This window comes from Gemmobacter aquarius, assembly GCF_003060865.1.
GTDB lineage: Bacteria > Pseudomonadota > Alphaproteobacteria > Rhodobacterales > Rhodobacteraceae > Paragemmobacter > Paragemmobacter aquarius.
On sequence record NZ_CP028918.1, the window covers coordinates 3,538,087 to 3,649,631 of the forward strand.

Consider the following 111,545-nt stretch of genomic DNA (forward strand, 5'->3'; position numbering starts at 1 on the left):
TGCCGAGGGCCTGCCCACCGCGCGGCGGGCGCTGGTGGAAAACGGGATATTGACGGGCTGGACGCTTGACCTTGGCACCGCGCGCAAGCTGGGGATGCAGAGCACGGCGAATGCGACGCGGGGGACATCTTCGCCGCCGTCGCCTTCGACTTCCAACATCGATCTTACGCTTGGCAGTGCCAGCCTGTCGGATATGCTGCGCGACATGGGGACGGGGCTTTATGTCACGTCGATGATCGGATCGACGATCAACCCGACCACGGGCGATTATTCGCGCGGGGCGGCGGGGTTCTGGGTGCAAAACGGGGTGATTACCCATCCTGTCAACGAATGCACCATTGCCGGAAACCTGCGCGACATGCTGCTGCGGCTGGTGCCTGCGAATGACGCGCGTGACCATCTTTCGACGCGCGTGCCTTCGTGCCTGATCGACGGTATGACGCTTGCGGGAAGCTGACGATCTGGCGCTTTTGATCGACGCCGCGCGGGTCGCGGGGAAGATCGCGTTGCGCTATTGGAAGCGCAACCCCAAGCAATGGGAAAAGGGCGACGAGGGACCGGTGACCGAGGCCGACATCGCGGTGAACGATGCGCTGCAAAGCCAGTTACGGGCGGCGAGGCCCGCTTATGGTTGGCTGTCGGAGGAAACGCCGGACGACGGGGCGCGGCTGGAAACCGAGTGCCAGTTCATCCTTGACCCGATCGACGGTACGCGGGCGTTCATCGCCGGCGAGGACAGTTTCAGCCATGCGCTGGCGGTGACGCGGGGGGGCGAGGTGGTTGCGGGGGTGGTCTATCTACCCGCGAAGGATGCGCTGTTTGCAGCAACGGCGGATGGTCCGGCCACGCTGAACGGTCAGGTGATTGCCGCCAGCACGATTGCGGGGATCGCGGGGGCGACGATACTGACACCGGCCACGAACATGACCGCGCAGCACTGGCCGGGAGGCGTGCCAGAGGTGAAACGGTCATTCCGCGCGTCGGTTGCTTACCGTTTGGCGCTGGTGGCCGAGGGGCGGTTTGACGGGATGCTGTCGTTCCGCCAAGGCTGGGAGTGGGATATTGCCGCGGGTGCGCTGATTTGCGACCGTGCGGGGGCCACTGTGACCGATTCCAAGGGTGAGCGGTTGCGCTTTAACAGGCCTGACCCGCGGGCGAACGGGCTGATCGCGGCAAGTGCGGGGCTGCATGCGGCGCTGCTAGAGCGGCTTGACGCGAAGTGATCCGGATCGGGGCGGGCGGCGTATAACTGGCTGATCCAGAGGTGTGCCATGAAATCCGCTTTCCTTGCCCTTGTTGCCAGTGTCGGCCTGACGGATGCCGCCCTTGCCGAGGGCTATTCGCGCATCAGCGACCGTGACGCGTTTCTGGGCGCGGTGGCGGGCAAGGAATTGCGGATGTGGCCGCTGGGCATTTCGCTGGTGGTCGAGCCGGATGGCGAGATACGCGGCAATGCGCTGGGCTGGGATGTGACCGGCACTTGGGAATGGCGTGACGGCTATTTCTGCCGCGAGATGGATTGGTCGGGCTATCCGATCCCGATGAATTGCCAGTTGGTCGAAGCGGAAGGCGGCAATGTGCGCTTTACGGTCGATCAGGGGCGGGGCGAGTCGGCTTCGTTCAGCCTGCGCTAGAAGTCTATCGCAATTCCCTTTTTCTCCCAGTCGCCGTAGCGGACGGGTTCGGGGCCGTCGCGGCCGCCGAGTTCTTTGGGCAGGGGTTCGGCCTTGGCTGCTTTGCGGCGCTCTTCGGCCTCGGCCAAGGCGCGGAGGGCTGCGGGGGGGAGATCGGTCTGTTCGGTCATCATTAACGGTTCCGGTTCTTGCCCCTTTGATATACGCCCCTTTGTCAGATCAACAAGGGTGCGGTCATGGCGGCAGAAGGTTTGGCAGCGCGGGCGGCGGCGGTTGGCCTGTTGGGGGCAGTGCTTTCCGAGGGGCAATCGATGGCCGAGGCGGTGGCTGACGCGCAGGGGCCGCTGGCGGGGCTGACGCCTTCGGACAAGGCGCGGGCGCAGCGGTTGGCGCTGGCGACGCTGCGGCATATCGAGCAATGCGACCGTGTGCTGGAGCCGCATTTGCGGAAATCTCCGCCACGCGAGGTGAAGAATGCGTTGCGGCTGGCGGTGACGGAATTGGCGATGGGCGGGGCCGCGCATGGCGTGGTGAACGCGGCGGTCGAGATCGTGCGGCGCGGCAAGCGGACGGGGCATATGGCGGGGCTGGTCAATGCCGTGCTGCGGCAGGTGCCGGAAGCAGTGTTCGACGGGTTGCCGGTGCAGAAGATGCCGCGCTGGCTGCGCCAGCCGCTGGTGCATGCCTATGGGCGTGACGCGGTGGCGGCGATCGAGGCGGTGCAGGCGGGGGTTCCGCCGCTGGACCTGAGCTTGCGGGCGGGGGGTGAGGCGCCCGAGGGCGAAGTGCTGCCGACGGGGTCTTTGCGGCTGGCGGATGCGGGGCAGGTTTCGGCTTTGCCGGGGTTTGCCACGGGCGGCTGGTGGGTGCAGGACGCGGCGGCGGCGCTGGCGGTGCGGATGCTGGCACCTGTCGCGGGTGAGCGGGTGCTTGATTTGTGCGCGGCGCCGGGGGGCAAGACGATGCAGCTTGCCGCAAGCGGTGCTGCGGTGACGGCGGTCGATATTTCGGGGCCGCGCATGGGGCGGGTTGCGGAAAATCTGGCGCGGACGGGATTGGCGGCTGAACTGGTGGTGGCCGATGCGCTGCAATGGACGCCGGATGCGCCGTTCGACGCGGTGTTGCTGGATGCGCCCTGTTCGGCGACGGGGACGATCCGGCGGCATCCTGATCTGCCCTTCATCAAGGACGGGTCGGAATTGCCCGAATTGGTGGCGCTTCAGGCGGCGATGCTGGACCGTGCGCTTGGCTTTGTGAAAAGCGGGGGGCGGGTGGTGTTTTGCACCTGCTCGCTTTTGCCGGAAGAGGGCGAAGGGCAGTTGGCGGCGGCGCTGGAGCGGCACGCGGGGCTGCGGGTCGAGCGGTTGGAGATTGCCGGCGTCGCGCCGGAGTGGTGGACGGAAACGGGCGGTTTGCGCCTGCGACCCGATCATTGGGCGGACCGTGGCGGGATGGACGGGTTCTTTATGGTGCGGCTGGTAAAGCGCTAAAGCCAGTTCTTCCAGCGGATACAAAGCCATACCACGATCGGCGAGACGACCATGGCGATCAGGGCGGCGGGGTAGCCGAAGGCCCATTGCAGTTCGGGCATGACGCGGAAGTTCATGCCGTAGATTGCGGCGATGAGCAGCGGCGGCGAGAACAGGATGGTCACCACCGAGAGCAGGCGGAAAGTGGCGTTCTGGGCGAGGTTGATCATGCCAAGCGTCAGGTCGGTGGCCTGCGCCACGCGGGATGACAGGAAATCGGTATGCACCTCAAGCGCGTTGATGTCGCGGCGCAGGGCTTTCAGCGCCGGTTCGAGCCGCTTGTCGGCTTTGCGGTCGGACTGGTCATAAAAGCCGATGGCGCGGTCGAGCGTCAGCAGAGACAGGCGCAGGATGCCGATCAGGTGGCCTTCGCGACCAAGGCGGCGCAGCGCGACCTCGAGCCGGTCTTGCGACTTTTGCCGGTGCTGCGGTTCGTGGATGGTGCGGCCAAGCTGGTCGAGGTTGCGACCGACGGATTCGAGAAGGTCGGCGATGCGGCCGGTGATCTCTTCGATCAGCGACAGGAAAATCGCATGGGCGCTGCCGCAGCCGGGGCCGGTTTTGTCGGCGCGGTTGGGGTAGGTTTCGAACGGGCGGGCGCGGTGGTGGCGCACGGTCACGAGGCGGTCGTGCGACAGGATGAAACTGACGGGGCCGGAGATCGGCTCGTTGGCGGTGGAATGGCCGGGAAGCACGACGGTGATGTAGTCGAGCGGGCCTTCGCGGTAGAGGCGGTTGGAGATCTCGATCTCTTCCATATCCTCGAGGCTGGGCACGTCGATGCCCAGCGCCGCGACGGCCTGAGCCTCGGCGAGGGTGGGGCGCAGCGCGTCGATCCAGACCGCCTGAGCGAGGTCTGCGCCGTCGGGCATGCGGCTGAGCGTGCCGCCGGATTCTGTATAGGCGTGCAGCATCGGCTTGGCCCCTTCGCGTTGCGACAGGGATAGCAGAAAACGGATAGGCGTAAAGTCAGCGCGTCAGCATCGCGGCAAGTGGCGCGTTTTGACGCGCGACATGCGCGTTGAGCGCGGCGAGGGTCATCGGGTCGTTCTTGACGAATTCGATGAACATCATGTTGAGGTTGTTGAAGATCACCTCGCCCATGGCGCGGGGGTCGATGTCGGGGCGGGCGATGCTGCGGGCCTGCAATTCGGTGATGAGGGCGCAGACCTGTTCGGCAAGCCGGCGGTCGAGTTCGGTGAAGCGGTCGGAAAACGGGGTGGCGGGGGCCTCGATGGTGATAGCCATGGCGGTGCGCCACATCTCTTTCGACAGGTAGTAAAGCGAGTGGTCGTAGTAGCTGCCGATCAGGCGGGACAGGGCTTCGGCCACTGTCGGGGGCGGATCGGCCACGATTGCGGTGCCTGAATCGAGCACCTCTTGCACCTCCATCACCACTATGGCGAGCAGCAGATCGCCCTTGGTTTCGAAGTAATTGTAGAAGGTGCCGACCGACACTTCGGCCACGCGGGCGATATCGTCTATGCGGATCGCGCCGTAGCCTGCTTCGCGGAAAAGCTGGGCCGCGGCTTCGAGGATGCGCCGTGTGCGGTTGGCTTTCTGTCGTTCGCGAAGTCCGGTCATTTTAGGGCATTCTGATACTTGCACTGGTTTTGACATTGACTTCAAAAATGAACGAACTCAATTATTTTCTGATCGCGCCGAAAAGAGCGCAAGGCTGCAACCCGACATGGAGAGAGATATGGCTTTGACCGTGAGACTTCCCTTGACCGCGCTTGGGCTTTTGGCGCTGGCGACGCCTTCGTTCGCGCAAGAGCTGAATGCGCTGGTATGGTGCGACCACACCGACCCCGAGCTGGTGGCCCCGTTCGAGGAAAAGTTCGGGGTGAAGGTGAATGTGAAGGAATACGAGGGCACAGCGGCGGGGCTGGCCATTCTGGACCAGAGCGCGCCGGGTGACTGGGACGTGATGGTGATCGACGCGGTGGATGTGGGCCGCGCGGTCGAGGCTGGAAAGCTGGCCGAGATACCCGCCGATGCGCTGCCGACGGGCGACTTTTTCCCCGAGCTGGTGATGGCCGAGAACAACACCGTGGGCGGCAAGACCTATGCCGTGACGGAAAAGTTCGGCTACAACACGATTTCCTATGACAAGACCAAGGTCGACCCCGCCGACATGCAGGACATGGCCCTGTTGACGGGCGGCAAGTATGACGGGCGGATCGGGATTTACGACTATTACCTGCCGGTGCTGGGGCTTGTCGCGCTTGGGCAGGGGGTGAATACGGCGGATATCAACGCCGATACGCTGCCAAGTCTGAAAGAACCGCTGATGAAGCTGCGGGCAAGTGCCAAGCAGGTGTCGGATGTTGTGAGCGCGCAGACGGCGCTGGCGACGGGCGAGGTGGATATCGTCGTCGGTGGCGGCGAATGGCTGACGGCGGTGCTGGCGGCGGACAACCCGAACCTTGACTGGACGATCCCGAAGCAGGGCGGTTTGCGCTGGGCGCAGTCGATCGGCGTGGTGGCCGGGACGACTCAGCCGGACCTCGCGCTGGAGTTCGTGAAGTATATCGTGTCGCCCGAGGGGCAGGCGCGGTTGGCGACGGCGTCGTGCTATTGGGGGATGCCCGCGAACGCCAAGGCGGGTGACGGGCTGACGGCGGAACAGAAGGCGGTGCTGCGCTGGGATGAACAGCCCGAGTTCCTGAAGCGGGCGCAGTTGTATCCGATTCCGGACGCCGCGACCGATACCGCGATGCAGGACATGTGGACCGAGATGCTGAACCAGTGACTTTGGAAGCGAAAGAGCGGCGCTTGGGCTGGGGTCTGGTGACCCCGGCCCTTGTGTGGACGGGGGCGTTTTTCGTGCTGCCGTTTGCGGCGATGGTGGTGCTGTCGCTGGCGCATATGGAGGGGCGGGCGGTCGTTTACGGGGTGGATGCGGGGAATTATGTCCGCGCGTTCACCGATTGGACGATGGTAAAGGCTTTGCTGAACAGCCTTGAGATTACCGTGATCGTAACGGTGGTTTCGGTGGTGCTGGCCTATCCTTTGGCGGCGATCATCGCGTTTCGGGTGCCTGTGCGGTGGCAGCGGTTGGCGCTGCTGATGGCGGTGTTGCCGTTCTGGACGAGTTACGTGGTGCGGTCCTATTCGTGGCTGCTGGTGCTGGGGCAGAACGGGGTGGTGAACAGGGCGCTGCTGGGGTTGGGGGTGATTGCGGAGCCGCTGGAAATTGCTTCCACGCGGATGGCGACGGTGATCGGGTTTGTGCATTTCTTCGTCATGCTGCTGACGCTGACGATTTACGCCAACCTGATCCAGCTTTCGCCGAACTATATGCGGGCGGCGCAGGATCTGGGGGCGTCGAAGTGGCAGACGTTCCGGCATGTGGTGTTGCCGTTGACCCTGCCGGGGGTGGTGACGGGGGCGTTTTTGACGTTCGTGCTGTGCATCGGGGATTACATCACGCCGCAGATACTGGGCGGGAATACGGAATTGACGCTGCCGCAGCTGATCATGTTGCAAATGGGGCGGAGCGGGAATTTCCCGCTGGCGAGTGCGCTTTCGGTGGTGCTGATGGGGGTGGTGACGCTGGCTTATTTCCTGTCGGCCAAATGGTTGAGGCTGGACCGGGTATGAGGGCGCTTGGCTGGCTTTATATGGCGCTTGCCTATGTGTTCATCTTTCTGCCGGTGGCGGTGCTGGTCGCGTTTTCGTTTCAGGACGGGCGCTTGCCGGTGCCGCCGTTTCAGGGGTTCAGCTTGCGCTGGTATGAAAAGGTGCTGGGCGACCGTGACCTGATGGAGGCGCTTGGCAATTCGCTGCTGGTGGCGGTGGTGTCTTCGGTGATCGCCTTGGTGCTTGGCTTTCTGGCGGCGCATGCGTTGGCGCGGGTGCGGTTGCCCGGATCGGTGCTGATGCGGGGGGTGCTGATCGCGCCGATGACGGTGAGTTATCTGATCATCGCGCTGGGATTGCTGACGATGTTCGGGGCGGCCGGGGTGAAGCTGTCGCTTTGGACTGTGGGTGCGGGGCATGTGGTGATCAACCTGCCCTTGTGCTTTGCGATCTGTTTTGCGGCGATGGGCGACCAGCAGCGCAGCGCCGAGCGGGCGGCGCGTGATCTGGGGGCGGCCGAGTGGCAGGTTTTGCTGCATGTGTCGGCGCCGATGCTGGCGGCGCCCCTGGCGGCGGCGTTCTTTCTGTCGGTCACGTTCAGTTGGGACGAATTCATCATCGCGTTTTTGCTGACGCGGTTCGATGTGACGTTGCCTGTCGAGATCTGGTCGATGCTGCGGTCGGGGCTTTCGCCTGCGACCAATGCGGTGGGGTCGTTGGTGTTTCTGGTGTCGGTCACGCTGGTTGTGGCGTTGGAGCTGCTGGTGTTCAGGAGGGCGAAATGACTGCGGATGTTTCGGTGCGCGGGGTTTCGCAACGCTATGGCGCGGCGCTGGCTTTGGACGATGTATCGTTGGAGATTTCGGCGGGGGAGTTCGTGGTGCTGCTGGGGCCTTCGGGCTGCGGGAAGACCACGCTTCTGAACCTGATCGGGGGGTTTGCCGAGCCTTCGGCGGGGCAGGTTCTGATCGGCGGGCGTGATATGGCGGGGGTTTCGCCCAAAGAGCGGCCGACGACGACGGTGTTTCAGGATTACGCGCTGTTTCCGCATATGAGCCTCGCCGATAACGTGGGGTTCGGCTTGCGGATGCGGGGCGTTGGCAAGGCGGAACGGGTGGCGCGGGCGGCGGAGATGCTGGCGCTGGTGGGGCTGGAGGGGCGCGGCAAGCGGCGGCCGCATGAGTTGAGCGGCGGGCAGCGGCAGCGGGTGGCGCTGGCGCGGGCGCTGGCGGTCTCGCCGGACGTTTTGTTGCTGGATGAGCCGCTCGGGGCGCTGGACCTGAAGCTGCGCCGCGCGATGCAGGACGAGTTGAAGGCGATCCAGCGGCGGGTGGGTACGACGTTTGTGCATGTGACGCATGATCAGGAAGAGGCGATGTCGATTGCCGACCGGATCGTGGTGATGAATGGCGGCAAGATCGAGGATGTGGGGGCGCCGAGGGAGGTTTACCTGCGGCCTAAGTCTTTGTTTTCGGCGGGGTTCATGGGCGAGGTGAACCGGATCGAGGTGAAGGGCGGGGTGTCGGCCATGGGGAAGCTGGCGGTTCCGGATGGGGTGCTGTGCATCCGGCCCGAGGCGATTTCGGCAGAGGGCGCGCTGCGGTTGGGGCCGTGCCGTGTTCAGGATACGGGATTTTTCGGTTCTTACGTGCGGGCGCAGGTTTCGCCTGTGGCGGCACCCAATATGGTGCTGACGGTGCATCTGCCGCCGGGCGCGGTGGTGGACGCGGGGGCAGTGCTCGATCTGGGTGCTTCGGCTTGGGTGGTGCTGTGATGGAGCGGATGCGGGCGGCGGATTGGTGGCGGGTGCGGACAGTCGGGGACGGGGTCACATGGATCGACGAGCCGCATATCCATGAATTCTACCGCTGCAATGTATGGCATGTGCGCGGGCGCGATGGCGACATGCTGGTCGATAGCGGGATGGGGGTTGTCAGCTTGCGCGAGTGGGTGCCGCTGGTGACGGAGCGGCCCTTGGAAGCGGTGGCGAGCCATACGCATTTTGACCATATCGGGTGTCACCATGAGTTTCCGTGCCGGTCGTGCCATGGGGCCGAGGCCGAGATGATGCGAAGCCCCACGCGGGTGGCGACGCTGGCCGACCCCTATGTGACGGACGAGATTTTCACCGCTTTGCCGCCTGCGCCCTATCTGTCGGCGACCTATGCGGTGAAGGCAGCGCCTGCGACGCGGTTGTTGTGGGACGGCGACGCGGTTGATCTGGGGGACCGGCGGTTCGAGGTGATCCATACGCCGGGACATTCGCCCGGCGGGATCGCGCTGTGGGAGGCCGCGACGGGGGTGCTGTTTTCGGGCGATATCGTCTATGACGGGCCGCTGATCGAGGACACCTATCATTCCGACGCGGCGGATTATCACCGGAGCATGGTAAGGTTGTATGATCTGCCGGTGCGGGTGGTGCATGGCGGGCATTTCGCAAGCTACGGGCGCGAGCGGCATCGCGAGATCATCGGGAATTGGCTGAAGGGGAAAGAGGCATGAGCGTATTCAATCAACCTTTGGGCGGGAACGACATGCCGCGTTTCGGCGGACCGGCGACGATGATGCGCCTGCCTGCGGCCGAAACGGCGGCGGGTCTGGATGTGGCGTTCATCGGGGTGCCGATGGATCATGGCACGTCGAACCGGTCGGGCACGCGGTTGGGGCCGCGGCAGATAAGGGACGAAAGCCGGATGCTGCGGCCGTTCAACATGGCGACGGGGGCGGCTCCGTTCGAGCATTTGCAGGTTGCGGATATTGGCGATGTGCCGGTCAACACCTTCGATCTGAAAAAGACGGTCGATATCATCACCGCGCATTACCGGGGCGTGCTGGCGCATGGGGCCAAGCCCCTGACGCTGGGGGGCGACCATACGCTGACATGGCCGATCTTGCGGGCGATGAAGGAAAAGCACGGACCCGTGGCGCTGATCCATATCGATGCCCATGCCGACATCAACGACACCATGTTCGGCGAGACGGTGGCGCATGGCTGCCCGTTCCGGCGGGCGTGGGAGGATGGCTGCCTGATAAACGACAAGGTGTTCCAGATTGGCTTGCGCGGGACGGGGTATTCGCCCGACGATTTCGACTGGGCGCGGGACAAGGGCTGGACCGTGGTGCAGGCCGAGGAGTGCTGGGGCAAGTCGCTGGCCGGGCTGATGGCGCAGGTGCGCGAGCGGATCGGGGATGCGCCGGTTTACATTACCTATGACATCGACTCGCTCGATCCGGCCTTTGCGCCGGGGACGGGAACGGTCGAAGTGGGCGGGCTGAGCACGTGGCAGGCGCTGGAGATCATCCGTGGCTGTGCGGGGCTGAACATCGTGGGGGGCGATCTGGTCGAGGTGTCGCCGCCCTATGATACCACGGGCAATACGGCTCTGATCGGGGCAAATCTGCTGTACGAGATGCTGTGTGTGATGCCGGGGGTGCCGCAGAAGCCTTCGCGCTGGTCGGGGTTGGTGTTTTAAGACCGAGGGGTCAGGCGGGACAGGAAACGCGACCCGCGTTTCCCCGCCTGCGCGGGACGGTAGCGACCTGCCGGTGTGGCTCGGTCACCACAGAGGCCGGCGCCAGGCCAGGCGGGCGAGAAGCGCCCGCCATGGGCGGGACGGGCGCTGGCCGGTGGCCTCGGGGCCACCGGCGGATGGCGGGACGGGCACCGCGTGGCAAGGCGATGGCCTTTGCCATGGGTGTGAGGCGATCTGTGTTTTACGCGGGCGTATCTTCTGAGGAAGTGGGTGGGTGGATCACCCACCCTACGGTGTCGCGCTGGATTTGTAGGGTGGGTGATTCACCCACCCTTTCTTCATTCGGCTACGTGCAGCGTCGGGCGTTTGCCGGACAGGGCGTCGACGCGGGTGGAAAGGTCGTCGATCCGTTCGGCGAGGACCGATGCGGCGGGTTCGTCGGGCTCGCTTTCCTTGGGGCCGAGGATGCGGCTGAACAGGCGGCCGACGAGGCGCGACAGGTCGTCCATGATCAGGAAGAAGGCAGGCACCACGATCAGCGACAGCACGGTCGAGACGATGATGCCGCCGATCACGGCCGTTGCCATGGGCGCGCGGAACGAGCCGCCCTCGCCCACGCCGAGAGCGGAGGGGAGCATGCCTGCCGACATGGCGATCGAGGTCATCACGATGGGGCGGGCGCGTTTGTGGCCGGCCTCGATCACCGACTGGAAGCGGTCCATGCCTTGGGCGCGCATTTCGATGGCGAAATCGATCAGCAGGATCGCGTTCTTGGTGACGATGCCCATGAGCATCAGGATACCGATCAGGACAGGCATCGACAGGGCCGATCCGGTGAGGATAAGCGCCGCGGCCACGCCACCGATGGCGAGGGGGAGCGAGAAGAGGATGGTGAAAGGCTGGATGACCGAGCGGAAAAGCAGGATCAGCACGGTAAGCACCAGCATCAGGCCCATGATCATGGCATTGCCGAAGCTGGACATCAGTTCGCCCTGAACCTCGGCATCGCCGGATTCCTCGATCCGGGCGGTGGGGGGCATTTCGACGCTTGCGGCGAGTTCCTTGAAGCGGTCGCTCGCGGTTCCCAGCGCCACACCCACGGGAAGGTTCGCGCCGATGGTGGCGCGGCGTTCGCGGTTGAGCCGGTCGACCATCGAGGGGCCTTCGGCGATGACGATGTCGGCCACGGTGGACAGCGGGACCGACCCTGTGGCCGTGGGCACGCGCAGGGCGGCGATGCGGGCGAGGTCTTCGCGGCTGGCATCGTTCAGGCGTACGCGGACCGGGATCAGGCGGTTGTCGATGGAGAGTTTCGCCAAGGCCTGATCGATGTCACCGATGGTAGCGACGCGCACGGTCTGGGCGATGGTCTGCGTGGTGACGCCAAGGCGGGCGGCTTCGGTGGCGCGGGGCGTGATCTGCACCTCTGGGCGGGGCAGCGCGCCTTCGGAGGCGACGTTGGCGAGGAGCGGGTCGCCCGAAAGCGCGGCTTCGAGACGGGCAACGGCGAGGTTCAGGTCGGCTTCGGTTTCCGCAAGGATCGAGAAGGAGAGGTCACGTTCGCCGCGGTCGTTCAGCTTGAAGGCGCGGATATCGGGGATGGCGTGGAGTTTTTCGAAAATCTGCGCCTCGATCACGTTTTGGGGGGTTTCGCGGCCATGGTTTGTGGCATCGGGGACGATTGCGCCGAGAAGCGGGATCTTGTTGGCGACCTGCGACAGTTTCAGTACCAGCGAGTGGTCGAGCCGGTCGAGCAGCACGGTGACCGAGGCGCGGCGGATGTCGCGGTCTCCGGTCGGAGAGGAGCCGCCGACGACCATGACCTTGTTCACGCCCGGGATCGAGCGGATGGCGCTGGCCATCGCTTCGGTGGTGCGGTCGGTTTCGGCAAGGGTGGCACCGGGGGGGAGTTCGACGGAAATCGGGATACGGCTGACATCTTCGGGCGGAAGGAAGCTGCCCGGAACCTTGAGCATGAAGTGGATCGACACGGCCAGCACGACGAAAGCGCCGAGCAGGGTAAGGTAGCGGGCGGGGATCTTCCACAGGTGGCCCGAGGTGGTGGTGCTGACGACCCGCAGGTAGCCGCGCATCACGGGGCCGTCGATGCCGCCGTCGTCATGCGCGTCCTTGGTCCGCATCAGATAGGCGGCCATCATCGGGGTGATGAGGCGGGCGACCAAGAGCGAGAACAGGACGGCGATTGCGACTGTCAGGCCGAATTGGCGGAAGTATTGGCCGGGGATGCCGGGCATGAAGGACACGGGGACGAAGACGGCCACGATGGTGAAGGTGGTCGCAATGACGGCGAGGCCGATTTCGTCGGCGGCGTCGATGGCGGCGCGGTATGGGGTTTTGCCCATACGGATGTGGCGGGATATGTTTTCCACCTCGACGATCGCGTCATCGACGAGGATGCCTGTCGCCAGCGTGATCGCAAGGAAGCTGACGAGGTTCAGCGAGAAATCCAGCAAATCCATGATGTAAAAGGTGGGGATCGCCGAAAGCGGCAGGGCGACCGCCGAGATCAGCGTGGCGCGCCAGTTTTTCAGGAAGGCGAGCACGACGAGAACGGCGAGAAGCGCGCCTTCGAGCAGGGTGTGAAGGGCGGCTTCGTAGTTGCCGTAAGTGTAGAACACGGTTTCATCGACAAGCGTGACGGTGACGCCGGGGTTTTCGGCGCGCAATTCATCGAGCTTCGCGTTGACGGTTTCGGCGACCGACACTTCGGAGGCACCCTTGGCGCGGAAGACGGCGAAGGTCACGACCTGTTCGCCGTTCACCTTGGCAAAGGAACGCAGTTCTTCGTAGGTGTCGATGATCTGGCCAAGGTCGGACAGGCGGACGTGGCGGCCCGAGGGCAGCGCGATGGTGGTCTGGGTAAGGTTTTCGACGGTCGAAGCGTCGCCCAGCGTGCGGATGGCCTGTTCGCCCGACCCGAGTTCGGACCGCCCTGCCCCGAGGTTGGTGTTGGTGGCGCGCAGTTGCGCGTTCACGGCGGCGGCGGTGATGCCGTGGCTGTCGAGCTTGACCGGATCGAGCAGCACGCGGATTTCACGGTCGGCCCCGCCGTAGCGGTCGACGCGGCCGATGCCGGGGCGGCCCTGAAGCGCGCGGATGATGGTATCATCGACGAACCACGACACTTCCTCCATCGTCATGTTCGGGGCCGAGACGGCGAAAGTCATGATCGCCTGACCTTCGACATCGACGCGGTTGACGATGGGGGCGTCGATGTCGCCCGGCAGGTCGCCACGGACGCGGTCGATTGCGTCTTTGGTGTCTTGCACGGCCTTGTCGGTGGGGACTTCCATGCGGAATTCGACGGCGGTGGTCGAGACGCCGTCTGTTACGGTCGAGGTGATGTTCTTGACGCCGGTGATGCCTGCGACCGCGTCTTCGATCTTTTTGGTGACCTGGGTTTCCATTTCCGCCGGAGCCGCGCCGGATTGCGCGACGGTGATGGCGACGACGGGAACGTCGATGTTGGGAAAACGGGTGATCGGCAGGGTGTTGAAGCTTTGCCAGCCCAGAACCAGCATCATGAAAAAGAACAGAAGCGGGGCGACGGGGTTGCGGATCGACCATGCAGAGAAGTTCATCGCGGCGCCCCCTTAGTTTGCGTCTGACGGGACAGGGTTGATCTTGTCGCCGTCGCGGACGAAGGCGCCTGCCTTGGTCACGATGGTGGCGCCGGGTTCGAGGCCCGAGACGATTTCGATCCAGCCCTTGTCGCGGATGCCGGTTTGGACCGGGACGCGGGCCACGGTGCCGTCCTTTACCACCATGACTGACGCCCCTTCGGCCGAGGAACCGACGGCGGTAACGGGAACGGCGGCACCTTCGCGTTCGATCACCAGCACTTCGGCGTCGAGGAACATGCCTTCGCGGATAAGGTCGGGTTGGTCGATGCTGATGCGGGCGCGGCCAAGGCGGGTGACGGGGTCGATGGTGGGTTCGACAAGGCGGATGGTGCCGGTCAGCGGTTTGGTGGTGCCCACGGCGACCATCGTAACCTTTTGGCCTGAGGCGAGGCGGGTGAGATCGACCTCGGACACATCGGCGTTGAGTTCGAGCGCGCCGTCTCGGATGAGGGTGAACATCGGCTGGCCCGCGCCCGAGGCGATTGCCCCGACGACGGCGTTACGCTGGGTGATGGTGCCCGCGACAGGGGATTTCACATCGGTCCGTTCGAGCGAGAGGTCGAGGTTGGCAAGCTGGGCCTGCACCAGTTCGACCTGCGCGCGGGCGGCTTCGAGCGATTGGGTCGCCACGGTGACGCGGGCGGTGGCGGCGATGGCGTTGGAGGCGGCCTGATCGGCGGCGGCCTTGCTGGCGGCACCCTGTTTGACGAGGGCGGCGGTGCGTTCGTTGACGCGCTGGGCTTCATCGGCGCTGGCGCGGACTTCGAGCATCTGCGCTTCGGCCTGCGCGATGGTGGCGCGGGCCGAGGCGAGCGAGGCGTTGAACTGGCTGCGCTGAAGTTCGAGCGTGCTTTTCGACAGGGTGGCGAGGGTCTGGCCTGTGGTGACGGTATCGCCCACATCGGCAAGAAGGGATTCGATTGGCTGACCCTCGATCAGCGGGGCGATGCGGACTTCCTCGACCGCGCCGACGAGGCCCGAGACGATGACGCGGTCGCGCAGGGTGCGGGGGGCGACGGTGGAAACCGAGATCGCCGGAAGCGCGGCGAGCGCAGCGGGCGTGGCTTCGGGTTCGCTGGCGGCATGGACCGGAGCGGCGAGCGCGGCAAGTAGCGGCAAAATCTTAAAGCTACGCATAGGTTCGGCCTTTCAGGTCATCGGCTGCAACGTCATCGATGGTTCGGTCTATTGTACGAAGAAGAAGGTCTGTCAGACGTGTCTGGGTCACGGAATTCTCGGCCGGATGCATCGAGGCGGATTTTACCAGCATGATGATCAGCATGGCTTGGGGGTAATAGCGGTCACGCGCGGCTTCGGGGTCGATGCCTTTGACCTTGGCAAAGATCGCGGTCAGGTAGCCGACGATTTCATGTTCCATATGGGTGGTAACGGCGCTGATTTCGGCTTTTCGCAGGGCGGCTGCGGTGATTTCGGCCCAAAGCTGGCCTTCGCCGATGCAGGACGCTTCGCTGACGCGAAAGCGGACGGTGGCGCGCAGTCCTGAAAGCGGGTCGTCCGAGGCGAGGATGGCGCGGAACGATTGCTCCATCTCGGCCAGATCGCGCAGGATCAGGGCGGCGACGATAGCGGCTTTCGACGGGAAGTAGCGGTAGAAGTTGCCCACGCTCATCCCGCAAGAGCGGGCGAGGTCTTGCATGGACGCCCCGTCAAACCCCTTTTCCGAAAAGGCGCGACGCACACCGTCGAGGATTTCGACGCTGCGGTGATCGGGTTGGACAGGCGGTTCGGAGATGTTGGCCTGGGCCATTCGGGTTCCCGTCGAGAATGAACGTTCATTCATGCACTACAGCACGGATCGCATTCTGGCAAGCCCGAGGTGCCGCGAAGCGGTGCGGGCGAGTGTTAACGGGCGCTGATTTTCAGCCAACCGATTCGCAGCGATGGGGCTGGATTGGTTCTGTTCGGGCTACGTTATGCAATCTGTAATTGTATTTTTCATTCTGACTCTGCCTTAACGAGCATTAAGGCTTTATTGTGGCATTCGAGCGTTAACTTTCTGGCGAAAATTTGACGCCAGCCTTTAGTTGGTATTAATTAATCTTAATGGGTGACGTACCCGCATTTGGATGTTCGAGGAGTTGACTATGGGACAGAAGAACAATTTCGGAAGAAAAGTGATAAGCGGGTTTGGCGCCGCATTCATGGCTGCAGGATTCCTGTTCGTGTTGCCGGTCAGTGCGAACGCTCAGGTCCGGACGATAAAGGTTCCGACGGACTTGTGCACCTATCAGCCGCTCAACAAGCGACTGATCGCGCAGATCACGAGCCGTTCGGATTTCCCGAAGATCCTGCAATACCTGAGCGAGACCTGCCCTGAAGTGGCGCTTCTGTTCGCCGATCAGCCGACGGCAAGCATTCCGGACCCGACGGACGGGGGCGGCGGCGGCACTCCGAATGGCGGGACGGGTCCGACCGACCCGACTGGTCCCACCGGGCCGACTGGTGAGACCGGACCGACTGGGCCGACAGGCGAGACCGGACCGACGGGGCCGACCGGCGAGACCGGACCGACTGGGCCGACAGGCGAGACCGGACCGACGGGGCCGACAGGCGAGACCGGACCGACGGGACCGACAGGCGAGACCGGACCGACGGGGCCGACCGGCGAGACCGGACCGACTGGGCCGACAGGCGAGACCGGACCGACGGGGCCGACAGGCGAGACCGGGCCGACCGGGCCGACTGGTGAGACCGGACCGACGGGGCCGACAGGCGAAACTGGGCCAACAGGGCCGACAGGCGAGACCGGACCGACTGGGCCGACAGGCGAGACCGGACCGACGGGGCCGACCGGCGAGACCGGACCGACCGGGCCGACAGGCGAAACCGGACCGACTGGGCCGACCGGGCCTACGGGGCCGACCGGGCCTACGGGGCCGACCGGGCCTACGGGGCCGACCGGGCCAACTGGACCGACCGGGCCGACTGGCGGGACCCACGGGGGCAATGGCAACTCTTCGAATTGCAACGGCAATTCGTGCAATAGCAACGGTCAGGGCGGCGTAGACACCCCCGGCAATCAGGGCCATGGCAGTCAGGGCGGCCAAGGTGGTCAGGGCGGCCAAGGTGGCCAAGGTGGCCAAGGTGGCCAAGGTGGCCAAGGTGGTCAGGGTGGCCAAGGTGGTCAGGGTGGCCAAGGTGGCCAAGGTGGTCAGGGTGGCCACAACGACAGCCATGGCGACGACCACGGTGGCGATGACGACGACCACGGTGGCGATGACGACGACCATGATGGGGACGACGATGACCACGGTGGTGATGACGACCATGGCGGTGATGACGACGGCGGTAACGACTGAACCGAGCCGGAGCCTTGATTTCCCGACGCCCGATCCGGGCGTCGGGGGGTCGGAAAGTGCTGGTGCCGCTGTGTCTGAACGTATCGGGGCCGCGCATCAGCGCGGCCCTGTTTTGTGTTGAACCCGGAGAACCTCTCGTGTCGAGCAAGCCCGTCATCGTTTTTGTGTCGTCGGTGTATCCGAGCCAGCATTCCCCGCTGTGCGAAGAATTGAACCGCAGCGGTCTGGCGGAAGCCTGGTTCATGACCCACCCGAGCCATGCGGCGAAATACGGACCCACGGCGACAAATGTGATCCCGTTTCAGCCCGACGGCGATATCATGGGCGAGCCGCCGTATTTCTACCTTGGCAAGCAGGATCGTTCGGCGCGGATCTCGCGCGGGGTGCTGACGGCTTTGCAGGCCTTCGAGGCCGAGAAGAAAAAGAAGATCGACGTGGTGGTCTGCCACTATTTCTGGGGGTCGCCGCAGTTCCTGTATGACGAGATCGACGCGGCGATCGTGAGTTACGTGGAGTATCCGAGCTTTCGCATGCATGGCTGGGATCCGAAATATCCGCCGACCGAGGGCCAGAGGCTTGCGGATGTGCAAAACGAGATGCTGACCTTTCATCAGGTGGTGCGAAGCGATCTGACGATCGTGCCGACCGAATTCGCCAAAAGCCTGCTGCCGGTGGAGTTGCAGTCCCGGGCGCGGGCGCAGTTCGAGGCGATGGAGTTCGGCGACCTGACGCCGCATCCGCGGACGGAAAAGCGGTTCACCCTGGCCTTTTCGGCGCGCGATCTTTCAAGCTGCAAGGGGTTGGAGCTTTACGCGCGGGTGGTGGACCGTCTGGTCAAGCGACGGATAAAGATGCGGTTTCTGGCAATTGGCTCGGAAAAGACGGCGACCTATAGTTTCGAGCCGCAATGGCTGGAGACGACCTATGGCAACAAGGACATCTCGTTTCTCGAGCATCTGATGGTGCATCATTCCGGGGCGCGGGCGATCGAGGCGCCGGGGCGGATGCCCTATGACGAATTTTCCAAGCTGCTCTCGCAGGTGGATTTGTTCCTGTATCCGTTGAAGAACGGGGTGGGCAATTGGGGGATCGTCGAGATCATGGCGCGGGGCGGGTGTGTCATCGCGACCGACAACGCCTTTCTGCCCGAGATCATCAAGGACGGGGTGAACGGGGTGCTTTTGCCCGACGATGCCGACGATCTGTGGGTGGAAAAGGTCATCGAGCTGAGGAACGACCCCGAACAACGGGCGCGGCTTTCGGCTGCCGCGCGGGAAACGGGGCTGTCGTATCGGGCAGAGCTGCTTGCGCCGAAGTTCATGCAGCTGTTCTACGAGGCCATGGCGATCCGCGACAGGCGCATGGGCAGGGCTGCCGCTGTCGTGCCGATGCGGGCGGCGGTCAGCTGATCTTGGCCAGCACGCCGCCTGCGAAGACGCCGACCCAGCGGTCGGGGCGGCGCGGGTCTTGCAGGCGCAGGAAGGTGTAGCCGGTGTCGCGCCAGTGTTTGATGCGGCCGGTCATGTTGTCGAGGACGAGGTCTTGGGTGCCGGTTCGCAGGATCAGCACGGCGTGCGACCGGCGCTGACGGTCGAGCACGGTGGCGATGAGCAGTTGGTCGGGCGAGAAGCCTGCCTGTATCAGCATCATCTTCTTCAACATCGCGTAGTCTTCGCAGTCGCCGCCACGGGCGGTGGGAAGGCTCCAGCGTTCGGCGATGGACCATTGCGCCTGATCCGACACGGGGCGGACCTTGCGGTTTGCGACGGTGTTGATCTTTTGCGCGACGGCCATGGCGGCAAGGTCGATCGGTCGGGTCTTGCCGGTGCGGGCGCAGGCCCAGTCATACCGGGTGCAGAGGCCCGATGCGCCCGCAGGGGCAGAGACCGAGGTTTTGGTCGGCAGCATGTCACGCAGGGTCTTCTTCGCGTCGATGGCATTGGCGGGGTGGGCAAAGGACGCGAAGATGGCAAGCGACAGCACGCTGCCCGCAACCACCTTTGGCACAAAATCTTTCATCCGGCGCATGGCATTCCCCCTTGGGCGTGACCTGTGACGGGTTGAACTTGATTAACAAGCGCGACGATCCTTCGACCGAAGCAAGGCAATTTGTGGTTGAGCGGAAGTGCACCGATCTGTTGCGGGATTGGAAACTGCATGGGTTTTCAGCCGGTTAGAACCGGAAGGGCGCAGCAAAGCGGGCGGGAATGGGGCGAAAGGGCAGGATCAGGCGCGGTCGCTGCGGATCGGGTCGAACAAAAGGCGCAGGCCGTTGAGGACGACAAGGACGGTTCCGCCTTCGTGGCCAAGCACGGCGAGGGGAAGCGGCAGGTCGAAGAAAAGCCCGCCGGTGACAAGGACCGCCATGGCGCCCAGCGCGAAGATCAGGTTCTGGCGGATGATCGCGGCGGTGCGGCGCGACAGGCGGTGCGCGGCGGCAAGGCGGGCCATGTTGTCGGACAGCAGGGCGACTTCGGCGGCTTGCAGGGCGACTTCGGAGCCTGCGGCCCCCATGGCGATGCCGACATCGGCGCGGGCAAGGGCGGCGGCGTCGTTTACGCCGTCGCCGACAAAGGCGACACGGCCACGGGCGGCGAGGTCGCCGACGAGGCGGACCTTGTCTTCGGGCAACAGGTCGGCGTGGATTTCGTCGGGCTTCAGGCCAAGGCCCTGGCCGATACGCAGCGCGACGGGGCGGCGGTCGCCGGTCATCATGACGATTTCGGCGATGCCCGCGTCACGCAGGGCCTTGATCCCGTCGCGAGAGGTGGGGCGGGGTTGGTCGGCCACGGCGACCGCGCCGAGAAGGGTTGCCCCGCGCCCGAGGTAGACCACGGTTTCGGCCCCGTCTTGCAGGCTGGCAAGGGCGGGGTCGGTCAGGTCCGCGCCCATATGGGCGGCCATGCGGGGGTTTCCGGCCCAGAGGGGGCCTGTGGCATCGGTGCCGGTTATGCCTTCGGAGGGGTGGGTGGTGACGCCTGTCACGGTGGCGGCGGTCAGGCCACGGTCGTCGATGGCGCGGCGGATGGCATCGGCGATGGGGTGTTCGGATTGCGCCTCGATCCCGCCGATGAGGGTGAGGAGGGTGGCTTCGTCGGTGGCAAGCGGGACGAGGCGCGTCACCTCGGCGCGGCCGGTGGTGAGGGTGCCGGTCTTGTCGAAGGCAAAGGTGCGGACGGTGGCGAGGGTTTCGAGCGCGGCGCCCCCCTTGAACAGCACCCCGCCACGGGCTGCGGCGGACAGGGCCGAAAGGATGGCGGCGGGAACCGAGATGACAACCGCGCAAGGGCTGGCGGCGACAAGCACGGTCGCGGCGCGGTAAAGGGCGGTGTCGAAGGTTTGGCCAAGCGCGAGGAACAGCAGGAACAGGGCGATGGACCCGCCAAGGACGGCGATGGTGTAGCGTTGGCCGAACCATTCGGAAAACCGCTCGGACGGGGCTTTTTGCGCCTGTGCCTGAGTGACCATGGTGATCATGCGGGCAACGGTGGATTCGGCGACGGGGCGCAGCACCTGCACGGTCAGGACCGTGTGCAGGTTCACGGTCGCCTCGAACACGCGGTCGCCGGGGGATTTGACGACGGGAATGGATTCGCCGGTGATGGTGGATTCATCAAGGCTGCCCGCGCCTTCGGTGATGTGGCCATCGACGGGGATGCGGGCACCGGGGCGGATGATGACGCGGTCGCCGGTGACAAGTGCGCCGACGGGAACTTCGGTCACGCTGCCATCGGGCGCGAGGCGGTAGGCATTTTCCGGGCGCAGCGACATGAGGGCTTCGACGGCGCGGCGGGCTTTGCCCATGGCGCGATGTTCCAGCATCGACGAGAGGCGGAAAAGGGTAAGCAGCACCGCGCCTTCGAGGGCGGCACCAACCGAGGCGGCGGCAAGCGCGGCGATGACCATGAGCAGGTCGACGTCGAGGACGCGTTCGGTGACCAATTCGCGCAAGGCGGTGATCGCAGCGGGCGCGCCCCCGGCAAGAAAGACGAGGAGGAGCGCGATTTCGGGCGCGGGCAACGGTGTGACGAAGGAATGGACGACGGCGTAGGCCATTCCGGCAAGGGTGAGGATGGTGAGCCAGAGGTCTGCCTTGTCGGACAGAAAGGGTTCGTGCGAATGTTCGGACACGGTCGCGCCTGCGGGTTGGGACGGGCAATTTGACCACGCCGGACCTGCGCGGACAACGTGTTATTCTGACATGCCGCAATGGCTGGCAAAGACCCCGCCACGGATTCGCCACGAATCTGGCACAGAAAGCGCGGTGCGGTCAGCAAATCGCCCCATTCGCATGGTTCGGCTTTCACATGCGGAGGAGCTGATGGATATTCCGGTAGCTTTTGAACCCGAAGACGGGCGTGCAGTGGAGAGTCTGGTGTCTGATCAGGGCATACCGCAGTCTGGCCCTATGGACGCCGTGAGCCGCGATCTGTTGGCGGCGCGTGCCGAGAGGGACGCGGCCGAAGCGCATCTTCTGGGGATCATCGAAGGGGCCGAGGTTGGAACCTTCGAGCTGAACCTTGCCACCAATGCCTTGCGCGTGGGTGGACGCTGGGCGGCGATGCTGGGGCGCGATGCCGAGGCGAACAACGTGTTCGAGTTCCTCGATTTCCGTGATCTGGTGCACCCTGACGACCAGCCGAACATTCCGATGCCCGGAACCGCGTTGCCCGACAATGACGACGGGTTCATGGAGCTTGAATTCCGCATGCGGCATGACGCGGGGCATTGGGTGTGGATTCTGTCGCGCAGCCGCGTGACGGCCCGCGATGCCGAGGGGCGGCCGATCGCTACGGCGGGGGTGCATCTGGATGTGTCGGACCGCAAGCGGCTGGAGCAGGAAAACCGCGCGAGCCGCGCCTATCTGACCGAGGTGATGGATACCTCGATTGCCGCCTTGGCGGTGTTGGACGAGGCGGGGCGGATCACCTATGCCAATCTGGAAGCCGAGCGGATTTTGGGGTTGAGCCGTCCCGATATGCGGGGGCGGGCCTATAACGATCCGGTCTGGCGGGTCGAGCGGGTGGCGGGCGGGCCGCTGCCGGATGAGGAATTGCCGTTCCGGCAGGCGACGCGCACGGGCGGGACCGTGCGCGACATCCGTTTCGCGATCCACTGGCCGGACGGGACGCGGCGCGTGCTGTCGGCCAATGCGGTGCCGCTGAGCCATGCCGACGGGCAGCGGCAGGTGGTGGTTTCGTTTTCCGACATCACCGAGCAACTGGCCGCGACCGCGCGGCTGGAAGAGGCGCGTTTACGCGCCGAGGAGGTGAGCCGCGCCAAGACGGTGTTTCTGGCGAACATGAGCCACGAAATCCGCACGCCGCTGAACGGGGTGCTGGGGATGGCCGAAGTGCTGGATGCGGTGGTGACGGTGCCTGAACAGCGCCAGATGATCGCGACGATCCGGCGGTCGGGCGAGACGCTGCTGACGGTGCTGAACTCGGTCCTCGACATGTCGAAGATAGAGGCGGGCAAGATGGAGCTGGAAGCGGTGCCGCTGCTGGTTTCGGAAATCGTGGCGCAGGCCGAGGCGGTCTATTCGGTGCAGGCCGAGGAAAAGGGGCTGGAGTTCGAGGTTTTCGCCCATGCGGGGGCCGACCGGCCACGACTGGGTGATCCGCACCGGATTGCACAGGTGCTGAGCAACCTTTTGTCGAATGCGATCAAGTTTACCGAAAGCGGCGGGGTGGTGGTGAAGGTGTCGATGAAGCCGGGGCGTCCGGTGACGTTCGACATCAGCGATACCGGCGTAGGCATGAGCGAGGCGCAACTGGCGCGCGTGTTCGACAGTTTCGAGCAGGCGGACGGGTCGATGACGCGGCGGTTCGGCGGGACGGGTCTGGGTTTGTCGATCGTGCGCGAATTGGTCGAATTGATGGGCGGGCAGATTACCGTGACCAGCACGCCGGGGACGGGAACGCGGGTCAAGGTGACGCTGCCGCTGGCCGAAGCCGCCGAGGCGCCACGGGCGCGGGACGAGGTGGAGGCAGAGCCGGACATTTCGGTGCTGGCGGGGCGCAGGCTTCTTGTGGCGGATGACAACGTGACGAACCGCATGGTTCTGGCCGAGATGCTGGCCCATACCGGGGCGGTCATATCGCTGGTCGAGAACGGGCAAGAGGCGGTTTCGGCCTGGCGCAAGGCGGAAGCGGCGGGGCAGGCGTTCGACGTGCTGCTGCTCGACATCACCATGCCGGTGCAGGACGGGCTGAGCGCGCTGATGGAGATACGGCGCATCGAGGCCGCGCGGGGTGGCGCAAAGGTGCCCGCCGTGGCCGTGACGGCCAATGCGATGCCCAATCAGGTTGCCGATTACATCATGGGCGGCTTTGACACGCATCTGGCCAAGCCGTTCAAGCGCAAGGACCTGCTGCACGCGGTCAGGTCGCTTCTTCTCGTCTGAGTTGCAGACTCTTTCGTATAGCGATTGGTAGATATGTAAATCTTTGTTTAAATGGTTTAGTATTTTACCACATTCTCGCCCCTAAGCTGTGTTTCAATGCGCATGGCGAAGGGCAAATGACGGGATGCTTTCAAGATGAGTGAACAAGCGCCGGACCAGAAATTCCGTGTCCTGCTGGCCGAGGACGACGAGGTGAACCAAGAGGTCATCCGCGCCTTTCTTGCCGGACAGTCGCATATCGACCTGACGGTCGTCGGGGACGGGCGGGCGGCGCTTGAAGCGGCGTTGGGCGGGCGGTTCGATCTGATGCTGTTTGACCACAACATGCCGCATATCACCGGCGACCGCGTGATCCGCTATCTGCGGTCGGGCAATTCAAACAATTCGCGCACGCCGGTCGTGCGTTTTACCGCCGAGGCGGACCATGCGACGATCCGCGAAAGCGAAGGGCTGATCGATGCGGTGCTGCCCAAGCCGCTGCGGGCCGACATGTTTCTGAACACCATCGAAACCATTCTTCGCAAAGGCTGAACGGATGACCTTTGAGTCACGGGCCAAGCCTGCCGAGGATGACGGGCATGTCACGCCCGCGGCGCTGATCCGTGGCGAGGAGCGGTTGCGCGATGTGATCGAAGGCGCGCAGGTCGGCACGTGGACATGGGATTTCGACACGGTCAGCCAATTGGTCAACGATGTCTGGGCGCGGATGCTGGGCTATGATCTGGCCGAGCTGTCGCCCGTGACCTATGACACCTGGAGCCGGATCATCCACCCCGATGACCGCGCCATGCTGGAGCGGTTGATCGACGCCTGCCTGACGGGGGCGCAAAACGGGTACGAGGCCGAATACCGGATGCAGCACCGGGACGGGCACTGGATCTGGGTGCTGGACCGGGGCCGCGTGGTGCGGCGCAAGGCGGACGGGTCGCCCAAGATCATGGCGGGCATCCAGATCGAGATTTCCGAACAGAAATCGCGCGAGGCGGCGCTGATCAAGGCCAAGGCCGAGTTGGAACGCGCGCTGGCGCAGCGGGCCAGCGCCGAGCAGCGGTTCATCGATATCGCGGCGGTCAGTGACGGCTGGTTCTGGGAGCAGGACGCGGGCCTGCGCTTTTCGTTCCTGTCGCAGCCGGAATATTTCGAGCAGATCGGCGTGCCTCCGTCAAACATCATGGGCAAGACCCGCGAGGAATGGCTGGAGCTTTACCCCGATGTGCGGGCGAGTGCAGATTGGGAGCTGGTGCTTGCCGCGCTGCGCGAGCGGCGGGCGTTCCGCGATTTTGTCTATCGCGCGCCGGAATTGCCCGATGGCGAGGAGCGGTGGTTCCGCATTTCGGGCGCGCCGGTGTTCGATGCGGCGGGGGCGTTTCTGGGCTATCGCGGCGTCGGGTCGGATGTGACGCAGCTTTACCTTGCCAAGGCGCGGGCCGAAGAAGCGAGCCGGACGAAATCGATGTTCCTTGCCAATATGAGCCACGAGATACGGACGCCGCTCAATGGTGTGCTGGGGATGGCCGAGGTGCTGGAGTCGAGCCTGACCAACCCCGAACACAAGCGGATGATCGGAACGATCCGGCGGTCGGGCGAGACGCTTTTGAACATTTTGAACGACATACTCGACATGTCGAAGATCGAGGCGGGCAAGCTGGAGCTTGAGGCCGTGCCGTTCAGCCCGATGGAATTGGCCGAGCGGGTCGAGGATTTGCACAACTTGCGGGCCGAGGAAAAGGGGTTGGATTTCGAGGTGCTGGTCAGTTCCGGCGCCGAGGGTGCGCGCGTGGGCGATCCGTTCCGCGTGCAGCAGGTTTTGCACAATCTGGTGTCGAACGCGATCAAGTTCACCGATCACGGAGCGGTCACGGTCAAGGTTTCGGGGCGGCGCGGGTCGCCGCTTACGCTGGAGGTAAGCGATTCGGGGATCGGGATGACTCCGGACCAGATTGCGCGGCTGCATGACGAATTCACCCAAGCCGACAGTTCGGTGACGCGCCGCTTTGGCGGCACGGGTCTGGGCATGGCGATCACGCGCAACCTTGTGCACAAGATGGGAGGCGAGATCACGGTTCATTCCGAGACGGGGACAGGCACCACGATCAGGGTGACGCTGCCGCTGCCGGAAACCGATGTGCAGCCGTCGGGCGCGCGGGGTGTGGCCGTGCCGCAGATCGAGACGCGGCTGGACGGGCTGCGGATTCTGGCGGCGGATGACAACGGGACCAACCGGTCGGTGCTGGAGCTGATGTTGACGCGCTGCGGGGCCGAGGTGACGACGGTTTGCGACGGGCTGCAGGCGGTGCAGGCCTTCGGGCCGGGGAAGTTCGACGCGATCCTGCTGGATATCGCGATGCCGGTGATGGACGGCAAGGCGGCGCTGCACGAGATCAGGCAGAAGGAAGCGGCGCTGAACTTGCCCCCCGTGCCGATCGTTGCGGTGACGGCGAATGCGATGCAGCACCAGATCGTGGAATACCTGATCTGGGGCTTCGACAGCTGCGTGTCGAAGCCGATCACGATGTCGGAAGTGGCCAAGGTGGTGCGGTCGCTGCTGCGGCGGGCGTAGGACGCGCCGCTTTCAGTCACGCGGCAGGGTTTCCAGCGATTCCATCAGCGGATCGAGTGCGACGATGATTTCGGCACCGGTCGCGCCAAGGGCCACCAGACGTTCCACCTCGGCCGCGAGATGACCGATTTGGGCGTAGCCGAGAGTGGATGCGGTTCCGGCGATCTTGTGCGCGATGCCGCCGATTTCGGCCAGCGCCTCGAACGGGGCGTTACCTTCGGCGTAGCGCAGGCGGGCATCTTCCAGCGCGTCGAGCCGTTCGCCGGCCAGACGGCAGAAAAGCCGCTCGGCGGCGGCAAGGGGCGAGGCGGCGAAGCTGGGGGCGGCGTGGGTCATGCGACCATCTGCCCGGATTTGCCGCGTTTTTCGGGCGGGGCTGTGGCGGCAGCTATCGCGCGTTCAAGCATGCGGGTGGGTTTTGTGGGCGAGAGGAACGAGGAACGGGCGATTTCGCCCACGCGGACCTGCGGGACGGGCAGGCGGTCGGTGGCGTAGATCGCCTCGAAATCCATCAGGCCGATGTTGATCATGATTTCAAGGTCTTCGGTGGTCTGGCCCATGTCGCGTTCGGTGATGCAGACGAAGGTGCCGCTGCCGGCATAGGCGATCTTCACATCCTCGGCCTTGAGCGAGTCGACGATCTGGGCGCCGACATCGCCGAGCATCTGGATATAGGTGGCCCCCGAGGCCTTGTTGAAGATCATGCTGGCGTTCTTGACGTGGATGCCGAAGGCGGCGGTGGCATACATGCGTTTGACGCCGAGGGTGAGGAGGTAGTTTTCCATCGCCAGAAACTCTATCCCTCGGTCGAAACCGGGGATGAGGAGCGGCGCGCCGAAATCGGCGTTGATGTCGACCTGTGCGGCGCGCTGGCCGACGAGGCGGGCGAATTCGGCAAGGCGATGGCGTTCGGACAGCAGGCGGGCGACCATGCCGATGCGGGCTTTCAGCTCGATCATATCAAGCGGTTTGGTAATGTAGTCGGTCGCCCCTGCGGTGAAGGCGTCATCGACGAAGCTTTTGCCGGCCATGGCGGTGATCATCAGGATCGGGGTTTGACGATAGGCAGAGCGCAGGCGGATGGCCGTGGTCAGCGCCGTGCCGTCAAGGCCGGGCATCTGCATGTCGGACAGGATGCAATCGTAGATCTGGGTCGAGGTATCCACCTCGTGCAGGGCCTGTTCGGCGCTGGCAACGGTGGTGACGTGGCCGTAGCCGATGGCCTTGAGCATGCCGGCAAGGAGTTCGAGGAAAACCGGATCATCATCAACTGCAAGAATTCTCATGTTAAATTGCCCGTCCCTGTCTGCAAAACCAATACTGCATCGAAGCCATGCCATCCGACCCGCCTGACAATCTGCGCGGGAATCAAGGCGGGAATTTGGCTTGTTAAGATTGATTAAGGGGCAAGGGGCGGTTCAGCCGAGAATCCGTTGGAAAAACCAGAAGGCACCGACGGCGGCGATTGCCCCGCTGGCCGGGATGCTGATGCGGGCGCGATACCACGGTTTGGCGCCGAACCACAGGCCGACGAGGAGGAAGGCGGCTGTGATGACGGCGAGTTGGCCCAACTCGACACCGACGTTGAAGCCGATCAGCGCGGGGAAGAAGCCACCTTCGGGCAGGCCGATTTCACCCAGGACCGAGGCGAAACCGAGGCCGTGCAGCAGGCCGAAGGCGAAGACGACGAAGGGGCGCCAGCGGCTGAGACCATCGGTCAGGATGTTTTCGACCGCGACGAAGACGATCGAGGCGGCGATGATCGGCTCGACGATGGAGGCAGGGACGGTGACATATCCCAGCGCGCCGAGACCGAGGGTGACGGTGTGGGCAAGGGTGAAGGCCGAAACCTGCCACAGAAGCGGGCGCAGGCGGGTCGAGAGGAAGAAAAGGCCGAGGACAAAGAGGATATGGTCAAGCCCCTTTGGCACGATATGGTCAAACCCGATGGGGATATAGGCTGCGAAGGCTTGGGTCGGCGACATGCGGTCGCCGCCTGACAGAGAGATGGGGTCGGACATCGCGCCCGCTTCGAGGTAGCCATCATAGGGTTTGTCGACGCCGTTCTGGCGGATGACGAGCGCGCCGAATTGCGCGGCCCAACCGATTTGCACCGATGTGGCACCTGCGGGCACGGGGGCTGTGAAGCTGATGGTCGAGGCGCGGGGAAGCGAGACATCGCCGACTTCGGGGACGGAAACGCCTGTGAGGGTAAGGGGTTGGTCGGCGCCGTCGATGCGGACAAAGACGCGCGGAGCCATGCGGGGCCAAAAGCTGCGGAAGCGGGATTCGAGGGCTTGGGGGGCAAGGGCGCGCAGGCTGTCGTAATCGGCGGCTTGCGGTGCGGCGTTGGTGTCGGCCGTGGCGGTCAGGTCGATGCCCGCGACGAAGCCTTCGAGGTTGGTGCGGATGTCGACGGTGAGGGTTTCGCCGGTTTGCTGGAAATCGCCGATTGCGGGCAGCACTTCGTGCGCGGTGGCAGGCTGGGAGAGGAGGGCCAAGGCGATGCAGAGGGAGCGCAGAGATTTCAGCATCTTTTTCTTCCTGTTCGCTTGCTTGGCCGCCACGTTGGACAATCTATGGCTGACGGGCCAGAATCAACCTGATGGGAGATACGGAATGTCTTTGCTGAAGTTTCTGGCGGCCGCCGCGTTTCTGGCAGGAAGCGCGGGTGCCTCGGCGCACGAGTTCTGGATCGCTCCGGACGATTATGTGGTCGAAGCGGGGCAAGAGGTGAAGGCCGATCTGCTGGTCGGGTCGTTTCTGGTGGGCGAGGCCTATCCGTGGCTGACGCGCAACCGCGTGGCGGCGCATGTCTATGGGCCTGACGGGGATGCCGAGATCACGGGACGCGAGGGGGATATGCCTGCGCTGCGCTTTACGCCCGGGGGCGAGGGGCTGCATCGGGTGATTTTCCACTCGCAGCCCGGTTTTGTGGTGTTCGACAAGCCCGAGACCTTTCCGCATTATCTGGAATACGAGGGGCTGGATTGGGTGCTGGCCGCGCATAAGGCGCGGGGGTTGCCGGAAACGGGGTTCATCGAACGCTACATCCGCAACGCCAAGGCGCTGGTGCAGGTAGGCGAGGCTTTGCCGGAACAGGTGGATGCGCCCACGGGGATGCCGTTCGAGCTGACCGCGTTGCAAAACCCCTATGTGGCGGGGCAGGGCGCGGTGGAAGTGGCGCTGACGTGGCAGGGGCAGGCGGCGGCGGATGTGCAGGTGGCGATATTCGTGCTGCCGCCGGGGGGCAAGGCGCCCGATGACATGGTGCGGACGCTGGTTCGGACAGGCGCGGACGGGCGGGCTTCGGTGCCGTTGGAATTGGCGGGCGATTACATGCTTGCCGCCGTGCATATGGAGCCGCTGGAGGGAGACGTTGCCGCCGTCTGGCAAAGCCACTGGGCGACCCTGACCTTTCAGATCGCAAAGTGACCCAGCGTCAAGCACAACGGCAAGTTGACGAAACGAGGGGTGAAACCCTAGCCTGACGCAAAGCGGAGGGGCGAATGCGGGGATTGCTGACGGTTTCAGCCTTTATCGACCGGATCAACGAGGTGATCGGCAAGGCGATGGCCTGGCTTATCCTGATTGCCGTGCTGGTGAGCACGGCGAATGCCGTCATCCGCAAGGTGTTTTCGGTATCGAGCAATGCCTGGCTGGAGTTGCAGTGGTATCTTTTCGGCGCGGCCTTTCTGCTGGCGGCGGCCTATACGCTGAAACAGAACGAACATATCCGGATCGACATCGTTTACGGGCGGTTCTCGCGCAAGGTGCAGCACCGGATCGACCTGTTCGGGCATCTGGTGTTCCTGATGCCCTTTGTGACGCTGATGATATGGTATCTGGTGCCCTATGTGGCGCGGTCTTTCCTGAATGGCGAGGTGTCGACCAATTCGGGCGGGCTGGTGATCTGGCCCGCAAAGGGGCTGCTGCTGGCGGGGTTTGCACTGTTGTGGTTTCAGGGTGTGTCCGAGATCATCAAGAAAATCGCGGTGATGCGCGGGGCGATACCCGACCCGAACCCGTTCATATCCGCGCATGAGGCGGCGGAACGCGAAGGGGCCATGCTGGCCGGAGAGATCAAGCCATGATGGAGTTCATCGCGCTGAACATGGCGCCGATCATGTTCGCCAGTCTGGTCGTTTTCCTGCTGCTGGGCTATCCGGTGGCATTCGCGCTGGCGGCGAACGGGTTGTTGTTCTTTTTCATCGGGGTCGAGCTTGCACCGCTTTCGGGCGGTTCGATCACGCTGGATTGGCCGCTTTTGAACACGCTGCCCAACCGGTTCTGGGGGGTGATGTCGAACGAGACGCTGCTGGCGATACCGTTCTTTACCTTTATGGGGATCGTGCTGGAACGAAGCGGCATGGCCGAGGACCTGCTTGATACCATCGGGCAGTTGTTCGGGCCGATCCGCGGCGGTCTGGCCTATGCGGTTATCTTTGTGGGGGCGCTGCTCGCGGCGACGACGGGGGTGGTGGCGGCGAGTGTGATCGCGATGGGGCTGATCAGCCTGCCGATCATGCTGCGCTATGGCTATGACCGGCGGATCGCGAGCGGGGTGATCGCGGCGAGCGGCACCTTGGCGCAGATCATTCCGCCATCGCTAGTGCTGATCGTGCTGGCTGACCAGTTGGGGCGGTCGGTCGGCGACATGTATACGGCGGCGATGATACCGGGGCTGGTGCTGACGGGGATCTATTGCCTTTACATCTTTGCCATGTCGATGCTGCGGCCCGACAGCATGCCTGCGCTCCCGCTCGAGGCGCGGACGCTGGGGCATGGGGTGACCTCGCTTTTCGTGGCGGTGGGCGTCTGTATCCTGATCGGGTTTGGCGCGCATCGCTGGCTTTATGCCACGCATGGCGCGAATGCCGATGTGCTGGGGGCCACGGTCGCCGTGGTGTTCATCTATGGCGTGGCGGTGGCTGACAAAGGGCTGAAGCTGGGGCTGATGTCGCGGCTGGCGCAGCAGGTGATCATCGTGCTGATCCCGCCGCTGGCGCTGATCTTTCTGGTGTTGGGCACGATCTTTCTGGGTATCGCCACGCCGACCGAAGGCGGGGCGATGGGGGCGGTTGGCGCGCTGCTGCTGGCCGCTGCCAAGGGGCGGCTGAATTACGGGGTGGTTTCGCAGGCGCTGACATCGACCGTGCGGCTGTCGGCGTTCGTGATGTTCATCCTGCTGGGCGCGCGGGTGTTTTCGCTGACGTTTTACGGGGTGAACGGGCATGTCTGGGTGGAACACCTGCTGACTTCGTTGCCCGGAGGGGAAACGGGGTTTCTGATCGCGGTTTCGGTGCTGATCTTTTTGCTCGCGTTCTTTCTGGACTTCTTCGAGCTGGCTTTCATCATCGTGCCCTTGCTGGTGCCTGCGGCGAATGCGCTGGGGATCGATCTGATCTGGCTGGGGATCATCCTTGGCGTGAACATGCAGACGAGCTTCATGCACCCGCCCTTTGGATTTGCGCTGTTCTACCTGCGGTCGGTCGCACCCCGTTCGCCCTATACCGACAAGGTGACGGGGCTGCGGATGGACGGGGTGGCCACAAGCCAGATCTACTGGGGCGCGGTGCCCTTCGTCGTCATTCAGGTGGTGATGGTGGGGCTGGTGATCGCCTTTCCGCAGATGGTGATGCATTACAAGGGCGAAGCGGTGGACCCTGCGACGATCGAGATGAAGCTGCCGGAATTGCAGCCGCTGGGTGGTGGGTTGGGGGGCGGATTGGGCCAAGGTTTGGGGACCAACAACGCGCTTGGCGGCGGGTTGGGGCAGCCGGTGATCCAGCCTTGACATGAAAAGACCCCCGACACGGCGGGGGTCTTTTGTCTGCCTGACCGCTTGGCGTCAGTGGGCGGGCGTTGCGGGCGTCTGGGCGCGGCGCGCAGCTTCCTGACGGTAGAGAGCCAGAAAATCGACGGTGTCGATGTTCAGGGGCGGGAAGCCACCGTCGCGCGTGACGTCCGAGATGATGCGCCGCACAAAGGGGAACAGCAGGCGCGGACATTCGATCAAGAGGAAGGGGTGCAGTTGTTCCTCTGGCACGCCTTCGACGTGGAAGATGCCGCCGTATTCGACTTCGAGGATGAACAGCGCCTCGCCGTTCGCCTTGTTCTTCGAGGTGACCTTGAATTTCGAGATCACATCGTACTGGTGATCGCCCGTGCGTTTGCGCGCATCGAGGCTGACGCCGACCTGAATGTCGGGCTGCACGTCGCTGCTGGTGATACCGTTGCGGGCGACCATGTTTTCGAACGACATATCGCGCACGAATTGTGCCAGAACCTGCATTCTTACCTGCGGCGCAGCGGCCTGATCGGCGGCACCGTTCGCGCCGTTTGTTTCCTCGGCCATCGCTTCACTCCTTCGACAAAACCGGCTTGGCGCTTCCTAGCAGGTCAGGCGGGCACTCTCAATGCCGCGTCCATCCCGAAGGCGGCCGCGTCTGGTTCGGGTCCACTTCGGTGAACTCGCCGTCGATGATGATGCCGTCGGCACGGCGTACCGGCTGGTCGGATTGCATCGAGGTGACGCCGAAACGGCGCACGATCAGCGCGATGAGGAGGAGACGCACCGGAGGGATCAGCAGAAGAAGGCCCAGCGCGTCGGTCAGGAAACCCGGCAGGACCAGAAGAACGCCTGCAAGCATACGCAAGGCATCGGACCCTGCCGCAGCCAGCGGATTGCGGAGCGATGCCATGCCGGCACGCAGCCGCCCTGCCGATTGCAGGCCCTGACCGCGCAGGATTGCCACGCCCAGAACGCCGGTTCCGAGCACCCAGAGCAGCGTCAGCCCCAGCCCGAGGGCCGAGCCGAGCGTCACGAAAAGTGCGATTTCGAACAGCGGCCAGATCAGAAAGACAACGAAAACGGGCATCCCCTTGGCTCCTCACGGGTAATTCAGCAGGCCGCGCCATAGACACAGGCAGTCCTGCCCCCTACATAAGGGTTGATCGACACAAGTACCAACCCCCACGCCCTGCCGCATCGTGGCATCGCACGTCCGAGGTTCATATGAATTCGTCTCTGATCCAGCTGCTCGTTCTGGCCGGGATCGCTGTTTTCCTGATCATCAAGCTGCGTGCCGTGCTTGGCACGCGTGAAGGCTTTGAAAAACCGCCGGTCCCGCTTGATACGCCCGTTCGCCCCCGACGCGATTTCGAGGTGATCGAGGGCGGGCCAGACCGCGACATCACCGACAACGTTCCCGAAGGGTCGCCCGCCGCGCAGGCGCTGGCCGCGATGAAGGGGGCAGAGCCTTCGTTTTCGGTGGTTACATTCCTGTCGGGGGCGCGCGGGGCCTACGAGATGATCCTGATGGCCTTTGACAAGGGCGATCTGGACAGTATCCGCCCGTTTATCGGCGCCGATGTGGAACACAGCTTCGGCGAGGCGATCGAAGCGCGGCGTGAACAGGGGCTGACGATCGAAAGCAAATTCGTGGGCATGCGCGAATTGGCGCTGCAGGATGCGACGTTTGACGCCACCACGCGCGAGGCCGAGGTTTCGGTGCGTTTCGTGGGCGAGATCACCAGCGTGGTGAAGAACGCCGAAGGCGAGATCGTCGAAGGCAAGCCGACCGAGATCAAGCGGCAGCGTGATGTCTGGACCTTTGCCCGCAAGATGGGTGCGAACGATCCGAACTGGCAACTGGTCGCCACCGGGGACTGATGCGTGCCGGTCTTGCAACCTTTGCCCTCGCGGCCTTGATGACAGGGGCGCCCGCGCGGGCCGAGGTGTTGCAGTTTGCCGACCTGTCGGGTTGGGAGACCGATGACCACCGCGCGGCGCTGACGAGCTTTCTGGAAACCTGCGACCTGATCGACGGGGCGGATTGGCGGCCGCTGTGCAACCTTGCCGCCGATGCCGCGGCCAGCGACCGGACCGCGCGGCAGTTTTTCGAGCTGTTCTTTCGCCCCGTGGTGATTGGCACGCCGCCCGCGCTGTTCACCGGATATTATGAACCGGAATTCGACGGCTCGACCGTTCGCACGCCGCGCTTTACCTATCCGCTTTACAGCCGCCCGCCCGAATTGCGCGATGGTGTGCAGTATCTGAGCCGCGCGGCAATAGAAGGCGGGGCGTTGCGCGGGCGCGGGCTTGAAATCGCCTGGCTCGACGATCCGGTGGATGTGTATTTCTTGCAGGTACAGGGGTCGGGCCGGATCAGGATGCCGGACGGGCGGACGCTTCGTGTCGGCTATGCCGGGCGCAACGGGTTCGAATACCGGTCCGTCGGTCAGGAAATGGTGCGACGTGGCACGCATAGGATGGATCAGGTGTCGGCGCAGGAAATCGCGGCCTATGTGCGGGCCGGGGCGAGCGATCTTTTGTCGATCAACCCGTCTTATGTGTTTTTCCGCGAGGTTGACGTGCCCGCCGAAAAGGGGCCGATTGGCGCGATGACACGGTCGATCACGCCGATGCGAAGCGTGGCAATCGACCCGGCCTTTACCCCGCTTGGCGCACCGGTCTGGATCGACAAGCAGGGGGCCAACCCGATCCGCAGCCTTATGGTCGCGCAAGATACCGGCGGGGCGATCAAGGGGGCGCAACGGGCGGATATCTTTTACGGCACCGGTCCAGCGGCGGGCGATGCGGCAGGGACGGTCAAGGACGGGGGCCGCATGGTCGTACTGCTACCCATCGACCGCGCCTATGCGATGCTGGACGGGTTGTGACATGGCCCGCCGCCGCCACCTGCGCCCCGAGGAAGAGGAAATCTGGCATGCGGTCGCCCGCACCGCAAAGCCGATGCACGCGCCGACCATGCAACGGCGGATCGAAACCCAGCCGCCCGAGCCTTTGCCCGAGCCGGTGAAACAGTACAGCCCGATGTTCCAGCCGTTCCGCCTTGGCGAAAAGGCCAAGCCGCGTTCGGGCCATGATCTTGCGCCTTCGATCCGCGACAGTCTTTCGCAAGCTCCGGTGCAGATGGATGCCAAGGCATTTGGCAAAATGACGCGGGGCAAGCTTTCGCCCGAGGCTCGGATCGACCTGCACGGCATGACGCTGGCCGAAGCGCACCCCGAACTGATCAGGTTCATCCTGAACGCGCAATCGGACGGGTTGCGGCTTGTGCTGGTGATCACCGGCAAGGGCAAGCGGCGCGACGATACCGGCCCCATCCCGCAGCGGATGGGCGCGCTGCGCCATCAGGTGCCGCAATGGCTGCGTATGGCCCCGCTTGGGCCTGCCGTGTTGCAGGTCGCCGAGGCGCACCTGAAACATGGCGGATCGGGCGCTTACTATGTCTATTTGCGACGTAGATAGGCCGGTTTTGAAAAAACGTGCGACGTTCAGGGATTGCCCGCCACGAGTCAAGGCGAAGCGACGCTTTCCGTACCGGACGTGAAAATAAAGACGATTTCGGGTCGGGCGCTGTAAACCTTGGCCGTTTCGCTCCGTTCTCTGCGCCGTGAGGGTTTTTCCAGGAGCGTTGAGATGGACACGAATACGGCGATGGCGAACAGCACGGACCTGTTCGATGGTGTGACGCCGAACGAGGCGGTGCAGATTCTTTCCAGCCCGATCATGCTTGCGGATGGCGATATGGTCATCCGCTTCGTAAACGAGTCGGCCTATCAGATGTTCGAGGCGATGGAGGCCGATATCCGCAAGGATCTGCCCCATTTTCGGGCGCGCGAGGTTGTGGGAAAGCCGATCGACGTGTTCCACAAGAACCCGATCTACCAGCGGCGGTTGATGGACGGCCTGTCGAAACCCCATGATGGCAAGTTCACAATCGGGGGAAGGGACCTCGCCTTCCGCGCGACGCCGCGCAACAATGCGGATGGCAGCCTGCATTCCGTCTGGGTCGAGTGGAAGGACATGACCGCCGCGCTCGAGAGCAAGCGCCAGATCGAAGGGATTTTCGCCGAAATCGGCAACATGGCCAACGCGCATGCCGAGGGACGCATTTCGGTTTATATCGATCCGTCGAAACATCGCGACGAGCTGAGCGATCTTGGACGGCGGGTGAACGAGATGGTGCAGGGACATATCGCGACGAAGAAAAAGATCATCGCCTGTGCCACCGCCTATGCCGCCGGCGATTTCAGCTACGAGCTGGAACGTTTTACCGGCGACCGCGCCTTTATCACCGAAGCGATGGACGCGATCCGCCACAACTTTCGCCGCGTCGTCGATGAAATCCGTGATCTGTCGAACGCCATCGTCAGCGGCCGCCTTGACCGCAAGGTCGAGCCTGACCAGTTCACCGGCGAATTCCGCGAGATCGTCGCTGCCTTTGCCCAAGCCTATAACAGCCTGAACGAATCGTTCCACACCATCACCACCCAGATCGACCATGTGGCCACGAGCGTCAGCCAGATCACCGACAGCAGCCAATCGCTCGCCTCGACATCGCAGATCACTTCGGCTTCGGTCGACGAGGTTTCGGCTTCGGCCGAACAAACCGACGTTCAGGTAAAGGCGAATGCGGTCGCGGCCGAAAGCGCCAAGGAGTTGATCATGTCGTCTTCCCGCGTGGCCGAGACGGGCCGCGAGAAGATCGGCCAGATGGTCAATGCGATGGAAGGCATCCGCGCCTCGTCGCAGGACATCGCAAAGATCATCAAGGTCATCGACGAGATCGCGTTCCAGACCAACCTTCTGGCGCTGAACGCCGCGGTCGAGGCGGCGCGGGCCGGACAGCATGGCCGTGGCTTTGCGGTCGTGGCGCAGGAGGTTCGCAACCTTGCCGGACGTTCGGCCAAGGCGGCCAAAGAGACGTCGGACCTTATCGAGGATGCGGCATCGCGCGTGCAATCGGGCGTCAAGATCGCGGACGAGACGCAGGCCGCATTCCTGAGCATTGCGGATGACGTCAAACGGTCAGAGGTGCTTGTGACATCGATCGCGTCGTCCAGTCAGGAACAGTCGCGCGGCGTGGCGCAGATCACCACCGCGATCGGCGAGGTGGCGAAGGGTGCAATGTCGACCTCGGCGCAGGCTGACCAGCTTGCATCTTCGGCGAACGAAATGCGGGCTTCGACCGAAGCGGTGCGCGAGGCGCTTTCGCGGTTCAAACTCGCGGCCAAGGGTCGGACCAATCCGGTCGTGCTGCAGGGGCTGCCCGAAAACCTGATGGCGCAGATTCAGGATATGATCCGGTCGCATTCCAAGGCACCGACCCTGTCGGACAGGGTGGCGCAAGGGTTGGCGGGCATCTGACGGAAATGGCCTGCGATGGCCCGGCACAAGCGCCGGGCCGTCCGGTCAGTCGAGCCGGTAGCGGGTGAGTTGACCGACGGGGCGCAGGATGATCCGCGTGGCGCTTCTCACCGTGAGGACCACGCCGGGCAACAGGCCGGTCCTGCCGGATACATCGCCGCCGAACGCCTCTTCTACCTGCGATATGCTGCCCATCAATGTGATCAGTGCGGGCGAGGTGCCGGGCACGAAATGCCCCGCGCCGGTCGAGAAGGCGCCGACATCGAAATAGGTCACCTCGAGGTCTGCCAGCCGCGTCACATCGGTGAGCGAGCCAAGCCGCCCCTGCTGGCCGGTGATCAGGGCCGAAAGGCGCAGGACGCGGTCACGGTCGGAGCCGAAGATGAGGAAGGGTTGCGGCAGGATGCCGATATCCTTGGCCTGCATGCGGAAGATGTCGACATCGATGTCGGGCGAGAACAGTACCACGCCGGACACCTGCGGCATCACGCGGCCATCGCGGATGGCGATGCTGCGCAAAGCCTCCATCGTCAGGAAGCCGCCCATGGAATGGGCCACCAGCGTTACCTTGGTGGCGCCTGCCGCGACGGTTTCGCGGATCAGTGCTTCCAGCCCGCCGCGCGCGAACATGACGCTGTCGCGGTCATAGACATAGCCAAGCGGTTCGGCGGCAGAGGACCAGGAATAATGCACCGCGACGCCCGGTAGTTTCAGGTCGTTGTGAAGCTGGGCGATGCGGTAAAGCCCTTCGGTGAAGGTGTTGTTGAAGCCGTGCACGAAGATGATCGCCTCGTGCCCCTTTACGTCGAAGGCCTTGGCGAGATCGGTGCGGAACCGCGTTTCGGTCGGGTATTGCACCTGTGCGGTGGTCAGGAAATCGGTCCAGGCGTTCAGCTTCTTGCGCTTGGGGTAGCTGATTTCGCCCGGCTGCCTGTCGGGCGGGACCGCCACGTCATAGCGGGCGAATTGCATCACCTCGGACCGGCCGCTGCCGTATATGCCTTCGTCCCCCAAGGCGCGGGTCGTGCCCACGAAAACGGATGTCACCTCGCCTATCGCGGTTTCGGGCGGCACGATATACATCGTTCCGCGCGGGGCGCAGGCGGTCAGGACCGACAGGAAGACCAGAACGATGACGCGCAATGCAGCTCCTTTTCGGGGTCAGAGCACGTATCGCGAAAGGTCAGCCGACCGCGACAAGGCGCCAATGTTCGCTTCGACGAACGCTTCATCGACCGTTACGGTTTCACCCGACCGGTCCGGTGCGCTGAAGGACAGTTCTTCGAACACCCGTTCTATCACGGTATAGAGCCTGCGCGCGCCGATGTTTTCCACGCTGCGGTTCACGTCTGCGGCAATGCGGGCAATGGCGGCGATGCCGCCGGTGGTGAAGGAGACGGTGACCTCTTCGGTGGCCATCATAGCGGAATACTGGCGCGTCAAAGCGTTTTCGGTTTCGGTCAGGATGCGGACGAAATCATCTTCGGTCAGGGCGGTAAGTTCGACGCGGATCGGCAGGCGGCCCTGTAGTTCGGGCAGCAGATCGGAAGGTTTGGCGATGTGGAAGGCGCCCGAGGCAATGAACAGGATGTGGTCGGTTTTCACGGGGCCGTATTTGGTGGACACCGTCGTCCCTTCGATCAACGGGAGCAGGTCGCGCTGCACGCCCTCGCGGCTGACATCGGCACCGCGGGCATCGGCGCGGGCACAGATCTTGTCGATCTCGTCGAGGAAGACGATGCCGTTTTCCTGCACCGCTTCGAGGGCGGCGGCCTTTACCGCCTCGTCGTCCAGCAGCTTGTCGGCTTCCTGTCCGATCAGCACGTCATAGCTGTCGGCGACCGTCATGCGTTTGCGGGTCGAGCGGGCACCGAAGGCTTTGAACAGGTCTTGCAGGCCCTGCATCTGCAGTTCCATGCCGTTGCCGCCCGGAAACATGCCCATGGGGGGCGCGTTGTCTTGCACGTCAAGTTCGATGAAGGTCTGGTCCAGTTCGCCGCGTTTCAGTTTGGCGCGAAACATCTCGCGCGTCTGTTCGCGGGCGTCCTTGCCGGCGAGCGCCTCGACCACCCGCTCTTCGGCGGCCTTTTGCGCCCGCGCTTTTACGTCATCGCGCATGCGGCTGCGGGTTTCGACCAATGCAGCGTCGACCAGATCGCGGATGATGCTGTCGACATCGCGGCCGACATAGCCGACTTCGGTGAACTTGGTCGCTTCGACCTTGAGGAAGGGCGCCTTTGCCAGCTTGGCCAGACGGCGGCTGATTTCGGTCTTGCCCACGCCGGTCGGGCCGATCATCAGGATGTTCTTGGGGTAAACCTCGTCGCGCAGGTCATCGCCCAGAAGCTTGCGCCGCCAGCGGTTTCGCAGGGCCACGGCAACGGCGCGCTTGGCATCGCGCTGGCCGATGATGAAACGGTCAAGTTCAGAGACGATTTCGCGCGGGGTCAGGTCGGTCATGCGGAAATCCTTTCCACCGTCAGGTTTCCGTTGGTGTAGACGCAAATGTCTGCCGCGATCGCCATGGCTTTGCGGGCGACTTCCTCGGCGGGCATGTCGGTGAGCATCAGGCCGCGGGCGGCGGCCAGTGCGAAGTTGCCGCCCGATCCGATGGCCGCCACGTCATGTTCGGGTTCCAGCACGTCGCCTGCGCCGGTCAGCACATAAAGATCGCGCCCGTCGGTCACGATCAGCATGGCTTCGAGGTTGCGCAGGTATTTGTCCATCCGCCAATCCTTGGCCAGATCGACGCAAGCCCGCGCCAATTGCCCCGGAGAAGCTTCGAGTTTCTTTTCCAGCCGTTCGAGCAGGGTGAAGGCGTCGGCCGTCGAACCGGCGAAACCGGCCACCACGTCACGCCCGCCGGGGGAAAGGCGGCGCACCTTTCGGGCCGTGCCCTTGATCACGGTTTGGCCAAGGCTGACCTGCCCGTCACCGGCGACCACAACCTCGCCGCCGCGGCGCACTGCCAGAATGGTCGTGCCGTGCCAGCCCGGAAATCTATCATCCGCCATGGTCTTACCCCCGAAATCCGAAGGGCGGCCCGTCAGGACCGCCCCCAAAGCTGCGCGATTGCGCGAAACATCAGATTGCCGACTGGATCCACGTCGCCAGCGCCGCCTTGGGGGCTGCGCCGACCTTGTTGGAGACGACTTGGCCGTTCTTGAACAGGAACAGCGCCGGAATGCCGCGCACGCCCAGTTGGGCCGGGCTGTCGGGGTTTTCGTCGACGTTCACTTTGACGATCTTGACCTTGCCCGCATATTCCACGGCCAATTCTTCCAGCGACGGGCCGATCTGGCGGCAGGGTCCGCACCATTCGGCCCAGAAATCGACGACGACCGGAACGTCCGACTGGCGGACTTCGGCGTCAAAGGTTGCGTCGGTCACGGCGACGGTTGCGTTGCCCATCTTCATCTCTCCAAATGGATTGTCGGGTTGGGAAGCTAAGGACGCCCAGCCTGAACGTCAAGGTATCACGTCCCAGTTATAGTGGCACGCGACAATGCCGCACTCAGGATATCGTGATCCAGCGGCATGAGCGTGGCGGTCCGGGTCCACAGGATCGCCACCTTTACCTGCTTGCCCGGATGCACCTGACGCAGGGCGTCGGCATAGGCCCCCATCTGGCGCAGGATGCCTTCGGGCACATCGGCAGGGCGGGCGGGGACCATGCGGTTCGATTTGTAATCGACGGCGAGCACGTGGTCAGCGCCGATGACCAGCCGGTCGATCGTGCCCAGCATGCGACCAAGGGGCAGGTCGGCGGTGATTGCCACCTCGGCCAGACCTTGGGAGAAGAGGGCGGGGTGGGCTGCCAGAACCGCCCGCGCCTCGGCCAGCAATTCGCCACGCAGGGCGGCGTCGGGGATCAGGGTTTCGGCGGCAGCTTCGCCCGATTGGGGCAGATGTTCCAGAAGCAGGTGCAGGGCGGTGCCTCGGGTCTTGGCGGTTTCTTCGTCCAGCCCGTCGCCTGAAAGCGCCTTGGCGCCGCCAAGGTCGGAGGGCGACACAAGCCGCGCTGTGCGTGCGACCTCGGGGGCGGCTTGCCGCGACCAATGGGGCAGATCGACCGCCGTTTCGGGCACGGACACTTGCGGGGCGGGCGCGGGCCAGTCGCCAAAGGCGTAGCGCAGGCGCCCTGCGTCATAGGGCACGGCGCCTTCGGCCTGCATCGCGCCAGCCACCAGCCCCCACCATGCGCCTTCGGTTTTCACCTCGCCCGCGCCGCAGACGATGAGCCATGCGCGTGCGCGGGTGAGCGCCACGTAAAGCAGGCGCAGATTTTCGGCCTGTTCCTTTTGCTTGCGCGCTTCGCGGGCTGCGGTGATCGCGGCGGGGCTGGAGTCGGCGTTGGTTTTCCAGACGGGGCGGCCTGCGACTTCGAACACCTCGTCGCGTTCGCGGCTTTGGCGGTCGCAGGTGTCGGGCAGGATGACGATGGGGGCTTCAAGCCCCTTGGCGCCGTGGACTGTCATCACGCGGATGCGCGCACCTTCGCTGTCCATCTGGCGTTTCACCTCGACCTCGTCGGTCGAGAGCCATGTGAGGAACCCCGTCAGGCTGGGCACGTCGGTACCTTCGTAGACCAGCGCCTGCGAGAGAAGTTCATCGATGCCATCTTCGGCCTCGGCCCCCAAGCGCGCCAGAAGGCGGCGGCGACCGTCATGGCGTGTCAGGGCGCGTTCGATCAGGTCGAAGGGGCGCAGGAAATCGGCTTGGTCGAGCAGGTCGCGCAGCATGTCATGCGTGGCGGCAAATTCGGGCCGCCCGCGCAGTTCCTGCCAGAGATAGCCCCGCCTCGGTTGGGCCAGCGCGTAAAGTTCGGCCTCGGTCCAGCCGCAAAGGGGCGAGCGCAGGACGGATGCAAGCGACAGGTCATCTTCGGGGGTCGCGAGAAAGGAGAGCAGGGCTGCGATGTCCTTGACCGCGAGTTCCGCGCCCAGTTTCAGCCGGTCGGCCCCTGCGATCGGCAGGCCGCGCGCCTTGCAGGCGCGGATTATTTCGGAAAACAGTTCCGACCGGCGCTGGACGAGGATCAGGAAATCGCCCGCATGGACGGGCCGCGTTGTGCCATCGGGCAGGGGGATGCTGGTGCCTGCGTCGATCAGGGTCTTGATCTCGTCGGCGATCTGGCCTGCCAGCCGTGCGAAGTGATGCTCTTCGGTGATCAAATCGACGGGGTTTTTCCAGTCATCCTCGGGGTTCTTTTCGGCCTTGGCGATCAGCGGCCACAGGTCGACGCGGCCCGGCATGGCGGCGCGAAAGGCGATGTGTTGCACGCTGTCGCCCAGCGCCTGCGGGAAGCGCGAGCCGAAGGTGGCATCGACCACGCGCAGGATCGCGGGCGAGGAGCGGAAGGAGTGTTCAAGGACAAGGGATTGAAACATCCGGCCCACCGCGCCGAACTGGGTGCGAAAAGTGCCGTGCTTTTCGTCAAAGGCGGCGACATCGGCGCCTTGGAAGGAATAGATCGACTGCTTCTTGTCGCCCACGACGAAAAGCGTGCGTTCGACATCGCGGGCAGAGCTTCCGGCGGTGAATTCGGCGGCGAGGCTTTCGATCACGCGCCATTGGTCGGGGCCGGTATCCTGCGCCTCGTCCACCAGAATGTGGTCGATGCCGCCATCGAGCCGGAACAGCACCCAAGCGGCAACGCCCGGATCGGTAAGCACCTTGCGGGCGCGGGCGATCAGGTCGTCAAAGTCGAGCCAGCCGCGTGCGGCTTTGCGCTGTTCGTAAAGCGGCAGGAAGGCTGCGGCGAAGCGGTGCAGGGTGAGGGCGCGCTCCATCGCGGCAAGGGCGCAGCGGGTTTCGCGCGCGTCCTGCACGCGGGTCATCAATTGGTTGAGCTTGTCGATGGTCGTGCCCAGCGCAAGGCGGGTGTCTTTGGTGGGGAAGCTGTCGACCTTGGCGCCGTGGGGTGATTTGGCATCTGGCCCGAACAGGAACAGGTCTTCGCAGGCGGTGAGAAGATCGAGCGTTGGCGCGGTGAAATCCATGACCGAGAGCTTTTCAGCGCCTTTCAGATCGGTCGATTTGCCCTGCGCCATCGCGGCGATCACGGCGGGCATCCAGAGCGTTTCGTCGCCCATAAATACCCGCGACAGCAGGGTTTGCACCGTTTCACCCTGTTGCAGATCGAAAAGCAGGCGGGCTTCGGATTCGGTCAGGGGGGTTTCGAACTTGGCCCTTTGGCCCACGATCTGGCTGACGAGCGACCCGAAATCCTCGCCCGTCCATGCGCGTGCGACCTCGGCGATCACGGGGTGGGCGGCTTGGGCCATTTCCTCGACGATTTCGTCGCGCAGCAGGCGGGCGGTGCGGTCGTCAAGCTCGGTGAATTGCGGGGAAACCCCCGCTTCCAGCGGGAAGCGGCGCAGAAGCGTGGCGCAGAACGAGTGGATGGTCTGGATCCGCAAGCCGCCCGGCGTTTCGATGGCGCGGGCAAAGAGCCTGCGCGCCTGTGCCAGCAGGTCGGGGTCAAGCGCGCCTGCCTCGCCCAGTTCGGCGAGCGAGCGGCGCAGATCGGGGGCGGGCAGCATCGCCCATTCACCGAGGCGGCGGAACAGGCGGTTCTGCATCTCGGTCGCGGCGGCCTTGGTGTAGGTCAGGCACAGGATGTGCTGCGGTTCGACCCCCTTGAGCAGGAGCCGCGCCACGCGGTCGGTCAGCACGCGTGTCTTGCCCGACCCCGCATTTGCGGAAAGCCATGTCGAGGCGTCGGGCGTCGACGCCTGAACCTGCCGCTCGGATGCCGATACGTTCATTTGCCCACCACTTCGGCGACTGCGGGGTCGCTCGTTTCCCACTCGCCATAGCGCGACAGGTGGTCGTAATCGCCTGCGAACCGTTCTTTCTGCACCGCCCGCCGCGCGGTGAAGCCCGACTCTTCGTCAAGGTAATGCGCGATCAGGCGGTAAAGGCCTTCCCACACCTCGGCCGTCACTTCGGGGGTGATGTCGGTTTCTTCCAGCTTGGGGCTGCTGCCAAGCCCGACATAGGAAATGAGCGCGACCTGCGAGCCTTCGAGCCCCTTGAAGGCATCGCGTTCGGCCATGGCGGCGGCGAGGAGCAGTTGCTTGTCGAAGGATTTTTGCGCCAACTTGGTCGGGGGGTTCCGGTCTTGTAATCGATGATGTGCAGTTTGCCATCGGGCAGGCGGTCGATCCGGTCGGGCGTTCCGGCGAGGGTGAAATCGAGACCGGTCAGTTTGACCTTGCCCTTATCCTCAAGCCAGACCGGCACGCCGCCTAGCCGCGCATCGAAGGACAGGAAGAAATCGGCTGCGCGGGCCATTCGTGCCAGCCACAGCGCCCGCGCGGCGGGCCAAGGGGTTTGATCCATCAGCACCCGCGCCGCGATGTCGAGGAGGCGCGCCTTGGCTGCGGCCCGTGTCTCGCCCTCGACTCGCGTCTTGGCGAAGTCTTCCAGAATTTTGTGCAAGACCTGCCCGCGCAAGGCGGCATCCGCCTCGGGGCGCAGGGGGTCGAGCGGGCGAAGGCGCAGGATATATTGCGCGTAGATCGCGTAGGGGTCGCGGATAAGCAGGCCCACGCGTGTGACGGCCAGTTCCTTGGGGCGGACCGCGACCGGGGGCTTGGGCGAGGGGCGGTGCGCGGGGGCAACTGTTGCCTCTGGTTCTTCGAGCTTTGCCGCCCGCTTGACCCAGACGCGGCCCCGCGCGCGCATGGCGGCCAAGGCGGCCTTGCCGTTCTGGTCGGGCAGGCCCTCCATCAGGTTCATCAGGCGGTTCAGCCAGCGCGAGGGGACGGTTTCGGCCTCGGCGTTGCGGGTTGCCCGTGACAGCACGACACGGGGCGCGGCGATGGCCTGCTGATAGTCATGCGCGGAAAGGCCGATCTGGCGTTCGGGCAGCAAGAGGCCCGCATCCTTACGCATCTTGCGGTTCAGCCACGGGTCGGGTTCGGGCATTTTGGGCCAGATGCCATCGTTCAACCCGCCCAGAATGACCATTTCGGCGCCCTGAACCCGCGCTTCCAGCGTGCCCCAGATCATCACATGCGGGTGCGGTGTCGTGCTTTCGCGCACCTCGCCCTTGGCGATGACCGCTTCGAACAGGTCGCGGTAATCGGCCACGCCGAACAGGCCGCCCGCATCGGCCTCGGCCTGCAATTCCTGCATGGTGGACAGGGCTTTGGCGCCTGCCTCTTTGTCCCAGAGACCGGCTCCGGCCAAGCCTTCGGCCACGCGCCAGTGCAGGGCGACGTGGTCGATCAAGGGGGCCTCGGCGGCGCTTGCCAGTGCGTCCAGCCCATCGGCCACGCCGTTGCCCCATAGGGCGGCACCGTCTTCGGGGCGGGCGGTTGCCCAGTCGCGCAGGAAAGCGCCATCGGGGAAGGCGGGGCCTTTGCGCCGGAGCCTCAGTTCCAACTCGCGCGTCAGGCGCAGGTGCAGGCCCCTGTCGCCGCCCGACAGCGCGAGCGGATGCTTGAGCAGGGCGAGCAATGTGTCAGAGGTCAGCTTCCTGCCCATCAGCCCCGCGACATGCCGCAGGAAGCGGCCCGGAGGCGTCAGCGCCAGCGGGCGGCCTGCGCTGTCGTCGGGCAGGATGCCCCAGCGGTCGAGCGCGGCGGTCACCTGACGGGTCAGCATCCGGTCGGGCGAGATCAGCGCAGCCCGCACGCCGTTTTCCGCCGCCTCGCGCAGGACGAGGGCGATGGCAAGCGCCTCGGCCCGCGGGGTTTGCGCTTCGATCAGGGTCATGTTCGCGGTGGCGGCAGTCAGATCGGGCAGCGTGGCGCCTTCGGCCAGCCATTGGTCGGTGACGGGGGCGGGGCGGAGCGAGAGCGAGACGAGGCGGTTGCGCCCAGTGTCGGGCACCGCAGTGTCGTGCCACAGGCCGACATCGGCGGGGCTTATGCCCAAGGCATCGATCAGCCGCCGGTAGCGGAATTGCGGATGATCCTCGGCGGTCATTGCGTCGCCCATACGGTCCCATACGCTGGCGGGCATGTCGAAATCATAGCCCGGCAGCACCAGCACGCCCTGCGGCAGGCGGGCCACGGCCTGCATCAAAAGCGCGGTGGTGCCGCGCGAACCAGTCGAGCCCGCCACGATCACCGGCCCTTGGGGCGGGGCGGCCTGCCACAGCGCCAAGAGCCGCTCTACCACCATGCGCTGACGGGTCTGTGTGTCGGGCGCACCGCCCTGAAAGAAGGGGGCGACGATGCCCAGAAAGGCCTTGGTACGCGCCCAATGGGCCGAATGGTCCGACACGTCGACCGCTGCCACGGCATCGGGCGAGACGCCTTCGCCGTGCATTTCGTCCATCAGCCCGGCCAGACTGTCGGCCAGATCATACAGCGCCGCACGGGGCGCGAGGTCGGGCTGCGCTTCGAGCAGGCCCGCAACCAGTTGCGTCAGTTCGAGCCGCCGCCGCAGGCCAGACACCGCCGCAGGAACGCCGGGGATGCCTGTGCCAAGGTCGGTGACGAGGGCGAGCCGTGGCAGGTAGGCCGCGCCTTCGGCCACCAGCAGTTCGGTCACCCGGCGCCGCATCCGCTGGGTGTTGAGGTAAAGCGTGACACCCGCCATCGCCTCGGGTGGCTGGCCAGCCATGCGGGCGCGAAGGCCGGCGACGAGGGCGGCGGGGAAATCGACGCCGGGGGCGAGTGCGAAGACGCCGTTCATGCGCGGGCCAACAGGGCTTCGGCTTCGGTGATGCCTGCGGGATGGCCGACATCGCACCAGCCGCCACGATGGACCGCGCCGAAAAGACGGCCGCTTTCGATCATGCGGTCCCAGAGCAGGTTGAGGGAGAAAACCGTCTCTGATATGGCCAAAAGCCCCTCGGTCCGCAGGATTTGTGCGCCGAGGTAGACCGTGCCGCGCGCGCCCTTTGCGCGGGTCAGGTGGCCTTTTTCATCCATCACGAAATCCCCTGTCGGTTTGCCCACGGCGGCATCGGGCAGCAGCAAGAGTAGCCCGTCCATCCGCGTATCGTCCCACAGGGCTGCAAGCTGATCCAGCGGGTTCGCGCCGGTCCAGACCGCGTCGGTGTTCAGCGTCATCACCGGACCTTGGCCAAGCAGGGGCAGGGCGGCGCGCAGCCCGCCACCGGTTTCGAGGATCGGGTCTTCGTGGTTGACCGTTACGCCCTGCGCTTTCAGATGCGCGGCCAGCGCGTCGGGTTTGTAATGCACGTTGGCCACGATCCGCTTGGCCCCTGCGGCCACGGCAAGCGCGTGGTCGATCAGGGGGCGGCCCGCCACCTGAACCAGCGGCTTGGGCTTGTCGGCGGTGAGGGCGCCCATGCGCGTGCCGAAACCCGCCGCGAAGAGCATTACCGCAAAGACATCGTGCCGCATTTCGCGCTTATCCTTTCCAAGGTGTCGGCTGTCGGTTCGGGCAGGGCACGGCAGGCCTGCGCGAGGTCGGCCAAGGCCGGATGCGCCAGATTGCGCTGCAACTGGCCCCAGACGCGGGGCATGAGCGGCAGATACCCCGCCTTGCCCGATTTCAGGCATAGCCGCGCAAAGACGCCCATGATCCGCAAGGCGCGCTGCGCGCCGAGGACGGCGTAGGCCACGTCGAAATCTTGTGCTCCGGTCGCGGCGACGAAGCGGGCCTTCATGGCCGCTTCGGTTTCGGGGGACACATCGCGCCTTGCATCCTGCAGCAGCGATACGAGGTCATAGCCAGGCTGGCCCAGTTGGCCGAGCTGGAAGTCGAGAAGCCCCACGCGGGCTACGCCCGACCGCTGCGGCAGCCAAAGCAGGTTTTCGGCGTGGTAATCGCGCAGGATCATCACGCGGGGGCCGTCGGCATGGCGGCGCATCAGATGTGCCAGCACGGTAAGGTCGCCCGATGCTTCGCCGGTCGCGGCGAAGCGATACCATGTAAAGGCGAATTCGGCAGCCTTGGCCCAATCGTCGGCGGACAGGTCGGGCAGGTCGGGCAGGGGTGTTGCCCGTTGCAGCGTGACCAGCGCGTCGACGGCTGCGGCGTAGAGTTCGGCCTCGCGGCTTGGGTCGCGTGCGACCAGACGGGCGAAAAGGCCGTCACCAAGGTCTTCGAGCAGCAGGAAGCCGTTGGCGTAATCGCTTGCCAACACCTGCGGAGGCGACAGGCCCAGCGCGGCGAGATGGGACGCGATGCGGGCAAAGACCGCCGGATCGTCGGCTCCGGGCGGGGCGTCCATCAGCACGGCAGAGCGGTCGCCGAGAACGAGGCGGTCATAGCTGCGGTCCGATGCATCGCCTGCGAGAAAGCTGCGGGTTGCCGCCGACCATCCGGCCTGTGCGACGAAGGCATCGGATAGGGTGCGCCGGTCCATCAGGAAAACCCCTGCGCCAGCGCGTCGAGCCAAGGCAGGTTGCCCGAAAGCGTTGCAATGCGTCCCTCACCCTCGGCCCGCAGCGATACGCGGACGGCGTGTTCGGGCAGATAGCTGCCCAGACGGTCGGGCCATTCGATCAGGCAGATCGCGCGGTCGAAGGCGTCATCGAGACCCAGTTCCAGCACCTCGTCGGGGTGGGTCAGGCGGTACAGGTCGGCGTGCCAGATTTCGACATCGGCGTCGTACACCTGGACCAGCGTGAAGGTGGGCGAAGGGACATCTTCGAACCGTCCCAGCCGTGCGCGGATCAGCGCGCGCGCCAGATGCGACTTGCCCGCACCGATCGGCCCTTGCAGCAGCAGCGTCTGGCCGGCCGACATATGGCTTGCCAGCCATTCCCCCAAGCGGGTGGTGGCGTCTTCGTCGGGCAGGGCAAGCGTCACGGTCATGGCGGCAGTCTTACCGCGCCCCGTTGCGGCTGCAAGCGGTCAACCGGCCATCTTGGCCTTGTGCCGCGTGACCGAGGCCATACCGTCTGGTATCGCATGGTCGGGCGGCAGCGGGCGGAAGGCCGCCATGGTCGCCCCGCTCCAGATTGGCGCGAGGCGGCAGGCGATCAGCCGCCCGTCGAGAAGCCGCGCTTCGGCCTGCCAAGGTTCGCGGTCACCGGCGGTTTCGATGTATTCCTCGATCCATTTCCACAACGGATCGGGCGCGGAGGCCTCGCGCCAATGCGCGGCGATCTTGCCGATGCTGCCTTCGCCCATCTGGGTGCCCGGATCGTGGCCCCAAAGCGCGGCATAGGCCGCATTGCTGAGCACAAGCTGGCCGCTTTCTGCGAAAACTGCGATTCCGTCTTCCATGGTGTCGATCACCGACTGGGCGAGTTCCATATCGGCACGGTAGCGCCGCGACCTGAGCATTTCGGTCGAGATGTCTTCGAGCAACAGCGCAAAGGCGCCTTTTGCCTGCGGGCGCAGCGTGGCGCGATAGGTCACGCCACCGGGCAGGCCCCACAGTTCTTCGTGCGCCGAAGCGGTCGGGGACATCGGCAGTTCGACCATCATGCGCCGCCACGCCAGCCAATCTTTTGGCTCGGGCAGCATGCCCTTGCCGCGCAGCGCATCGAGCACCGCGCCGAAACCGGGCCGCCGCATCAGGAATTCGACCTGCAGCCCCGTCATGTCGGCCAATGCCGGATTGAACATCTGCAAGCGGCCCATCGCATCGAACAGCCCGAGGCCGGTGTCGAGCTGGGCGAAAGTATCGCTCATGGTGGTGCGGAAATCGCGCAATGCGGTTTCGGCGCGGATCACACCGTCAAGCGGGACAGCGGTGAAAACCTGCCCTTCGCCATCGGGGTGAACGGAAACCTCGAACCATTGACCGTCGAGTTCCGACCGGCCCGGCCCCTTGGGCAGAATGACGTTGCCCAGACGCAGACAGGCGGTGTTGCGGGCGCTGACCGTGCCTTCGCCATCGACCGACCAGACCGGAAGCGCCAAGGCGTCATGCCCGGCGGTGCCGGTTTCCCTGGATCGCAACTGGACCAGAAGCGCGATCAGCGCGGCCCCGATGACCGAAGACAGGATCAGCTGCGTGACAAACCAGAAATCCATGGGCGCACCCGTAAATGATTACGAACACACTCGGATCAAATGCTTAATTCTTTGTTAACCCAAAGAAAGAAAGCCGCAGCGTCGCATCTTTGCGCCACCTAACCCTTTATCGGTTGGTTCTCGCCCAGCGCGCCCTGCGACGGAGCTGCGATTTCACCCAGTTTCCAGACCAGTTCGACGATGGCGCCGCAACGTTCAGGCCGTTCGTCGGGCGACAGGAACGGATCGGAGGCGTTGGCAAAGGACAATTCGGCCCCCGTCCGTTCGAGCAGGGTCTTGGCGATGAACAGGCCCAAGCCCATGCCTTCGTATTCGCGGCGGGTCATGCCGTCCTGTGCGGTGCTGCGCGAGCGCACGAAAGGGTCTCCGATCCGGCCGATCACCTGCGCGGGGTAGCCCGCGCCGTCATCGACGATCCGCACCGTGACCAGACGGTCTGTCCATTCACCGTCGACCCAGACGCGCCCTGCGGCGAAGTCGACAGCGTTCTGGATCAGGTTTCGCAGGCCGTGGATCACTTCGGGCCGACGCAGGATAAGCGGTTGCTTCGCATCGCCTCCCGATCCGGCATAGACCGTAAAGACGATATCCTTGCCCCGGCCCATATGCGGCTCGGCCGCTTCGCGCAGTACGGATTCGAGCGGCGCGTTGCGCAGGTGCAGATCGTCTTTGCCTGCCCGCCCCATGCCGCGCAGGATGTCGCGGCAGCGGTCGGCCTGATCGCGGATCAGCTTTGCGTCTTCCAGCAGCGCCGGGTTGTCGGCCAGTTCCTCCATCATCTCGGTGCTGACCAGTTTGATCGTGGCAAGCGGGGTGCCAAGTTCATGCGCGGCGGCGGCTACCACACCGCCAAGGTCGGTCAGCTTTTGCTCGCGCGCGAGCGCCATTTGCGTCGCCAGAAGCGCATCGGACATCGACCGCATTTCGGTTGCGATCCGCCGCGAGTAAAGGCCCAGAAAGACGATGCCGATGACGATGGCGAGCCAGAAGCCGAATTCGAAGACCACCGGCACGCGGAGCGGCACGCCATCTGCCAGACGCAAGGGAACGTTTACCAGCGTGAACAGGGTCGTGAACAGCACGGCAAGTGCCCCCAGCACCAGCGTGGTGCGGAGTTCGAGCGCCGAGGCCGAAATCGTCACGGGGGCAAGGATCAAAAGCGCAAAGGGATTGGTCAGCCCGCCGGTCAGGTAGAGCAGGAAAGAAAGCTGCGACAGGTCGAACAGCAGCGTCAGCATCGCCTCGGCTTCCGAAAGGCGCTTGTTTTCGGGGTAAACGAAGCCCGAGACGAGGTTGGCGATGACCGACGCGCCGACGGCCATGTAGCACAGACCCAGCGGCAGGATGATGCCGTAAATTTGGTCAGCCGCCGTGATTGCGGCAAGTTGCCCGCCGATCGCCATCCAGCGCAGAACGATCAGCGTGCGTAGGCGCACCCAGTCGCTTCGGGTCGAGCCCGTGAAAAGGTCGAAACCGGGGCGTGACATGGAGCAAAGCCTTGCGTGACGAAGTTTCGCATTGTTATGGCGGGCGGCATCGCGGATCAATGCGGCGCAATTGCAGGCAGGGAGACAGGAACCATGGACCGGATTTACGTAGCTTTGGCCGCAGCGGTGACTGTCGGGCTGGTCGGGGGCGTCTATGGTTACGCGCAGTTCGCCAAATCATCCGATCCCTATGCAGACTGCCGTGGCGGCACTGTCGGTGGTGGCGATATCGGCGGCCCCTTCACGCTGGTGGACCAGAACGGCGAGACCGTGACCGATGTCGATGTGTTAACCAAGCCGAGCCTTGTCTATTTCGGATATACCTATTGCCCCGATGTCTGCCCGCTAGATGCGGCCCGCAATGCCGAGGCGGTGGATATTCTGGAAGAACAGGGCTTCGAGGCGCAGCCGGTTTTCATTTCGATCGACCCTGACCGCGACACTCCGTCAGCCTTGAAGGAGTTCGCCGCCAATATAGATGATCGCATGGTGGCTTTGACAGGCACGCCGGAACAGGTCGCGCAGGCATCAAAGGCCTATCGGACCTATTTCAAGAAGCAGGAAGGGGACGATCCCGAGTTCTATCTGATGGACCATTCGACGTTCACCTATCTTGTGCTTCCGAAAAAGGGTTTCGTCGATTTCTTCCGCCGCGATGACAGTGCAGAGCTCATCGCGCAGCGCACGGCTTGTTATTTGTCCAAGTGATCAAATCTGGTGATCAAATTTGACCGCGCCGTCATAAAAGTCTAGCTTTGCTTATCGTTTCAGGGGAACCAAATGGCTGATGAACTGCATTCCGACCTTGGCCCCGACCGGTCGCTTTTGCTGGTCGACGATGACGAGCCTTTTGTGAAGCGGCTTGCCAAGGCGATGGAAAAGCGCGGCTTTGTGCCGGAAACCGCTGAAAGCGTGGCGGCTGGTCGGGCGATTGCGCTTGCCCGACCTCCTGCCTATGCGGTGGTCGATCTGCGACTTGAAGACGGCAACGGGCTTGATGTCGTCGAAGCCCTGCGCGAGCGCCGTCCCGATTGCAGGATTGTCGTTTTGACAGGATACGGCGCCATTGCGACGGCGGTGGCTGCGGTTAAAATCGGGGCGATAGATTATCTGTCGAAACCTGCAGATGCGAACGACGTGACGAATGCGCTTTTGTCGCGGGCGGAATCGCTTCCTGCCCCGCCGGAAAACCCGATGTCGGCCGACCGTGTGCGCTGGGAACATATCCAGCGCGTCTATGAGATGTGCGACCGCAACGTCTCGGAAACCGCTCGCCGGCTTTCGATGCACCGCCGCACGCTTCAGCGGATTCTGGCAAAGCGAAGCCCGCGCTGATCAAATTTATTGCCAGTTGCATGTTTGGCTATTAAAACCCGATTATCCAATGGACGGGGAATCCAAGAATGGCCGAGTTGAACACCAACGAAATGTCCTTGAAAGAACTCAAGGACCTGCAATCCCAAGTGAACCGTGCGATCGCATCTTTCGAGGACCGCAAGAAGAAGCACGCTTTGGCAGAACTTGAGGAAAAGGCCCGCGAAATGGGCTTTTCGCTTGCCGAATTGACGGGCGCCACGGTTCCGCGCAAGCGCGCGCCCGCTTCGGCGAAATACGCCAATCCGGCCAATTCGGGTGAAACCTGGTCGGGCCGTGGACGCAAGCCGCGCTGGTTCGATGCCGCGCTCAAATCCGGCAAGCGCCCCGAAGACATGGCGCTTTAAGGCATAACCGCCTTTAAGCTGCGGTAGCGCCGATCAATTGGTCGTGACGTGAAACGAATTCCGCCCGCACTGTTGCGGGCGGTCGTAGTTTTATCTCTAACCCGCGCACGGCCAAGGCATCTGGTTTGCCGAACAGCCTGTCAGCCTCGGCCTGACCGAAGCCCGCTATCTGGACGGCTTCGAGCCATGCCGAAATACGGTCTGCTGCTTTTATCGCCTTTTTGATCGGTCCCGGCAAAGCGGCAGGCAGGCCGAAACGCAGATGCACAGCTGCGGTCAGGCGTTCGTCCAGCACGCTGTAACCGGGCCCGATGGCCGATTTTACCGGACTGATCATATCGCCGATAACGTATTCCGGCGCATCGTGCAAAAGCGCCGCCAACTGCCACCGCGCCCCGATACCCGGATTGCAGCGGGCGAAGATCTGTTCGACCAGCAAAGAATGTTCGGCCACGGAATAGGGCCAATCGCCGTGCGTCTGCCCGTTCCAGCGCGCGACAAAGGCCAGACCATGGGCGATGTCGGCCACCTCGATATCCATCGGCGTCGGGTCGAGCAGGTCGAGCCGCCGCCCCGAAAGCATCCGTTGCCACGCCCTTGGCTGTTTCATTCCGGTCCCCTTGTCGCATGAAACCATACCGATCCGCGCCTTGCATTGTCGAGTGGCACAGTCCGTGCTATCTGCCCCTGAAATTCAAGGGTGCAAGGAGCAGGCAAATGCCTAACGATTATGTAGTGAAAGATATCGCGCTGGCCGAATTCGGCCGCAAGGAACTGGTCATCGCCGAGACCGAAATGCCGGGCCTGATGGCCTGCCGCGAGGAATTCGGCGCGTCGCAGCCGCTGAAGGGTGCCCGCATCGTCGGGTCGTTGCACATGACGATCCAGACCGCCGTGCTGATAGAGACGCTGAAATTCCTTGGCGCCGATGTGCGTTGGGCGTCGTGCAACATCTTCTCGACCCAAGACCACGCCGCCGCCGCGATCGCTGCTGCCGGGATTCCGGTGTTTGCGGTCAAGGGGCAGACGCTGACCGAGCATTGGGATTACCTCGATAAATCCTTCATGTTCGCCGAGGGCGCGAACATGATCCTCGACGATGGCGGTGACGCCACGCTTTACGTTCTGCTTGGCGCCCGCGCCGAAGCTGGCGAAGACATCATCCCCGTTCCGGCGTCGGAAGAGGAAGAGGTGATCAAGAAGCAGATCCACAAGCGGATGAAGGAAACTCCCGGCTTCTTCACCAAGACCAAGGCCGCGATCAAGGGCGTTTCGGAAGAGACGACCACGGGCGTTCACCGCCTGTACGAGCTGCACAAGAACGGCCAACTGCCGTTCCCGACGATCAACGTGAACGACTCGGTCACGAAATCGAAGTTCGATAACAAATACGGCTGCAAGGAATCGCTGGTCGACGGCATCCGCCGCGCCACCGACACCATGATGGCCGGCAAGGTTGCCGTGGTTTGCGGCTATGGCGATGTGGGCAAGGGTTCGGCGGCATCGCTGCGCGGCGCTGGCGCGCGTGTGAAAGTGACCGAAGTCGACCCGATCTGCGCCTTGCAGGCCGCCATGGACGGGTTCGAGGTGACGCTGCTGGAAGACGAGGTGAAAACCGCCGACATCTTCATCACCACGACCGGCAACAAGGACGTGATCCGCATCGAGCATATCCGCGAGATGAAGGACATGGCGATCGTCGGCAACATCGGCCACTTCGACAACGAGATTCAGGTTGCGTCCTTGCGGAACCACAAATGGACCAACATCAAGGAACAGGTAGACATGATCGAGATGCCGTCAGGCGCTCGCATCATCCTTTTGTCCGAAGGCCGCCTTCTGAACCTTGGCAACGCCACGGGCCACCCGTCGTTCGTGATGTCGGCGTCGTTCACCAATCAGGTGCTGGCCCAGATCGAGCTATGGACCAAAGGCCAGGACTATGCACCGGGCGTCTATATCTTGCCCAAGCATCTGGATGAAAAGGTTGCGCGCCTGCATCTGAAGAAGATCGGCGTGAAACTTACCGAACTGCGCGCCGATCAGGCTGCCTATATCGGCGTAAAGCCCGAAGGTCCGTTCAAGGCCGAGCATTACCGCTACTGATCTTTCGGTCATGGCGTGAACGGGGCCAGAGGAAACTCTGGCCCTTTTTGCATGCCAAGGCGGTGCTGCAGCGCAGCGCACAATTCCTGCTTGTGTCATGGCAAAGCTTGGTTAGCATCCAGCGCGCGGGGAGGCCGCGATGTGAGACACAAGGGAAGCTTTAGTCATGAGCAAACGCACCGAATTAATCGCCAAATACGCCGAAGACCTGAAAGAGAAATGCAAGGTCAACCCGGACCTGAAACTTCTCGAGAAAGTCACCATCGGCTGCGGTCCGGCGATCTATAGTGCCGACAGCGAAACCGTCGCCGGCAGCGATCCGGCCGAGTTGGAAACCGTGAAGAAGAATTTCCTGATCAAGAAGCTTGGCCTTGCCGATGGCCCAAAGCTGACCGAGGCGCTGAATGCCGTGATCGACACCTACGGCCGGTCCGAGCGGAACAAGTATCGCGCGGTGATCTATTACATGCTGGTCAAGCATTTCGGCAAAGAGTCGGTCTACGCCTGACCGACCCGTAAAATTTGCCAAAAATGCCGGGCAGTTCGCGTTTGCGGAATCGCCCGGCATAAGGCAATTTTGTTTCCACAGGGCAGGATGCCCGGGACCCGATTTACAGTCACGCGTGGTGCTCAGGGGAGCGCGTGGGGTGGATGGAGGGTCCCGTAGGGGTGCGGGGCCCTCCGTTTCAAACGCCGCCCATCCGGCAGATTAGCGCCCATTCCGCCGCCGCTACCGGCTGAACCGACAGGCGAGAGTTCTTCACCAACACCATATCGGCCAATTCGGGCACGGCCTTGATGTCATCGAGCGTCACGGCGCGCTTGAAGGGCTGCTTTGCCTGAACCATCACGCAATCCCAGCGCGGGTCATCGGTCGTGCTGTCAGGGGCCGAGGTGCGGGTCACTTCCATGATCCCGACCACCTCTTTGCCGATGTTCGAGTGGTAAAAGAACGCCAGATCGCCAAGCTGCATCGCCCGCATGTTGTTGCGCGCCTGATAATTCCGCACGCCGCTCCATTCCTCGCCCACCGCGCCTTTGGCCAGCAGGTGCGACCAGCCGAAAACGTCAGGCTCGGATTTCAGCAGCCAGAAGGCCATCAGCCGATGACCTTTTTCCATTCGCGGATGTCGACGCTTTCGAACAGGCCCGCCTTGGCGTAGGGGTCGGCTGCGGCCCATTCCCGTGCGGCGTCGAACGTTTCGACATTCAGCACCACGAGCGACCCGCACATTGCACCACCGTCGAGGAACGGCCCGGCCATTTCCACCACGCCGGAGGCTTCGATATGCGCCAGATGCGCCGCGCGGTTTTCTTGCCGCACGGCCAGATGACCGGGTTTGTCGATACAGATCAGCGCCACGCGCATGGGGTCACTCCGCTTTCAAAGGTCTGGTCAAAAGGGACTGGATCGCGGCCGAAAGGTCAATCCTGCCGTCGACGAGTGCGGCCACCATGGCTGTCACCGGAAGGTCGATGCCACGCTCGATGCCAAGTCGCGCCACCGCCCGCGCCGTGGCGACGCCTTCGACGGTTACGCTGGCGTTGAACGGCGTGCCCGCGCCCAGCGCATGGCCGTAGCTGAAGTTGCGCGACTGCGCCGATCCGCAGGTCAGGACCAGATCGCCAAAGCCCGAGAGACCCGCCAGCGTTTCGGCCCTTGCGCCAAGTGCGAGCGCGAGTCGCACCATTTCGGCGTAGCCGCGCGTCATCAGGGCTGCGCGGGCGGATTCACCAAGACCCGCGCCGATGACGGTGCCTGCGGCAATGGCGATCACGTTTTTCAACGCTCCGCCCAGTTCGGCGCCGGTCACATCGACCGTGCGGTAGAGCCGCAGGACGGGTGTGGACAAAAGGCGCTGCAAACGCTGGCCCGCCGCGTCATCGGCACAGGCCAGTGTCAGCGCGGTCGGCAGACCCCTCGCGATATCTGCCGCGAAACTGGGGCCGGTCAGCAGGGCCACCGTCGCCTTGGGTCGCGCCTGTGACATAAGGGTTGCAGGCCCCGTCAGTGTTTGCAGATCGACGCCCTTGCAGCAGGCGACCAAGGTTTGCGCCTGCATGTCCGAGCCGCGCAGAAAGCCAGCCACGGCCTGCATCGGCAGGGCGAGAAGCACAGCTTCGGTCTGGTCCATCGCAGAGAGTTCTGCCGTAACAGTGACACTGTCAGGCAGTCTTACCCCGCCAAGCCGGTCTGACATGCGCGATGCGGCGAGAGGCCCGACATCGCGGCCCCAAAGCCGGACCTTATACCCTTCGCGGCCCAGCGCCACGGCCAGCGCGGTGCCGAAGGCTCCGGCGCCGACGACGCCGATCATGCCTTGGCCCCCTTTTTGCCCGAGCCGATCATGGGGGCGGCGGTTGCGTCGAGCGGCCAGCGCGGGCGGGCCACCAGATCGGTCGGCCCGCCCAGACCTGCGCGAAAGCGTTCGATCCCGGCCCATGCGATCATCGCGGCATTGTCGGTGCAAAGCCGCAGGGGAGGCGCGAGGAAACGCACGCCGGATGCGGCGCAAACAGCCATTAACCCTGCCCGAATGGTTTGGTTCGCCGCAACGCCGCCTGCCACGGCCAAGGCCGGTTCGGCAGGGCCAAGCGGCAGGTAAAGCGCCAGCGCGCGCCGTGTCTTTTCGGCCAGAACCGCAGCGACGGCTGCTTGGAACCCCGCGCACAGGTCGCGCCGGTCTTGCACGGTGATGCCGCCTTTTTCGGCGATCAGTGCATCGCGGGCGCGCAACAGGGCCGTTTTCAGGCCCGAGAACGACATATCGCAACCTTCGCGGTCAAGCAGCGGGCGGGGGAAGCGGAAGCGCGTCGCATCGCCAAGCGCCGCCTCGCGTTCGACCACAGGACCGCCCGGTTGGGGTAGGCCGAGGAGCTTGGCGGTCTTGTCGAAAGCCTCGCCGGGGGCGTCGTCGATGGTGCCGCCCAACCGCTGGAAGTGGTCGACGCCATGGGCGATCAGGAACTGGCAATGCCCGCCGGATACGAGGAGCATGAGGTAGGGAAAGGCGAGGCCATCGGTCAGGCGCGGCGTAAGCGCGTGTCCGGCAAGGTGGTTTACGCCCAGCAGGGGCTTGCCCGACCCTGCCGCCAGCCCCTTTGCCAGCATGACGCCCGACAAAACCCCGCCGATCAGGCCCGGACCGCTTGTGACCGCGATGCCGTCGACATCGGCGAGGGAAAGACCCGCCTCGGCCAAGGCGCGTTCGACACAACCGTCAAGCCGTTCGGCATGGGCGCGGGCGGCGATTTCGGGCACCACGCCTCCGAAATCGGCATGCAGGGCGGTTTGGCCCTCGACCACCGAGGACAGGACTTCGCCGCCCTTCTCGCCCCAGCGGACCACGGCGGCGGCGCTGTCATCGCAGCTCGATTCGATGCCAAGGAAGGTGAGAGATGCCATAGCCATTGCCCGCAGGGTTTCATGCGGGGTAACACCCTAGGCATGACCCCGCAATCCCGCGCCATTCCGACGCTGCTTACCCGCCCGCGCGCGCAGGGCGACCGCTTCGGCCTTGCGCTGGCCGAACGCTTCGGTGTGCGGCTGTCGATCTGTGTCTCGCCGCTGATCGCCCCGCATTTTCTGGACGGGGCAATCGGGGGGAAACCCTATCGCGCGCTGATCCTGACTTCGGAAACGGGGGCGCTTTCGGCGGCACGGCACGGGGGGCTGCCTCGCCTCGCCTATTGTGTGGGCGAGCGCACTGCCGCCACCGCCCGCAGCCTTGGGCTGACGGCCATTTCGGCGGACGGGGACGCAAGTGCGCTGGTCGCGCTGATCCTGTCATCGGGCGAAACCGGTCCGTTGTTGCACCTGCGGGGCAAGGATGCGCGTGGCGACATTGCCGCCACGCTGCGCCGGGCGGGGCTTTCGGCGGATGAGGCCGTGACCTATGACCAGCGCCCCGAGCCGTTGACGGCGGAAGCCCGCGTGATGCTGGACGGGGCGGCGCCTGTGCTTCTGCCGCTGTTCTCGCCCCGGACCGCTGCCATTCTGGTGGCGCTTGGCCCGTTTCGTGCGCCCTTGATGGTTGCGGCACTATCGCCTGCCGTGGCCGAGGCGGCGGCTTTGCTTTCCCCCGTCCGTCAGGCAATTGCCGACGCGCCGAACGCGGACGCGCTGTTAACCGCCATCTCAACAATCGTTGACGTGCCAATCGCTTGAACCGTCGTGGCGCGGGGGGTTAGGGTGGGCCCAGAATCCGCCCCCAAAGGGCTGCGAAAGGATCGGTCATGGCTTCCGTCACCCCAGAAACACCTTTGCCAGACGCCGATCTGGTGGCCGAGGTCGAGGCGAGCGAAACCCCGCCGCCCGCGCCGCCCAAGCAAGAAGCGGCCAAGCCGCGCAGTCGGGTGTTTGCGGCCTTTGTCGCGCTGGTGTTTGGCGGTGTGTTGGCGGCGGGGGCGGGCTTTGCGCTTGCCCGCTTTGTGCCCGAATTGCTTGCCATGCCCGCCGCGCCTGCCGTGCCCGATGCCGAGATCGAGGCGTTGAAGGCGCAGGTCGCGGCGCTGCCCGCGCCTGACGCCGGGTTGACCGACCGGCTTTCTGCGGTCGAGGCCACGCTTTCGGATCTGGCAAGCCGTGTGGCGGCTGTCGAGTCGCGTCCTGCGGGTGCGGGCGATCCTGCCTTGGCCGCCGAGGTGAAGGCGTTGCAGGACCGCGTGGCTGCGATTGGCACGGGGACGGCGCAGCCCGAGGCGATAACCGCTGCGGTCGAAGCGGCCGAGGCGCGGCTGAAAGAGGCCGAGGCCAAAGCCGCCGATCTGGCAGCGAAGTCTGACGCGAACGCTGCTGCCGCGCGCAAGGCGGCGGCGGTGGACCGGATCGCCGCAGCGTTGGACACCGGGGCGCCCTTTGCGGCGGTGGCTGCAGATATGGAACTGCCGCCTGCGCTTGCCGATCATGCGGCGACGGGGCTTCCTTCGGTTGCCGCGTTGCGCGAGGCGTTTCCTGCAGCAGCGCGCGCGGCGCTTGAAGAGGCGTTGCGTGCCAATATGGGGGAAAGCTGGACCGACCGCGTTTCGTCGTTCCTGCGGAGCCAGACGGGCCTGCGGTCGCTGACGCCACGCGAAGGTGGCGATCCCGATGCGATCCTGTCGCGGGCCGAGGCTGCGCTGGGGCAGGGCGATGTGCCTGCGGCGGTTGCAGAGCTTGATGCTTTGCCCGAGGCTGCAAAGCCCCCGCTGGCGGACTGGATCGCACAGGCAAGATTGCGGACCGAGGGCGAAGCGGCACTTGCCGCACTGGCGGGCGCGCAATGATCTGGACCCTGTTCAAAGTCATAATCTTCATAACGATCGTCGCGGCGCTAACCTTGGGCGCGGGCGTATTGCTCGATACCGGCGGCGGCTTGCAGATTGCGGCTGCGGGGTTCGAATTCACGCTGAGGCCGTTGCAGGCGATCATCGTGCTTGCGGCGCTTTTCGCGGCGCTGTGGCTGGTGATGAAGCTGGCGGGGCTTTTGGTGGCGGTGTTCCGCTTTCTGAACGGCGACGAGACGGCGATCAGCCGGTATTTTGACCGCAACCGTGAACGCAAGGGATTTCAGGCCCTGACCGAGGGGATGCTGGCACTAGCCGCGGGCGAGGGGCGGCTGGCGCTGAACCGGGCGATCAAGGCAGAGAAATATCTGGCCGAGCCGCATCTTACCACGCTTCTGGTCGCGCAGGCCGCCGAAGCCGCAGGCGACACACGGCGCGCGACCGAGGCGTATAAGGAATTGCTTGCCAGCGACACCACGCGCTTTGTCGCCATTCGCGGCTTGCTGAACCAAAAGCTGGCCGAAGGGGATGGCGAAACCGCGCTGAAGCTGGCGCAAAAGGCGCATGAGTTGAAGCCAAAGCACCTTGAGACGCATGACATTTTGCTGAAGCTGCAAGCTGAACAGCGGGATTGGAAGGGGGCGCGCGCCACGCTTGGGGCAAAACTGAAGGCGGGGGCGCTGCCCAAGGATGTGTACCGCCGCCGCGATGCGGTGTTGGCGCTGCAACAGGCGCAGGGCGTGCTGGACGAAGGGGCGAGCATCGAGGCGCGGGAAGCGGCGATCGAGGCAAACAAGCAATCGCCCGACCTCATTCCGGCTGCCGCCATGGCCGCGCGTGCGCTGATCGACAAGGGCGACAGGAAGGCCGCGACGCGCGTGCTGAAAAAGGCGTGGGACGCCAAGCCCCACCCTGACCTTGCCGCCGCTTTCGCCGATATCGAACCGGCCGAGACGCCGCAGGCGCGGCTCAAGCGGTTCAAGACGCTGACCGCGAACCACCCGGACCACGAGGAAACGCGGCTGCTTATGGCCGAATTGAACATCGCCGCCGAGGATTTTCCGCAAGCGCGGCGCGCGTTGGGGAACATCGTGGAAACCCACCCGACCCGCCGTTCGCTGGCGATCATGGCCGCGATCGAACGCGGCGAAGGCAGCGATGATGCCGTGGTGCGCGGGTGGCTTTCAAAGGCGCTGACCGCCCCGCGCGGGCCGCAATGGTGCTGCGACAAATGTCAGGCCGTGCACGCGATCTGGGACCCGATCTGCGACAATTGCGGCGGGTTCGACACGCTTTCCTGGCGCGAGCCGCCCGAAAAGACCGGGCCGAGCGCCACGGGTGCCGAGTCGCTTGCGTTGATGGTTTCTCCGCCGCGCGCGGCACCTGCACCCGAGCCTGAACCGGTCGAGCCGGACGAGCCCGAGGTGATCGACGTCGAGGCCATAGTAAGGCGCGGCGGCTGACGCCACGTCAATTCGGCCCCTCCCTGCGCGAAAGGCTTGCTTTCAGCGCAGGGTTGCAGAAACTTGCCTTCACCCTTGAAAGAAACGGGAGGAGATTTCATGGATCGTCGTTCATTCCTGACCAAAGCCGCCATAGGCGGCGCGGGGGCCGTCACACTTGCTGCGCCCGCACTGGCGCAGGCGGCACCCAAGGTGACGTGGCGCTTGACCTCGTCCTTTCCTAAATCGCTCGACACGATTTACGGCGGGGCCGAGGTCTTGTCGAAATACTTGTCGGAGGCGACGGACGGGAATTTCCAGATCCAGGTTTTCGCCGCGGGCGAACTGGTGCCCGGCCTGCAGGCCGCCGACGAGGTGACGGCTGGCAATATCGAGGCCTGCCATACGGTGGGCTATTATTATTGGGGCAAGGATCCGACCTGGGCGCTGGCCGCTGCGGTGCCGTTTTCGCTTTCGGCGCGGGGGATCAATGCGTGGCATTATCACGGCGGCGGGATCGGGCTTTATAACGAATTCCTTGCCGCGCAGAACATCGTGGCGTTCCCCGGCGGCAATACCGGCGTGCAGATGGGCGGCTGGTATCGCAAGGAGATCAACACGGTCGCGGACCTGTCAGGCCTGAAGATGCGGGTTGGCGGCTTTGCGGGCAAGGTGCTGGAAAAGCTGGGTGTGGTGCCACAGCAGATTGCGGGGGGCGACATTTACCCCGCGCTGGAAAAGGGCACCATCGACGCTGCCGAATGGGTCGGCCCCTATGACGACGAAAAGCTCGGCTTCGTGAAGGTCGCGCCCTATTACTATTATCCCGGCTGGTGGGAGGGTGGCCCGACCGTCCACTTCATGTTCAACAAGGCGAAATACGACGAACTGCCCCCAGCCTATCAGTCTTTGCTGCGGACAGCCTGTCAGGCGGCGGATGCGAACATGCTGCAACTGTACGATTACAAGAACCCGACCGCGATCAAGGCGCTGGTCGGCCAAGGCGCACAGTTGCGGCCGTTTACGCCCGAGGTTCTGGAAGCCTGTTTCAACGCCGCCAACGAGGTTTATGCCGAAATGGAGGCGTCAAACCCCGCGTTTGCAAAGATCTGGGGGTCGATCAAGGCGTTCCGGTCCGAGCATTACACTTGGGCGCAGGTTGCCGAGTATAACTACGACACCTTTATGATGGTGCAACAGAACGCGGGTAAACTGTAAGCGCCAGCACGATAAAGGCGCATCGGAAGGGTTTTCCGATGCGCCGGTTATTGCCGTTTCAGCCAGAGCGCCCCTTCGCCCAGTTTGGCGACGAAGGCGGCGTGGGCGGCGGCTTCGGCTTCGGTGACGCGGGACGGGAGCGGTTCGGGGCGCGGGCGGGGGCGCCAGTCAGCGCGTATTTGCGCGGCAGAGCCTGCGGCAGGGGCCGGATCGGCGCCGAGGCCAAAGTCGGGTTGGCGGCCACCGACGAGTTCCAGATAGACTTCGGCCAGGATTTCGCTGTCGAGCAATGCGCCGTGCTTTTCGCGGGCGGAGTTGTCGACGCCAAAGCGGCGGCAGAGCGCGTCGAGCGAGGCGGGGGCGCCGGGAAAGCGGCTGCGCGCGATCAACAGCGTGTCAGTGGCGCGGCTGTTGGGGAGTTTCGACAGGCCCGCCCATTCGAGTTCGGCGTTTAGGAATTTCATGTCGAAGGCGGCGTTATGGATGACGAGTTGGGCATCGCCGATGAATTCCAGAAACGCGCCTGCGATGTCTTTGAATACCGGTTTGTCGCGCAGGAATTCGTCGCCCAGTCCGTGCACCTCGAATGCGGCGGTGGGCATGGCGCGTTTGGGGTTGATGTATTGGTGGTAGGTGCGACCCGTGGGCAGGTGGTTGAACAGTTCGACCGCGCCGATTTCGACGATGCGGTCGCCTTCGGAAGGCTCAAACCCGGTGGTTTCGGTGTCGAGGACGATTTCACGCATGAGGCACCTGACGGATATAGGCGATGAGGGCATGCACGAAGGCGCGCGTGCTGTCGAGGGTGAGCGTTTCGACGATATGGGTGGAGCGGCGGCGCTTTTCGGCATCGGGCATCTGGCGCGACAGGATGAGATCGAGCTGCGCGGGTGTCATGCCGGGGCGTGACAGGACGCGGGCGCGTTGCAGGGCGGCGGGCGCGGTCACGAGGAGGGTGGCGTGGAACTCGGCCTCGCTGTTTTTCTCGAACAGGAGGGGGATGTCGAGGACGGCGATATCGCCGGTGGTGCTGGCCAGAAAGGCGGCGCGGTCGGCGGCGACGAGGGGGTGGACGATGGATTCGATCAGGCCAAGGGCGGCGGGGTCGGCGGCGATCCATTCCTTGAGCGCCGGGCGGTCGATGCCTTGGGGGGTGAGGGCAGCGGGGTGCAGGGCGGCAATGGGGGCTACGGCGGCGCCGTCGGTGGCGTAAAGACGGTGCACGGCTGCGTCGGCATCCCAGACGGGAAGGCCCGCGTCACGGAACATCTGGGCGGTGGTCGATTTGCCCATGCCGATCGAGCCGGTCAGGCCAAGGCGGAAGGTCATGCGGAGAGGACCGCTGCGCGCGTGGCCTCGTCCACTTCGGGGCGGTGGCCGAACCAGCGTTCGAAACCGGGGGCGGCCTGATGCAAAAGCATGCCTAGACCGTCGACGGTTGTCGCACCACGGGCTTCGGCCTCGATCAGGAACTGGGTTTTGAGCGGGGTATAGACGAGGTCGGTGGCGAGGGCGCGGGGAGAGAGCGTGCCTAAGGGAAGGACGAGATCGGGCTTGCCGGTCATGCCGAGGGCGGTGGTGTTCACGACAGTGGCGGCGCCGTCGATCATCGCGTCGGCCTGAACCCAATCGTAGACGTGGACCTTGGCGCCGAAATCGCTGCGGAGCGCGTCGGCGCGGGCGCGGGTGCGGTTGGCGAGGCGGATTTCGGGCACGCCAACCTCGATCAACGCGGCGATGACGGCGCGGGCGGCACCGCCTGCGCCGAAAACGGCGGCGGGGCCGGAGGCGGGCTGCCAGTTGGGCGCGTGCTGGCGCAGGTTGGCAATGAAGCCCGAGCCGTCGGTGTTGTCGGCCTGAATCTTGCCATCCTTGCGGAAGATGAGCGTGTTTGCAGCCCCGATGAGGGCGGCCCGGTCGGTGACGACATCGGCGAGGTTCAGGATCGCCTCTTTATGCGGGATGGTCACATTGCAGCCGACAAAGCCCATGCGGGGCATCATGCGGAGTGCCTCGGCAAGATCGGCCTGCGCGATGTCGAGCGGGATGTAATGGCCCTTGATGCCGTAGCGTTTGAGCCAATAGCCATGCAACGCCGGAGAGCGGCTGTGCGCGATGGGCGAGCCGATGACGCCTGCGAGGGGGATGCGCGGATGATCTGTCATGCGGAGATGAAACCCCGCTGCGACAGATAGTTCAAGAGCGGCAAGAGGGGCAGGCCGAGGACCGAGAAGTAATCGCCCTCGATGGTGGTGAAAAGGCGGGCGCCTTCCTCTTCGAGTTTGTAGGCGCCGACGGCGTGGCGGATGCTGTCCCAATTGCGGGTGACGTAGTCGGACAGATAGGCATCTGAGGCGTCACGCATGGTAAGGCGGACCTCGGCCACGTGACGCCAGACAGGTTCGGCGCGGTCGTAGAGGACGGCGGCAGAGAGCAGGCGGTGGGTCTGGCCGCGCAGAGTTCGAAGCTGCGAAAGCGCATCGGACGGGGTTTCGGGCTTGGCCCAGCTTTCGCGTTTGAATTCGAGGATCTGGTCGCAGCCGAGGACGAGGGATTCGGGGTGCTTTTCGGCGAGTTTGCGCGCCTTCATCTCGGCCAGAGTGTCCGCGATGTCACGGGGGTGAGCTGCTTCGGCGGTCAGCGCGTGGCGGATCGTTTCTTCGTCGATACGGGCCGGAAGGGCCTGCACGGAGAGGCCCGCATTACGCAAAAGCGTGGCGCGGATTTCTGACGCCGAGGCGAGGATGAGGGGGCGGTCTGTCATCGGTGTCTTGGGGGTGGTCCTGTGGATAGTCTGCGTTTGTTCCTGCTGCCCGCATGGGTGCAGTTTAGACGGATTTGCCGAGGAGGACCGCCGACCGGTGGTTTGTCAAGCCGCGGGTGCCGATCATCCACCTGTTGACGGGCGAGTCACGGGGTTGGGGATGACATCGGTCATGTGCTGCCTGTGCATGGATGGAATGTGGACAAGAGGGGCGCAGCCCGAAAAAAATTTTCTATGTATATCATAGTGTTGTGTTATCTATTTTTGATCTGCTTCCGAGACTTTCGATAGTTATCCACATGTTTTAACCTGTGGATGGAAAGGTGGACGGAATGACCGATCCCGTTGTCCACAGGGCCTACATCATCTATCAAGTAAGAATCTTCTTTTATTTAGAAGATGATAAGAAAGAGGGGCTGTGCCGCAAAATGGTGGGGGATTTTCTGGCCGACTGGTATCTTTGGACCAAGGCGTTCCACGTGATTTCCGTGATCGCCTGGATGGCCGGGTTGTTCTATCTGCCGCGGCTTTTCGTCTATCACGTCGAGGAGGTGGAGGCGGGCAGCAAGACGGATGCGATGTTCCAGACGATGGAGCGGCGCCTGCTGCGGGCGATCATGAACCCGGCGATGGTTGCGGTCTGGGTGTTCGGCTTGGCGCTGGTGTTTACGCCGGGGATCGTGAGTTGGGACGAGATCTGGCCATGGACGAAAGCGGCTTCGGTTTTGGGGATGACGTGGTTTCACCATTGGCTCGGACTGCGGCGGAAGGATTTTCTGGCCGGGCGGAACAGTCTGACGGGGCGGCAATACCGGATGATGAACGAGATTCCGACGCTGCTGATGGTGGTGATTGTGGTCTCGGTCATCGTGAAATTCTGACGCGGCGTTGACTTTACGGGGGCCTTCCCATATTTGCGGCTTTGCAGGGCCGTCCGGCCCGTGGCATTTCCCGTTCCCATCCTGCCTGCCAGCCCTTTTCGGGTGGCTTTTGGACATTTCCCCATGACCGAAACGATCGAACGTTTGAACCTTTCCGACCTCAAGGCCAAGACGCCCGCGGATTTGCTGGCGATGGCCGAGGAATGGGAGATCGAGAACGCGCCCTCGATGCGTAAGGGCGAGATGATGTTCCAGATCCTGAAGGAACATGCCGAGGACGGGTTCGAAATCGGTGGCGACGGTGTGCTTGAGGTGCTTCAGGACGGGTTCGGTTTCCTGCGGTCGCCGGAAGCGAATTATCTGCCCGGTCCGGATGATATTTACGTCAGCCCCGAGATGATCCGGCAGTTTTCGCTGCGGACGGGGGATACGATCGAGGGTGTGATTCAGGCGCCGCGCGAGGCCGAGCGGTATTTTTCGCTGGTCAAGGCGACGAAGATCAATTTCGACGATCCCGAGCGGGCGCGCCACAAGGTACACTTTGACAACCTGACGCCGCTTTATCCCGACGAGCGGTTGAAGATGGAGATCGAAGATCCGACGATACGGGACCGTTCGGCCCGGATTATCGATCTGGTTTGCCCGATCGGTAAAGGCCAGCGCGCCCTGATCGTGGCACCGCCGCGGACGGGTAAGACGGTGCTTTTGCAGAATATCGCGCATTCGGTGGCGACCAATCACCCCGAGTGTTACCTGATCGTGCTGCTGATCGACGAACGACCCGAGGAAGTGACCGACATGCAGCGGTCGGTGCGTGGCGAGGTGGTTTCTTCGACATTTGACGAACCTGCGACGCGGCACGTGGCGGTGGCCGAGATGGTGATCGAAAAGGCCAAGCGTCTGGTCGAGCACAAGCGCGATGTCGTGATCTTGCTCGATTCGATCACGCGTCTGGGTCGGGCGTTCAACACGGTGGTGCCGTCGTCGGGCAAGGTTCTGACCGGTGGTGTGGATGCGAACGCCTTGCAGCGGCCGAAGCGGTTTTTTGGTGCGGCGCGGAATATCGAAGAGGGCGGGTCGCTGACCATTATCGCCACGGCGCTGATCGATACCGGTAGCCGGATGGACGAGGTGATTTTCGAAGAATTCAAAGGTACGGGTAACAGCGAGATCGTGCTGGACCGCAAGGTTGCGGACAAGCGCGTGTTCCCGGCGATCGACATTCTGAAGTCGGGCACGCGGAAGGAAGATTTGCTGGTCGACAAGATCGATCTGCAGAAGACCTATGTGTTGCGGCGGATCTTGAATCCGATGGGAACGACCGATGCCATCGAGTTCCTGATTGGCAAGCTGAAGCAGACCAAGAGCAACAGCGAATTCTTCGATTCAATGAATAGCTGATAACTTTCAACGGGTTGATCCGGTTTGGACACGATTTTTGCCCTTGCCAGTGCGCGTGGTAAGGCGGGCGTCGCCGTCTTGCGGCTGTCAGGCCCGCGCGCGCATGACGCTGTGGTAGCGCTGAGCGGGCCATTGCCGGCTGCGCGGCGTGCCGCTTTGCGGCGGCTGGTCTGGGAAGGACAGGTTCTGGACGAGGCGCTTGTCTTGCTGTTCGACGCGGGGGCGAGTTTTACCGGCGAAACCTCAGCTGAATTGCAGGTTCACGGGTCTGGTGCGGTGGTTCAATCGGTGTTGCGGGCTTTGGCCGGACAAGATGGGCTGCGGCTGGCGGAAGCGGGCGAGTTTACGCGACGTGCGCTGGAAAATGGACGGCTCGATCTGGCGCAGGTCGAGGGATTGGCCGATCTGATCGATGCAGAGACCGAAGCACAGCGTCGGCAGGCCTTGCGCGTCTTTTCGGGGGTGATCGGTCGTCGGGCCGAAGAGTGGCGCCGGAAGCTCATCCGCGCTGCTGCGTTACTGGAGGCGACGATCGATTTCGTCGACGAAGACGTGCCGGTCGATGTGGTACCGGAAGTGCGGGATCTGGTGGAATCTGTTCTGGAAGATCTGCGCAGCGAAGTGGCCGGGTCGAAGGCCGCCGAGCGGATTCGGGACGGGTTCGAGGTTGCTATCGTAGGCGTTCCGAACGCTGGAAAATCTACGCTTCTCAATGCTTTGGCCGGACGTGAGGCTGCGATTACGTCAGAAATTGCGGGTACGACGCGCGATGTGATCGAAGTCCGGATGGATATATCCGGATATGCTGTGACATTGCTCGACACGGCCGGACTGCGCGAGGCACAGGATGCGGTCGAGCGGATCGGGGTCGAGCGGGGAATCGGTCGGGCGCAGCGGGCCGACCTGAGGGTGTTTCTTGACACGGGCGAGACGATAGCGGGTATTGCCCCGACGGATGGTGACGTGGTTGTGCGTGCCAAGGGAGACCTGCACGGCACGGGCGTTTCGGGGCTGACGGGGCAGGGTGTCGACGCTTTGCTGGAACAGATTTCGGCGCGATTGGAGCAGATGACCGAGGGCGCGGGCATTGTGACGCGCGAACGGCATCGGCAGTTCATAATGGCGGCGATCGGGGCTATGGAATCGGCGCGGGTTGAGGTAGAGAGAGGTCCAGCGCGGACCGAGATTGCCGCGAACGAGCTGCGGGTAGCTATTCGGGCGTTGGAAGGGCTTGTCGGGCGGATCGACGTTGAAAACTTGCTGGACGAGATATTCTCCAGCTTTTGCATCGGAAAGTGAATGTTTCACGTGAAACACTACGATGTCATAGTCATCGGCGGAGGACATGCCGGATCAGAAGCTGCAGCGGCCGCTGCGCGGATGGGTGCGCGGACCGCGCTTGTCACGCTGAAAGCCGGGTCGATTGGCGTCATGTCCTGCAATCCGGCAATCGGCGGGTTGGGTAAGGGCCATCTGGTCCGCGAGATCGACGCTATGGACGGGGTGATGGCGCGGGCGGCGGATGCAGCGGCGATCCAGTACCGTTTGTTGAACCGGCGAAAGGGTCCGGCTGTTCAGGGGCCGCGCGCCCAGGCTGATCGTTTGCTCTATCGCTCTGCGATGCAGAATTTGTTGTCGCAGCAGAGCGGGCTGGACGTTGTCGAGGGCGAAGTTACCGATCTGCTGCAGGAAAATGGACGGGTTAGCGGGGTTGTGCTGTCGGATGGCACTGATCTGCGGGCGCGTTCGGTCATTTTGACGGCGGGTACTTTTCTGAACGGTGTTATTCATATCGGTGACGTTCGTCGCCCCGGGGGGCGTATGGGCGATGCGCCGTCGTCCTTATTGGCGGAGCGTCTGGCTGCGCTTGACCTCTCTCGGGGTAGGTTGAAGACGGGCACGCCGCCGCGGCTTGATGGTCGGACGATCGACTGGAGCGTTCTGGATGAACAGCCGGGCGACGAAGATCCGGTGGTGTTTTCCTTTTTCAACTCCAGGCCACAGGTTCGTCAGATATCCTGCGGGATCACCCATACCAACCCTGAGACACACCAGATCGTGCGGGACAACCTTGAAAAGTCCGCAATGTATGGTGGGCACATCGAAGGCGTGGGGCCGCGATACTGTCCGTCGATCGAAGACAAGGTTGTCCGGTTTTCGGATAAAGAATCGCATCAGGTTTTTCTCGAACCGGAAGGCTTGGACGATCACACGGTCTATCCGAACGGGATTTCGACATCACTGCCCGCCGAGGTGCAAGAGCGTTACGTCAGATCGATCCGCGGGCTTGAGCGGGTTCAAATTTTGCAACCCGGGTACGCAATCGAATATGATTACTTTGACCCTCGGGGTTTGCGCGGAACGCTTGAGGTTAAGGGGCTGTCTGGCCTTTTCTTTGCCGGACAAATAAACGGAACTACTGGATATGAAGAGGCGGCGGCGCAGGGGTTGGTGGCCGGATTGAATGCGGCTGCGGCGGCGTTGGGGCGCGACAGCATTCATTTCAGCCGGACCGACAGCTATATCGGAGTCATGGTTGACGATCTGGTGACCCGTGGCGTGACCGAGCCCTATAGGATGTTTACCTCGCGTGCCGAATTCCGGCTCGCGTTGCGCGCTGACAACGCCGATCAGCGCCTGACACCGGTTGCGATCAGCCTGGGAATCGTTTCAGAGCAGCGTCGGGCAGCGTTCGGAGAGAAGGCGCGGCAGCTTGGGTCTGCCAAGACGGCGCTAGATTCTGTCCGGCTTTCGTCAAAGGATCTGGCTGATACGCCGCTAAAAGTGAGTCAAGACGGCGCTCGCAGAAGCGGATTCGATCTGCTTTCGTTTGGAGAGGAAGCGCTTGCAGTGGTCGAGGGATTTTGTCCCGAGTTCGCGGCATTTCCGGAACAGATCAAGCGGCAGGTTGCGACTGACGCACTGTACGCACAGTATTTGCACCGCCAGACGAACGACGCCGCGCTTTTGCGCCGTGAGGAGAACGAGGCGATACCGTCAGATTTCGACTACGCTGGTTTGTCCGGCCTTTCGAATGAGCTGAAACTGAAGCTGTGCCGACATTTGCCTGAGAATCTCGCTCAAGCCAGCAGGATCGAGGGAATGACGCCAGCAGCGCTGACGCTTATTCTCGCGCATTTGCGTAAGGCGAGGCGTGCTTCGGTGTCTGCCTGATGCTGGCTATTGGCCCTGACCTGACTGTTTCACGTGAAACAGCCGACAAATTGCGTCGGCTTTCTGACCTGTTGGCGAAGTGGAACCCTACGATCAATCTGGTCTCCAAGTCTTCGATCGGGTCAGCGTGGGAGCGTCATATTCTGGATTCGGCGCAACTTTACCCGCAGCAAATGTTTCGTCATTGGGTTGACCTGGGCAGTGGCGGCGGATTTCCCGGTGTCGTGATTGCGATCATTGCTGCCGAACGAAATCCGGAGGCGCAATTCACGCTTGTCGAGGTTGATCAGCGCAAGGCTGCCTTCCTGCGCGAGGCTTCCCGGGAACTGGCGATTGCCCCTGCAATACTTACCGAACGGATCGAAGCTGTCGGCCCTTTGAATGCCGATATGCTCTCGGCCCGCGCACTAGCGCCGCTTGGCGGTCTTTGCGGCTTTGCATCAAGGCATTTGGCGCGTGGTGGCACGGCGCTGTTTCCGAAAGGCGCCTCATGGCGCGCGGAAGTGGATGAAGCGCGTAAGAACTGGACGTTCTCGCTGGATGTCGTGCCAAGCATGACTGACCCGCAAGCTGTTGTTTTGAAAGTGAAAGATATCAACCATGTCTGATCCCACGCGGAACCATGCGGCGCGGATAATCGCCATAGCCAACCAGAAGGGTGGCGTGGGCAAGACTACGACGGCCATAAACCTCGCTGCCGGGTTGGCGGAAGCGGGGGCAAAGGTGCTGTTGGTCGACCTTGATCCGCAGGGCAACGCTTCGACCGGCTTGGGCGTTGCGAGCGAGGATCGGCGTTTGACAACCTATGATCTTTTGATTGATGACGCCCCGCTGAGCGACGTCATCCAGCAGAGCAGTGTCGCGAATCTTTGGATATGCCCGGCGAATGCGGATCTGTCTTCGGCTGATATGGAGCTGTTTTCCAACGAGAAACGCAGCTTTTTGTTACATGATTCCCTTCGGCAACCGGCGATCGATACGTTCGGTTTCGACTTCATCCTGATAGACTGCCCCCCGTCGCTGAGCCTGCTTACGGTGAATGCGATGGTTGCTTGCCATTCGGTTCTTGTCCCGCTTCAGTCGGAATTCTTTGCGCTGGAAGGGCTATCGCAACTGATGCTCACGATCCGTGAGGTGCGACAGACGGCAAACCCCTCGTTACGGATCGAGGGCGTGGTCCTTACAATGTATGACGGGCGTAACCGGCTTAGCCAGCAGGTCGAGACTGACGCGCGCCAGACACTGGGCGATCTGGTGTTCGCGACGATCATTCCCCGCAATGTGCGTGTTTCCGAAGCGCCGTCCTTCGCGATGCCTGTCCTGAGCTACGACTCGGCGTCAAAGGGAAGTGAAGCCTATCGCGCCCTTGCCGCGGAAATCATCACCCGACACCCGATCGCCCACAGCAAGGAGCCCGCATGATGGACAGGAAAAACGAACGGCGCGGTCTGGGGCGGGGCCTGTCGGCCCTTATGGCCGATGTCAACGTCGAGCTTGACCCTCTGGCGCCGGATCGTCCGCGTCGGCCCGATATGCTTGTGCCAGTCGAGAAGCTGATCCCGAACCCGAACCAGCCGCGCCGCGATTTTCAACCGGAAGCTTTGCAGGAACTGGCCGATTCCATCCGCCTCAAGGGTATCATCCAACCTTTGATCGTGCGGCAGATCGGGACCGGGGACCGTTATGAAATCGTTGCTGGCGAGCGCCGCTGGCGGGCAGCACAACTGGCCCAGGTTCATGAACTTCCGGTGATCTTGCGCGATTTCAGCGATTCCGAAGTGATCGAAGTCGCGATCATCGAAAACATCCAGAGGGCTGACCTTAATGCGGTTGAAGAGGCGCTAGCCTACAAGCAGTTGATGGAACGCTTCGGTCACACACAAGAAAAGGTAGCCGAGGCGCTTTCGAAAAGTCGTAGTCACATTGCAAACCTGCTGCGGCTCCTTAATTTGCCCGATGACGTACAGGGCCTTGTGCGCGAGGGCAAGCTTTCGGCCGGCCATGCGCGCGCTCTGATCACCTCGCCGCGCGCTTCCGAACTTGCCCGTCAGGTTGTCGAACGGAACCTTTCTGTTCGCGAAACCGAGGCGTTGGCGAAGCATCCGGAGCAAAAGGGTGCCGGGAAATCATCGGGTCCGCGGCCGCGGGTGGAGAAAGACGCGGATACGCGCGCATTGGAAAACGATCTATCCGCAAACCTGAACATGCGCGTGGTCATCGAGCACGGGGTTTTGGGCGAGGGGGGCACGCTGACCGTGCATTACCGGTCGCTCGACGATCTGGATATGCTGTGTTCTGCCCTTTCGGTAGCGCGGCGCGATCTGGCGATTTAGGCGAGCAGTTCACGCAGCACACCGTTCAGGACGATCCGCCCGCTTGCACTGGCGGTAAGGCGCCCGCCTGTGGCTGTGACAAGGCCCAGATCGGTCAGGTTCGCAATGCGTCCCGGGTCGAGTTCGGCCCCGTTCAGCCGTTCGAAGCGGGCGATATCCATTCCTTCGGTTAGCCGCAGCGACATCAACATGTATTCGGTCGCCTGATCGGCGGACGCGATCGGCTCGCGCGGCTGCTCGCCCGCTTTTTCTGCCTCGACAAGGGCCAGCCATGCGCCCGGAGCGCGGGGAGCTTCGGTGGCCCAGCGCGTTTCGTCCAGCGTCAGCCGCCCATGCGCTCCGGGACCGATGCCGATGTAATCGCCCATCCGCCAATAGATCAGATTGTGGCGGCTTTCCGATCCGGGGGCCGCGTGGTTTGACACCTCGTAGGCGGGCATGCCATGGGCTGCACAGACCTCTTGGGTGACCTCGTACATGTCGGCTTGCACGTCGTCATCGGGAAGGCCGCGCAGCCTGCCGCGTGCAAAGCGGTCGCCAAAGGCGGTGCCGTCTTCGATGGTCAATTGATACATCGACAGATGGTCGACGGCCATCGACAGCGCGGCAGTCAGCTCTGCACGCCAGTCTTGCAAGCTTTGGTCTTGCCGCGCATAGATCAGGTCAAAGCTGACACGATCAAAGCAATTTCGTGCGATTTCAAAGGCTTGCGTTGCTTCCGCCACTGAATGCAGCCGTCCGAGGCGGCGCAGGTCGGTATCGTTCAGCGCTTGCACGCCCATCGAAACCCGCGTCACACCCGCGTCGCGATAGCCGCGGAAGCGCCCGGCCTCGACCGAGCCCGGGTTCGCCTCCAGTGTGATTTCCGGATCGTTCACCATCGGCCAGGTGGCGCGGATCGCAGTCAGGATGTCCGCTACGATGCCCGGATCCATCAGCGAAGGCGTCCCGCCCCCGAAGAACACGGTTTGCAGCACGCGGCCTTTGGTTTCGGCCCCAAGGCGGGCAATTTCGCGCAGGTAGGCATTGCGCCAGCGGGTCTGGTCGATGCTGGCGGCGACGTGGCTGTTGAAATCGCAATAGGGGCATTTCGACTGGCAGAACGGCCAGTGCAGATAGAGCCCGAAGCCGCCTGCTTGCCAGTCTTGCATCGCTTATCCTTTGAAAGCCGTAACCTCGATCTCGACCTTCATTTCGGGGCGGATCAGGCCGGCGATCACCATCGTCGCGGCGGGGCGAATGTCGGCAAGCGCCGCGCCCAAGGCGGGCACCAGGTCTTCGACCAGCGCAGTATCGGTGACGGTGTATTGGACGCGCACGATATCGTCCATCGTGAAGCCTGCTTGGGTCAGCACCGAACCGATGGTGGCAAAGCAGTTGCGGGCCTGATCGGCGATGCCTTCAGGCATGGTCATGGTGGCGTAGTCGTAACCGGTGACGCCTGAAACAAAGCACCAACCGCCTTTGACGACCGCACGGCTATAGCCCATCGTCGCCTCGAACGGCGATCCTGTGGAAATGCGTTTCATGTGAAGCATCCTTTCACCAGCTTACGGAAGGCATCGGCGCGATGGCTGATCTCGTTCTTCTTCCAGCGGTCCATTTCGCCACAGGTGATGTCATGGCCATCCGGCTGGAACATCGGGTCATAGCCGTGGCCCTGCGTGCCGCGCATGGGCCAGACGACCTGACCGTGCATCACGCCTTCGAACACTTCGTCGTGCCCGTCTGGCCATGCGAGGACGAGCGTGCTGCGAAACTGGGCGCGACGGGGGTAGGGGGCGTTCATCGCTTCGAGTTCGGACCAGACGCGGGTCATGCCGATGGTGAAATCGCGGCCCATCGGGGTTTCGGTCCAGTCGGCAGTGTAAACCCCGGGCGCGCCGCCCAAGGCATCGACCGATATGCCGGAATCGTCGGCTAAAGCGGGCAGGCCTGACGCTTTGGCGGCGAAATGCGCCTTGATGCGGGCGTTGCCGATAAAGGTGGTTTCCGTCTCGGCGGGTTCGGAAAGGCCGAGCTCTCCCGCCGAGGTGACGTTTACCGAATACGGCTCTAACAAGGCCGAAATCTCTTCCAGCTTGCCCTTGTTATGGGTCGCGACCAATAGCCGTGGTTCGGTAAACTTACGCATCAGGCCAAGGCTGCTTTCTGTGCGGCGACCAGTTCGGCGCAGCCCGCTTCGGCGAGGTCGAGCAATTGGCCCATTTCATCGCGCGAGAAGGTCGCGCCTTCGGCAGACATCTGCACTTCGATCAGCCGGCCCCGGCCGGTCAGGATGAAGTTGCCGTCGGTGCCAGCGGTCGAATCCTCGGCATAGTCGAGGTCGAGCACGGCTTGGCCCGCGTAGATGCCGCATGAAATTGCGGCGACGTGGTCGATGATCGGGTCGCTGACGATCGCGCCGGATTTCAGCAGTTTCGCCACGGCGAGTTGCAGCGCGACAAATCCGCCGGTGATCGATGCGCAGCGGGTGCCGCCATCGGCCTGGATCACGTCGCAATCGATGACGATCTGGCGTTCGCCCAGTGCCGAACGGTCGACGCCTGCGCGCAGGGCGCGGCCGATCAGGCGCTGGATTTCCTGCGTGCGGCCAGATTGCTTGCCCGCCGCCGCTTCACGCCGCGTACGCGAATTGGTGGCGCGGGGCAGCATGCCGTATTCCGCCGTGACCCAGCCAAGGCCTGTGTTTTTCAGGAAAGGCGGGGCCTTGTCTTCGATCGTGGCCGAGCAGAGGACGTGGGTTTCGCCCATCTTGATCAGGCACGATCCTTCGGCGTGTTTCATCACATTGGGTTCGATGCTGATGAGCCGCGGTTCGTTGAGTTTCCGGCCGGATGGGCGCATGTCTTGATCCTTGTATCGATTGGGGTCAGATACGCAGTCAGGCCCCTTCTGTGCAAGCCTGTTTCAGGCGGCGATTGACGGGCGGCAGGGGCAGGGTAATCTCGGTCTCTGCGTAGAGAGGCGGACAATGACGGACGGTTCGAAAATCCTGTCAGATATGAACGACCGCTCGCGCGAGGTGTTTCGCCGCGTGGTCGAAGGGTATCTGGAGTCGGGCGATCCGGTAGGGTCGCGCACGCTGACGCGCAGCATGACCGAAAAGCTTTCGGCGGCGACGATCCGAAACGTGATGCAGGATCTGGAGTTTCTGGGGCTTCTGGACAGCCCGCATGTCTCGGCGGGGCGGATTCCGACGCAGCTGGGGTTGCGGATGTTCGTCGACAGCCTGCTCGAGGTGGGCAGTCTGGCAGATGAGGATCGCGAGCGGATCGACGCGACCACCGGGTCGAACGATCAGGACGTGGCGTCCTTGCTTGACCATGTCGGTGCGGCGCTGTCGGGCATCACGCGGGGGGCCAGTCTGGTGCTGGCGCCCAAGGTGGAAGCGCCGATCCGGCATATCGAATTCGTGTCGCTGTCGCCCGATCGCGCATTGGTGGTGTTGGTGCTGGCCAACGGGCAGGTCGAGAACCGGATTTTCACCCCGCCGCCCGGCCAGACGCCCAGTTCGATGCGCGAGGCCGCGAATTTCCTGAACGCGCTGGCCGAGGGCAAGACGCTGACCGAGTTGCGCCGGACCATCACGGCGGAAATCGGCAAGCGGCGTCAAGAGATCGACGTGTTGGCGCAAGATCTGGTGCAGTCGGGTCTGGCGGTCTGGGAAAACCCCGGAGAGACATCCGAGCGGCTGATCGTGCGTGGCCGGGCGAACCTGATCGAGGAAGAGGGCATCGACCTTGAACGGATTCGCAGCCTGTTCGACGATCTGGAGCGCAAGCGCGACATCGCCGAATTCCTCGAATTGGCGGAAACCGGCGAGGGGGTGCGTATTTTTATCGGGTCCGAGAACAAACTCTTCTCACTTTCGGGTTCAAGTCTCGTCGTTTCTCCTTATATGAACGCGGATCGGAAAATCATCGGCGCGGTGGGCGTGATTGGTCCGACCCGGCTGAATTATGGCCGGATCGTTCCCATCGTGGATTACACCGCGCAACTCGTCGGACGGTTGATGTCTGATCGGGGCAAGTGAGAAGGCGACAGGTTATGGCAGACGACAAGACGGTTTCGGAAGAGTTCGCGATCGAGGAGGGGCTGAACGAGTTCGCCGAGGCGGACGAGCTGGATGCGCTTCGGGCCGAACGAGACGAGATGCGCGACCGTTTCATGCGGGCCTTGGCCGATGCCGAGAACGCCCGCAAACGCGGCGAGCGTGACCGGCGCGAGGCCGAGCAATATGGCGGATCGAAACTGGCGCGCGATCTGCTGCCGGTTTATGACAACCTGAACCGCGCGCTTCAGGCTGCGACCGACGAGCAAAAGGCGGCTGCCGCCGCGCTGTTCGAAGGCGTGCAACTGACATTGCGCGAGCTGACGAATGTGATGACGAAACATGGCATGAAGCCGATCACGCCCGCCGTGGGCGACACGTTCGACCCGCAAAGCCACGAGGCAATGTTCGAAGCGCCGCTTCCGGGAACCAAGGTTGGCCAGATCATCCAGGTGATGACCGAGGGGTTCATGCTGCATGACCGCCTGCTCCGTCCGGCGCAGGTCGGGGTTTCTTCGAATACGGCTGGCTGAATTCGGCCAATGCCGGGGGGCTTTCTGCCCCCGGACCCCCGCAGGCGGGTCAGGCTTTCAGGGCGTCTTTCAATTCATAGATCAGGCGCAGGGCGTCTTTTGGGCTGAGTTCGTCGGGGTGGATATTCGCCAGCATCGCCTCCAAGGGTGAGGATTTGGCGACCGGTCGCGCGGCGGCGGGGGCGATGCTGAACAACGGCAGGTCGTCGATCAACGCCTTGGGCCGTGCGCCGCCCTGACGTTCGCCGCTTTCCAGGGCTTCGAGCACGATCTTGGCGCGGTCGATCACGCTTTGCGGCAACCCGGCAAGGCGGGCGACTTGCACGCCGTAGCTGCGGTCGGCGGCGCCTTTCTTGACCTCGTGCAGGAAGATCACGTCGCCTTCCCATTCCTTGACCGTGACAGTGGCGTTTTCAACGCCCGTCAGCTTGCCGGCGAGGGCGGTCATTTCGTGGTAATGCGTGGCGAAAAGCGCGCGGCAGCGGTTGGCTTCGTGCAGGTGTTCCAGCGTGGCCCATGCGATGGAAAGGCCATCGTAGGTCGCGGTGCCGCGACCGATTTCGTCGAGGATCACAAGCGCGCGGTCGTCGGCCTGGTTCAGGATGGCGGCGGTTTCGACCATTTCCACCATGAATGTAGAGCGGCCACGGGCGAGGTCATCCGCCGCGCCGACGCGGCTGAACAATTGGCTGACGAGGCCGATATGGGCCGATGCGGCGGGAACGTAGCTGCCAGCTTGGGCCAGAAGCGCGATGAGGGCGTTCTGGCGCAGGAAGGTGGATTTCCCCGCCATGTTCGGGCCGGTCAGCAGCCAGATGGCGGGGGTTTCGCCGCCTGTCAGCGCGCAGTCGTTGGCGACGAAGGGGCCGCTGCCCTGCTTTCGCAGGGCGCGTTCCACGACAGGGTGGCGCCCGCCCGTGATTTCAAAGGCGCGGGATGCGTCGACCACGGGTTCGCACCAGTCTTCGTCGGCGGCGAGGTCGGCGAAGGCTGCGGTCAGGTCGATCTCGGCCAAGGCGCGGGCGGCGGCGCCGATGGGGCCTGCATAGGCGAGGATGGCTTGGCGCAGAATCTCGAAGTGGCGCTTTTCGATTTCAAGCGCGTGGTTGCCCGCGTTCAGGATGCGGGTTTCGAGTTCGGAAAGGTCGACGGTCGTGAAGCGGACCTGTCCTGCGGTGGTCTGGCGGTGAATGAACTTTTCATTCAGCGGGGCCGAGAGCATGCGTTCGGCATGGGTGGACGTGGTTTCGATGAAATAGCCCAGCACGTTGTTGTGCTTGATCTTCAGGCTTTGGATGCCGGTTTCGGCGATGAAATCGGCCTGCATGGCGGCGATGACGCCGCGGCCTTCGTCGCGCAGGCGGCGGGCGTCGTCGAGTTCGGGGTCGTATTCCGGTGCGACAAAGCCGCCATCGCGGGCGAGGAGCGGGGGTTCGGCGACGAGCGCCTGATCGAGCAGGTCGGCGAGGGGATTGTGGCCGGTCAAAGACTTGGCCGCTTCGGCGAGCAAGGGGGGCATGCCGGACAGACGGGCGGCGATGGTGCCTGACTGGGCAAGCCCTGCGCGGATCGCCGTCAGGTCACGGGGGCCGCCGCGGTCGAGCGCGAGGCGGGACAGGGCGCGGTCCATATCCGGAACGCGGCGGAGCCCATCGCGCAGGTCAGAGCGGAGGCGGGGTTGGTCGAGCAGGTGGCGGACGGCTTCAAGGCGGCTGTGGATGGTGGCAAGGTCGCGCGAGGGGGCCGAAATGCGGCGTTCCAGCAGGCGGGCACCGGGGGCCGTGACGGTGCGGTCGATTGCCGCGAGGAGCGATCCGTCGCGCCCACCTGACAGGGCTGCGGTGAGTTCGAGGTTGCGGCGGGTTGCGGCGTCGATCTGCAGGGTGCCGCCTGCTGCCTCTTTCAGGGGGGCGCGCAGGAGGGGGAGTTTGCCGCGCTGGGTAAGGTCGAGGTAGTCGACAAGCGCGCCCATGGCCGAAAGTTCGGCGCGGTCAAACAGGCCGAAGGCATCGAGCGAGGAGACGGAGAACAGGGTGCAGAGCCGCTTTTCGGCAGAGGTGGAATCGAACGATCCACGTGACAGCGGGGTAAGGGCTGCGCCGTATTCAGAGACCATCATGGCCCAATCAGACTCTCGCGCCTCGCTGACCAGCAGTTCGCGCGGCGCAAGGCGGGCGAGTTCGGGGCCGAGGCGGGCAGGCGGGCAGGGCATCACGCGGAATTCGCCGGTCGATATATCGGCCCATGCGAGGGCGGCTTCGTCCCGCACCTCGGCATAGGCTGCGAGGAAGTTGTGGCGGCGGGCTTCCAAGAGCGCGTCTTCAGTCAGGGTGCCGGGAGTGACAAGGCGGACGACATCGCGTTTCACCACCGATTTATAGCCGCGTTTTTTCGCATCGGCCGGGTCTTCGAGCTGTTCGGCGATGGCGACACGAAAGCCTTTGCGGATCAGTTGCAAAAGGTAGCCTTCGGCCGAATGGACCGGAACGCCGCACATGGCGATGGGTTCGCCAAGGTGGGTGCCGCGTTTGGTCAGGGCGATATCCAGCGCCTCGGCTGCCGCGATGGCATCGTCGAAGAACATTTCGTAGAAATCGCCCATGCGGTAGAACAGCAGCGCGCCGGGGTTCTGCGCCTTGATGTCGAGATATTGCGCCATCATCGGCGTGACGGTGTCTTCGGTCATATTTCCCCCGGCTGTTGGCGCGAGACTACAAAAGCGGGCGGGTTGCGGAAAGGGCCATTGCGCGGGGCGGGCGCTTGGGTAGGTTTGCGGGAAAGATAGGGGGCACCATGGCCGAGCACGTTTCAACCCATGCCGCAGAGGAGGATGCGAGGAACGAGCGTATCCTGATTTACGTGAACGGGCGGATCGTTCCCAAGGCCGAGGCGGTGGTTTCGGTTTACGACTCGGGTTTCATGCTGGGCGATGGCGTCTGGGAAGGGATACGGCTTTACGAAGGCAAGTGGGCCTTTATCGACGAGCATATGGACCGGCTGTTCGAAGCGGCGAAGGCCATCGATCTGGATATCGGGATGACCAAGGAACAGGTCATTTCTGCCGTGTCAGAGACGCAAAAGGCCAACGGTATGGTCAGCGACGCCCATGCGCGCCTGATGGTGACGCGGGGGGTCAAGACGCGGCCGTTCCAGAACCCGCGTCTGTCGCAGCAGGGGCCGACGGTGGCGATCATCATGGAACATTCCAAGCCCAAGATCCCGAGGCCGATCACGCTGGCCACCGTGCCGCATCTGCGGGGGTTGCCGATGACGCAGGACCCCAAGCTGAACAGCCATTCCAAGCTGAATTGCATTCTGGCCTGTATCGCCGCGCAAAAGGCGGGCGCGGACGAGGCGTTGATGCTGGATGTGCATGGCTTTGTGAACACGACGAACGCGTGCAACTTTTTCATCGTGCGGAAAGGCGCGGTTTGGACCAGCACGGGCGATTACTGCATGAACGGGATCACACGGGGCAAGGTGATCGAGGTGTGCCACGAGGCGGGGATACCCGTGTATGAGCGGAATTTCAGTCTGGTCGATACCTATGGCGCGGACGAGGCGTTTCTGACCGGCACGTTCGGCGCGCAGACGCCTGTGGGGATGATCGACGGGCGGCAGATCGGGACAGGGCAGATGGGGCCGATGACCGAGCGGCTGAGGGCGCTTTACAAGGCGAAGGTTGCCGCGTCGTGAGGATTGCCCCATGAAACTTGCGATGTGGTCGGGGCCGCGCAACCTGTCGACGGCGCTGATGTATGCCTTTGCCGCGCGGGGTGATTGCGCGGTCTGGGACGAGCCGTTCTATGCGGCTTACCTTGCGGCGACGGGTATCGACCATCCGATGAAGGACGAGGTGATCGCGGCGGGCGAGGTGGATGCGGGGCGCGTGGGGGCGGCCTGTGTCGGGCCTGTGCCCGAGGGGCGGGCGATCTGGTACCAGAAGCACATGACGATGCATATGGTCGCCGGTTTCGACCGCGATTTCATGCGGGGGCTGACCAACGTCTTCCTGATCCGTCATCCTGCGCGGGTGGTGGCGAGCTATTCGAAAAAGCGAGAGGCGCCAACACTGGCCGACCTTGGCTTTGTGCAGCAGGCGGAATTGTTCGAGCAGGTGGCGGGTTTCACGGGGACGGCGCCCTTGGTTGTGGACAGCGCCGATATCCGCGCCAACCCGCGCAGCACGCTGGGGCGGCTGTGTGCGGCGCTGGGGATTCCTTTTGTCGAAGGGATGTTGCGGTGGCAGGCGGGGCCGAAACCGTTCGACGGGGTCTGGGCGCCGCATTGGTATAACGCGGTCCATGCCTCGACCGGGATAGACGAACCCGAGGGGGATTTGCCGTCGCTGGCGGCGGAATATGCGCCTTTGGTCGAACAGGCGATGCCCTATTATCAAAGACTTGCGGCGCGGCGGATTTGACAGATTTGGAGGATGCGGGATGCTGACATCATCAAAGGCGGCAGCACGGGCGGCGCGGGTGTATCTGCGGGCCGAAGATTGCAGGGTCGAGGATCTGGCGGCGATCTGTTCGGCCAAGGTTGATCTGGCCGATTACACTTTTGCTGCCGATGTGCAGAAGAACGTGCTGATCTATGACTGCGGCGCGCTGCGGGCGGTCATTTCCGATGCGACCGGACGGCGGGGGCTTATGGCGGAATGGGCCGAGGCTTTGCTTTCAGGGCCGGGGGTCGTGGTGCTGAAGCGGGCCGAGACCGATGCAGGCATGCTCGATGCGGCGACGGCGCTGTTTTACGGGCTGATCGAGGAGCAGAACCGCGCAGGGTCGGGCGGGGGCGACCATTTCGCCAAGCCGGGCGCGAATGACCGCATCTGGAACAGTCTGGAAAAGCATTGCCTCGCGGACCCTGCGAATTTCGCGCGCTATTACGGAAACGAGTTTCTGGCGTTGATTTCCGAGGCTTGGCTGGGGCCGAATTACCAGATGACGGCGCAGTTGAACGTGGTGAACCCCGGCGGGGCGGCGCAAAGCCCGCATCGGGATTATCACCTCGGCTTCCAGTCGGCAGCGGATATCGAACGCTATCCGCTGCACGTGCAGGTGCTGTCGCCGGTGCTGACACTTCAGGGCGCGATTGCCCATGTGGATGCGACGGTGGAAACCGGGCCGACGCAGTTGCTGCCGTTCAGCCAGCGGTATGAGGCGGGGTATCTGGCGATGGGGCGGGCGGATGTGCGCGATTATTTCGCGGCGCATCACGTGCAGTTGCCGCTGGAAAAGGGGGATATGCTGTTCTTTTCGCCCGCGCTTTTGCATGCGGCGGGAACCAACCGGTCGGAGGGCATTCGGCGGATGGTGAACCTGTTTCAGGTGTCGTCGGCTTACGGGCGTGCGATGGAGACGGTGGACCGCAGGGCGATGTGCAAGGTTCTTTATCCCGTGCTAAGGGCGGCAAAAGGGGATGGAACGTTGACCGACGGCCAGATCGCCTGTGCGGTGGCGAGTGCGGCGGAGGGGTATAGTTTTCCCACCAACCTCGACCGTGATCCGCCGCTTGGCGGAATGGCGCCAAAGTCGCAAGCGAAGGTGGTGCTTGAGGCTTTGGCAGGCGATTGGGAGCCTGCCGCGCTGGCGGCGGCGCTGGACGCGCAGGCCGAGAAGAAAAAGGGGTAGGGTGCGCGATCCTCGCGCACCGTGGTTCAGGCGAAAGGTGCGCGGAGACCGCGCACCCTACGGTTTATTTGGCGACCCGCGCATTCCGCGTGGCGATCAGTTTCAGGCGCAGGGCGTTGAGTTTGATAAAGCCGGCGGCGTCTTTCTGGTCGTAGGCGCCTGCGTCTTCTTCAAACGTCACGTGCTTTTCCGAATAGAGCGAGTGGTCGGACCAGCGGGCCACGGTGCGGGCGCTGCCTTTATACAGTTTCACGCGGACGGTGCCGGTGACGTGCTCTTGCGATTTGTCGATCAGGGCTTGCAGCATTTCACGCTCGGGCGAGAACCAGAAGCCATTGTAGATCAGTTCGGCGTAGCGCGGCATGATGCTGTCTTTGAGGTGGCCTGCGCCCGCATCAAGGGTGATCTGTTCGATGCCGCGGTGCGCTTCCAAAAGGATCGTGCCGCCGGGGGTTTCGTAAAGGCCGCGCGACTTCATGCCGACGAAGCGGTTTTCCACCAGATCCAAGAGGCCCACGCCATGCTTGCCGCCGATTTCGTTTAGGCGGGTCAGGATGGTCGCGGGGGAAAGCGCCTCGCCGTTGATGGCCACGGCATCGCCGCGTTCGAAGGTGATTTCCACGTATTCCGGCGTGTCGGGGGCTTTTTCGACCGGCGTGACGCGCTGGTAGACGAATTCGGGTGCTTCCTCGGCCGGGTTTTCCAGAACCTTGCCTTCGGATGAGGTGTGCAACAGGTTTGCGTCAACCGAGAAGGGCGCATCGCCGCGCTTGTCTTTGGCGATCGGAATCTGGTTGGCTTCGGCGAATTCCAACAGCTTGGTGCGGCTGGTCAGATCCCATTCGCGCCAAGGGGCGATGACCTTGATCGACGGGTCGAGCGCGTAGGCCGAAAGCTCGAAGCGGACCTGATCGTTGCCCTTGCCGGTTGCGCCATGTGCCACGGCATCGGCGCCGGTTTCGTGGGCGATGCGGACGAGGTGCTGCGAGATCAGCGGGCGGGCGATGGAGGTGCCGAGGAGATACAGCCCCTCATACAGCGCGTTGGCGCGGAACATCGGGAAGACGAAATCGCGGACGAATTCTTCGCGCACGTCGATGATGTGGATATTCTCGGGCTTGATGCCCAGAAGGATGGCCTTTTCGCGCGCAGGTTCAAGCTCTTCGCCTTGGCCGAGGTCGGCGGTGAAGGTGACGACTTCACACCCGTATTCGGTTTGCAGCCATTTCAGGATGATCGAGGTATCGAGGCCGCCCGAATAGGCGAGAACGACTTTCTTGGGCTTGGACATGGCCGCCTCATTCACGTTGGAAATATGGCGGGCGGTGTATCGGGTCTTGCCCTGTGGGGCAAGGGCGGCGGGTTATAGAAAAAGGGCGGCCCGAGGCCGCCCCCTTGGTCCTCAATTGCCTGCTGCGGCAAAGGCGCTCAGGTCTTCGGGCTTGAAGCGCGCTAGAAGGCTGTCGAGAAGAGCCTGTTCTTCGGCGCTGATCGTGGCGGGATCGGCGTCGGGGTTCTTGTTCCATTTGGACAGGATGGCCGTTTCAGCGTCGGACAGGGCGGCGAGCGCGTCGATGTCTTCTTGCGACGGCTGCGGCGGGGCGGGAACCTCGAGTTCGGCCACGGTAACGAATGCGGGCACGGGTTCGGGTGCGGCCACTACGGTCGGGTCGATCGTGCCATCTGCGACGCCCTGATCATAGGCGGTCTTGTCGATGACGTATTGCGCTGCGAGTGCCGTGTTGGTGTATTTGGCGGCTCGGTAGGCGGCAAGATCGGCGTAACCCGATGTTTCCAGCGCGGCGGCGATGCCGTCTTGCCATGCGGCATAGTCGGCTTGCTGTTGGGCAAGCGCCTTGGCGTCGATGCCTTCCGCGTTGGCGCTGGCCACGACATAGGCCGCGGTGCGACCGACGGGGCCGTTGGTGTTGCCGTTGCGGATATGGGCGAGGATGGCTTTCGGGCTGGCGTGAAGCGCGCCGTTCATGTTGCCAAGCCCGCCCGCCCCGCCATTCGATGCGGTTTCGGTTTCCTCCGGCGCTTCGGCGTCGGTCGAGGCTGCCTTGGCTTCGGACGACTTGGCGTTGCCGCCGCCATGGTTGCCAGCATTGCCCCCACCGTTGCCGCCGCTGTTCCCATTTCCGTTCCCGCCTTTCGCGGCAAAGGCGGTATCGGCACCGGTCAGATGGAAGGACGGCATGGCAGGGCTGAGCATGAGGGTGGAAAGACCCAGAATGGTCAGAAGCTTCTTGGGATGGAACATGATCGAGTCCTCGCTTAGGTTACGTCGGGCTTGGTGCAGGACTGGGGCCATTTTCGGGCGCAGTTAAGAACAATTAATGTCATTTTGAGAAGGAAAGTCTGTGTCACGATTTACTGATCAGGCTCGGGCGGCGACCGTATCCTTGCGCGAATTGTTCCCCGAGACGCCTTTGCAGCGCAACGAACACCTGTCGCAGCGGTATGAGGCGGACATTTACCTTAAGCGCGAAGACCTGAGCCCGGTTCGCAGCTACAAGCTGCGCGGGGCTTTTACCGCGATGGGAAAGGTGCTGGCGGCAACGCCCGAACGGAACATGTTCGTTTGCGCCAGCGCGGGCAATCACGCGCAGGGTGTGGCCTTTGCCTGCCGGCATTTCGGGGTGTCGGGTGTGATCTTCATGCCCGTGACCACGCCGCAGCAAAAGATCGACAAGACGCGGGCCTTTGGCGGGGATGCGGTCGAGATCGTGCTGACGGGCGATTATTTCGACCAGACGCTGGCAGCGGCGCAGGCGCTTTGCGCCGAGAAGGGCGCGCATTTCCTTTCGCCCTTCGACGACGAGGATGTGATTCTGGGCCAGGCCTCGGTCGCGGTCGAGATGCTGGATCAGTTGGGGCAGCGACCTGACATGGTGATCTTGCCGGTGGGCGGGGGCGGGCTTTCGTCGGGCGTCACGGCCTATCTGCGCGAGGCAGCGCCGGGGGTGGATTTCCGTTTCGTCGAGCCGCTTGGCGGGGCAAGCCTGATGGCGGCGCTGCGGGCGGGCAAGCCGGACAAGCTGGCGCGGGTGAACAGTTTTGTCGATGGCGCGGCGGTGGCGCGGCTGGGGGAGCGCAACTTTGCGCGGCTGGATTGGGTGGACGTGGCGCAGGTGCTGCTGGCCCCCGAAGACCGGATTTGCGTGACGATGCTGGAAATGCTGAACGTCGAGGGGATCGTGCTGGAGCCGGCAGGGGCGTTGTCGGTCGATGTGCTGCCGGAACTGGCAGACGAGATACGGGGCAAGACGGTGGTCTGTGTTACTTCGGGGGGTAACTTCGACTTTGAACGGTTGCCCGAGGTAAAGGAACGGGCGCAGCGTTATTCGGGGGTGAAGAAATACTTCATCCTGCGGATGCCGCAGCGGCCGGGTGCGCTGCGCGAGTTTCTGGGCATGCTGGGGCCGGATGACGATATCGCGCGGTTCGAATACCTGAAGAAATCGGCGCGCAACTTTGGCTCGGTCCTGATCGGGATCGAGGCGAAGCGGCCCGAGGCGTTCAAATCGCTGTTTTCCAAGCTGGACGAGGCTGCCTTTGTCTATCGTGACATCACGAATGACGAGATATTGGCGGAATTCCTGATCTAGATCGCCTCGGCCAGCAGGCTGGCCTTGCTTGCGGCGTATAGCGCGGTGACGACGTGCCGGTCGGCCGTGCGGCTGCACGCCTCGGCCAGTTCTGCAAAGCCGAGGTTGAGCGCGGCGCCCCGCAGGAAATGCAGGTCTTCGGCGGTCAGGGACGGGCGGGCAATGACGGTATCGCTTTCGTCGAGGAAGACGGCGACCACCTCGGCAAAGCTGTCATGGCCGATTTCGTCGCGCAATTCCTGCACGCGTGTCCAGTTGATGAGCATGATTTGCACCCCTGCATATCCCACGGGGCGAGACTTGCCGGACTGCGCTTAACGAGGGGTTAGGAGCGGTTCGGGAAGTGGTTCGAATTGCGCGGGTTCACCGGATGTTAAGGCGTTCGGGCCAAGGTGGCGCAATGGGCGAACGGATCAGGGTTCTTGTGGCGGATGAAAGCAGGGCGCAGCGGATGATGCTGGCGCTACAGCTTTCGCGCTGGGGGTATGAGGTGGTCGAGGCCGCTTCCGGGCCCGAGGCGCTGGCGCTTTCGGTCGATGCCGATGTGGTACTGTCGGGCTGGGTGCTGCCGGGGATGAGCGGACCGGAGTTTTGCCGCGCCTTTCGGGCCTCGGGGCGGGACAGATACGGGTATTTCGTGCTGCTCACCTCGCGTTCCGGCAAAGAGGATGTGGCGGACGGGCTGGAATGCGGGGCGGATGACTTCCTGACAAAGCCGGTAAGTGCCGCTGAATTGCACGCGCGGGTGCGTGCGGGTGAGCGGATTTTGGGGATGCAGGACGAGCTTTTGGCCAAGAATCAGGTTTTGCGGCGGCTTTACGATGCGGTGGACCGTGATCTGGCAGAAGCGCGGCGCTTGCAGGAAAGTCTGGTGGCCACGCGTGAATTCAGCTTTGCGGGGGCCGATGTGTCGCTGTTGATGCGGCCTTCGGGGCATGTCGGGGGCGATCTGGTCGGGTGCCTGCCGCTGGGGCCTGACCTTGTGGCGCTGTATGCCATCGACGTGTCAGGGCATGGCGTGGCGGCGGCGATGATGACGGCGCGGCTGGCGGGGATGCTGTCGCCCCATGCGCTTGACCGCAATGTCGCGCTGCGCGGCGGCGTGCCCGTGCCGCCCGAGGAGGTGGCGGCGGGGTTGAACCGGATGATGGGGCAGGAAATGCAGGTGGACCAGTATTTCACCATGGTCTTCGCGCATCTGGTCCTGTCGACCGGCGAGGTGCGGCTGGTGCAGGCGGGCCATCCGCATCCGGTGGTGCTGCGCGAGGGCGGGTTTGCCGCCCGGATCGGCGCGGGTGGCTTTCCTGTCGGGCTGGTGGCAGATGCGCGCTATGATGCGGTTTCGTTGCGGCTTTCGCCGGGCGACCGGCTGGTCATTCCGTCGGACGGGGTGACGGAATGTCCGGGAGCCAAGGGCGACTTGGGCGAGGAGGGGATGATCGCCCTGCTGCGCGGCAAGGCGGGGCTGTCGGGCGATAAGCTGCACAAGGCGCTGCTGGATGATCTGACCGCCTTTGCCGGAGGAGAGGATTTGCCCGACGATGTTTCGGCGGTGATCGTCGATTATCGCGGCGGGGCTATGCCCAGAACGCCGGCGAGCATGGCTTTGTCGCCCGCGTTGCCCAGAAGGTGAACCGCTTCGGTCGCGGTGGTCCAGACGGCGGTATGCCCCGCCTCGGACGGGGGGCCAAGGCGCAGCACGGGGCGGGCGAGGTAGATGGTGCACAGCTTTTCGGCCCAAAGGTCGTAGTCGGGCATATAGGTGAAGCGGCGGAAGGCGCCGATGCGTTGGGCGATGTCGATCTTGTAGCCGGTTTCCTCGAACACCTCGCGATGGAGCGCCGCCACGGGGTGTTCGCCCTTGTCGATGCCGCCGCCGGGAAGCTGGAATTCGGGTATCGGGTTGGCCTGATGGGTCAGCAGGATGTCGGGACCGTTCAACAGAATGGCATAAACGCCCGGCCTGCGCGTGTAGCGTTGACCTTTCTGCACAGGCTCACCATATCGACGGATCATGTTTACACCCCAGGTCCGAAACTTGCCGTGGCCATATTGGCGCGGTATGCCTGACGGGCACAATCAGGAAACCCGATGACTCTTGGCTCACAACTCGCATGGGACGACACCGTCCTGCCGTTCCAGCTTGACCGGTCCGATATCCGCGGGCGCGTGGCGCGTCTGGACGGGGTTCTGGAGCAGGTGCTGCGCCAGCACGACTATCCGCCGGTGATCGAGGCGCTGGTGGCGGAAGCCGCACTTCTGACCGCGCTGATCGGACAGTCGATCAAGCTGCGCTGGAAGTTGTCGTTGCAGGTGCGCGGCAAAGGTCCGGCGCGGCTGATCGCGACCGATTACTACGGGCCTTCCGAGGATGGGCAGCCCGCGCGCATCCGCGCCTATGCCAGCTATGACACCGAGCGGCTGGATCTGGACGCCGAACCCTTCAGCCAGATCGGCGAGGGGTATCTGGCCGTGCTGATCGATCAGGGCGAAGGGAACGTGCCCTATTCGGGGATCACGCCGATTGCGGGGCGGTCTTTGTCGGATTGCGCGCAGACCTATTTCGCGCAGTCGGAACAACTGCCCACGCGCTTTGCGGTGACCTATGGCAAAAGCCAGATGGCAGGCGGCGTCGCGCATTGGCGGGCGGGCGGCGTGATGTTGCAGCACATGCCCAAGGCGTCGCCGTTCGTGGCAAGCGAGGGCGGGACGGGCGAGGGCGGGTTGCTGAACCACACCGACATTCTGGCGGGGGACGAGGCTGAAAACTGGACGCGGGCCAACGCGCTGCTGGATACGGTCGAAGAGCTGGAGCTGATCGGGCCAAGCGTGCAGCCGACCGAATTGCTGGTGCGCCTGTTCCACGAAGAAGACCCGCGGGTTTACGACGCCCAGCCGGTGCGATTTGGCTGCACCTGTTCGGAAGACAAGGTGCGGAATTCGCTGTCGATCTATTCGGCCAAGGACATCCGCCACATGACCACCGACGAGGGGATCGTGACCGCCGATTGCCAGTTCTGCGGGGCGCATTACGAGCTGGATCCGCTGACGGTCGGCTTCGAGGCGGTGAAAAAACCGGATGCCGAGTGATGAAGAACGCTTGCGCGCGGCACTGACCCGCCCCGCGCGGCCTTCGTCGGATTTTGACCTGAACCCTGCGATCGTCTTGCCTGCGGGGCGCGTGTTGCGCCCTGCCGCCGTTCTGGTGGCGGTGTGGCTGCGGCCCGAGGGGGCGCGGTTGGTGTTGACCAAGCGGTCGTCGCATTTGCAGCACCATCCGGGGCAGATCGCGCTTCCGGGCGGTAAGGTGGATGCGGGCGATGATGGCGCGGTGGGGGCCGCGCTGCGCGAGGCAAGGGAAGAGATCGGCTTGCCGGGCGGGCAGGTTCAGGTGCTGGGCGAGTTGCCCGCGCATGAGACGGTGACAGGGTTTTCGGTGACTCCGGTTCTGGCGCTGTTGCGCGGCGATTTCGTGCCGGTGCCCGAGGCGGGCGAGGTCGAGGAGGCGTTCGACGTGCCCTTGTCGCATGTGCTTGACCCTGCGCGATACCGGATCGAAAGTCGGCGCTGGCGCGGTGAATGGCGGCGCTATTATGCAGTTCCGTGGGGGCCTTATTACATCTGGGGGGCCACGGCGCGGATATTGCGCGGGCTCGCGGATCGGGTGCAGGGATGATGCCTTGGGTTCAGGATGCGGACGCTCAGGCGGTTTGTGCTGCACTGACGGAGGCGGGATACCGGGCGCTGTTCGTGGGGGGCTGCGTGCGGAATGCGCTGCTGGGCGAGCCGGTGAGCGATTACGACATCGCAACGGATGCAACGCCGGAAAGAGTGACTAACCTTGCCGAAAAGGCAGGGTTGAAGGTGGTGCCGACCGGCATAGAGCACGGCACGGTGACTGTGGTTTCGGGCGGCAAGCCGCATGAGGTGACGACGTTCCGCCGCGATGTGGAAACCGACGGACGGCATGCGGTCGTAGCCTTTTCCACCGATGTTGCGGAAGACGCGGCGCGGCGGGATTTCACCATGAACGCGCTTTACGCTACGGCGGCCGGCGAGGTGATCGACCCGCTGGGTGGCTTGCCGGACCTGATGGCGCGGCGGGTGCGGTTTGTCGGCGATGCCGCGCAGCGGATTGCCGAGGATTATCTGCGCGTGTTGCGGTTCTTTCGCTTTCACGCCTGGTATGGCGACGCGGCGGAAGGGATCGATGCCGAAGGTCTGGCCGCATGTGCCGCGGCAGTTGACGGGTTGGCGGGCCTCTCGCGGGAACGGGTCGGGGCGGAACTGAGGAAGCTGGTTTCCGCGCCGGACCCTGCGCCTGCGGTGGCGTCGATGGCGCGGGCGGGGGTGTTGGGGGCGGTTTTGCCGGGGGCGGATGATCGCGCCCTAGCCCTTCTGGTGCATCTGGAGGCGGGGCGGGTGCCGCGCTGGAAGGCACGGCTGGCCGTTTTGGGTGGGAACAGTGACGATTTGCGGCTGAGCCGCGCCGAGGCGCGCGACGTGGCCGCGCTGCGCGAGGCGGCGGGGTCTGTCCATTCGGCAGCGGGTTTGGGATATTTGCTTGGTGCCGACCTTGGCGCAGATGCGGTACTGGTGCGGGCTGCGCTGATGGAGCAGGCCTTGCCTGACGCATGGCAGCCCGAGGTTGCGCGGGGGGCCGCAGCCGTGTTGCCGGTGACGGCCGCCGACCTGATGGATCAGGTGCAGGGGCCTGCGCTGGGCGCGCGCTTGCGCGAGATCGAAAATCGGTGGCTGGCCGCCGATCTGCGGGCCGGTCGCGAAAGCTTGCTGGGCTGACGGTTTTCCTTTGGTCCGCGGGGGCCTATACCCGTAAAGAACCATTCGAGAGGCTATGCGGTGTTTGCTTTTTTCGAGGGCCTCGTTGACCCCTATAAATCCTATCCGCGCAATGACACGCCCGAGCGGCAGCTTTGGCCGTTTTTGCTGGAGTATATTCGCCCGTTCAAAGCGGTTTTTGCGATTACGGGGGTGCTTTCGGTCATAACCGCTTTCGCGGATGTGGCGCTGATCTGGTATGTCGGGCGCTTGGTCGACATGCTGTCGGTCAACGGGCCGGGCGAGGTTTGGGCGCTGCATGGGACCGAGATTTTGCTGGTCGCGCTGGCGGTGGTGGTGTTGCGGCCTGTGCTTCTGGTGGCGCATGTGGCGCTGCTGCACAACACGATCATGGTGAATTTCGGCACGATGATGCGCTGGCGGGCGCATGCCCATGTGATCCGCCAGCCGGTGGGCTGGTTCGAAAGCGATTTCGCCGGACGGATTGCCAACCGGATCATGCAGACGCCTCCGGCTGCGAATGATGCGGTGTTCCAGACCTTTGACGCGGTGAGCTTTGCGAGCGTTACGGTGGTGGGTGCCGGGATCATGCTGGCCGATGCCGACCCGTGGCTTTTGCTGCCGCTGGTGGTGTGGTTCGTGCTGTATGGTTTTCTGGTGCGCTGGACGGTCCGGCGGGCGGGGCCTGCGTCAAAGGCGGCGTCGGATGCGCGGTCGGCCATTACCGGGCGGGTGGTGGATGCCTATACCAACATCCATTCGGTCAAGCTGTTCGCCCAGAACGACCGCGAGATGGATTACGCCAAGGAAGTGATCGAGGCCGCGCGCGAGGCGTTCAAGGTCGAGCAGCGGATCACGACCAAGATGGACCTTGCGCTGACCGCGCTGAACGGGCTGCTGATCGTGACGATTACCGGGCTGGCTATGGTGCTGTGGTATCAGGGGTCGGCCACTGTGGGGACGGTGGCTGCGGCCTCGGCACTCGTGCTGCGGCTGAACAACATGACCTATTGGATCATGTGGGCGTTTTCGTCGCTCGTGCAGTCGCTTGGCGTGGTGCAGGAAGGGATGGAGACCATCACCCAGCCGATCGGACTGGTTGACCGCGATGGCGCGCCCGATCTGCGCTACGAGCGCGGGTTGATCGAGGTGCAGGGCGTCAGCCACCATTACGGGCGCGGGTCGGGCGGGTTGGCGAAGCTGTCGTTGACGGTGCGACCCGGCGAGAAGATCGGGCTTGTGGGCCGGTCGGGGGCGGGCAAGTCCACGCTGGTGCGGCTGATGCTGCGGTTTTACGACTGCGAGGACGGGCGCATCCTGATCGACGGGCAGGATATCGCGGGCGTGGGCCAAGATAGCTTGCGCCGCCTGATCGGGATGGTGCAGCAGGACAGCAGCCTGATGCACCGGTCGGTGCGCGACAACATCCTGTACGGGCGGCCCGACGCGGGTGACGAGGCAATGATCGCGGCGGCGCGGCAGGCCGAAGCGCATGATTTCATCCTGACGCTGGAAGACCCGCAAGGACGGCGCGGCTATGACGCGCATGTGGGCGAGCGGGGCGTGAAACTGTCGGGCGGGCAGCGGCAGCGGGTGGCGCTGGCGCGGGTGATCCTGAAGGACGCGCCGATCCTGATCTTGGACGAGGCGACGAGCGCACTCGATAGTGAGGCGGAAGCGGCGATCCAGACTGCGCTTTCGGGCGTTATGGCGGGCAAGACGGTGATCGCCATCGCGCACCGCCTGTCGACGATTGCCGCGATGGACCGGATCGTGGTGCTGGAAGACGGGCATATCGCCGAAGACGGGACGCACGCGGAATTGTTGCAACGGAATGGTCTTTATGCGCGGTTCTGGGCGCGGCAATCCGGTGGCTTCATCGGATCGGAAGAAACGGAGGCCGCCGAATGAGCGCGCTGTCACGGCTTGGCGACTGGATCGATGCGTTCCGCCCTGCAGACGGGCCTCCGCCGCAACGCTTGGGCGCGTTCATGAACTGGTGCCTTTCGGGGTCTTGGCCGATGCTGGTGCTGGCGGGGGTGATCTCATCCCTGTCCGGTGTGACCGAGGTGGTATCGGCGCTGATCATGGGCTGGGTGATCGATGCGGCGATTTCGTCGGGGCCGAGCGGTTTTTTTACCGACCACATGACGCTGATCGTCGGGTCGATCCTGTTTTACATGATCTTGCGGCCGCTGGCCTTTGGCGTGTCGTCGGCGTCGAATGCTATCGTGATCGGGCCGAACGTGATGCCCTTGGTGCTGAGCCGGTTGCATCGCTGGACGCTGGGGCAGGCGGTGACGTTCTTTGACAACGATTTCGCGGGACGCATCGCGCAAAAGCAGATGCAGGCGGCGCGGGCTGTGACGGATGTGGCGACCGAGATCATCAACACGGTGTGTTTTGCGCTGGCTTCGGTGGTCGGGTCGGTGATTTTCCTGCTGGTGATCGACTGGCGGATCGCCTTGGCGCTGGCGGTCTGGCTGGTCGGCTATGTGATGCTGATCCGCTATTTCATGCCGCGTGTGCGGGTGAATTCGGCGGCGCGTGCCAGTGCGCGGGCAATGGTTTCGGGGCAGGTTGTCGATACGATCACCAATATCAAGACGGTCAAGCTGTTCGCCCATGCCGCGTTCGAGGACCGCGTGGCGCTTAAGGCGATGGAGGTTTTCCGCGAGTCGTCGGTCGAGTTCGGCGAGATTTCGACGTGGTTCCGGCTGTCCTTGATGGGGATCGCGGGGGTGTTGCCGGTGCTGCTGATCGGGGGCGCGGTGCTCTTGTGGCAGCAGGGGATGGCGACCGAGGGTGCGATTGCGGCTTCGGGTGCCATCGCCATGCGGATCGCGCAGATGTCGGGCTGGGTCAGTTTCACGCTGATGTCGATTTATACCAGCGTCGGCGAGGTCGAGGATGCGATGAAGACGCTTTCGGTGCCGCATACGCTGGCCGATGCTGCGGGCGCGCTGGACCTGCCGCGCGTGGCGGGAGAGGTGCGGTTTGACCATGCGTCATTCGCTTACGGGCGGCGGCGCGGCGGGGTGCAGGATATCGACCTGACCATTCGCGCCGGTGAAAAGCTGGGGATCGTGGGCGCTTCGGGGGCGGGGAAATCCAGCCTCGTGTCGCTGGTGCTGCGGCTTTACGATGTGGAGGAGGGCACGGTGCGGATCGACGGGCATGACGTGCGCGGCGTGACGCAGGAAAGTTTGCGCCGGCAGATCGGGATGGTCACGCAGGAAACGGCGATGTTCAACCGCTCGGCGCGGGACAATATCGCTTACGGGCGGCCCGATGCGTCGATGGACGAGATCATCGCCGCGGCGAAACAGGCCGAGGCGCATGATTTCATTCTGAACATGGTCGATCACACGGGGCGCAAGGGGTATGACGCTTTCCTTGGCGAGCGGGGGGTGAAGCTGTCGGGTGGGCAGCGGCAGCGGATCGCGCTGGCGCGGGCATTCTTGAAGGACGCGCCGATTCTTGTGTTGGACGAGGCGACTTCGGCGCTGGATTCGGAGGTCGAGGCCAGCATCCAAGAGGCGCTGGATCGGGTGATGGTGGGCAAGACGGTGCTGGCCATCGCGCACCGCTTGTCGACCATTGCGGCGATGGACCGGATCGTTGTGCTTGACGATGGACGGATTGTCGAAGAAGGCACGCATGACGGGCTGTTGGCCCGCAATGGCCTTTATGCCCGCTATTGGAACCGCCAGTCGGGCGGGTTCATCGGGGTCGATGACAAGGAAGCCGCCGAGTGAAACTGACAATCGAACGGATCGGGCATCTGGGCGACGGGGTCGCGCAGGGGCCGGAGGGTGCGATTTTCGTCCCCGGTGTGTTGCCGGGCGAAGATGTCGAGGTGGATGGCGCTGTCGTGCGGATCGTGACGCCTTCGGCTGACCGCAAGAAGCCGCCTTGTGTGCATGCCCGCACCTGCGGCGGATGCCTGATGCAGCACGCATCCGATGCGTTTGTGGAAAACTGGAAGACCGGCATCGTGCGGCAGGCCTTGGTGGCGCAGGGGTTGGAGGCTGCGTTCCGTCCCACGGTCACGTCACCCGTGCGGTCGCGCAGGCGCGCCACGCTGGCGGCGCGCAAGACCAAGGGCGGGGCGCTGATGGGGTTTCATGCGCGGGGATCGGATGTGATCATCCCCGTGCCGGGGTGCCAGTTGCTGCATCCCGATCTGGTGGCGACGTTTCCTGTGCTGGAAGCCTTGGTCAAGATCGGCGGGTCGCGGTCGACCGAGGTCGATCTGACCGTGACGCGTTCGCTCGCGGGGCCGGATGTTTCGGTGCAGGGCGGCAAGGAACTGGACGCGCAGATGCGGCTGGAGCTGGCGCGCTTGGCCGAAAGCCACGGGATCGCGCGGCTGACATGGGGGGGCGAGGTGATCGCCCTGCGGACAGCGCCCATGCAGCGGTTCGGCAAGGCGCTGGTGGCGCCGCCGCCCGGCGCGTTCTTGCAGGCCACGGCCGAGGGCGAGGCCGCGCTGCTGGCGGGCGTGATCGAAGCGGTGGGCGGGGCCAAGCGGGTGATGGACCTGTTCGCGGGCAGCGGCACCTTTGCCTTGCCGCTTGCCGAACGGGCCGAGGTGCTGGCGGTCGAAGGTGACGCCAAGATGACTGCCGCGCTGGAAAAGGGCTGGCGCAATGCCGAAGGGTTGAAGCGGGTGACGGTGGAAACCCGCGACCTGTTTCGCCGCCCGATGGAGCCGGACGAGTTGAAGGGGTTCGACGCCGTGGTGATCGACCCGCCGCGTGCGGGGGCCGAGGCGCAGGTTGCCGCGCTGGCGCTGACGAAGGTGCCGGTGATTGCGGCCGTGTCGTGCAACCCCGCCACCTTTGCCCGCGATGCCAAGGTGTTGGTCGGGGCAGGTTGGCAAATCGACTGGGTGCAGGTGGTGGACCAGTTCCGCTGGTCGTCGCATGTCGAACTGGTTGCCCGTTTGTCGCGCAGGTAACGCAGCCGTGAGGCAGGCGAACGAACGGCCGTCTAGGCAGGTGATCGCTTTTTCGCTATGCGCTGGGCAAAACATAACAGGCACGGCGGACAGGCAGATGTGGTTGGGCAGAGCGTTTCTGGTTTTGATGTTGGCATTCGGGCTTGCGGCATGCGGCGATAAATTCCGCACGTATAACGGGCCGGAAGTGACTTCGGTTCAGGTACACAAGTCGGCGCGCAAGATGTATCTCTTGCATGACACTACGATCCTTGAGGAATTCAACGTGTCGCTGGGCAAGCAGCCGGTGGGACCAAAGCAGTTCGAGGGCGATTTCAAGACGCCGGAAGGTGCCTATTACATCAGCCACAAGAACCCCAAGTCGCAGTATCATCTGTCGCTTGGTGTGTCCTATCCCAATCCGCGGCAGGTGGAATTCGCCCGTTCGCAGGGAAAATCTCCGGGCGGCGACATCTTCATCCACGGCGGGCCGCCGCGTCCGGTCGACAGGTGGGATTGGACGGCGGGTTGCATCGCCGTGACCGACAAGGAGATGGAACTTGTCTATTCGATGGTGAATTCCGGAACGGTCATTCACATCCTGCCATGAAAAAAGGGGGCCATGCGGCCCCCTTTGACCCCCCTTTTTTAACCCACCCGGGCCTGCGTTCAGATGCCGCGCGGGCCGCCGGTGACCAGTGTCCACCAGATCTTGCCGTTCGGTTCCTGAAACCATGCGAAGCCGACGTCGGTCGCCTTGGGGTCGAGAAGGACGCCGCGCATGTCGGGTGCGCCCAGCCACGCGGCGAGTGTTTCAAGCTCGGTCTCGTAGGTTTCCGAGATCAACTCGCCCATCAGTTTGCCGGTATAGCCGACACGGTTGACACGATCGAGCGGCGACGAGCCGTCCGACCCGAAATGCCACGGGCGGTTTTGCACCGACATGTCGCGCGAATGGGTCGCGGCAGCGGCGTTGAGCGATGCGTTGAACGTCAGCGGCCCCATGCCGCGCGACGAGCGCAGGGAATTCACGGAATCAAGCAGGCGGTAGGCCACGACGCCTTCGCCCTGTTTGTTGACCGGATATACCTGCGGAAGCGGCTTGCCATCGGTACCAAGCTGCGGACGCGGCCCTACCGCGCCACAGGCAGACAGGAAAAGCGCCATGCCCGAAATCAAAACTGTCCGTCTGTCCATCATGCCCACCCGGCCATTGTTCTGCTCTTGGCCGATGGTCATAGCGAAAGGGCAAGGGCAGTTCAAACCCAACTCTGCGTGACCCGACCTTTGCGCGTCTTTGCCAAAGCCGGACAAGCGGGTGACGAGCGTTTGATTTGCCGAAGGAGGCCGGAAAGGGTAAGGAAGCGTGAATTGAGAAACTGATGAGGCAAGCAGATGAGCGATGACACCAAGGCTTTGAACCGCCGCCTGTTCGTTGGCGGTGCCGCGGTCGCGCTGGGTGCGGCGGCGCTGCCCGCGGCGGCGTTCGAAAACACGACCGAAATGGAAGCTGCGGCTTCGGCATCGGTGCGGCACAACGCGTCGAGCTTCCGGATGCTGGATTGGCAGCCCTATTTCGCCAACACGCGCAACGGCGCCATCCTGTGCGATATCACATCGCGCGCGCTGCATTACTGGTCGGAAGACCAGTCGATCTACAAGCTTTACCCGACGTCGGTTCCGCTGTCGGACGACCTGACGCGCAAGGGCAAGACCGAAGTGATCCAGAAGGTCGAAAACCCGACATGGCGGCCCACGGCTTCGATGAAACAGCGCCATCCCGATTGGCCCGATGTCGTCGAAGGCGGTGCGCCCGACAATCCGCTGGGGGTGCGTGCGCTGTACCTGTCATGGCCCGCTTATCGCATCCATGGAACGCATGACACGCGCAAGATCGGGCGGCGGTCGAGCAACGGCTGTGTCGGGCTTTACAACGAACACATTCTCGAATTGTACGCGCTGGTGAAAGTCGGGACTCAGGTGTTGCTAATTTGACGACACGGACTTGAACAGCAGAGGGTTTGTTTGCTGCAAGTTGCATTCTGCCGCTCAAGCTGTTTAAGAGAAATCACGAGGAATAATCTTGGGTGCATGCCGTCGCCTCTGCAACATCCGGCGTCATGCGAAATCTGGAGGTCTTATCATGAAGAAACTTGCGCTCGTCGCCGCTCTGTCGCTGGCTGCTACCTCGGCTTTCGCCGGCGGTATGGCTGAACCCGTCATGGAACCGGCTGTTGTCGAAGCATCGACCTCGTCGTCGGCTGGCGGCATCGTTGTTCCGCTGCTGCTCCTCCTGGTCGTCGCGGCTGCTGCCTCGAACTGATCACTGGATCGATTCAGGAAAGGGTCGGCGGGTTATGCCCGTCGGCCCTTTTCTTTTGCGTGATGGACAAATGAAAACGGGCGCTTTCGCGCCCGCTTTGATTCCGCGTTGTTGCGTTTGCGTCTAGCGCAGCCAGCCTGACAGGTTTTCACCGATCACCGCGCTTAGGGCGGCGATATGGGCATCGTCGTCGTTCAGGCAGGGGATATAGGTGAAGGATTCGCCGCCTGCATGTTCAAAGGCTTCGCGGATTTCGCCGTTGATCTCTTCCAGCGTTTCGATGCAATCGGCTGAAAACGCGGGGGCTATGACGGCGATGCGCTTCTTGCCCTGTTTTGCCAGTTCGGCCACGTGTTCGACGGTATAGGGTTTCAGCCATTCTTCGGGGCCGAAGACCGATTGGAAGGTCGTATCGATCGCGCCCTTTTCCCATCCCAACCGTTCACGCAAAAGGCGCGAGGTTTTCTGGCACTGGCAGTGGTAGGGGTCGCCCTCCATCAGGTAGCGCTGCGGCATGCCGTGATAGGATGCGACAAGGACATCGGGCTTTTCGGGAAGCGCGGCATAGGCGGTTTGCACCGATTGCGCGAGGGCTTCGATGTAGAGCGGGTGGTCGAAGTATTCGGCCACGGTCCGCACGGCGGGCTGGCGCTTTTCCTTCATCAGGGCGCGGAAGAACTGGTCGTTGGCGGTACCTGACGTGGCGCCCGCGTAATGGGGGTAAAGCGGGAAGAACAGGATCTTTTCGCAGCCCGCCTCGACCATGGCGCGGACCTTGGATTCGGTCGAAGGGTTGCCGTAGCGCATGCAGAAATCAACCATCACGCCATCGCCATGGGCGGACTTGATCGTTTCGGCAATCTTGCGGGTCTGGTCTTTGGTGATCGTCAGCAGCGGGCTTTCGTTCTTGTCGTGGTTCCAGATCAGTTTGTAATTCGCGCCCGACGAGAAGGGGCGCTTGGACAGGATCACCAGTTGCAGAAGCGGCTGCCAGATCCATGCCGAATAATCGACCACGCGCTTGTCGGACAGGAATTCGTTCAGATAGCGCCGCATCGACCAGTAATCGTAATTGTCGGGCGTGCCGAGGTTGGCCAGAAGCACGCCGATCTTGGCCTGACGCACCGGCGGGTGGCTGGCAGGCGCATGGGCAAGGCGGCCGTTTCCGGGCGTGACGAGGCCGGCCGGCGCTTCGGTCCGGAGTTTGGCATCAAGCATCTGCGCGTCCTTCGGGATCAGGTGGTCAACGTGCGGGACATATAGGCTTATCGCGCGGGGTCAACCTTTGGGGGGTTGGTCGCGCAAGGGAAGCTCGGATGTATTCAGCGCATCGGCGAGTCTTTGGGCAGCCGAACCGGGGCGCAGCGGCTTTTGCTGGCTTTCATGCGGGGCCCAGCCTGTCAGGCCGATGATTTCGAAGGTGGCCTTGATGCGACCATCGGGCAGGGCGTGGTGCTGCTGATACAGGTCAGCCGCGCGGGCAATCACCGCGCGTCGGGTGGGATGCCGGAGGCGGGCGGCGAGGGCGTTGGCTTCGCCCATGGCGCGCAGGTCTTGCATGAGGGCGAGCGCGTCGGGGTAGATCACGGTTTTGGTGAAGCTGTCGGCGACAGGAAGCGAGAAGCCTGCGCGTTGCAACAGGCCGCCGAGGTCGCGGATTTCGGCCATCGGCAGCACGCGGGGTGACAGGCCGCCGGTGGTTTCGGATTCGGCCTGTGCAAGGCAGGCGCGCAGTTCGTTCAGCGTCTGACCGCCAAAAAGGAAGCCGAGGAACAGCCCATCGGGGCGCAGGGCGCGGCGGCATTGCACAAGCTGGCCCACAGGATCATTCGCCCAGTGCAGGCAAAGGGCGTGGATGACCAGATCATGCGCGGCGGGGCTTAGGGCGAGCGTGTCGTCATCGGGCACCGGTACGGGGTAATCGGGCCAGAGCTGCGGGAAAGGCGTCACGACGGCGGGGTGCGTAAACGACTTGTTAACCTCGTCCAGTCTTTCCTGTGTTTCTGCGGCGACTTCTTCGTGCAGGAAAAACGCCGTCGCGCGGGCGCGGTGGCGGGTAAGGGCAAGGCGGTCGGTCAGGATCGGTGGGTTTTGCATGGGCGGGACCATAGGAGGCGGGAATGGGATTGCAAGCGGCGCTGCGCCTGATCTACCCGCCGCAATGCGTGGCCTGCGGCGAAGCTGTGGCGAGCGACTTTGGCCTGTGCGGGCCGTGCTGGCGCGATACCGGATTTATCACCGGCAGTTTGTGCGATCTGTGCGGGGTGCCCTTGCCCGGCGACGGCGATGTCGCGCAGTGTGACGATTGCCTGTCTATTGGTCGCCCGTGGGATCAGGGGCGGGCGGTGTTTCTGTACCGCGAGACGGGGCGCAAGCTGGTGCTTGGGCTGAAACATGCCGACCGGATCGATCTGGCGCGACCGGCGGGCGACTGGCTTTACCGCGCGGCGGGGCCGATCTTGGGGGCGGGTATGCTGGTGGCCCCCGTACCGCTGCATTGGCGGCGGTTGTTCACGCGGCGCTACAACCAGTCGGCGTTGATCGCGGCGCGGGTGGCAAAGCTGGCGGGGTTGGCGCATGTTCCTGACCTTTTGCAGCGCATCCGCCCCACCGGCACGCAGGAAGGCCGGAACCGGGCGGAACGCTTTGGCAACCTTTCGGGGGCGATACGGGTTCATCGGGCACGAGTGAACCGGATGAAGGGGGCGCATGTCTTGCTGGTCGATGATGTGATGACGAGCGGAGCCACGCTTGCCGCCTGTGCCGAGGCCTGTCTGGCGGCAGGCGCGGCGCGGGTTTCGGTATCGGTGCTCGCCCGCGTTGCGAAGGATGCCTAAATCCTTATAGTTCGCTGCAACTGCAAAGGATGCTGCCCATGAAAACCGTGGAAATCTACACCACTCCGCTATGTGGCTTTTGCCATGCGGCCAAGCGCCTGCTGACGAAAAAGGGCGTGGCTTACGACGAAACCGATGTCAGCACCGATCCGGCCTTGCGGGCGCGGATGATGGAGCGGGCGGGCGGGCGGCGGACCGTGCCGCAGATATTCATCGGCGGGGCGCATGTCGGCGGATGCGATGACCTGCACGCGCTGGATGCGGACGGCAAGCTTGATCCGATGTTGGCGGATTGATGCGCGCGGGTCTGGTGCAACTGACGGTGGGCGACGACCCGGCGGAGAACCTGCCGGAAACCGTGGCGCGCGTGCGTGCGGCGGTCGCGGGCGGGGCCGGCTTTGTGCTGACGCCGGAATGCACCAACGGGCTGTCGTCGAACCGCGCGCGGCAACGCGAGGTGTTCGCGCACGAGGCAGACGATCCCACGCTTGCCGCCCTGCGGGACGAGGCGGCGCGGGCGGGGGTGTGGCTGCTGATCGGATCTCTGGGCGTCTTGACCGAGGATGCGGACGGGCGCTTTGCCAACCGGTCGTTTCTGGTCGGGCCGGACGGGGCGATTGCGGCGCGCTATGACAAGATTCACATGTTCGACGTGAACGTGTCCGAGACCGAGGTTTACCGCGAATCGGCAGGCTACCGGCCCGGGGATCGGGCGGTCGTGGCGCAAACTCCCTTCGGGCGGGTTGGCATGACGGTGTGTTATGATGTGCGGTTTTCGCAGCTTTACCGCCGCTTGGCGCAGGCGGGGGCCGATATCATCACGGTTCCGGCGGCGTTCAACCACATCACGGGGGCAGCGCATTGGGAGGTGCTGCTGCGGGCAAGGGCCATCGAGACGGGCTGTTTCGTGCTGGCCCCGGCGCAGACGGGGTTTCACCCCGAACGTGACGGCAAGGGACGGCGGACGCATGGTCATTCGTTGGTGATCGCCCCGTGGGGCGAGGTTCTGGCCGATGCCGGAACAGAACCCGGCGTGACGTTCGCCGACATCGATCTGGCCGAGGTGGCGCGGGCGCGGGCGCGGGTGCCTTCGCTGTCGCATGACAGGGCGTTTGATCTGCCATGACCGAACGGCCCGCGAGCGAACGGAACGAGGATATCGCCGTCGCGTTGTTCGGCGAGTTGTTCATGGCGGACCAACTGGCCCGCAACCGCATATCCAAGGTTTTGCCGAAAGGGATGGAGTTGTCGCATTTCGGCGTGCTGAACCATCTGGCGCGGGTGGGGGACGAGCGGTCTCCGGCGCAACTGGCTCGGGCGTTTCACGTGACGCGGGGGGCGATGACCAACACGCTGACGCGGCTGGAATGGGCGGGGCATGTGCATATCCGGCCCGATTGGGACGATGCGCGGCGCAAGTTCGTGGCGATCAGTCCTTCGGGGCGGGCGGCGCGGGATGCGGCGGTACAGGCGGTCGCGCCGCTGATCGCCGAAGTGGTGCAGGCGCTGGGCGCCGACCGCGTGCGCGCACTTATCCCCGTGCTTCGCGAAATGCGGACACGGCTGGAAGATGACGGATGAAAATTCGTTGGGGGATTCTGGGCGAGCTTTGGACGCTGAGCGACGAGCGCGAGCTTGATCTGATTGCCGCCGGTATAGCGTTCTACGGGTTTCTGGCGCTGTTCCCCTCGGCCGCGGCGGTGATCGCGATCTGGAGTTTCTTTGCCGATGCCGGCGTGATCCGCGAAGAGTTGGAGTTGGCGCGGGCCTATCTGCCGGATGACGCGTGGTCGTTGATTGCAAATCAGGTGGAATCGCTGCTGTCGCTGAACAGTGATAATCTGGGAATCGCGACCGGCTTGTCGCTTTTGCTGGCGTTGTGGACTTCGCGGGCGGGGGTGGCTGCGCTGATGCGGGGGCTGAACGCAATTCACGGTTTGCCGAACAGGGCCGGGCATTGGCACCATTTGCGGGCGCTGGTGCTGACTCTGGTGATGATCGGGCTGGTGATCTGCGCGATGTTTGCCGCCGTCGTCGGGCCGCTCGTGCTGGCGCTGGTGCCGCTGGGGCGGTTCGCGGCACTGGCGCTCGAGGCGTTGAACCTTGGGCTTAGCTTGTTGCTGGTCGTGGTGGGCGTGGCGCTGATCTACCGCTTGGGGCTGAACCGCAACCTGCGCCATCCGCTGTTCACGCGGGGGATTTTTGTCGCCGTGGTCATCTGGATCGCAGCATCGCGGGGGTTCGTGATCTATCTGGCGAATTTCGACACCTACAACCGGATTTACGGGTCGATCGGGGCTGTCGTTGCCTTGCTGATGTGGCTGTATTTCAGCGGCTACGCCATTCTGCTTGGCGCTGCGGTCGATGCGGCGCGGGCCGAACGCAAGCGGCTTTTGGCGCAGGGTTAATAGTCGCGCTCCCAGAACAGGCCGATGCCGGTTTGACCGCCGCTGCCCGCGCTGCCCCGAACCGTCAGGCTTCTCGAGACGTCGAGATTCAGGTTGATCTGGCTTTGGCCGTCTTGGCCCACCTCGACCTCGGTGTAGACATTTTTCGCGAGGTATTTGCCCAAGGTAAGGCTGGTCGCGCCCGTGGCATCGGTCTGCACATCGAAATCATCGAGGCCGAAGCCCTGACGCAGGCGGCCGATGATCCCGATCCCGCCGCGTCCGGCGAGGGTGGCGACGGCGTTGGCTAGCTGGGCTGCCTGAAGCGGCGACAGGTTTTCAAGGCCACGCCCGAAAAGCAGTCGCGAGAGCACTTCTTCCTCGGGGAGTTCGGGGTTCGAGGTAAAGGTGATGTCGGGGCTGGTGGCGGGGCCGTCGATGCGGACGATGCTGGTGACGCCTTCGCTTTCCGTCGATGCCGCGATGGCGAGGGTGGGGACGAAATCGCCCTCGAGCAGCATGGTCGCTTCGGTCAGCACAAGCCGGCGGCCGAGGATGTCGAGCCGCCCGCGGATCAGGCTGAAGGCTCCGGCGGGTTGGATGTTGTCGGTGGTGCCGCGCAGCGTCAGTTCACCCCCGAGTTCGGCATCGAGACCGCGGCCACGGATGAAGACCTGCGACGGGGCCGAGATCGTCAGGTTCAGGGTGAGCGGGCGGGTTTGTGCGCCGCTGCCGGTACCGCTGACGCCCAGAAGGCCAGCGCGGCCCCGCGTGGCGCGGACGGCGGCGGATTCGTTGACATGGCGCAGGTCGGTCAGGTCGGCGGTGCCGCCAAGGCCGGTCGAGGGGATGCGGATTTCGGTTTCGCCAAGCGCGATGCGTCCGGCGACCAGCCCGCCTGCCGTCAGCGGGCCTGTCAGGGTAAGGTTGCCGTTGGCCACGGTCTGGAACAGGCGCGGGTCGCGCAGGATGGCGCCTTGCAAGGCGATTTGCAGGTTTGCATCGAAGGGGGCCGCCAACGCCACGCTGCCGCTGGCCGTGATGCGCCCGCCGCTGGTCAGGTTGGTTGCGGCATCGACGCGGGCGCGGCCTGCGTTCAGGTTGGCGTTCAGCGACACGGATTCGAAGCCAAAGGCGAGGCGGGGGTCGGCGATGCGGCCGCCCGACAGTGACGCCGTGCCGGACAGTGACGACAGCGCAAGCGGGCCGTTCAGGCCAAGGTCGAAGCGGATAGGGCCGGAAATGACGCGGCCCGACAGGAAGGGCGAGATCAGCCCCGATTGCAGGCTGCCCCTGATGGCAAGATTGGCGCTGGCGAAATCTTGCGCCATGCGGCCGGTCACGGTGGTGTCGATCTGGCCCGGACCGGTGGCGCGCAGGTTCAGGTCATAGCCCGTGCCATCGTCGCTCGCGCTGCCCGATACGGTGACGGGGCCGGGGAATTGGGGCAGGAACAGGCCAAGGTTGGCAAGGCGGGCGTCGATGTCGATATCGCGCCGTTCTGCGCTGGCGGTGCCCGTGGCGCTGGCGGTCAGTTGCGGTGTCGTCAATCTGGCCGCGTTGATGGTGATGCGCCCGTCGGTCAGCCCGAGGTCGAGCGAAAGGTCAGAGGTTCCGGCGATCAGGCGATCGGCCTGTGCTTGGCCGACACGCAGGTTGGTGCCGGTGGCGGTGGCGGTGATGCGGCCCGTGGCGGGAACGCCCTGAAAGCCGACCTTTCCGGTCAGGCTGCCGCCCCATGACGGGTCGAGCGCCGCAAGGTCGCCAAGCGTGACATCCGCCACAAGATCGGTTCCCGCCGAGGTGATGCTGCCTGTGGCCGATGCGGAAAGCGCGCCCGCCGCGACTGTCAGGGTTTTGAGCTGCGTGCCAGCGGTGCTGCGCGCTGCGGCCATGACGATGCGCGAGGGGCCGGACAGCAGGCGGTCGGCCTGCGGCTGGTTCAGCGTGACATCCTGCCCGTTCAGGGTGGCGAGGATGTCGAAGGTTCCGGCAAGGGGGCTGCCCTCGCCTTCGAATTCTAGCGTTGCGGCACCCGACAGCGGGCGACCGGCAAGAGCCGAGACGCGCGACAGGTCTTGCATCGTCGCCGTGGCTTTGCCTGCGACCTTAAAGCCGGTGTCGAGTCCGTCGAGCAGGCCGTTTGCCGTCAGCGCGTAGTCCGCGCCTTGCAGAGACAGGCGGTTGATGGTCAGGCCGTTTGCGCCCTGTTCTGCTTGCAGGCGGGCGTTTCCGGAAAGGACGGGGCCGAGAGCTGCGGCAAGGGCGGGGTCGTCGGGGGTGATGCCTTCGCCGGAAAAGCGGAAATCGGCGTCAAAGGTGGCCGGTCTGCCGTTTGATTGGGTGATGCTGCCCGCGCCGTTCAGGGTGAATCGGTCGGCGCGCAGGCCCTTGCGGTCAAGCCCCTCGACGCTGATGCGGCCCCGCCAGCCGGTGCCAACCGTAGCGTTGTAGCCGACCGAGATGTCGGCGGAACGGACGCGGGTTTCATTCTCGCCGGAAAGTGGCAGCAAGACGGGCGACCCGTCAGGCAGGCCAAGCCGCCCCTGCACGTTCAGGCGCAGTGGTACGGCATCGGGACCGAGTTGCACCGCGCCCGACAGCCGGATCGCCTGCGCGGTCAGGTCAAAGGCCTGCAGGTCGAGCACCCCGTCGGCGCGGGATTCGCCCCGTGCGGTCAGGCTGATTTCGGGGCCAAAGAATTCGGCATATTGCGGCAGGAACAGGGGGGCAAGGTCGCCTGACAGATCGGCGTCAAACCCGCGCCCGCCATTTTCGGTCGCGTTGACGGTGACGCTGCCCGAAAGCCGGTCTGCCCCGTCGCTGCGAAGGCCGATATCGGCGGCGAAGGCATCGAGCGGGCCTGTGCCCTTTATCGAAAGTTCGGTCGCGGGCGCACCGGGAAGGCCGAGTTTGCGGACGGCGATGCCGCCTGCGGCTTCGGCTGCCTGCAGGTTCAGGACAAGCTGGTTGGTTTCGTTGGAATAGGCGGCGTCGAGTGTCAGCTTGCCTTGTGGCCCGCTGTCGGTGCGTTCTAGGACGAGCGCGGCCTGCCCCTCGCCGCCCGAAAGCGACATCGAGGCTTCGAGACGTGCTTCCAGCGCCTCGCCCAGGACGGTTTGGCCCAAGACGATGCGGTCGGCGGCGATGCGGCCGATTTCGATGGAAACCGGCAGATCGGGCAGGGAAAAGCCGCTCGCTTCAGGCGAGGGGGCGGTTTCGCTGACAGGGGGGCGGGTCAGGATGATTTCGCGCGCGGAAAGTTCGGTCACGTCGACCACGCCGCGCAGCAGGGCCGAACGGCTCCAGTCCAGCGTGACGCCGTTCAAGGTGATCCAGACGCCGGTGGCATCTGCGATGGCGAGGCTTTGGATCGTGGCACGCGACGAAAGCGCGCCGGAAAAGCCGGTGATGGTGACCTGACGGCCCGCGCCGGACAGGTTTTCTTCCAGAAGCGCCGCAAGATAGCTTTTGTCGGCCTCGGCCGTGTCTTGCGCGGGCGAGGCGAGGGGGAGCAGGGCGAACGCCGCCGCGATAAGCCATTTCCGCATCAAAAGGCCTGCCCCAGACCGACGTAGATCTGCACGCCCTCGCCCGTGGTGCCGCCGACGGGTTGGGCAACGTCAAGACGGATCGGGCCAAAGCCCGTATCGTAGCGCAGGCCAAGGCCCGCGCCGGCGTGGCTGTTCGTCTGGTCGTCGAAAAAGCCATTTATGCCGACCTGACCGAAATCGTAAAAGCCGACGATGCCGATTTTTTCGGTGACGCGGACGCGGGCTTCGAGTTGCGAGCCGAGATAGAAGGTGCCGCCGATGCGCGAGGTTTCGTTGTTGATGCGAAGGACATCGATGCCCAGCGAATTATAGGGCTGGCCGCGCACCGAACCGCCGCCGCCGGAGTGGAACAACTCGCCCCGCGGGGTGCCGAGCAGCGACGCGCCATAGATCGCGCCGCCTTGCAGGCGGGCGGCCAGAACGAAGCGGTCCGACCCGAAGCCGCGATAGGCGCGGGCATCCCATGACAGGCGCACCCCGCTGTCGGTGGTGTCGAACCCGAGGAAGGGCTTGGCTTCGGCTTCGAGGTAGAACCCGCGCGTCGCGCTGACCGGATCGTCGCGGCGGTCCCATGTAAGCCCAAGCGGGACCGAGATGTTGCGGAATTCGAAATCGGACACGCCGTCGCGGCCCTTGGAATAGTCGTATGTCAGGCCGGTTCGGGCGGTGAGTTCGGTCGAGAAGATCTGCGTCGCTGTCAGGCCGACCGAGGCGGTGTCGGCGCTGTAGTCAAGGTCATCGACATGACCAATTTCGGCGATGATCCCCACGGTCGTATCGGGGGTAAAGGTCGCGGGGCGGTCGAGCGTGACGCCAAGCGTATAGTCGGTGCCGCTGGCCTGTGCGCCGAGGTTGGCGACTTCGCCGTAAACCCGCAGCCGTTCGGCCCCGCCCAGAAGGTTGCGGTGCAGCCAGTAGCCCGACAGGGTGACGCCGTCGAAGCTGGCGACTTCGGCCCCAAGGCTGTAGCGGCGGGTCTTGTCTTCGACCACGGTGGCGGTGATGGGCAGCAGGTCTGGCGCGGTGATCGTGTCGGCTTCGGCCAGCGTCACCGATTTGAACACGCCGGTGCGGCGCAGGCGGGTGGCGGCGAGGTCCAATTCCCCGGGGCTGAACGTCTGGCCCGTGGGCAGGCCCGCGATGGCGCGGATGCGGTCAAGGCGCATCCGTTCCTGTCCTTCGACGATCAACGGCCCGAAGCGCAATTTCGGGCCGGGGGTCAGCACAAGGCGGGCGGACAGGGTTGCGCTGCGGTGATCGGCGGTGATGTCCTGACCCGTGGCGGCGGCTTTGGCATGGCCACGGTCGCGCCAGCCGTCGATGCCCGCCGTGGCTGCGGACCGGATCGCGCCGCTTTCGGCGACCTGACCGACCGCGAATTCCTCGGGCAGGTCGGTGCCCCGCGCCAAGGGCGCGATGTCAGCACGTGAAAAGCGGAAGGCGGGGCCGGGGTCAATTGCCACGGCGATGACGCCGATCTTGCGGGGTGCATCGAGCGGCGCGATGCCCGCAGCCTCGCGCCCGTCGATCTTGATGGTGATGATGCCCGAATAGTGGCCCGCTGCGTAAAGCGTGCCGAGGAGTTGGGCGTAATCGGCCTGTGCTGCGGCGAACAGGTCTTGCGGGTCGGTCTGGTCGTCACGTTCGGCTGCGACCAGAAGCGAGGCGTTTCGCAAGGCCTCGGTCAGGGTGCCATCGCCCTGGGCCACGGAAAAGTCGATCCGGTCAAGCGCCTGCACCTGCGATGCCGCAAGCACAGCGCCAAGGGCGGCCATGCCTGTAAGGCGGCGCAGGTCTTGGAGCAGGGTTTGCAGCAAATCAACCTCGGGTCCACGAAGGGTCAAGTATTACAACTAGGCCAATCCGGCACAATGCAACACGGTTCCCCCGTGGCGTGATCTTGCCTGTTATTGTGCGGCGATGTCGCGCACCGGCAGCAGCAAGCCTTCGCTGACGAAGGACAGCGCCAAGGCCGCCGCGCCATGCGCCCAGAGCAGATCGCCCCATGCGTGAATTTCGATGGGGGGCTTCGGGCGGCCGGTCTGGATGGCGAGGTTTTCCATCTCGGCCAGCGTTTCCTGCGCGTAAAGGTAGTCATAGCGCATCCGTTCGCCCGACAGGATGATCAGCGCCGGGTCGAACAGGTTGATGACATTGGACAGGCCCACGGCAAGGTAGCGGCCCGCGCGGCGAAAGATGGAACGGGCAGCGGTGTTGCCCGCCTTGGCGTGGTCATACAGGCTTTCGAGCAGGACGGCGATGGATTGGCCTTCGCGGTGGGTCCAGTTGAGGGCGGTGGTAGCTTCGCGGGCAAGGGCGTAGTCGGCGATATAGGCTTCAAGACAGCCGCGTTGGCCGCAGCGGCAAAGCGCCCCGTCAAGCTGCACCTTGGTGTGGCCAAGCTCCATGCCGAGGCCGTGGGCACCGCGATAGATGCGGTGGTTGATCACGTAGCCCATGCCGACGCCATGTTCGATGGTGACGACGGCGAAATCGGCCAGACCGCGCCCCGCGCCGAACCAAAGCTCGGCCAGTGTGACGAGGTTGGCGTCGTTGTCGATGGTGACGGGCAGGCCCACGCGGGCGGCGGCGACTGCGGCAAGCGGGACCGAGCGGTCGGACAGCACCGATGACCACATGACGGTTCCGGTCGTGGTGTCGACAAAACCGGGCACGCCGACGCCAAGCGCCGACAGATCACTGCGCGACAGGCCCGCCTTGGCGCAGACGCGGGCCAGCAGGGTTTCGATGGCGTCGAGCATTTCGGGCACGGTCATCGGGCCGGGGCGGCGCGGGATCACATCATCCGCGATCAGATTTCCGGC

The 111,545-nt window shown here is 64.0% G+C and carries 106 protein-coding genes and 1 pseudogene (2 of these 107 only partly in view); 59 read left to right on the plus strand and 48 right to left on the minus strand.

Annotation, left to right across the window (positions count from 1 at the left end):
* The 3 genes in view from HYN69_RS17125 to HYN69_RS17135 are tightly spaced (at most 48 nt apart) and all read left to right on the plus strand, a layout consistent with a single transcriptional unit that may run on beyond the window.
* Positions 1-457, plus strand: partial view of a TldD/PmbA family protein gene (locus HYN69_RS17125; RefSeq protein ID WP_108437288.1) — the final stretch only. 887 nt of this gene lie to the left of the window's left edge; the window shows 457 of its 1,344 coding nt (coding positions 888-1,344); the start codon falls outside the window, past its left edge; it ends in the stop codon at positions 455-457.
* Entirely contained in the window at positions 444-1,223 is a 780-nt protein-coding gene (locus HYN69_RS17130) for a 3'(2'),5'-bisphosphate nucleotidase CysQ (RefSeq protein ID WP_108436807.1), read from the plus strand. The genes HYN69_RS17125 and HYN69_RS17130 overlap by 14 nt, the downstream gene beginning before the upstream one ends.
* 48 nt (positions 1,224-1,271) lie before the next feature.
* Entirely contained in the window at positions 1,272-1,634 is a 363-nt protein-coding gene (locus tag HYN69_RS17135) for a dihydrodipicolinate reductase (protein WP_108436808.1), read from the plus strand.
* Here the strand turns inward: HYN69_RS17135 and HYN69_RS17140 are convergent.
* Positions 1,631-1,804, minus strand: a complete 174-nt coding sequence (locus HYN69_RS17140) for a DUF1674 domain-containing protein (protein WP_108437289.1) — start codon at positions 1,802-1,804, stop codon at positions 1,631-1,633. The two genes, HYN69_RS17135 and HYN69_RS17140, sit on opposite strands and share 4 nt — an antisense overlap.
* 66 nt (positions 1,805-1,870) lie before the next feature.
* On the opposite strand from HYN69_RS17140, the gene HYN69_RS17145 reads away from it, so the two are divergent.
* Complete coding sequence (locus HYN69_RS17145) at positions 1,871-3,124, plus strand: RsmB/NOP family class I SAM-dependent RNA methyltransferase (RefSeq protein WP_108436809.1); 1,254 nt, start codon at positions 1,871-1,873, stop codon at positions 3,122-3,124.
* On the opposite strand, the gene HYN69_RS17150 is transcribed toward HYN69_RS17145, so the two are convergent.
* Both HYN69_RS17150 and HYN69_RS17155 read right to left on the minus strand, forming a co-directional pair.
* On the minus strand, positions 3,121-4,077 hold the full coding sequence (locus HYN69_RS17150) for a magnesium transporter CorA family protein (RefSeq protein ID WP_108436810.1): 957 nt from the start codon (positions 4,075-4,077) through the stop codon (positions 3,121-3,123). The two genes, HYN69_RS17145 and HYN69_RS17150, sit on opposite strands and share 4 nt — an antisense overlap.
* A gap of 55 nt (positions 4,078-4,132) precedes the next feature.
* Positions 4,133-4,747 carry a TetR/AcrR family transcriptional regulator gene (locus HYN69_RS17155; protein WP_108436811.1) on the minus strand — a complete coding sequence of 205 codons (615 nt, stop codon included), beginning with the start codon at positions 4,745-4,747 and terminating at the stop codon, positions 4,133-4,135.
* Between the two features lie 118 nt (positions 4,748-4,865).
* Here HYN69_RS17155 and HYN69_RS17160 point away from each other — a divergent pair, with 118 nt between their 5' ends.
* The 6 genes from HYN69_RS17160 to speB are packed head-to-tail and all read left to right on the plus strand — an operon-like array spanning position 4,866 to position 10,221.
* Positions 4,866-5,918: a polyamine ABC transporter substrate-binding protein gene (locus HYN69_RS17160; protein WP_174213637.1), complete on the plus strand. Its 1,053-nt coding sequence runs from the start codon at positions 4,866-4,868 to the stop codon at positions 5,916-5,918.
* A gap of 38 nt (positions 5,919-5,956) precedes the next feature.
* Entirely contained in the window at positions 5,957-6,769 is an 813-nt protein-coding gene (locus HYN69_RS17165; protein WP_230426450.1) for an ABC transporter permease, read from the plus strand.
* On the plus strand, positions 6,766-7,533 hold the full coding sequence (locus HYN69_RS17170) for an ABC transporter permease (RefSeq protein ID WP_108436814.1): 768 nt from the start codon (positions 6,766-6,768) through the stop codon (positions 7,531-7,533). Before HYN69_RS17165 ends, HYN69_RS17170 begins: the two co-directional genes overlap by 4 nt.
* On the plus strand, positions 7,530-8,522 hold the full coding sequence (locus HYN69_RS21975; RefSeq protein WP_108436815.1) for an ABC transporter ATP-binding protein: 993 nt from the start codon (positions 7,530-7,532) through the stop codon (positions 8,520-8,522). Before HYN69_RS17170 ends, HYN69_RS21975 begins: the two co-directional genes overlap by 4 nt.
* Entirely contained in the window at positions 8,522-9,250 is a 729-nt protein-coding gene (locus HYN69_RS17180; RefSeq protein WP_108436816.1) for an MBL fold metallo-hydrolase, read from the plus strand. The genes HYN69_RS21975 and HYN69_RS17180 overlap by 1 nt, the downstream gene beginning before the upstream one ends.
* Entirely contained in the window at positions 9,247-10,221 is a 975-nt protein-coding gene (gene speB / locus HYN69_RS17185; protein WP_108436817.1) for an agmatinase, read from the plus strand. Before HYN69_RS17180 ends, speB begins: the two co-directional genes overlap by 4 nt.
* A 338-nt stretch (positions 10,222-10,559) precedes the next feature.
* On the opposite strand, the gene HYN69_RS17190 is transcribed toward speB, so the two are convergent.
* Genes HYN69_RS17190 through HYN69_RS17200 form a run of 3 tightly spaced genes read right to left on the minus strand, consistent with a single transcriptional unit; the run spans position 10,560 to position 15,666 of the window.
* Positions 10,560-13,823, minus strand: coding sequence for an efflux RND transporter permease subunit (locus HYN69_RS17190; protein ID WP_108436818.1), 3,264 nt, complete (start codon positions 13,821-13,823; stop codon positions 10,560-10,562).
* Positions 13,824-13,835: 12 nt separating this feature from the next.
* Complete coding sequence (locus HYN69_RS17195; protein ID WP_108436819.1) at positions 13,836-15,002, minus strand: efflux RND transporter periplasmic adaptor subunit; 1,167 nt, start codon at positions 15,000-15,002, stop codon at positions 13,836-13,838.
* Positions 14,995-15,666 carry a TetR/AcrR family transcriptional regulator gene (locus HYN69_RS17200; RefSeq protein WP_108436820.1) on the minus strand — a complete coding sequence of 224 codons (672 nt, stop codon included), beginning with the start codon at positions 15,664-15,666 and terminating at the stop codon, positions 14,995-14,997. Before HYN69_RS17200 ends, HYN69_RS17195 begins: the two co-directional genes overlap by 8 nt.
* Positions 15,667-16,913: 1,247 nt before the next feature.
* Here HYN69_RS17200 and HYN69_RS21250 point away from each other — a divergent pair.
* Together HYN69_RS21250 and HYN69_RS17215 are read left to right on the plus strand one after the other, a co-directional pair.
* Positions 16,914-17,306, plus strand: a complete 393-nt coding sequence (locus HYN69_RS21250) for a hypothetical protein (RefSeq protein ID WP_216824624.1) — start codon at positions 16,914-16,916, stop codon at positions 17,304-17,306.
* Positions 17,307-17,322: 16 nt separating this feature from the next.
* Positions 17,323-18,594 (plus strand): glycosyltransferase, encoded by a 1,272-nt coding sequence (locus HYN69_RS17215; RefSeq protein ID WP_108436821.1) that lies wholly within the window; start codon positions 17,323-17,325, stop codon positions 18,592-18,594.
* Here HYN69_RS17215 and HYN69_RS17220 read toward each other — a convergent pair.
* Positions 18,587-19,213 (minus strand): transglutaminase-like cysteine peptidase, encoded by a 627-nt coding sequence (locus HYN69_RS17220; RefSeq protein ID WP_108436822.1) that lies wholly within the window; start codon positions 19,211-19,213, stop codon positions 18,587-18,589. The genes HYN69_RS17215 and HYN69_RS17220 overlap by 8 nt on opposite strands.
* 198 nt (positions 19,214-19,411) lie before the next feature.
* Entirely contained in the window at positions 19,412-21,241 is a 1,830-nt protein-coding gene (locus HYN69_RS17225; protein WP_108436823.1) for a heavy metal translocating P-type ATPase, read from the minus strand.
* A gap of 265 nt (positions 21,242-21,506) precedes the next feature.
* Between HYN69_RS17225 and HYN69_RS17230 the strand changes: the two genes are divergently transcribed.
* The 3 genes from HYN69_RS17230 (at position 21,507) to HYN69_RS17240 (ending at position 26,151) form a co-directional block, all read left to right on the plus strand.
* Positions 21,507-23,591: a hybrid sensor histidine kinase/response regulator gene (locus tag HYN69_RS17230; protein ID WP_159082514.1), complete on the plus strand. Its 2,085-nt coding sequence runs from the start codon at positions 21,507-21,509 to the stop codon at positions 23,589-23,591.
* A gap of 135 nt (positions 23,592-23,726) precedes the next feature.
* Positions 23,727-24,122: a response regulator gene (locus tag HYN69_RS17235; protein ID WP_108436825.1), complete on the plus strand. Its 396-nt coding sequence runs from the start codon at positions 23,727-23,729 to the stop codon at positions 24,120-24,122.
* A gap of 4 nt (positions 24,123-24,126) precedes the next feature.
* Positions 24,127-26,151, plus strand: a complete 2,025-nt coding sequence (locus HYN69_RS17240; RefSeq protein ID WP_108436826.1) for a PAS domain-containing hybrid sensor histidine kinase/response regulator — start codon at positions 24,127-24,129, stop codon at positions 26,149-26,151.
* 12 nt (positions 26,152-26,163) lie between these two features.
* Here HYN69_RS17240 and HYN69_RS17245 read toward each other — a convergent pair whose 3' ends face one another.
* From HYN69_RS17245 to HYN69_RS17255, 3 genes are all read right to left on the minus strand, one after another.
* Positions 26,164-26,487 carry an Hpt domain-containing protein gene (locus tag HYN69_RS17245; protein ID WP_108436827.1) on the minus strand — a complete coding sequence of 108 codons (324 nt, stop codon included), beginning with the start codon at positions 26,485-26,487 and terminating at the stop codon, positions 26,164-26,166.
* Positions 26,484-27,437 (minus strand): response regulator, encoded by a 954-nt coding sequence (locus tag HYN69_RS17250; RefSeq protein WP_159082515.1) that lies wholly within the window; start codon positions 27,435-27,437, stop codon positions 26,484-26,486. The genes HYN69_RS17245 and HYN69_RS17250 overlap by 4 nt, the downstream gene beginning before the upstream one ends.
* Before the next feature lie 132 nt (positions 27,438-27,569).
* Positions 27,570-28,685 carry a HupE/UreJ family protein gene (locus HYN69_RS17255; RefSeq protein ID WP_108436829.1) on the minus strand — a complete coding sequence of 372 codons (1,116 nt, stop codon included), beginning with the start codon at positions 28,683-28,685 and terminating at the stop codon, positions 27,570-27,572.
* 85 nt (positions 28,686-28,770) lie between these two features.
* On the opposite strand from HYN69_RS17255, the gene HYN69_RS17260 reads away from it, so the two are divergent.
* The 3 genes from HYN69_RS17260 (at position 28,771) to HYN69_RS17270 (ending at position 31,948) form a co-directional block, all read left to right on the plus strand.
* On the plus strand, positions 28,771-29,586 hold the full coding sequence (locus tag HYN69_RS17260) for a DUF4198 domain-containing protein (protein ID WP_159082516.1): 816 nt from the start codon (positions 28,771-28,773) through the stop codon (positions 29,584-29,586).
* Positions 29,587-29,660: 74 nt separating this feature from the next.
* Positions 29,661-30,245, plus strand: a complete 585-nt coding sequence (locus HYN69_RS17265; protein WP_108436831.1) for a TRAP transporter small permease subunit — start codon at positions 29,661-29,663, stop codon at positions 30,243-30,245.
* Complete coding sequence (locus HYN69_RS17270; RefSeq protein ID WP_108436832.1) at positions 30,242-31,948, plus strand: TRAP transporter large permease; 1,707 nt, start codon at positions 30,242-30,244, stop codon at positions 31,946-31,948. The genes HYN69_RS17265 and HYN69_RS17270 overlap by 4 nt, the downstream gene beginning before the upstream one ends.
* Before the next feature lie 54 nt (positions 31,949-32,002).
* Here the strand turns inward: HYN69_RS17270 and secB are convergent, their stop codons facing one another.
* Together secB and HYN69_RS17280 are read right to left on the minus strand one after the other, a co-directional pair.
* Positions 32,003-32,509, minus strand: coding sequence for a protein-export chaperone SecB (secB, locus tag HYN69_RS17275; RefSeq protein WP_108436833.1), 507 nt, complete (start codon positions 32,507-32,509; stop codon positions 32,003-32,005).
* A gap of 58 nt (positions 32,510-32,567) precedes the next feature.
* Positions 32,568-33,032 (minus strand): FxsA family protein, encoded by a 465-nt coding sequence (locus tag HYN69_RS17280; protein ID WP_108436834.1) that lies wholly within the window; start codon positions 33,030-33,032, stop codon positions 32,568-32,570.
* 137 nt (positions 33,033-33,169) lie between these two features.
* On the opposite strand from HYN69_RS17280, the gene HYN69_RS17285 reads away from it, so the two are divergent.
* The 4 genes from HYN69_RS17285 (at position 33,170) to HYN69_RS17300 (ending at position 37,330) form a co-directional block, all read left to right on the plus strand.
* Positions 33,170-33,826 carry a Tim44/TimA family putative adaptor protein gene (locus tag HYN69_RS17285; RefSeq protein ID WP_108436835.1) on the plus strand — a complete coding sequence of 219 codons (657 nt, stop codon included), beginning with the start codon at positions 33,170-33,172 and terminating at the stop codon, positions 33,824-33,826.
* On the plus strand, positions 33,826-34,836 hold the full coding sequence (gene mltA / locus HYN69_RS17290) for a murein transglycosylase A (protein WP_108436836.1): 1,011 nt from the start codon (positions 33,826-33,828) through the stop codon (positions 34,834-34,836). The genes HYN69_RS17285 and mltA overlap by 1 nt, the downstream gene beginning before the upstream one ends.
* Position 34,837: 1 nt before the next feature.
* Positions 34,838-35,428 carry a Smr/MutS family protein gene (locus tag HYN69_RS17295; RefSeq protein WP_108436837.1) on the plus strand — a complete coding sequence of 197 codons (591 nt, stop codon included), beginning with the start codon at positions 34,838-34,840 and terminating at the stop codon, positions 35,426-35,428.
* 171 nt (positions 35,429-35,599) lie between these two features.
* The gene (locus tag HYN69_RS17300; RefSeq protein WP_108436838.1) at positions 35,600-37,330 is read left to right on the plus strand and encodes a methyl-accepting chemotaxis protein; all 1,731 of its coding nucleotides are present in this window, start codon (positions 35,600-35,602) and stop codon (positions 37,328-37,330) included.
* Between the two features lie 45 nt (positions 37,331-37,375).
* On the opposite strand, the gene HYN69_RS17305 is transcribed toward HYN69_RS17300, so the two are convergent.
* From HYN69_RS17305 to regB, 11 genes and pseudogenes are all read right to left on the minus strand, one after another.
* On the minus strand, positions 37,376-38,473 hold the full coding sequence (locus HYN69_RS17305; protein WP_108436839.1) for an alpha/beta hydrolase: 1,098 nt from the start codon (positions 38,471-38,473) through the stop codon (positions 37,376-37,378).
* An 18-nt stretch (positions 38,474-38,491) separates the two neighbouring features.
* Positions 38,492-39,790, minus strand: coding sequence for an ATP-dependent protease ATPase subunit HslU (gene hslU / locus HYN69_RS17310; protein ID WP_108436840.1), 1,299 nt, complete (start codon positions 39,788-39,790; stop codon positions 38,492-38,494).
* A complete protein-coding gene (gene hslV / locus HYN69_RS17315) occupies positions 39,787-40,344 on the minus strand; it encodes an ATP-dependent protease subunit HslV (protein ID WP_108437290.1) in 558 nt (185 codons plus the stop codon). Before hslV ends, hslU begins: the two co-directional genes overlap by 4 nt.
* Before the next feature lie 70 nt (positions 40,345-40,414).
* Positions 40,415-40,741, minus strand: coding sequence for a thioredoxin (gene trxA / locus HYN69_RS17320; protein WP_108437291.1), 327 nt, complete (start codon positions 40,739-40,741; stop codon positions 40,415-40,417).
* A gap of 65 nt (positions 40,742-40,806) precedes the next feature.
* Positions 40,807-44,100, minus strand: coding sequence for a double-strand break repair helicase AddA (gene addA / locus HYN69_RS17325; protein ID WP_108436841.1), 3,294 nt, complete (start codon positions 44,098-44,100; stop codon positions 40,807-40,809).
* A pseudogene (gene addB / locus HYN69_RS17330) lies at positions 44,097-46,984 on the minus strand (double-strand break repair protein AddB). Before addB ends, addA begins: the two are co-directional and overlap by 4 nt.
* Positions 46,981-47,661, minus strand: a complete 681-nt coding sequence (locus tag HYN69_RS17335) for a nucleotidyltransferase family protein (RefSeq protein ID WP_108436842.1) — start codon at positions 47,659-47,661, stop codon at positions 46,981-46,983. The pseudogene addB and the gene HYN69_RS17335 overlap by 4 nt, the downstream one beginning before the upstream one ends.
* The gene (locus HYN69_RS17340; protein WP_108436843.1) at positions 47,637-48,629 is read right to left on the minus strand and encodes an aminoglycoside phosphotransferase family protein; all 993 of its coding nucleotides are present in this window, start codon (positions 48,627-48,629) and stop codon (positions 47,637-47,639) included. Before HYN69_RS17340 ends, HYN69_RS17335 begins: the two co-directional genes overlap by 25 nt.
* Positions 48,629-49,081: a tRNA (adenosine(37)-N6)-threonylcarbamoyltransferase complex ATPase subunit type 1 TsaE gene (gene tsaE / locus HYN69_RS17345; protein WP_108436844.1), complete on the minus strand. Its 453-nt coding sequence runs from the start codon at positions 49,079-49,081 to the stop codon at positions 48,629-48,631. Before tsaE ends, HYN69_RS17340 begins: the two co-directional genes overlap by 1 nt.
* A gap of 39 nt (positions 49,082-49,120) precedes the next feature.
* Positions 49,121-50,251: a PAS-domain containing protein gene (locus HYN69_RS17350; protein WP_108436845.1), complete on the minus strand. Its 1,131-nt coding sequence runs from the start codon at positions 50,249-50,251 to the stop codon at positions 49,121-49,123.
* A 98-nt stretch (positions 50,252-50,349) separates the two neighbouring features.
* Positions 50,350-51,738, minus strand: coding sequence for a sensor histidine kinase RegB (gene regB, locus HYN69_RS17355; protein WP_108436846.1), 1,389 nt, complete (start codon positions 51,736-51,738; stop codon positions 50,350-50,352).
* Positions 51,739-51,831: 93 nt separating this feature from the next.
* Here regB and HYN69_RS17360 point away from each other — a divergent pair, with 93 nt between their 5' ends.
* From HYN69_RS17360 to HYN69_RS17370, 3 genes are all read left to right on the plus strand, one after another.
* Complete coding sequence (locus HYN69_RS17360) at positions 51,832-52,446, plus strand: SCO family protein (RefSeq protein ID WP_108437292.1); 615 nt, start codon at positions 51,832-51,834, stop codon at positions 52,444-52,446.
* Positions 52,447-52,518: 72 nt separating this feature from the next.
* Positions 52,519-53,073, plus strand: a complete 555-nt coding sequence (locus HYN69_RS17365) for an ActR/PrrA/RegA family redox response regulator transcription factor (protein WP_108436847.1) — start codon at positions 52,519-52,521, stop codon at positions 53,071-53,073.
* Between the two features lie 68 nt (positions 53,074-53,141).
* A complete protein-coding gene (locus tag HYN69_RS17370) occupies positions 53,142-53,459 on the plus strand; it encodes an H-NS histone family protein (protein WP_108436848.1) in 318 nt (105 codons plus the stop codon).
* A gap of 13 nt (positions 53,460-53,472) precedes the next feature.
* Here the strand turns inward: HYN69_RS17370 and HYN69_RS17375 are convergent, their stop codons facing one another.
* The gene (locus HYN69_RS17375) at positions 53,473-54,069 is read right to left on the minus strand and encodes an HD domain-containing protein (protein ID WP_108437293.1); all 597 of its coding nucleotides are present in this window, start codon (positions 54,067-54,069) and stop codon (positions 53,473-53,475) included.
* Between the two features lie 107 nt (positions 54,070-54,176).
* Between HYN69_RS17375 and ahcY the strand changes: the two genes are divergently transcribed.
* Both ahcY and HYN69_RS17385 read left to right on the plus strand, forming a co-directional pair.
* Entirely contained in the window at positions 54,177-55,565 is a 1,389-nt protein-coding gene (gene ahcY, locus HYN69_RS17380; protein ID WP_108436849.1) for an adenosylhomocysteinase, read from the plus strand.
* A 166-nt stretch (positions 55,566-55,731) separates the two neighbouring features.
* Entirely contained in the window at positions 55,732-56,073 is a 342-nt protein-coding gene (locus tag HYN69_RS17385; RefSeq protein WP_108436850.1) for a DUF2853 family protein, read from the plus strand.
* A gap of 178 nt (positions 56,074-56,251) precedes the next feature.
* Here HYN69_RS17385 and HYN69_RS17390 read toward each other — a convergent pair whose 3' ends face one another.
* Genes HYN69_RS17390 through tsaD form a run of 4 tightly spaced genes read right to left on the minus strand, consistent with a single transcriptional unit; the run spans position 56,252 to position 58,971 of the window.
* Positions 56,252-56,665, minus strand: coding sequence for an EVE domain-containing protein (locus tag HYN69_RS17390; RefSeq protein ID WP_108436851.1), 414 nt, complete (start codon positions 56,663-56,665; stop codon positions 56,252-56,254).
* A complete protein-coding gene (locus HYN69_RS17395; RefSeq protein WP_108436852.1) occupies positions 56,665-56,934 on the minus strand; it encodes a YciI family protein in 270 nt (89 codons plus the stop codon). Before HYN69_RS17395 ends, HYN69_RS17390 begins: the two co-directional genes overlap by 1 nt.
* A 4-nt stretch (positions 56,935-56,938) precedes the next feature.
* Entirely contained in the window at positions 56,939-57,883 is a 945-nt protein-coding gene (locus HYN69_RS17400; protein WP_108436853.1) for an NAD(P)H-dependent glycerol-3-phosphate dehydrogenase, read from the minus strand.
* The gene (gene tsaD / locus HYN69_RS17405; protein ID WP_108436854.1) at positions 57,880-58,971 is read right to left on the minus strand and encodes a tRNA (adenosine(37)-N6)-threonylcarbamoyltransferase complex transferase subunit TsaD; all 1,092 of its coding nucleotides are present in this window, start codon (positions 58,969-58,971) and stop codon (positions 57,880-57,882) included. The genes HYN69_RS17400 and tsaD overlap by 4 nt, the downstream gene beginning before the upstream one ends.
* A gap of 42 nt (positions 58,972-59,013) precedes the next feature.
* On the opposite strand from tsaD, the gene HYN69_RS17410 reads away from it, so the two are divergent.
* From HYN69_RS17410 to HYN69_RS17425, 4 genes are all read left to right on the plus strand, one after another.
* Positions 59,014-59,733 carry a uroporphyrinogen-III synthase gene (locus HYN69_RS17410; RefSeq protein WP_108436855.1) on the plus strand — a complete coding sequence of 240 codons (720 nt, stop codon included), beginning with the start codon at positions 59,014-59,016 and terminating at the stop codon, positions 59,731-59,733.
* A 68-nt stretch (positions 59,734-59,801) separates the two neighbouring features.
* The gene (locus HYN69_RS17415; RefSeq protein ID WP_108436856.1) at positions 59,802-60,830 is read left to right on the plus strand and encodes a COG4223 family protein; all 1,029 of its coding nucleotides are present in this window, start codon (positions 59,802-59,804) and stop codon (positions 60,828-60,830) included.
* The gene (locus HYN69_RS17420) at positions 60,827-62,293 is read left to right on the plus strand and encodes a heme biosynthesis protein HemY (RefSeq protein ID WP_108436857.1); all 1,467 of its coding nucleotides are present in this window, start codon (positions 60,827-60,829) and stop codon (positions 62,291-62,293) included. The genes HYN69_RS17415 and HYN69_RS17420 overlap by 4 nt, the downstream gene beginning before the upstream one ends.
* Positions 62,294-62,392: 99 nt before the next feature.
* Positions 62,393-63,490, plus strand: a complete 1,098-nt coding sequence (locus HYN69_RS17425) for a TRAP transporter substrate-binding protein (protein ID WP_108436858.1) — start codon at positions 62,393-62,395, stop codon at positions 63,488-63,490.
* Positions 63,491-63,537: 47 nt separating this feature from the next.
* Here the strand turns inward: HYN69_RS17425 and dnaQ are convergent, their stop codons facing one another.
* From dnaQ to HYN69_RS17445, 4 genes are read right to left on the minus strand one after another with little or no spacing between them, the layout of a single operon-like run.
* Positions 63,538-64,236 carry a DNA polymerase III subunit epsilon gene (dnaQ, locus tag HYN69_RS17430; RefSeq protein WP_108436859.1) on the minus strand — a complete coding sequence of 233 codons (699 nt, stop codon included), beginning with the start codon at positions 64,234-64,236 and terminating at the stop codon, positions 63,538-63,540.
* The gene (gene coaE, locus HYN69_RS17435; RefSeq protein WP_108436860.1) at positions 64,229-64,819 is read right to left on the minus strand and encodes a dephospho-CoA kinase; all 591 of its coding nucleotides are present in this window, start codon (positions 64,817-64,819) and stop codon (positions 64,229-64,231) included. The genes dnaQ and coaE overlap by 8 nt, the downstream gene beginning before the upstream one ends.
* On the minus strand, positions 64,816-65,655 hold the full coding sequence (locus HYN69_RS17440) for a shikimate dehydrogenase (RefSeq protein ID WP_108436861.1): 840 nt from the start codon (positions 65,653-65,655) through the stop codon (positions 64,816-64,818). Before HYN69_RS17440 ends, coaE begins: the two co-directional genes overlap by 4 nt.
* A complete protein-coding gene (locus HYN69_RS17445) occupies positions 65,652-66,254 on the minus strand; it encodes a Maf family protein (RefSeq protein ID WP_108436862.1) in 603 nt (200 codons plus the stop codon). The genes HYN69_RS17440 and HYN69_RS17445 overlap by 4 nt, the downstream gene beginning before the upstream one ends.
* Positions 66,255-66,682: 428 nt before the next feature.
* On the opposite strand from HYN69_RS17445, the gene hemJ reads away from it, so the two are divergent.
* The 7 genes from hemJ to HYN69_RS17480 all read left to right on the plus strand — a co-directional run bounded on the left by hemJ (position 66,683) and on the right by HYN69_RS17480 (position 74,043).
* Positions 66,683-67,135: a protoporphyrinogen oxidase HemJ gene (gene hemJ / locus HYN69_RS17450; RefSeq protein ID WP_108437294.1), complete on the plus strand. Its 453-nt coding sequence runs from the start codon at positions 66,683-66,685 to the stop codon at positions 67,133-67,135.
* A gap of 123 nt (positions 67,136-67,258) precedes the next feature.
* Positions 67,259-68,536: a transcription termination factor Rho gene (gene rho / locus HYN69_RS17455; RefSeq protein ID WP_108437295.1), complete on the plus strand. Its 1,278-nt coding sequence runs from the start codon at positions 67,259-67,261 to the stop codon at positions 68,534-68,536.
* 24 nt (positions 68,537-68,560) lie between these two features.
* Positions 68,561-69,835: a tRNA uridine-5-carboxymethylaminomethyl(34) synthesis GTPase MnmE gene (gene mnmE, locus HYN69_RS17460; RefSeq protein WP_108436863.1), complete on the plus strand. Its 1,275-nt coding sequence runs from the start codon at positions 68,561-68,563 to the stop codon at positions 69,833-69,835.
* A 9-nt stretch (positions 69,836-69,844) separates the two neighbouring features.
* Positions 69,845-71,710: a tRNA uridine-5-carboxymethylaminomethyl(34) synthesis enzyme MnmG gene (mnmG, locus tag HYN69_RS17465; protein ID WP_174213667.1), complete on the plus strand. Its 1,866-nt coding sequence runs from the start codon at positions 69,845-69,847 to the stop codon at positions 71,708-71,710.
* Positions 71,710-72,318 carry a 16S rRNA (guanine(527)-N(7))-methyltransferase RsmG gene (gene rsmG, locus HYN69_RS17470; protein WP_108436865.1) on the plus strand — a complete coding sequence of 203 codons (609 nt, stop codon included), beginning with the start codon at positions 71,710-71,712 and terminating at the stop codon, positions 72,316-72,318. Before mnmG ends, rsmG begins: the two co-directional genes overlap by 1 nt.
* Entirely contained in the window at positions 72,311-73,132 is an 822-nt protein-coding gene (locus tag HYN69_RS17475; RefSeq protein ID WP_108436866.1) for a ParA family protein, read from the plus strand. The genes rsmG and HYN69_RS17475 overlap by 8 nt, the downstream gene beginning before the upstream one ends.
* Positions 73,129-74,043 (plus strand): ParB/RepB/Spo0J family partition protein, encoded by a 915-nt coding sequence (locus HYN69_RS17480; RefSeq protein WP_174213638.1) that lies wholly within the window; start codon positions 73,129-73,131, stop codon positions 74,041-74,043. Before HYN69_RS17475 ends, HYN69_RS17480 begins: the two co-directional genes overlap by 4 nt.
* Here the strand turns inward: HYN69_RS17480 and hemW are convergent.
* The 4 genes from hemW to rph are packed head-to-tail and all read right to left on the minus strand — an operon-like array spanning position 74,040 to position 76,890.
* Positions 74,040-75,194, minus strand: coding sequence for a radical SAM family heme chaperone HemW (gene hemW / locus HYN69_RS17485; RefSeq protein WP_108436868.1), 1,155 nt, complete (start codon positions 75,192-75,194; stop codon positions 74,040-74,042). The two genes, HYN69_RS17480 and hemW, sit on opposite strands and share 4 nt — an antisense overlap.
* Positions 75,195-75,197: 3 nt before the next feature.
* Positions 75,198-75,572: a RidA family protein gene (locus HYN69_RS17490; protein WP_108436869.1), complete on the minus strand. Its 375-nt coding sequence runs from the start codon at positions 75,570-75,572 to the stop codon at positions 75,198-75,200.
* Entirely contained in the window at positions 75,569-76,180 is a 612-nt protein-coding gene (gene rdgB / locus HYN69_RS17495) for an RdgB/HAM1 family non-canonical purine NTP pyrophosphatase (protein WP_108436870.1), read from the minus strand. The genes HYN69_RS17490 and rdgB overlap by 4 nt, the downstream gene beginning before the upstream one ends.
* Positions 76,177-76,890 (minus strand): ribonuclease PH, encoded by a 714-nt coding sequence (rph, locus tag HYN69_RS17500; RefSeq protein ID WP_108436871.1) that lies wholly within the window; start codon positions 76,888-76,890, stop codon positions 76,177-76,179. The genes rdgB and rph overlap by 4 nt, the downstream gene beginning before the upstream one ends.
* Positions 76,891-77,017: 127 nt before the next feature.
* Here rph and hrcA point away from each other — a divergent pair, with 127 nt between their 5' ends.
* Together hrcA and HYN69_RS17510 are read left to right on the plus strand one after the other, a co-directional pair.
* Positions 77,018-78,079 carry a heat-inducible transcriptional repressor HrcA gene (gene hrcA / locus HYN69_RS17505; protein WP_108436872.1) on the plus strand — a complete coding sequence of 354 codons (1,062 nt, stop codon included), beginning with the start codon at positions 77,018-77,020 and terminating at the stop codon, positions 78,077-78,079.
* 14 nt (positions 78,080-78,093) lie between these two features.
* Entirely contained in the window at positions 78,094-78,630 is a 537-nt protein-coding gene (locus HYN69_RS17510) for a nucleotide exchange factor GrpE (protein WP_108436873.1), read from the plus strand.
* A gap of 49 nt (positions 78,631-78,679) precedes the next feature.
* Here HYN69_RS17510 and mutS read toward each other — a convergent pair whose 3' ends face one another.
* Entirely contained in the window at positions 78,680-81,316 is a 2,637-nt protein-coding gene (gene mutS, locus HYN69_RS17515; protein WP_108436874.1) for a DNA mismatch repair protein MutS, read from the minus strand.
* Between the two features lie 107 nt (positions 81,317-81,423).
* On the opposite strand from mutS, the gene HYN69_RS17520 reads away from it, so the two are divergent.
* Genes HYN69_RS17520 through HYN69_RS17530 form a run of 3 tightly spaced genes read left to right on the plus strand, consistent with a single transcriptional unit; the run spans position 81,424 to position 84,266 of the window.
* Positions 81,424-82,326, plus strand: coding sequence for a D-amino acid aminotransferase (locus tag HYN69_RS17520; protein ID WP_108436875.1), 903 nt, complete (start codon positions 81,424-81,426; stop codon positions 82,324-82,326).
* A gap of 10 nt (positions 82,327-82,336) precedes the next feature.
* On the plus strand, positions 82,337-83,053 hold the full coding sequence (locus HYN69_RS17525) for a sulfotransferase-like domain-containing protein (protein ID WP_108436876.1): 717 nt from the start codon (positions 82,337-82,339) through the stop codon (positions 83,051-83,053).
* A gap of 19 nt (positions 83,054-83,072) precedes the next feature.
* Positions 83,073-84,266 (plus strand): phytanoyl-CoA dioxygenase family protein, encoded by a 1,194-nt coding sequence (locus HYN69_RS17530; protein WP_108436877.1) that lies wholly within the window; start codon positions 83,073-83,075, stop codon positions 84,264-84,266.
* Between the two features lie 64 nt (positions 84,267-84,330).
* Here HYN69_RS17530 and HYN69_RS17535 read toward each other — a convergent pair whose 3' ends face one another.
* Both HYN69_RS17535 and HYN69_RS17540 read right to left on the minus strand, forming a co-directional pair.
* On the minus strand, positions 84,331-85,557 hold the full coding sequence (locus tag HYN69_RS17535) for an argininosuccinate synthase (protein ID WP_108436878.1): 1,227 nt from the start codon (positions 85,555-85,557) through the stop codon (positions 84,331-84,333).
* Positions 85,558-85,668: 111 nt separating this feature from the next.
* On the minus strand, positions 85,669-86,529 hold the full coding sequence (locus HYN69_RS17540) for a hypothetical protein (RefSeq protein WP_108436879.1): 861 nt from the start codon (positions 86,527-86,529) through the stop codon (positions 85,669-85,671).
* Between the two features lie 100 nt (positions 86,530-86,629).
* Between HYN69_RS17540 and ilvA the strand changes: the two genes are divergently transcribed.
* Positions 86,630-87,877: a threonine ammonia-lyase IlvA gene (ilvA, locus tag HYN69_RS17545; RefSeq protein WP_108436880.1), complete on the plus strand. Its 1,248-nt coding sequence runs from the start codon at positions 86,630-86,632 to the stop codon at positions 87,875-87,877.
* On the opposite strand, the gene HYN69_RS17550 is transcribed toward ilvA, so the two are convergent.
* Positions 87,874-88,143, minus strand: a complete 270-nt coding sequence (locus HYN69_RS17550) for a histidine kinase (protein ID WP_108436881.1) — start codon at positions 88,141-88,143, stop codon at positions 87,874-87,876. The two genes, ilvA and HYN69_RS17550, sit on opposite strands and share 4 nt — an antisense overlap.
* Positions 88,144-88,277: 134 nt before the next feature.
* On the opposite strand from HYN69_RS17550, the gene HYN69_RS17555 reads away from it, so the two are divergent.
* Positions 88,278-89,510 (plus strand): PP2C family protein-serine/threonine phosphatase, encoded by a 1,233-nt coding sequence (locus HYN69_RS17555; RefSeq protein WP_108436882.1) that lies wholly within the window; start codon positions 88,278-88,280, stop codon positions 89,508-89,510.
* On the opposite strand, the gene HYN69_RS17560 is transcribed toward HYN69_RS17555, so the two are convergent.
* Complete coding sequence (locus HYN69_RS17560) at positions 89,441-89,893, minus strand: NUDIX hydrolase (RefSeq protein WP_108436883.1); 453 nt, start codon at positions 89,891-89,893, stop codon at positions 89,441-89,443. The two genes, HYN69_RS17555 and HYN69_RS17560, sit on opposite strands and share 70 nt — an antisense overlap.
* Before the next feature lie 75 nt (positions 89,894-89,968).
* Here HYN69_RS17560 and hslO point away from each other — a divergent pair, with 75 nt between their 5' ends.
* The 7 genes from hslO (at position 89,969) to HYN69_RS17595 (ending at position 98,229) form a co-directional block, all read left to right on the plus strand.
* The gene (gene hslO / locus HYN69_RS17565; RefSeq protein ID WP_108436884.1) at positions 89,969-90,967 is read left to right on the plus strand and encodes an Hsp33 family molecular chaperone HslO; all 999 of its coding nucleotides are present in this window, start codon (positions 89,969-89,971) and stop codon (positions 90,965-90,967) included.
* The gene (locus tag HYN69_RS17570) at positions 90,957-91,553 is read left to right on the plus strand and encodes a CoA pyrophosphatase (protein ID WP_108436885.1); all 597 of its coding nucleotides are present in this window, start codon (positions 90,957-90,959) and stop codon (positions 91,551-91,553) included. Before hslO ends, HYN69_RS17570 begins: the two co-directional genes overlap by 11 nt.
* Positions 91,550-92,677: a CCA tRNA nucleotidyltransferase gene (locus HYN69_RS17575; RefSeq protein WP_108436886.1), complete on the plus strand. Its 1,128-nt coding sequence runs from the start codon at positions 91,550-91,552 to the stop codon at positions 92,675-92,677. The genes HYN69_RS17570 and HYN69_RS17575 overlap by 4 nt, the downstream gene beginning before the upstream one ends.
* 60 nt (positions 92,678-92,737) lie before the next feature.
* Positions 92,738-94,588, plus strand: a complete 1,851-nt coding sequence (locus tag HYN69_RS17580) for an ABC transporter ATP-binding protein (protein ID WP_108436887.1) — start codon at positions 92,738-92,740, stop codon at positions 94,586-94,588.
* A complete protein-coding gene (locus tag HYN69_RS17585; RefSeq protein ID WP_108436888.1) occupies positions 94,585-96,435 on the plus strand; it encodes an ABC transporter ATP-binding protein in 1,851 nt (616 codons plus the stop codon). The genes HYN69_RS17580 and HYN69_RS17585 overlap by 4 nt, the downstream gene beginning before the upstream one ends.
* Positions 96,432-97,640: a class I SAM-dependent RNA methyltransferase gene (locus HYN69_RS17590; RefSeq protein ID WP_108436889.1), complete on the plus strand. Its 1,209-nt coding sequence runs from the start codon at positions 96,432-96,434 to the stop codon at positions 97,638-97,640. Before HYN69_RS17585 ends, HYN69_RS17590 begins: the two co-directional genes overlap by 4 nt.
* Before the next feature lie 97 nt (positions 97,641-97,737).
* Positions 97,738-98,229, plus strand: a complete 492-nt coding sequence (locus HYN69_RS17595) for a L,D-transpeptidase family protein (RefSeq protein WP_108436890.1) — start codon at positions 97,738-97,740, stop codon at positions 98,227-98,229.
* A 59-nt stretch (positions 98,230-98,288) separates the two neighbouring features.
* Here HYN69_RS17595 and dalA read toward each other — a convergent pair whose 3' ends face one another.
* Positions 98,289-98,816 carry a divisome-associated lipoprotein DalA gene (gene dalA, locus HYN69_RS17600; RefSeq protein ID WP_108437296.1) on the minus strand — a complete coding sequence of 176 codons (528 nt, stop codon included), beginning with the start codon at positions 98,814-98,816 and terminating at the stop codon, positions 98,289-98,291.
* Between the two features lie 198 nt (positions 98,817-99,014).
* Between dalA and HYN69_RS17605 the strand changes: the two genes are divergently transcribed.
* Together HYN69_RS17605 and HYN69_RS17610 are read left to right on the plus strand one after the other, a co-directional pair.
* Positions 99,015-99,614, plus strand: coding sequence for a L,D-transpeptidase (locus tag HYN69_RS17605; protein ID WP_108436891.1), 600 nt, complete (start codon positions 99,015-99,017; stop codon positions 99,612-99,614).
* 148 nt (positions 99,615-99,762) lie between these two features.
* Complete coding sequence (locus tag HYN69_RS17610; protein ID WP_108436892.1) at positions 99,763-99,942, plus strand: hypothetical protein; 180 nt, start codon at positions 99,763-99,765, stop codon at positions 99,940-99,942.
* A gap of 123 nt (positions 99,943-100,065) precedes the next feature.
* Here the strand turns inward: HYN69_RS17610 and hemH are convergent, their stop codons facing one another.
* Entirely contained in the window at positions 100,066-101,160 is a 1,095-nt protein-coding gene (gene hemH / locus HYN69_RS17615; RefSeq protein WP_108436893.1) for a ferrochelatase, read from the minus strand.
* A 60-nt stretch (positions 101,161-101,220) separates the two neighbouring features.
* The gene (locus HYN69_RS17620) at positions 101,221-102,039 is read right to left on the minus strand and encodes a methyltransferase domain-containing protein (RefSeq protein WP_108437297.1); all 819 of its coding nucleotides are present in this window, start codon (positions 102,037-102,039) and stop codon (positions 101,221-101,223) included.
* A 23-nt stretch (positions 102,040-102,062) separates the two neighbouring features.
* Here HYN69_RS17620 and HYN69_RS17625 point away from each other — a divergent pair, with 23 nt between their 5' ends.
* The 5 genes from HYN69_RS17625 to HYN69_RS17645 are packed head-to-tail and all read left to right on the plus strand — an operon-like array spanning position 102,063 to position 105,187.
* The gene (locus HYN69_RS17625) at positions 102,063-102,779 is read left to right on the plus strand and encodes a ComF family protein (RefSeq protein ID WP_108436894.1); all 717 of its coding nucleotides are present in this window, start codon (positions 102,063-102,065) and stop codon (positions 102,777-102,779) included.
* 38 nt (positions 102,780-102,817) lie between these two features.
* Entirely contained in the window at positions 102,818-103,075 is a 258-nt protein-coding gene (grxC, locus tag HYN69_RS17630; RefSeq protein WP_108436895.1) for a glutaredoxin 3, read from the plus strand.
* Positions 103,075-103,905 carry a carbon-nitrogen hydrolase family protein gene (locus HYN69_RS17635; RefSeq protein ID WP_108436896.1) on the plus strand — a complete coding sequence of 277 codons (831 nt, stop codon included), beginning with the start codon at positions 103,075-103,077 and terminating at the stop codon, positions 103,903-103,905. The genes grxC and HYN69_RS17635 overlap by 1 nt, the downstream gene beginning before the upstream one ends.
* Complete coding sequence (locus HYN69_RS17640; RefSeq protein WP_108436897.1) at positions 103,902-104,360, plus strand: MarR family winged helix-turn-helix transcriptional regulator; 459 nt, start codon at positions 103,902-103,904, stop codon at positions 104,358-104,360. The genes HYN69_RS17635 and HYN69_RS17640 overlap by 4 nt, the downstream gene beginning before the upstream one ends.
* A complete protein-coding gene (locus HYN69_RS17645; RefSeq protein WP_108436898.1) occupies positions 104,357-105,187 on the plus strand; it encodes a YihY/virulence factor BrkB family protein in 831 nt (276 codons plus the stop codon). Before HYN69_RS17640 ends, HYN69_RS17645 begins: the two co-directional genes overlap by 4 nt.
* Here the strand turns inward: HYN69_RS17645 and HYN69_RS17650 are convergent.
* The 3 genes from HYN69_RS17650 to HYN69_RS17660 form a co-directional block, all read right to left on the minus strand.
* The gene (locus HYN69_RS17650; RefSeq protein WP_108436899.1) at positions 105,184-108,717 is read right to left on the minus strand and encodes a translocation/assembly module TamB domain-containing protein; all 3,534 of its coding nucleotides are present in this window, start codon (positions 108,715-108,717) and stop codon (positions 105,184-105,186) included. The genes HYN69_RS17645 and HYN69_RS17650 overlap by 4 nt on opposite strands.
* Positions 108,717-110,564, minus strand: coding sequence for an autotransporter assembly complex protein TamA (locus HYN69_RS17655; protein ID WP_230426451.1), 1,848 nt, complete (start codon positions 110,562-110,564; stop codon positions 108,717-108,719). Before HYN69_RS17655 ends, HYN69_RS17650 begins: the two co-directional genes overlap by 1 nt.
* 63 nt (positions 110,565-110,627) lie before the next feature.
* Positions 110,628-111,545, minus strand: the 3' portion of a protein-coding gene (locus HYN69_RS17660) for an ROK family transcriptional regulator (RefSeq protein ID WP_108436901.1). The gene runs 357 nt beyond the window's last position; only the last 918 of its 1,275 coding nucleotides appear in the window; its start codon lies beyond the right edge, outside the window — the gene reads right to left on this strand; its stop codon occupies positions 110,628-110,630.

What these genes read in the sequence shown, in the direction of transcription:
- hemJ (WP_108437294.1), top strand. Translation starts at nt 66,683, where the DNA reads ATGGTGGGGGATTTTCTGGCCGACTGGTATCTTTGGACCAAGGCGTTC.
- secB (WP_108436833.1), bottom strand. Translation starts at nt 32,509, where the DNA reads ATGGCCGAGGAAACAAACGGCGCGAACGGTGCCGCCGATCAGGCCGCT.
- HYN69_RS17520 (WP_108436875.1), top strand. Translation starts at nt 81,424, where the DNA reads ATGGCCGAGCACGTTTCAACCCATGCCGCAGAGGAGGATGCGAGGAAC.
- HYN69_RS17135 (WP_108436808.1), top strand. Translation starts at nt 1,272, where the DNA reads ATGAAATCCGCTTTCCTTGCCCTTGTTGCCAGTGTCGGCCTGACGGAT.
- regB (WP_108436846.1), bottom strand. Translation starts at nt 51,738, where the DNA reads ATGTCACGCCCCGGTTTCGACCTTTTCACGGGCTCGACCCGAAGCGAC.
- HYN69_RS17375 (WP_108437293.1), bottom strand. Translation starts at nt 54,069, where the DNA reads ATGAAACAGCCAAGGGCGTGGCAACGGATGCTTTCGGGGCGGCGGCTC.
- dalA (WP_108437296.1), bottom strand. Translation starts at nt 98,816, where the DNA reads ATGGACAGACGGACAGTTTTGATTTCGGGCATGGCGCTTTTCCTGTCT.
- HYN69_RS17140 (WP_108437289.1), bottom strand. Translation starts at nt 1,804, where the DNA reads ATGACCGAACAGACCGATCTCCCCCCCGCAGCCCTCCGCGCCTTGGCC.
- tsaE (WP_108436844.1), bottom strand. Translation starts at nt 49,081, where the DNA reads ATGACCGTGACGCTTGCCCTGCCCGACGAAGACGCCACCACCCGCTTG.
- HYN69_RS17535 (WP_108436878.1), bottom strand. Translation starts at nt 85,557, where the DNA reads ATGTCCAAGCCCAAGAAAGTCGTTCTCGCCTATTCGGGCGGCCTCGAT.
- addA (WP_108436841.1), bottom strand. Translation starts at nt 44,100, where the DNA reads ATGAACGTATCGGCATCCGAGCGGCAGGTTCAGGCGTCGACGCCCGAC.
- HYN69_RS17400 (WP_108436853.1), bottom strand. Translation starts at nt 57,883, where the DNA reads ATGATCGGCGTCGTCGGCGCCGGAGCCTTCGGCACCGCGCTGGCCGTG.
- HYN69_RS17220 (WP_108436822.1), bottom strand. Translation starts at nt 19,213, where the DNA reads ATGCGCCGGATGAAAGATTTTGTGCCAAAGGTGGTTGCGGGCAGCGTG.
- mutS (WP_108436874.1), bottom strand. Translation starts at nt 81,316, where the DNA reads ATGACCGAAGACACCGTCACGCCGATGATGGCGCAATATCTCGACATC.
- HYN69_RS17575 (WP_108436886.1), top strand. Translation starts at nt 91,550, where the DNA reads ATGATGCCTTGGGTTCAGGATGCGGACGCTCAGGCGGTTTGTGCTGCA.
- HYN69_RS17510 (WP_108436873.1), top strand. Translation starts at nt 78,094, where the DNA reads ATGGCAGACGACAAGACGGTTTCGGAAGAGTTCGCGATCGAGGAGGGG.
- HYN69_RS17265 (WP_108436831.1), top strand. Translation starts at nt 29,661, where the DNA reads ATGCGGGGATTGCTGACGGTTTCAGCCTTTATCGACCGGATCAACGAG.
- HYN69_RS17240 (WP_108436826.1), top strand. Translation starts at nt 24,127, where the DNA reads ATGACCTTTGAGTCACGGGCCAAGCCTGCCGAGGATGACGGGCATGTC.
- coaE (WP_108436860.1), bottom strand. Translation starts at nt 64,819, where the DNA reads ATGACCTTCCGCCTTGGCCTGACCGGCTCGATCGGCATGGGCAAATCG.
- HYN69_RS17350 (WP_108436845.1), bottom strand. Translation starts at nt 50,251, where the DNA reads ATGGATTTCTGGTTTGTCACGCAGCTGATCCTGTCTTCGGTCATCGGG.
- HYN69_RS17250 (WP_159082515.1), bottom strand. Translation starts at nt 27,437, where the DNA reads ATGAGAATTCTTGCAGTTGATGATGATCCGGTTTTCCTCGAACTCCTT.
- HYN69_RS17150 (WP_108436810.1), bottom strand. Translation starts at nt 4,077, where the DNA reads ATGCTGCACGCCTATACAGAATCCGGCGGCACGCTCAGCCGCATGCCC.
- HYN69_RS17235 (WP_108436825.1), top strand. Translation starts at nt 23,727, where the DNA reads ATGAGTGAACAAGCGCCGGACCAGAAATTCCGTGTCCTGCTGGCCGAG.
- HYN69_RS17490 (WP_108436869.1), bottom strand. Translation starts at nt 75,572, where the DNA reads ATGAAACGCATTTCCACAGGATCGCCGTTCGAGGCGACGATGGGCTAT.
- HYN69_RS17525 (WP_108436876.1), top strand. Translation starts at nt 82,337, where the DNA reads ATGAAACTTGCGATGTGGTCGGGGCCGCGCAACCTGTCGACGGCGCTG.
- HYN69_RS17260 (WP_159082516.1), top strand. Translation starts at nt 28,771, where the DNA reads ATGTCTTTGCTGAAGTTTCTGGCGGCCGCCGCGTTTCTGGCAGGAAGC.
- HYN69_RS17340 (WP_108436843.1), bottom strand. Translation starts at nt 48,629, where the DNA reads ATGGACCGGCGCACCCTATCCGATGCCTTCGTCGCACAGGCCGGATGG.
- HYN69_RS17640 (WP_108436897.1), top strand. Translation starts at nt 103,902, where the DNA reads ATGACCGAACGGCCCGCGAGCGAACGGAACGAGGATATCGCCGTCGCG.
- tsaD (WP_108436854.1), bottom strand. Translation starts at nt 58,971, where the DNA reads ATGGCATCTCTCACCTTCCTTGGCATCGAATCGAGCTGCGATGACAGC.
- HYN69_RS17245 (WP_108436827.1), bottom strand. Translation starts at nt 26,487, where the DNA reads ATGACCCACGCCGCCCCCAGCTTCGCCGCCTCGCCCCTTGCCGCCGCC.
- hemH (WP_108436893.1), bottom strand. Translation starts at nt 101,160, where the DNA reads ATGCTTGATGCCAAACTCCGGACCGAAGCGCCGGCCGGCCTCGTCACG.
- HYN69_RS17360 (WP_108437292.1), top strand. Translation starts at nt 51,832, where the DNA reads ATGGACCGGATTTACGTAGCTTTGGCCGCAGCGGTGACTGTCGGGCTG.
- HYN69_RS17160 (WP_174213637.1), top strand. Translation starts at nt 4,866, where the DNA reads ATGGCTTTGACCGTGAGACTTCCCTTGACCGCGCTTGGGCTTTTGGCG.
- HYN69_RS17530 (WP_108436877.1), top strand. Translation starts at nt 83,073, where the DNA reads ATGCTGACATCATCAAAGGCGGCAGCACGGGCGGCGCGGGTGTATCTG.
- HYN69_RS17595 (WP_108436890.1), top strand. Translation starts at nt 97,738, where the DNA reads ATGTGGTTGGGCAGAGCGTTTCTGGTTTTGATGTTGGCATTCGGGCTT.
- HYN69_RS17650 (WP_108436899.1), bottom strand. Translation starts at nt 108,717, where the DNA reads ATGCGGAAATGGCTTATCGCGGCGGCGTTCGCCCTGCTCCCCCTCGCC.
- HYN69_RS17225 (WP_108436823.1), bottom strand. Translation starts at nt 21,241, where the DNA reads ATGGCCTACGCCGTCGTCCATTCCTTCGTCACACCGTTGCCCGCGCCC.
- HYN69_RS21975 (WP_108436815.1), top strand. Translation starts at nt 7,530, where the DNA reads ATGACTGCGGATGTTTCGGTGCGCGGGGTTTCGCAACGCTATGGCGCG.
- HYN69_RS17540 (WP_108436879.1), bottom strand. Translation starts at nt 86,529, where the DNA reads ATGTTCCATCCCAAGAAGCTTCTGACCATTCTGGGTCTTTCCACCCTC.
- speB (WP_108436817.1), top strand. Translation starts at nt 9,247, where the DNA reads ATGAGCGTATTCAATCAACCTTTGGGCGGGAACGACATGCCGCGTTTC.
- HYN69_RS17280 (WP_108436834.1), bottom strand. Translation starts at nt 33,032, where the DNA reads ATGCCCGTTTTCGTTGTCTTTCTGATCTGGCCGCTGTTCGAAATCGCA.
- HYN69_RS17605 (WP_108436891.1), top strand. Translation starts at nt 99,015, where the DNA reads ATGAGCGATGACACCAAGGCTTTGAACCGCCGCCTGTTCGTTGGCGGT.
- HYN69_RS17635 (WP_108436896.1), top strand. Translation starts at nt 103,075, where the DNA reads ATGCGCGCGGGTCTGGTGCAACTGACGGTGGGCGACGACCCGGCGGAG.
- hslV (WP_108437290.1), bottom strand. Translation starts at nt 40,344, where the DNA reads ATGGCGGATGATAGATTTCCGGGCTGGCACGGCACGACCATTCTGGCA.
- HYN69_RS17195 (WP_108436819.1), bottom strand. Translation starts at nt 15,002, where the DNA reads ATGCGTAGCTTTAAGATTTTGCCGCTACTTGCCGCGCTCGCCGCTCCG.
- HYN69_RS17645 (WP_108436898.1), top strand. Translation starts at nt 104,357, where the DNA reads ATGAAAATTCGTTGGGGGATTCTGGGCGAGCTTTGGACGCTGAGCGAC.
- HYN69_RS17200 (WP_108436820.1), bottom strand. Translation starts at nt 15,666, where the DNA reads ATGAATGAACGTTCATTCTCGACGGGAACCCGAATGGCCCAGGCCAAC.
- HYN69_RS17285 (WP_108436835.1), top strand. Translation starts at nt 33,170, where the DNA reads ATGAATTCGTCTCTGATCCAGCTGCTCGTTCTGGCCGGGATCGCTGTT.
- HYN69_RS17610 (WP_108436892.1), top strand. Translation starts at nt 99,763, where the DNA reads ATGAAGAAACTTGCGCTCGTCGCCGCTCTGTCGCTGGCTGCTACCTCG.
- HYN69_RS17295 (WP_108436837.1), top strand. Translation starts at nt 34,838, where the DNA reads ATGGCCCGCCGCCGCCACCTGCGCCCCGAGGAAGAGGAAATCTGGCAT.
- hslU (WP_108436840.1), bottom strand. Translation starts at nt 39,790, where the DNA reads ATGACCGACCTGACCCCGCGCGAAATCGTCTCTGAACTTGACCGTTTC.
- HYN69_RS17550 (WP_108436881.1), bottom strand. Translation starts at nt 88,143, where the DNA reads ATGCTCATCAACTGGACACGCGTGCAGGAATTGCGCGACGAAATCGGC.
- HYN69_RS17395 (WP_108436852.1), bottom strand. Translation starts at nt 56,934, where the DNA reads ATGCGCGTGGCGCTGATCTGTATCGACAAACCCGGTCATCTGGCCGTG.
- HYN69_RS17385 (WP_108436850.1), top strand. Translation starts at nt 55,732, where the DNA reads ATGAGCAAACGCACCGAATTAATCGCCAAATACGCCGAAGACCTGAAA.
- HYN69_RS17410 (WP_108436855.1), top strand. Translation starts at nt 59,014, where the DNA reads ATGACCCCGCAATCCCGCGCCATTCCGACGCTGCTTACCCGCCCGCGC.
- HYN69_RS17560 (WP_108436883.1), bottom strand. Translation starts at nt 89,893, where the DNA reads ATGATCCGTCGATATGGTGAGCCTGTGCAGAAAGGTCAACGCTACACG.
- HYN69_RS17255 (WP_108436829.1), bottom strand. Translation starts at nt 28,685, where the DNA reads ATGCTGAAATCTCTGCGCTCCCTCTGCATCGCCTTGGCCCTCCTCTCC.
- mltA (WP_108436836.1), top strand. Translation starts at nt 33,826, where the DNA reads ATGCGTGCCGGTCTTGCAACCTTTGCCCTCGCGGCCTTGATGACAGGG.
- HYN69_RS17190 (WP_108436818.1), bottom strand. Translation starts at nt 13,823, where the DNA reads ATGAACTTCTCTGCATGGTCGATCCGCAACCCCGTCGCCCCGCTTCTG.
- hrcA (WP_108436872.1), top strand. Translation starts at nt 77,018, where the DNA reads ATGACGGACGGTTCGAAAATCCTGTCAGATATGAACGACCGCTCGCGC.
- HYN69_RS17570 (WP_108436885.1), top strand. Translation starts at nt 90,957, where the DNA reads ATGCCGAGTGATGAAGAACGCTTGCGCGCGGCACTGACCCGCCCCGCG.
- rph (WP_108436871.1), bottom strand. Translation starts at nt 76,890, where the DNA reads ATGCGCCCATCCGGCCGGAAACTCAACGAACCGCGGCTCATCAGCATC.
- HYN69_RS17180 (WP_108436816.1), top strand. Translation starts at nt 8,522, where the DNA reads ATGGAGCGGATGCGGGCGGCGGATTGGTGGCGGGTGCGGACAGTCGGG.
- HYN69_RS17620 (WP_108437297.1), bottom strand. Translation starts at nt 102,039, where the DNA reads ATGCAAAACCCACCGATCCTGACCGACCGCCTTGCCCTTACCCGCCAC.
- HYN69_RS17425 (WP_108436858.1), top strand. Translation starts at nt 62,393, where the DNA reads ATGGATCGTCGTTCATTCCTGACCAAAGCCGCCATAGGCGGCGCGGGG.
- hslO (WP_108436884.1), top strand. Translation starts at nt 89,969, where the DNA reads ATGACTCTTGGCTCACAACTCGCATGGGACGACACCGTCCTGCCGTTC.
- rho (WP_108437295.1), top strand. Translation starts at nt 67,259, where the DNA reads ATGACCGAAACGATCGAACGTTTGAACCTTTCCGACCTCAAGGCCAAG.
- trxA (WP_108437291.1), bottom strand. Translation starts at nt 40,741, where the DNA reads ATGGGCAACGCAACCGTCGCCGTGACCGACGCAACCTTTGACGCCGAA.
- dnaQ (WP_108436859.1), bottom strand. Translation starts at nt 64,236, where the DNA reads ATGCGTGAAATCGTCCTCGACACCGAAACCACCGGGTTTGAGCCTTCC.
- HYN69_RS17445 (WP_108436862.1), bottom strand. Translation starts at nt 66,254, where the DNA reads ATGACAGACCGCCCCCTCATCCTCGCCTCGGCGTCAGAAATCCGCGCC.
- HYN69_RS17420 (WP_108436857.1), top strand. Translation starts at nt 60,827, where the DNA reads ATGATCTGGACCCTGTTCAAAGTCATAATCTTCATAACGATCGTCGCG.
- HYN69_RS17415 (WP_108436856.1), top strand. Translation starts at nt 59,802, where the DNA reads ATGGCTTCCGTCACCCCAGAAACACCTTTGCCAGACGCCGATCTGGTG.
- HYN69_RS17585 (WP_108436888.1), top strand. Translation starts at nt 94,585, where the DNA reads ATGAGCGCGCTGTCACGGCTTGGCGACTGGATCGATGCGTTCCGCCCT.
- HYN69_RS17390 (WP_108436851.1), bottom strand. Translation starts at nt 56,665, where the DNA reads ATGGCCTTCTGGCTGCTGAAATCCGAGCCTGACGTTTTCGGCTGGTCG.
- HYN69_RS17555 (WP_108436882.1), top strand. Translation starts at nt 88,278, where the DNA reads ATGGGCGAACGGATCAGGGTTCTTGTGGCGGATGAAAGCAGGGCGCAG.
- HYN69_RS17145 (WP_108436809.1), top strand. Translation starts at nt 1,871, where the DNA reads ATGGCGGCAGAAGGTTTGGCAGCGCGGGCGGCGGCGGTTGGCCTGTTG.
- HYN69_RS17230 (WP_159082514.1), top strand. Translation starts at nt 21,507, where the DNA reads ATGGATATTCCGGTAGCTTTTGAACCCGAAGACGGGCGTGCAGTGGAG.
- HYN69_RS17480 (WP_174213638.1), top strand. Translation starts at nt 73,129, where the DNA reads ATGATGGACAGGAAAAACGAACGGCGCGGTCTGGGGCGGGGCCTGTCG.
- hemW (WP_108436868.1), bottom strand. Translation starts at nt 75,194, where the DNA reads ATGCAAGACTGGCAAGCAGGCGGCTTCGGGCTCTATCTGCACTGGCCG.
- HYN69_RS17300 (WP_108436838.1), top strand. Translation starts at nt 35,600, where the DNA reads ATGGACACGAATACGGCGATGGCGAACAGCACGGACCTGTTCGATGGT.
- HYN69_RS17270 (WP_108436832.1), top strand. Translation starts at nt 30,242, where the DNA reads ATGATGGAGTTCATCGCGCTGAACATGGCGCCGATCATGTTCGCCAGT.
- HYN69_RS17370 (WP_108436848.1), top strand. Translation starts at nt 53,142, where the DNA reads ATGGCCGAGTTGAACACCAACGAAATGTCCTTGAAAGAACTCAAGGAC.
- HYN69_RS17475 (WP_108436866.1), top strand. Translation starts at nt 72,311, where the DNA reads ATGTCTGATCCCACGCGGAACCATGCGGCGCGGATAATCGCCATAGCC.
- ahcY (WP_108436849.1), top strand. Translation starts at nt 54,177, where the DNA reads ATGCCTAACGATTATGTAGTGAAAGATATCGCGCTGGCCGAATTCGGC.
- HYN69_RS17335 (WP_108436842.1), bottom strand. Translation starts at nt 47,661, where the DNA reads ATGCGGCACGATGTCTTTGCGGTAATGCTCTTCGCGGCGGGTTTCGGC.
- HYN69_RS17170 (WP_108436814.1), top strand. Translation starts at nt 6,766, where the DNA reads ATGAGGGCGCTTGGCTGGCTTTATATGGCGCTTGCCTATGTGTTCATC.
- grxC (WP_108436895.1), top strand. Translation starts at nt 102,818, where the DNA reads ATGAAAACCGTGGAAATCTACACCACTCCGCTATGTGGCTTTTGCCAT.
- rsmG (WP_108436865.1), top strand. Translation starts at nt 71,710, where the DNA reads ATGCTGGCTATTGGCCCTGACCTGACTGTTTCACGTGAAACAGCCGAC.
- HYN69_RS21250 (WP_216824624.1), top strand. Translation starts at nt 16,914, where the DNA reads ATGGCAGTCAGGGCGGCCAAGGTGGTCAGGGCGGCCAAGGTGGCCAAG.
- HYN69_RS17440 (WP_108436861.1), bottom strand. Translation starts at nt 65,655, where the DNA reads ATGACAGATCATCCGCGCATCCCCCTCGCAGGCGTCATCGGCTCGCCC.
- HYN69_RS17155 (WP_108436811.1), bottom strand. Translation starts at nt 4,747, where the DNA reads ATGACCGGACTTCGCGAACGACAGAAAGCCAACCGCACACGGCGCATC.
- HYN69_RS17365 (WP_108436847.1), top strand. Translation starts at nt 52,519, where the DNA reads ATGGCTGATGAACTGCATTCCGACCTTGGCCCCGACCGGTCGCTTTTG.
- HYN69_RS17625 (WP_108436894.1), top strand. Translation starts at nt 102,063, where the DNA reads ATGGGATTGCAAGCGGCGCTGCGCCTGATCTACCCGCCGCAATGCGTG.